The sequence below is a fragment of the Shewanella colwelliana genome (genome assembly GCF_001735525.1).
In the GTDB taxonomy this organism is placed as follows: Bacteria; Pseudomonadota; Gammaproteobacteria; order Enterobacterales; family Shewanellaceae; genus Shewanella; species Shewanella colwelliana.
This window is the reverse complement of the sequence record NZ_MCBT01000033.1, coordinates 57,672-173,014: the sequence shown is the minus strand read 5'-3', so window position 1 is coordinate 173,014 and position 115,343 is coordinate 57,672. Positions and strand designations below refer to the sequence as shown.

Below are 115,343 nucleotides of genomic sequence, written 5' to 3'. Positions count from 1 at the left end.
TGATGGAGATCAGCCTTAATGACCACCGCAATCCAAGCACAAATTTTAGCCAGCGTTGCCGAAATATTCGATAGCAAAGTGCCGTTCCACAACTTACTTGGCATGGACATCAAACGTTACGACACTGACGGTGTCGAGGTTGTAGTGAGCATGAAGCCGCAACTGATCGGTAATATCCACCAGCAAATATTGCACGGTGGCGTAACGGCCACGGTGCTAGATGTTGTTGGCGGGCTAACTGCGTTTTCAGGATTAGTGGCCAGTCGGGATGATTGGAGCCTAGAAGACCTGCAGACTCGGCTACAAACCCTTGGCACCATAGATTTACGCGTTGACTACCTTCGGCCTGGTCGCGGCCAAGTATTTACCGGCACAGGCACAGTGATCCGTGCTGGCAACCGTGTATCGGTTTGCCGTATGGAGCTACATAATGAACAGGGCTCACACATCGCCTTTGGTACCGGAACCTACATGGTCGGTTAGCCCATGAGTTATTCATAACAGCGCTTGAGTCTAGAACTGTTGCACCCTACAATGCCACTCCTTCTCAATGACTAGAATCCCGAACCTATGGTCGATACCGAATACCGCAAAGGCGTTGCATTAGCAATTTGTGCCTACTGCCTTTGGGGCTTTGCCCCGTTATACTTCAAACTTTTACATCAGGTATCAGCGGCGGAAATTTTGGTTCATCGGGTAATTTGGTCGTTTGTTTTCATGATCATACTGATGAAGTTTATTGGGGGCTTCGCTAAGTTACGCCAACTGTTTCGTCAACCCAAGCAGTTAGGTGTACTAACGATCACCTCGGTGCTGATTGCAGGTAACTGGCTACTGTTTATCTGGGCCGTCAATAATGATCACATGCTCGATGCTAGCTTAGGTTATTTTATTAATCCATTACTTAACGTCTTGCTTGGTATGATATTTCTTGGTGAACGGTTACGTAAGCTACAGTGGTTTGCCGTAAGCCTTGCCTGTGCTGGAGTGTTCGTTCAATTAATCTCTTTTGGTTCTATCCCTTTGGTGTCATTGGCACTGGCCTCATCGTTTGGCTTTTATGGTTTACTGCGTAAAAAAGTTAATGTCGACGCTAAAACAGGCCTATTGGTCGAAACAGCCTTGCTACTTCCTGTCGCCATTATCTACCTGTTTGTCACACTCGACTCAGCCACTGCGAATATGTTTACCAATGAGATTAATATGAACTTATTACTTATTGCAGCAGGCGTTGTGACCTCGGTACCCTTACTCTGCTTTGCAGGCGCAGCGACACGTATCCCGCTGTCTATGCTTGGTTTCTTTCAATACATCGGCCCCAGTATTATGTTTATTCTGGCGGTCAGTTTATACAAAGAGCCTTTTGATCTTGAAAAAGGCATCACCTTTGCGTTTATCTGGAGTGCGTTGGTGATATTTACGCTTGATATGGCGTTAAAGCGTCGACGCAAGCAACAGGGCTAGTAACGACTCTGCCCGCTCAACACTCAATATCAGCAGATAGCCCTCTGTCGTTGGCAACACCAGTACATGATTGCTATTGGTAACGGACAATAGGGCTCTATCGCTATTGGAGATGGTATCTTTTAACTTGAACCATCCCAGTCTATAGCCGGGCAACCCCACGCCATTACTTCTATAACTCAGCTGTGGCGCATCAGCGTCATCCAAGCTAACAATACGTGCCTGCGAAATTAAAAGACTCTCCAAAGGCAATTCAGTGCGATACAAAGGAATATCGACCGTCATCGATGTCGGGGTGACACGAATATTGGCATCATGGGCCTTGAAAAACACCCAAGATAATAGACCCAATACCGCGATCACCATACCCAGCGCAGCAAATTTAGCGCCTTTGGGTAATGGTTTTATCTTTAGCAGAATTAAAATGAAGCCGATGCCGACCAGTAAAGAGACAAATGTCGCACTCGTTGCAGCATCGAAAGCCGTTAGCAGAAAGACTTGAGTATCCATGTTCAAGCACCCTATTTAAATGTCACTGAGGTCTCTGTTGAGCCCCACGATATAAGATTGAGCGGTGGCTCATCCTCAAATTGAATAGCCTCACTATGCACCGCACGACATATTATGTCAAATAGTGCATAACGCCCAACACAAGCAAAAAGACCACGCCTTAACGTGGTCTTCTAAGTGAGCTTTTACTAGAGATCTAACGCGAGAATTTTGGATTTACGTTGATAGTTATACAGCTGCTTTTTCATATCAGGTAATGCATCAACATCAACGATTTCAAAACCATGCTCAAGGAACCAATGGATACTACGCGTTGTTAGTGCAAACAAGCGAGAGTAACCTCGCACCTTGGCTTGCCCAATAATATTCTTCAGCAGTATGCTACCTCTATCGGCATCACGATAGTCAGGATGCACCACCAAGCAAGCAAACTCACCGGCATTGTCTTCCTCAAACGGATATAGCGCCGCACAACCAATGACCAGTCCGTCACGCTCAATAAGCATAAACTGCTCTATCTCCATCTCTAACTGTTCACGAGAACGTCTGACGAGGATTCCCGCCTCTTCCAGTGGACGAATCAGATCAAGCACACCACCAATATCGGTAATGCTGGCACGGCGCAGTCGCTCTGCGCTCTCGGTGACAATTTGGGTACCAATACCGTCGCGTGAAAAGAGCTCCTGCAACAAAGCACCGTCATCTAAGTAGCTGACAAAGTGACACCGAGCAACACCGTTACGGCAGGCATCGATACTCGCCTGCAGAAAAGCACGCGTGCCTACACACCAATTATCTTCGTCGGTCACCTCTGACAAAATGCGTTGTGCATCGGTTGGCATGAGTTCTGCCAACACTTCGCCAGCACTGTCGAGTATCCCTTTTTGAGCGCTAAAGCCGATCATCTTGTCAGCTTTAAGCTTAACCGCAATCTGGGTCGCCACTTCTTCGGCAGTAAGGTTAAAACTCTCACCCGTCACCGACGCCGCCACCGGGCCAAGTAATACAATACCGTGACTATCTAACTGCCGCTTTAGGCCTTGCACATCTATACGTCTTACTTTACCGCTAAGACTGAAATCGACCCCATTATCGATACCCAGTGGCTGGGCAATGACAAAGTTTCCACTGACCACGTTGATTTGTGCGCCTTGCATTGGAGTATTGCTCAAGCTCATCGATAAGCGTGCAGTAATGTCTAACTGCAATCCACCGACAACTTGCTTAATCACCTTAAACGACTCTTCATCGGTGATCCGCACGCCATTATAATACTCTGGCACCAATTGGCGTTGAGCAAGGGCCTCATCAATCTGCGGCCTAGCCCCATGCACAAGGACTATCTTAATCCCTAAGCTATGCAATAGCGCAATGTCATTGATAATAGAGCGAAACTGACTTTGTGCCAGCGCCTCACCACCTAACATCACCACAAATGTTTTTCCCCTATGTGCATTGACATAGGACGCTGAATGACGAAAACCGTCGACTAACTCAGTAGTGCGCACGCGCGTAACCCCTAATCACAATAAATATGTGCAGCACTGGCTGCAATAAGAATAACCAACCAATAATATTGCATTTAAATTCACTTTAAAAGCATTTATTTTCATTATGGAGAGATTAAATCGCAATAGGGGAACTAAGACGAGATATGAGTAATACAGTAAAAGTTAGTACGACAAAAATGGACGCGAACTCACCCCCTGATTTACTGTTGAAGTCGATACCAATCAGTATAAAGATACCAGCACAGCGACACTGAAGTTTAACTATAAAAAGGCCAAAAAAAAGCCCCTACGAATAGGGGCTTTTCAAAGAAGTTCAATCAAGAATTACTTGATTTTAGATTCTTTATACATAACGTGCTGACGAATAACTGGATCAAATTTCTTGATTTCCATTTTTTCAGGCATGTTACGTTTGTTTTTCTCAGTCGTGTAGAAATGACCAGTTTTAGCGCTAGAAACTAGCTTGATCTTCTCACGGTTACCTTTAGCTTTAGCCATGGTTTATTACACCTTCTCGCCGCGGGCACGAAGTTCTGCAACAACAACTTCGATACCTTTCTTATCGATAATACGCATACCTTTAGTAGATATACGTAGCTTAACGAAACGCTTTTCGTTTTCTAACCAGAAACGGTGGTTCTGTAGGTTAGGTAAAAAACGACGACGAGTCGCGTTTTTTGCGTGCGAACGGTTGTTACCAACCATAGGCTTCTTGCCAGTAACTTGGCATACTCTTGACATGTCAATCTTCTCCAAAAACAATTTAACGCTCGAGCACTAATGTACCTCGAATATGGCCGTCGCCCGAGGCACACAAAGAGGGCGCATTTTATACAGGATCTAAAATCAAAGATCAAGGGATATTCAATCTATCCATCCCCTCTCTGCAAACGAAACTATCTCACGATCGCCCACAACCATATGGTCTAGCAGCGAAACATCTATAGTTGCCAACGCGTATTTTAATCGCTCAGTAATTCGCCGATCAGCATGACTTGGCTCCGCAACCCCCGAAGGATGGTTGTGGCAAACAATGACAGCCGCGGCTTTTTTCTCAAGCACTAGACTCACCACTTCACGTGGATAAACCGAGGCTGAATCTATGGTACCTCGAAACAGTTCAACGAACTGAATCACTCGATGTTGGCTATCAAGCAATAAGATGGCAAACACTTCATAGGCACGATCCGCTAATTGTCTCATTAAATAGTCCCGAGTTAAATCAGGATCTGTTAAAATCTTGCCTCTTTGTAGATTTTCTTTCGAAATTCGCTTGCTAAGTTCCATTGCTGCCTGTAATTGCGCGTACTTTACTGGCCCGACTCCCTGAATATGACAAACTTCACTCTCACTCGCTGTCATTAGCGCTCTAAGACCACCAAAGTGACTAATCATGGCTCGCGCCAACGACACAGCACTTTGCCCTCTAAGGCCGTTTCTGAGCAGCACAGCCAACAACTCGGCATCAGATAGTTGGCAAGCCCCATCACGTAACAGTTTTTCTCGCGGCCCCTCTCCATCGGGCCAATCTCTAATTGTCATACCACCTCCCTGTTGAGACAATTTTGCCGTTAAAGGATTAGAGTATGGTCTAGTTTTTAAAAACTTGTATCCTCAAGCCCTGTGGGATTGTGATATGGTTAGCCCACGCCAATTAGGGCAACCTTGATACGATTAGTGATGAAGATGAGTCTGACAAATAAAAAGATATTGCTAGGGATAGGAGGCGGTATTGCAGCGTATAAATCCGCTGATTTAGTTCGCCGTCTAAAAGAACGCGGTGCCGATGTCCGGGTGGTCATGAGCCAAAGCGCCCAAGAGTTTATTACCCCACTAACACTGCAAGCCTTATCAGGCCATCCTATTGCTACAGATCTGCTCGACACCGCAGCTGAAGCGGCCATGGGGCATATTGAATTAGCCCGCTGGGCCGATTTAGTGATCATCGCGCCAGCAACAGCCAACCTCATCGCTCGTATCAATGCGGGCATGGCTGACGAGCTGATCACCACCACTTGCCTAGCCACTGAGGCTCCTGTCGTGCTCTGCCCTGCAATGAATCAGCAGATGTATCGCAACGCCGCAACCCAAGCCAATTTGGATTCTTTGCGCAGCAGAAACATTACAATTTGGGGGCCAGCCTCTGGCAACCAAGCCTGTGGTGAGGTGGGACCTGGACGCATGGAAGAACCTCTGGTCATTGCCGAACGCGTTGAACAATTCTTTGCGCCAAAAATCTTACAAGGTATGTCCCTGCTACTGACTGCAGGTCCCACTCGTGAAGCGATTGATCCTGTGCGTTATATCTCTAACCACAGCTCAGGCAAGATGGGCTTTGCCATTGCCAAAGCCGCTGCAGAAATGGGGGCTAAGGTCACCATAGTGGCTGGCCCAGTGAATCTTGATACGCCACTCAACGTCAATCGCGTTAATGTGAAGTCTACCCAAGAGATGCTTGATGCCGTGATGGAGCAAGTCCACCACAGTGACATTTTTATTGGTTGTGCCGCCGTGTGTGACTACCGCGTAGCCGATATTGCCAACGACAAAATAAAGAAATCAGCCGAAGAGATGGCCCTTGCACTCGTGCGCAACCCTGATATCTTAGCCACGGTTTCCGCGCATAAACAGCGCCCTTTTACCGTGGGGTTTGCCGCCGAAACCCAAGATGTAGAGCATTATGCGAAAGATAAGCTAAAGCGTAAAAAGCTTGATATGATTGCCGCCAATGACGTCTCTGACCCAGCTTTAGGTTTCAATAGTGACGACAATGCACTGAGAGTCTACTGGGCAAATGGCCAGTTTGAGTTGCCCGCAACCGACAAGCTAACCTTGGCAAGACAATTACTTACCTTAATAGCGAAACAGATGAAGCCAGCATGAAAACGCCAATAGAACTTAAGATTCTCGATTCACGTATCGGTACGCAATTTCCTTTACCCGCTTATGCCACACCAGGCAGTGCAGGAATGGATCTTCGCGCCATGATAGACACCACCATGACCATTGGCCCCGGCGAAACTCAATTGATCCCAACAGGTATTGCAGTACACGTTGCCGACCCCAGTCTCGCGGCAGTGATATTGCCGCGTTCAGGCCTTGGTCACAAACAAGGAATCGTCTTAGGTAACCTAGTCGGGCTTATCGACTCCGATTACCAAGGTCCACTCATGGTCTCATGCTGGAACCGCAGCAATGCAACTTTCACATTAGAGATTGGCGATCGTTTAGCCCAACTGGTTTTTGTCCCTGTAGTGCAAGCCGAGTTTAAGTTAGTCGATGAATTTGATAGCTCCGACAGAGGTGAAGGTGGTTTCGGCCACTCAGGCACTCGATAACCAACCTATCTAAAAAATTAGAGAGTCATGGGCAGTGTTCGGCCCATCGGCTCCTGTAGTAATTGAGTAAAGGAAACTTAAATGGCTGCAAGCCCTAAAATTAATCGTCGTGAACATATCCTTCAGTGCTTAGCCACCATGTTAGAAACGAGTCCAGGACAACGCATCACCACAGCCAAACTCGCAGCAGAAGTCGGTGTATCGGAAGCGGCTTTGTATCGTCACTTTCCGAGTAAAGCAAGGATGTTTGAAGGGCTTATCGACTTTATCGAAGAATCCTTACTGTCACGTATTAACCTCATCATGGATGATGAAAAAGACACCATGAAACGGTGCCAATTACTGCTGCAACTGCTGCTCGTTTTTGCCGAGCGCAACCCTGGGATCTCGCGAGTCCTTAATGGTGATGCCCTGCTTGGGGAAAATGAGCGTCTACGCAGCCGAACCAGCCAAATATTCTCGAAAGTCGAAACTCATCTTAAGCAAATTTTACGTGAAAAGACGCTGCGCGAAGGCAAAGGCTTTAACTTAGACGAAGCCATTTTAGCTAACTTATTACTGGCAGTCGCCGAAGGCCGCATAGCACAATTTGTACGCAGTGATTTTAAACAAAAACCCACCGAGCACTTTGCCGAACAGTGGAGTTTTATTCAGCAACAACTATTACAAAGTTAACTTCCCTCTATTCGCCCCTACCTATATTGGGGCGAATAAATTAACATAATCTAAATTATTCAATATCATAGTTCTACATACGCACAGTTGATCTCACCCCGAAATTAATTTACATTCCCGCAACCAACAAAAAACAAAATACAGGGAATGTAGATGAAACATCTTACAAGATACTTGCTGCTCATCTGCGGTTTACTTACAACAAACCTTAATGCAGAACCAAGCCAACTCATCAAAGCCTTCAGCGCCTCAGCTGAATTCACTGACATACAAATATCGCCTACCGGTGAATACCTCGGCGGCATAACCATAGACAAAACTGAAGATAAGCGTGCGCTTATCATTCTCGACATGAAAACCATGAAGCCTTCTTATGTCGCCAACTTCGATGGAAAGGGAGAAGTGGGGGCCTACTACTGGGTCAACGATGAACGAGTCGTTTTACAAAAAACCTATAAACAGGAACGCATAGAAACATCGGCTTACTATGGTGAAATGTTAGCGGTAAATGCCGATGGCAGTAAACCCAAGTACATCTTTGGCTATAAAGGCGATGGCAGAGCATCTGGCGGAACTAGCATCAAAAAGTCAGCCCCTATCCAGGCAACAAGTTACATGCTTGATACTTTGCAAGATGAAGAAGATGATATCTTGGTGATGGCCTATCCTTGGACTGGCACTAACCACGCAATCACTCAAATATATCGCGTCGATGTATATTCAGGTAAACGTAAAAAACTAGCTTCATCCCCAGTTCAAAATGCAGGATTCTTGGTCGATCACAATCAAAATGTACGTTTTAGCTATAGCCAAGATGAAAAGCTAAATGACTTACTTTACTACTTTGACGAAAGCCAAGACCAATGGGTGCCAGGTGATAAATTCAGAGGCGATTTACACGAGTTTAGGCCAATTGCTTTTACCGCTGATGACAAATCTATTTATGCAATAGGTGCTAAAGAGAATGAAACGCGAGCTATCTATCAAATTGACATCGCTACCGGAAAACAGCAAAAGATCATTCAGCACCCAATTGTCGATCCTAACGAGTTATGGATAGATCAAAAAACCAAAGAGCTATATGCCGTTGAATTTGAAAATGGCCACCCTGAATATGAGTTTTTAGATAAGCAAAGTACAAAGGCGAAAGTACTCAAACAGCTGATGGCTGCCATTCCAGATCATCGTATCCGTATTGTTAGCGAAACCCAAGACGGCGAAAAGTTAGTCATTATTGCGATGAATGATAAAAATCCTGGGGACTACTACCTATTTGATAGTAAAAAATTGAAATTGAAGTACCTGTTTGCCCAAAAAAGTTGGCTAGATCCCGCACTCATGGCTGAAGTCAAACCAATTAGTTTTACCGCTCGAGATGGAAAAGAGCTTCATGGTTATCTAACTCTGCCAAATGGCAAAGAGCTCAAGAACTTACCATTAGTGGTGAATCCTCATGGCGGTCCACACGGCCCCAGAGACAATTGGGTATTTAACTCAGAAAACCAGTTATTGGCTCAACATGGCATTGCAGTGCTCCAAGTCAACTTTAGGGGCTCTGGCGGCTATGGTCCTAAGTTTGAAGAAGAGGGCTACCAACAATGGGGCGCAAAAATTCAGTACGACATTATTGATGCCACGCAATATGCCATCGATCAAGGCTGGGCAAACAAAGATAAAATTTGTATCTCTGGTGCCAGTTTTGGCGGTTACTCAGCCTTAATGGCTCCCATGATCGCGCCCGATATGTATAAATGTGCGGTCGGCACCGCTGGGGTTTATGATCTCGAAGAACTTCATGACAGTGGTGATATTCCTAAATCCTACTCTGGTGGAGCCTTCCTAGAACAAGTCTTAGGTAATAATGTTGAATCATTGCGTGCAATGTCTCCCACACACAACGTCGATAAACTAAAAGCAGCGGTATTACTGCTTCATGGTGAAGAAGATATTCGCGCCCCCATGGAGCAATTCGATGCCATGGAGGCGGCATTGAACAAAGCAAACTACCCCTATGAGAAAAAGATTTGGGATAAGTCTGGTCACGGTTTCTACACCCCTGAAAGTCGTGAAATCTATTACGAGACTATGCTCAGCTTTATCAAGAAAAACTTAGCGCTTTAATATCTCCATACACAAAAGCCGATTATCACAATCGGCTTTTTTCCTATTCCCCTATTGATTCTGGGTATAAATTGCCCGCAAATCAGGGTATCCTCCTTGCCCCGTCATTGTAAGTTTATCTGCAATTGGCGAGCTATAATTACTATTTTAGCGACAAAGTATTCGAGTTTTACCAACCAAATTGACGTCTTGCTCGACTAGCCTGTTGAGCAGCACATAAGTGAGATTGGTTGTCTTTAGAGATTTTGTTGCAGTCGAACTAACCACTATCCACATGGTGGAGGATCTAATGGCATTAAGTGAAGCAGCACAGCAGGTGCAAACCGCATTATTAGCACGTGGTCTTGAGACCCCAATGCTCCCGTGTGAGCTGAGCAGCGAAGAGCGCAAGGATAAAATCGAACACCACATGCGTGAGATATTGACCTTGATGTCTCTCGATCTACGTGATGATAGCTTAGTCGAAACGCCAAAGCGCATTGCCAAGATGTACGTTGATGAGATTTTTTCCGGCCTCGATTACGCCAACTTTCCCAAAATCACGGTTATCGAAAATAAGATGGGTTTCGATGAGATGGTCAAAGTGAAAGATATCAGCCTCACCAGCACGTGTGAGCATCACTTGGTGACCATAGATGGCGTTGCGACAGTGGCTTATTTACCGCGCAAGAACATTATCGGCTTGTCTAAAATCAACCGAATCGTGCGCTTCTTTGCTCAACGTCCACAGGTGCAAGAACGCTTAACGCAACAGGTGTTGGTGGCATTGCAAACCTTGCTAGAAACCCAAGATGTGGCCGTTAAGATGGATGCCGTCCACTACTGCGTAAAATCGCGTGGCGTAATGGACTCAACCAGTTCAACCACCACTACAGCGCTCGGCGGTATTTTTAAATCTAACCCTGCTACGCGCGCCGAGTTTCTGAGTAATTAGCTTTAAAAGAAAGTTCTAGAACGCTTCACTACGAGGGCGGTCTTCGACCTGCTAGGAAAAGCAGAAACCAAAAATAAAAACGCTGCATTATTAACGCAGCGTTTTTTCGTTTCAGGCTAAGTAAAAGAAAGAGCCCGAAAACGGAACACTCGCATGCTCGTTACGGATAACAGAACGGCCTTCGTCCTCACGGAAATTAAGAGCAGATTCGAACGCTTCGCTACTATAGACGGAACGTTCGTTGACGATAAAAAATCATAAAAAAATGCCGCGATTATAGTTAACTATAATCGCGGCATTTATCTTTTCCGTAAGCGTAGCGTTCCGTTATCCGTAAGCTCTAAATCCCGTACTGGTCACGATAAGCACTTACTGATGTTAGCTGCGCTTCCATACCTGGTTTTTCAGACAAGTAGTTAATCAGATCTTCAAGCTTAATAATCGACACGATTTCACAGCCAAAGTCGCGCTCAACTTCTTGAATCGCCGAGAGTTCACCCTTGCCTTTTTCTTGACGATCCAGCGCAATCAATACACCAGCAAGTAGAGCTTTATGGGCTTCAATAATCTCCATCGACTCACGGATTGCAGTGCCCGCTGTGATCACATCATCCACCAACATCACACGACCCGTTAACTCGCTACCGACTAGACTGCCACCTTCACCGTGGTCTTTCTTCTCTTTACGGTTAAAGCAATAAGGCATGTCGATGTCGTGATGATCGCAAAGTGCAACCGCTGTCGTGGTCGCAATCGGAATACCTTTGTATGCAGGGCCAAATAGTAAATCATACTCAATGCCAGAATCGACTAACGCCGCAGCATAAAAACGGCCAAGGCGCGCCAAATCACGACCTGTATTAAACAAACCCGCATTAAAGAAGTAAGGGCTAGTGCGGCCTGACTTTAACGTAAATTCGCCAAATCTTAATACATTACGCTCAAGGGCAAACTCAATAAACTCACGTTGATAGGCTTTCACAATCTCTCCTTAAAAATGTAGGGGTAGTACTTATAGTTTGGATATTAAGGTACAAAAAGGACCCCGTAGGGCCCTTACATAACAATAAAACAAATTAGCTCAATGCGGCCTTCTGCACATCGACGATTTCACGAATACCGTGCTTGGCCAACTCCAGTAAACTAAGCAGCTCTTCATGGCTGAACGGCTCACCTTCTGCGGTGCCTTGAATCTCAATGATCTTGCCCGTTTCTGTCATAACCACGTTCATATCAGTTTCAGCGGCGCTGTCTTCAATATACTCAAGATCACAAATCGGCTCGCCTTTATAGATACCCACGCTAACCGCAGCGATAAGGAACTTAAGCGGGTTGCTCTTGATGATCCCCTTACCACGAGCCCAGTTGAGCGCGTCAACCAATGCCACACACGCACCAGTGATAGCCGCAGTACGCGTGCCACCATCAGCCTGAATCACGTCACAATCGATAACAATAGTGTTTTCACCTAACGCTTTCATATCAACCGCAGCACGTAGCGCTCGACCGATAAGACGCTGGATCTCTTGTGTACGACCCGATTGCTTACCACGAGCTGCTTCACGGTCCATACGACTATGAGTTGAACGTGGCAACATACCGTACTCAGCTGTTACCCAACCTTGGCCTTGCCCCTTAAGAAAGCGTGGTACGCCTTCAGTGAAGCTAGCAGTACAAAGTACTTTAGTCTCACCAAATTCAACCAAAACAGAACCTTCTGCGTGAGCGGTAAACTGTCGAGTAATCGTTACTGGACGAGATTGAGCGGGCGTTCTGTCACTTGGGCGCATAGGAAATTCCTGTTTAGATAAAGAGAAAGCAAATTTGGCTGCATATTATAGGGGCTAGCGGCGATTGATGCCATGATATTCATGCGCCAAAGCGTAAAGGCGGCAGAGTTTGCTTTAACCCTTTGCATCATCAGACTATAATCCAAGCTCAATTAATCGATTTAAACAATTGGAATAACCCATGATCCAAAGCATGACAGCCTACGCTCGTATCGAGCACAAAGCACAATGGGGCACCGCCTCTTGGGAGATCCGCTCGGTCAATCAGCGTTATCTAGAAACCTACCTACGCCTACCAGAGCAACTTCGCAGCCTAGAACCTGTGCTGAGAGACCGTCTACGCAAACGTTTAAATCGTGGCAAAATCGAAGTCAACCTACGTTATGACCTAGGTGAAAACAAAGACAGCGACCTACAGCTTAACCAAGCCTTAGCAGCCCAGATTATCCAAGCGGCTAATTGGGTAAAACAAGAAGCAGGACAAGGCGAAATTAATGTCGTCGATGTATTGCGCTGGCCAGGCGTTATGTCAGGTAGTGAACAAGATATGGACGCGATCAGCAAAGAATTGCTCGTCGCCTTTGATGATGCCGTTGCGCAGTTCATCGAAGCCCGAGGTCGCGAAGGTGATGCCATCAACACCATGCTGCAAACTCGCCTTGATCAAATTGTCGAGCAAGTCACTATCGTACGTGAACACATGCCAAGCGTTATGCAATGGCAACGCGACAAAATAACCAATCGCTTGAGCGAAATTCAAGGCGAACTTGATCCCGCCCGTATGGAGCAAGAGATGGTAATTCTTGCACAAAAGATGGATGTTGCCGAAGAGATGGATCGACTCGACGCACACGTTGCAGAGACGCGTCGTATCCTTAAAAAAGGCGGCTCTCAAGGTCGTCGCCTCGACTTTATGATGCAAGAGTTTAACCGCGAATCTAACACCCTCGCCTCTAAATCCATCAGCGCTGAAGTCACCGCCGCAGCAGTCGAACTAAAAGTGCTTATCGAACAGATGCGCGAACAGATCCAGAACGTAGAGTAGGGTTTCACCCTATTATTTTAACTCACGAAAAGCCTGTTATAACGTCCGTTATAACAGGCTTTTTTATATATTCATTGTTTATACTTGTTCGTAATTGTTTGCTATTGTCCAACTAAAAGTGGGACTAAAGTGGTGACTAAAAATGTTAGTCACCACTTTAAATAATTTAGTCACCAATTTGGACGTAGCCGAATGAATGATAAGCAGATAAGAGCTTTTTTAAAAAGCAAAGAGCTAGGACGTAAAGCTATAGGTGATGGACTCTACATCAGAGTGCAGACTGAAGGCATCGCATACTGGGAGGTTAGGTACAGCATTAACGGCAAGCGCCGCTCAATGATGCTTCAGGGAGGCGTTTATCCAGCTATGCCACTAGTCGAGGCAAGAGCTGAGGCCGCAAAGGTTAAGCTCTTAGCTAAACAAGGCATCGACGCCCTGGCAGAACGAGAGCGTCAGCAGGGTGAGACCATCATTACTGTCAATGACCTCTTTGATGACTGGTATGAGTGTATTGCCTCACGCTTGAAGCACGCTGAAATTCCAATGCGGATGTATAACAAAGAGATCAAACCAACCATTGGCGAGTTAAGAGTCACAGATGTTAATGCACGTGATATTAGGGCGATCATTCATAAAGTAGCCTATAGCAATCGTCCCACCGTCGCCAATAAGACATTGCTATGCTGCAAACAACTCTTTAACCATGCGTGCAAACTTGATCTTATCGTTGGTAACCCCGCCACAGCTTTTAAACCCATTGATGCTGGTGGAATCGAAAAGAGCAGAGACAGAGCACTCAAGCTGCCAGAACTAGTGAGTCTATTCAAAGTATTAAGAGATAACAGCCAGATATTTACCAGAGACAATTACCTAGCCGTTGCTTTATTACTCTCATTAGGTGTCCGTAAAGGGGAGTTGATCGCGGCCAAATGGAATGAATTTGATTTTGACAAACAACTTTGGAACATGCCAAAAGACCGGAGCAAAACAGGCGTAGCGATCACTGTTCCCCTACCATCTCCAACTATCGACTGGTTTAAAGAGCTTCACGCTAGAGCTGGTGGATCTGAGTTTGTTTTCCCATCGCGCCGCGCAAGTAAACGCAGAGGCTATATCTCCAGTGATACGTTAAATCACGCGCTGGCAAAGCTGTTTGGCAAAAAGGTCGATAGCAATAAACAACCCTATAACAACCTACTTGGCCAAGCCAATATCGAACATTTCACTATTCACGATTTACGTCGAACTTGCCGTAGCTTATTAGCTAAATTAGAGGTGCCACCTCACATTGCTGAGCGATGCCTAAATCACAAGCTCAGGGGAGTTGAGGGTATCTACAATCAGCATGACTACTTGGAAGAGCGAAAAGAGGCTTTAGGTAAATTAGCCCATTTACTCAGCCCAATAATCAACAACCAAGAAAATGTCATTCCTTTTATACAAATGAAAAATGCATAAATACTAATGAAAGGTAGCCGGATGAGTCTTCCCGAAAAAGATAAACAAGCCCGTATAAATGATATTAGCAAGATGCTCTTGCCAGAAATGGTTCCCGACCAACTGCGATTGTTAGGCCTCTCTGAAGCTGATATTGGTTTAGGAGACTTAGCGCAAACCCGAGCACAAAGCGCTGCAGGTATCGAATTGGTAAAACTACTAAACAAGAGAGCACAAACAATAAAAGAAAGACAAAGTGCGCTATATGCTAGTCGCAGCACTAGCAAGCACCCTTCTCAATTAGAACTTGTTCTCGATAATATAGAGATATTCATGCAACAAGCATCCACTCTCACAGCATTACTATCGAGCCAGCCAACTAATGAGCCTATTTTTGCACTGGTAGACCGATTAATTGAGACCTCTATACAAATCGGCTACTCAGCAGGCAGCAATGACTCTTTGGCGCTAACAGATAGATATACCAACTCCGGATATAAAACTAGTGTGACTAAACCTCAGAGTGGCGGAAGAGCTAAAGCGAAGGCCATTGACCCAATGAAAGCGCTAGTCTGCGATATGGCATGCCACGTATACAATCACCAAGAGCTCTTATCTGCATCCAAAGATATGTTAGCCGAGGCTATCCACACTCGATTAAGTGGTTTTTCAAACATAGGTACCAATGAAAATATTCCAATGTTAAAAAAGTTTGCTCACGGCTGCCCTGAACACGAATCAATAAAGCGCTGGATAAAAGTAATTAAAAAAAACAAGTCATTGCCAAAGCCACCAAAACCAAGCTTAGACCGTCTCGTTGAAGAGCTAAAAGCAACCTATAAGAACAAAGCTATAAAAAAATCACTAAATATTTAAACAAGCAAAAACAGATAGATGCTGAGATTTTTCAGTACATCTGCTCAGTAGGCTATCTTTTTATGTTTTCAAAATTCAGCAAAATCACTCCCGAACAAACTTAAACGGGAGTGACCATGAAAACACCTATTACAACTACACCAAACCGCATAGTGCGAGAAGCTGAGCGCAAAGCCATCACATCGGTATCACGATCAACAGCATGGAACCTTGAACGCCAAGGCTTATTTCCTAAACGTCGTAAACTGTCTCCACAAAGCACAGCTGTCGGCTGGTTGCTATCAGAGCTCAATGATTGGGTAACCTCTCGTCAATCGGTCAACTAAGGAGTCTGGAATGCCAAATAAACATGAAGACAGACTCGATATGTATATTGATGATGCGAGACTCGTTAAAACAGGACAAATCCTAAAAATATTCGACATCAGCCGCACGACACTATGGCGATGGGGACAGCTCGGGAAATTCCCAAAGCCAGCACTAACCCATAACGGTCGTTCTTATTGGCTTTTTAAAGATGTAAATGCTTGGTTCACTGAACGATTGAAAAATAGGCTAGGTATCTAAAAAAAAGCAGGCAACAGCCTGCTTTTTAATAGCCATAAGTGAAACACTTTGAAACGGAAATACATATTAATTATCTGAATAAACACCTTAAAACCTAGCTACACCGCATTGTTCAGATGAGAACCGATAACATATTGCGGCGGATATTAAATAATATATCGCCGTCATATTGAATGAATGTCAAATAACTAGAAACTAATCATGCCGACAAAACAAAGTAAACATAAAGCCTACAAAATTAAGGTCCGTAAACAGCCGTTCTGCATAACAAAGTACAACTCAACTTTGTTTGCCTACAAGAACCACGCCTATCAAGTTTATAAGCCTAAGCAAAAATCCTTAAGCAAAGCCTTAATCAACACCATTATCTCCGACTACGAGATAATGCTTAGTCATTACAGCCGAGTTTTCGTTGTAAGAATCGAACTGCACCCCAAAAGCTACTCAGAAGATAATCAAGCAATTATGCACTTCTTAAAGCGACTAACGACTGTCTTATCCAGCGAATATCAAAGCAAGGTTCTCTATCATTGTGCCAGAGAACAAGAAACTTCAGACCGCGAACACTATCATCTTGAAATCATGCTCAGCGCTCACAAGGTTAAGCATTCAGAACGCTTGCTATCGATAACTGAAGCGATGTGGAAAATGCACTCAGGCGGCACAGTAGCAAAAGTAGACAACCCCTACTGCATTGTTTACAGAGGCGACAAAACGTCTATCAAACCAGCTCTGTATCGTTCCAGCTATTTAGCTAAGCAACATACCAAAGAGCTTAATGGTAAAACCAAAGGCTTTTTGCATAATAAGCTCAAACCGTCAGACACCTTTGACCCAGCAACCGACCTCATGCTAGTGGATCCAAATATTACTTATACCAAAAAACAACGTAAGCACGCGTTTGAAGCCGTTAAAACAAAAGAATCATGCTCTAGTTCAAAAATGCATAACTCGTCTAAATACGGCTGGTTTAACTTGCTTTCTCATGCCCAACAACTTAAGGAATGTATCTCCTCAAGAACCACCAGCTTAAACCACCTAATCAATACAGCACCGATTAAACACGTTCGTATTGGTCGGGTCCAGCATACGTTGAGGCATGACCCCTCAAACAAAGTGATCACTCATAGAGCCCCCTATGAACCGAAAAGTGATCACCATTTTATTGATCACTCAAGTAGCACCCCATGAACCGAAAAGTGATCACAATTATTTTGATCATATAGGTCACCAAAAACTAAGGCATTCAGTAAACATAAACAGCATGAAACAAGTTACATCGGGGGCTTGTGAAAAAATAGAGTGATCAAAGATCAACCCTTTGTTCAGAATGCAAAACAAAGCCCATGAACCGAAGCTAATACACAAAATTGATCATAATGATGCTCAAGAATATAGGAGCTATAGTGACTAAATTTAACCTAGAGAATCTGCCTAAATGCGGTGCAAAGACAAGAAGTGGTAATCCATGCCAACGCTATGGCAATAAAGCGAATGGTCGCTGTAAACTCCACGGTGGGCGCTCAACAGGCGCAAAGACAAAGGAAGGCAAGTTAGCCGTGCGAGTTAACGCATTACTCAACGCTATCATTTGGTACTTCGACAACCGCTTCTATATGAAAATCAAAGAAACAGACCTTAAAAATGCACTTACAGCTTACTTAAACTTAATCGATCTAAGTAAAGTCCAGTCAAATAAACTTGAAAATGAAGTCATAGATATCGTTAGCCAATATCACGTAGAGCTAGAGATAACCAAATACTATATAGCCACCTATGATGGTCCTGATGCCTTACTTATCATTCAATCGGCCCTAGACCATTACTACAAAGACATCGCCGCTCAGCACCTACTATTTCATATCTACACGCCAATCTATCCCACCCCCTTCTATAACAGAACATTCGGATCAAAGGCCGAAGTAAAAAAAGAGATGCAAATACTCATACGCACCGCGAAAAAGAAGGGAGATTATTACACTGGTCGAGTAAATCCTTCACCAGCCCAAAGGCAACTCAAAAAGCAATTAAAGTTAATCAAGTAATGTAATAAAGCCTTAAGAGTACTGCCAAGGCAGTAATCAACAAAGTAACTGTAAATAGCTCACATTCTTCAATTCAAATATCAAATTTGGTTGTTTTTTATGGCCTCTTAAAGCAAAGTGATGATTGCTCATGTTTCAAGCTGTACATTACGGTTTTAATTAAGAAAATTGCTATCCATCTAACATTGGACGTTATAGTTGCAAAGAGGAAGTCATGACTCAACCAAATAGCATTACCACAGTAATAGGTAACTTCGATTTCCTCAAAGAGCATGACCCCATCTTTCTGCAACTAGCACAAAGCGCTGAGCGGGCTTTCTCCAGTGACCCTAACACTACGCTAGTAAAGCTGCGTCAGTTTGCCGAAGCAGTAGCTCAAGACCTAGCAATGCGCTGTAGTATTGAATTTGACGACCAAACCAGCCAAGCAGACCTACTGTTCCGTATTAACCGTGAACTACGCCTAGAGTCGCAGATCATCAGCCTATTCCATGGCCTTCGTAAAGCAGGCAATCAGGCAGTACATCAATTTAAAACAGAGCATAAGTCAGCACTCGCAGGTATTCGAGTCGCCCGTGATATTGCCATCTGGTACCACAGAGCTTTTGGTGAGCAAGGAGTCGAGTTCAAAGCGGGTGAGTTCATTATTCCGCAGGACCCTAGCCAACAGTTAAGTGAATTGCAGACTCAAATTCAGCAACTTAAAAGCCAGCTTACAGAGAACAACGATCAGCTTGAGTCTAATCAGCAGCTCACATCACTACTTGAGCGGGAAAAAGAGGAATACGCAGTTCTTGCTCAGCAGATGGATGCAGAAGCCAGAGAGCTTGCGATACAGGCCAAGAGCCATGAACAAGCACTCGCCAAACAACAGGCTGAGTTTGATAACAAGTTAACGCAGCTACAAAAGCAACTAGCCGACCAAACTGAAGAAACTCTCAAGGCGATTAAAGCGCAGCGCAAAGATGTAAATAAACGCACCAACACCGCCAGTAGCCGTTTCACCCTCAATGAGGAGCTAACTCGCATCCTTATCGATCAGCAACTAAACGATGCTGGATGGGATGCCGATACTCAAGAGCTCACATATCAAAAAGGGGTTAGACCAGAAAAAGGCAGAAACCTTGCCATTGCAGAGTGGCCTACCAAGCATAACGGCCAAGGTGGGCGTGCTGATTACGTCCTATTTTGCGGCTTAACCCCTATTGCTGTTGTTGAAGCTAAGCAGGAAAACACCAACGTAGCCGGTAAAGTGACTCAGGCAGAGCGCTACGCTAAAGGCTATAAACTCATCTCGCCTCAAAAAGGAGCATGGGAGCTTGAAGATAGAACCGTAGCTTGGGCCGATGAAGATGAAGGGCACTACCATATCCCTTTTGTCTACTCCTGTAATGGCCGACCATTCAATAAACAATTAGCTGAACTTTCTGGTACCTGGTTCCGAGATACCCGTAAAGCCAGTAATGCAAAACGACCACTACAGCAGTTTCATACACCTGACGGGCTTATCGATAAGCTAACCCGCAGCAGAGAGGAAGCTGAAAGCCTGTTACAGCATGAAGGCTTCGAATATCTAGGCCTGCGTAAATACCAGATAAAAGCCATTGTTGCGGTAGAAGCAGCCCTTGAGCAGGACAAAACGCAATGCTTACTGGCAATGGCGACAGGTACAGGTAAAACCCGTACCATCATCGGTTTAATGTACCGCTTTCTTAAGGCAGAGCGCTTTAAACGAATCTTATTCTTAGTAGACAGAACCGCGCTGGGCACTCAAGCCTGTGATTCGTTCGATGAAGCAAAGCTTGAACAGAATAAGACACTATCCTCTATCTACAATATCGCCGAACTAGGCGATATGAGTAGTGAAGCCGAAACTCGTATTCAAGTAGCAACAGTACAAGCTATGGTGAAGCGCATCTTTATGTCTGACACGCCACCAGCACTCGATGAGTTCGACTGTATTATTGTCGATGAGGCGCATAGGGGCTATGCACTCGACCAAAAAATGACTGAAGGCGAACTCGCTAACCGTGACGCTAGCCAGTATCTCTCCAGCTATCGCCGCGTGCTCGACTACTTTGATGCCGTGCGTATTGGTTTAACCGCCACCCCAGCAAAACATACTAGTGAGATATTCGGTAAGCCCGTATATACCTATAGTTACCGAGAAGCAGTAGCCGAAGATTGGCTCATCGATCATGAACCGCCTATCACCTACGAAACTGAGCTCAGCAAAAACGGTATCAAGTTTGAAAAAGGTGAAACTGTATCAGCTATAAACACCCAAACAGGCGAAATTGAATCAGCAGACCTAGAAGATGAGATGAAGTTTGAGGTCGACTCTTTCAATAAAAGAGTGATCACCGAATCGTTCAATGAAGTTATCTGTCAGGAGCTAACTAAAGAGCTAGATCCTATGGGTGATGAGAAGACCATGATCTTCTGCGCCACAGATGTGCATGCCGATATGGTGAAACGGCTATTAGATAGCGCATTTAGCAAGATGTATGGTGACGATTACAATCAAGCGGCAGTCGAGAAGATCACAGGCAAAAGCGACAAAGTAAGCCAGCTCATTCGTAAGTACAAGAATGAGCGCTACCCCAATATTGCCATTACAGTCGACCTACTCACCACGGGTATTGATGTGCCTAAAATCTGTAACTTGGTATTCCTACGCCGAGTGAAGTCTCGCATTTTGTACGAGCAGATGATGGGGCGTGCGACCCGCCGCTGTGACGAGATAGGTAAAACCGTCTTTAGAGTTTACGACCCCGTCGATATCTATAGTGCGCTAGAAGCGGTCAACACCATGAAACCGATTGCCAAAGACCCTAACATCACCCTAGAGCAGCTGGTGGAAGAGATAAGTGACGACGCCCACTTAGAGCAAGCCCTTAATACACCAGGTGAGCAGACTGGAACTAACACCGTTGAAAACACTCACGCCCATGACGTACTCAATCAGTTAGGCCAAAAGGTGATGCGTGTAATGCGCAAAGCGGTTAAAAAATCAGAGCACAAACCTGAGCTAAAAGCTAAATTAGATCAGCTTGAGGAGGTATGGGGCGTAGCGCCCGATAAACTCCACCAGCATCTACATCAAATCGGCCCTAAGCAAGCGGCACAGTTTTTCAAGCAACATCAAGGCTTACTCAACCAACTCGATGAAGTGCGCTTCTTAGCGGGCAGCGACAAGATGCCAGTGATCTATCAAGGTACTGATAAGCTTATCGGCCGTGAACAAACCTACGGTGTCCGTGAAAAGCCCGCCGACTATCTTGATAGCTTTAACCACTTCATTAAACAAAATATCAATGAATCAGCAGCGCTATCTGTTGTCGTAAACCGTCCTAAAGATCTCACCCGTGAGCAACTTAAAGAGGTCAAACTACTGCTCGATGAAGCGGGTTACAACGAAGCCCACCTGCAAAGTGCATGGCGTAAGAATACCAACCAAGATATCGCAGCCAGTATTATCGGTTATATCAGGCAAGCCGCTATTAACGAGGCGTTAGTGCCGTTTGAGCAACGTGTCAGTAATGCCATGCAGCGTATCTACAGCAAGCACGACTGGAACCCTATTCAACGTAAGTGGTTAGAGCGTCTTGCTAAGCAGTTGGTGCACGAAGCGGTAATCGATCACTCCTTCGTGAATCAGCGCTTCGCTGACCAAGGCGGAGCCAAGCGTTTTAACAGTGTGCTAGATGACCAGCTTGAAACCGTACTCGATGAGCTTAATGAGTTTCTTTGGCAGGCTAGCTAATAGTTAGTATCAATAGAATGTTCGTAAGGACATGTATAGATATCGGCACTTTCTATACATGTCGATGCAATCGACATAACTACGCAAAACACGCATCACATGTCGATAAAATTAGGTTTTATAAACATGTTTACTTTACATGTCGATTGAATCGACATAAGCTCATTGTAATATCTATTTATGTCGATAAATGAAGGTTTTTTAAACATGAAATGGCAAGCTGAGCAAGCATACAACCATTTGCCGCCCTTACCGCTAGACAGCGAACTAGGGCAATTGGCTGAAACCTTACCCATACTCAAAGCCTGTATTCCTGCCCGTGCAGCCCTTGCTGAGTTAAAGCAAGCGGGTGAACTGCTGCCTAATCAGGGCTTACTCATCAACTTACTGCCTCTGCTTGAAGCGCAAGGCAGTAGCGAGATTGAAAATATTGTCACCACTACCGACAAGCTATTTCAGTACGCTCAAGAAGACAGCCAAGCCGACCCTATGACCAAAGAGGCGCTGCGTTATCGCACCGCCTTATATCAAGGCTTTACCGAGCTAACCAGCAGGCCACTGTGTATTACCACCGCATTAGAAATTTGCAGCACCATCAAATCTGTGCAAATGGATGTGCGTAAAGTACCAGGTACCAGCTTAACCAATCAGGCCACTGGTGAGGTTATCTATACGCCACCAGCAGGCGAGAGCGTTATTCGTGACTTACTAAGCAACTGGGAAGCCTTTTTACACAATCAAGATGATGTTGACCCACTGATTAAAATGGCCATGGCCCATTACCAGTTTGAAGCCATACATCCGTTTATTGATGGTAATGGCCGTACTGGCCGCGTGCTCAATATTCTTTACCTTATCGACCAACAACTGCTTAGCGCACCTATCCTGTACCTAAGCCGTTATATTGTCGCTAACAAGCAAGATTATTACCGCTTACTGCTAAATGTGACCACTAAGCAAGATTGGCAAGCGTGGATAATCTTTATTCTTAACGCTGTCGAGCAAACGGCGAAGTGGACCACCCACAAAATTGCAGCAGCTCGTGAATTAATTGAACACACCACTGAACATGTACGTCAGCAGTTACCTAAAATCTACAGCCATGAGCTAGTACAAGTGATTTTTGAGCAGCCATATTGCCGAATTCAAAACTTAGTCGAAAGTGGCTTAGCTAAACGTCAAACCGCCTCAGTTTACTTAAAGCAGCTATGTGATATCGGTGTGCTTGAAGAGGTGCAATCGGGTAAAGAGAAGCTATTTGTTCACCCTAAATTTGTCTCCCTAATGACCCAAGACAGTAATCAGTTCAGCCCGTATTTTGATGCCAGTAATTAACGACAAGTAATTAAACCAACTAATTTAAAGTGTGCGGCTAATTAGCCTGCAGCAATCATTAGCCGAAATTAAACAATTGAGAATCTAAATGAACAACAACGACATTGTACAAAAACTGTGGAACCTCTGTGACGTACTGCGTGACGATGGCATTAACTATTCCGACTATGTAACCGAGTTAGTCTTACTGTTGTTTATCAAAATGGTCCACGAGAACAGTGAAGCGGGCTTACTCAATAAGCACACCTTACCAACAGGCTGCCGCTGGACAGACTTAAGCGACAAAGACGGCTTAAACCTGCTTGATGACTATAAGCGCATGTTACTGACCTTATCGACAGGTAAAGACAGTGAGGGTAACACCCTCCATGCCGACCCATTGATTCTAGCCATTTACGCCGATGCGCAAACCCGCCTGCGTGAGCCACGTCATTTAAAGCAATTAATTAAGTCATTAGATTCAATAGACTGGTTTAGCGCCCAAAAAGATGGTCTAGGCGACTTGTACGAAGGCTTGCTCGAAAAGAACGCCAACGAGACTAAATCAGGTGCAGGCCAATACTTTACCCCGCGTGCGTTAATTGACTCAATGGTGCGGGCTATTAACCCACAAGCAGGCGAAGTCATTCAAGACCCTGCCGCAGGTACTGCGGGATTCTTAATTGCTGCAGATAGCTACATTAAAGCGCAAACCGATGACCACTTTGACTTAGATGCCAAACAAGTGGCCTTTCAAAAGAACAACGCTTTTGTTGGTGTCGAGCTAGTACCGTCTACCCGCCGTTTAGCATTAATGAACTGTCTGCTACATGGCATGGAAGGTGACGATGAAGGCGTGGTGCATTTAGGTAACTCGCTCGGCCAAGTGGGCGCAGCACTACCTAAAGCCGATATCATTCTGGCTAACCCACCGTTTGGTACCAGCAAAGGTGGCGATGCGTCTATTACTCGTGACGATTTAACCTATCCCACCAGCAATAAGCAGCTAGCGTTTTTACAGCACATCTACCGCAATCTAAAGGCTGGTGGCCGCGCCGCTGTGGTATTGCCAGATAACGTCTTGTTTGAAGCGGGTGTCGGTACCAGTATTCGCACGGATCTCATGAACAAGTGCAACCTACATACTATTTTGCGCTTGCCGACAGGTATCTTCTACGCCGCAGGTGTTAAGACCAACGTGCTGTTCTTTACTAAGGGCTCAGAAGCCGACAAACACCAAGAAGAAAACTGCACCACTAATACTTGGGTTTATGACTTACGTACCAACATGCCAAGCTTTGGTAAACGTACCCCATTTGGTGCCCAGCACTTAACCCCGTTCGAGGCCGTATGTAATGTAGCGTTAGCTGAACGAGTGGAAGGGGAGTGGAGCTTTAATGCCGAAGAGGCGGAAGTCGATGATTCAGTTGTTAATCAAGATATAGACGGAAGCGAGAAAGCGCAGCAAAGAGTCGCCCATAGCCGCTGGCGTGTATTTAGTCGTGACTTTATTCGCGACACTAAAGGTGACTCGCTAGATATCTCATGGCTAAAAGACGCCAACAGTGTCGATGCCGCCGACTTAGGCACACCGGAAGAATTGGCCGGCGAAGCCATGACCGAGCTGAAAGGCGCCTTGGCCGATCTTGAAGCTTTGATGAAATCACTAGGTGCTGAGTTAGAAACTGAGGTGAAGGGATGAGCCAAGTGATTCCTGATAGCTGGGTGAATTCAAAGCTTGAAGACGTAGTCGACTCCATTGTGGGCGGTGGTACACCTAGTAAAGCAGTTAGTTCGTATTTTCAGGGTGATATCCCTTGGATGTCAGTAAAAGATATGAACAAGAATGAACTTGTCGATACTGTTGATCATATTTCGCAAGAAGCTGTTGAAAACAGTAGTACCAATGTGATTCCTGCAGGGACACCTATTGTTGCCACTCGTATGAGTTTAGGCAAGATTGTTACAGCCAGTTTTGATTCTGCAATCAACCAAGATCTGAAAGCTTTATTCGTAAACCTTAACGTTGAGAAACCGTACCTTGTTTATTGGTACCGTTCTATTGCTAATTTGATTGAATCATTAGGTACTGGTACAACAGTTAAAGGCATTCGATTAGAGATTTTAAAGGGATTAGAGTTCCCACTACCACCATTAGCCGAACAAAAGGTCATTGCCGACAAGCTGGATGAATTGCTGGCGCAGGTGGAAAGCACCAAAGCCCGCCTCGATGCCATCCCTGCCATCTTAAAATCATTCCGCCAATCCGTCCTCGCCGCCGCAGTCAGCGGCAAACTGACAGAAGATAATGAAGAGAGAAACTTTAAAACTCTAGGTGAAGCTGGTGTAACTGTAAAAACTGGCCCCTTCGGTAGTGCGTTACATAAAAAAGAATATGTAATCGATGGGATTCCCTTAATTAACCCAATGCATATAAATAATGGAGCAATCACACCTGCCAACCATATGACTGTAACTAAAGATAAGTTTGCAGAGTTAAGCTCTTGGAAGCTTGAACCTGGTGACATTGTTTTAGGCCGCAGAGGTGAGATGGGCAGAGCTGCTGTTGTACCCGAAGAAAGTAAACCTATGCTATGTGGCACTGGTTCAATGATTCTACGTTCAGATGAATCTGTTTTTCCAGAATATTTATGCTCCATTCTACGCTCAACCGTTGCGATTAATTATTTTAATAAAGATGCAGTGGGTTCTACCATGGTGAATTTAAACCAGAAAGTGATAAAGGGATTAGAAGTTTTCTTTCCTCCCTACGATGAACAAGTCAAAATCGTCCGCCGTGCCGAAGAGCTTTTCGCCTTCGCTGATAAAGTGGAGACTCAGGTTAAAAAAGCACAAACACGGGTCAATAACCTCACCCAGTCGATACTCGCTAAAGCCTTCAGAGGTGAACTCACCGCAGATTGGCGCACCGCTAACCCTGAATTAATATCAGGTGAAAACAGCGCCGCAGCCCTGCTTGAGCGGATTAAAGTTGAAAGGGACAAGCTTAAGCCTGTTAAGAAAACAAGGGCTAAAAAGGCAAAAGCATGATGGGTGGAATGTATAGAATGAGTCTAGTAGGTGGTGCAGAACAAACCGAAATTGCAAACTACTTCCCTGTAGTTTGCCCTTCGGGCCAACCTACGGTCGTCCAAAATCGTTCCCGACGATTTTGTGTCCGTCGTGTCGAAGAGCTGTTCGCATTTGCCGATAAAGTTGAAGCTCAGGTCAATGCAGCGCAAACACGGGTCAACAACCTCACCCAGTCAATACTCGCTAAAGCCTTTAGAGGCGAACTAACTGCCGACTGGCGCACTGCTAATCCTGAACTCATATCTGGGCACAACAGCGCCGAAGCCTTGCTTAAGCGCATTAAAGCAGAACGCGAAGCACTTGCTGTTAAAAAGAAGCCTGTTAAGAAAACTAACGCTAAACAAGTTACACCTAAGAAAGTTAAATCAGAGTAAATATTTAGTCTGCTGGTGGTTTTAAGTAAATAAACTCTCTTTTATAAAAATAACAATGCTAGGGAAAGCTTATGCATAACGAAATAAAATTCAACCTTAACAATGCTGACTTTGATGATAATTATGAAGACTCTGAACTGTGGCAACCTCAAGCAGCCCAAGCTTTATGCCACAATTTAAAAAATTTAGTCCTGCAGGCTAAAGAATATGCAAAAAGGAGAAAAGGAGGTACTCAAACTGAACCAGCCCAATCGCATGATGCAGTTTTTATTAGCGGGGGAAGAGGTGCTGGTAAAACTGTTTTTCTTAAAAATGTTCAACGCATTTGGTATAAAAACTCACATGCTAGCAGTTTAAAATTACACTTTAGTTCTACTATCGACCCAACTTTATTAATTGATCACGATGATTTTACCAATGTAGTTGTTGCTCATTTATTTAACGAAGTTGAAAACCAATGGGGAGGAGCTAATGAGGACCTTAAATCGCAGTTTTACACTAAGTTAAAACAACTTGCTGATGCGCTAGGTCAAGAAAGTGACTATTACGATAGAGTTGGTATCGACCGAATAATAAAGTACCGGTCAGGGATTCAAGTTGAGCGTTTTTTCCATGATTTTGTCGCTACATGTATTCAAATCCTAAATGTAGATGCCATAGTAATACCGATAGACGATGTAGATATGGCATTGAATCGAGCATTTGAAGTTTTAGACGTTGTCAGGCGGATGTTAGGTTGTCCCTTTATTATCCCGATTGTGAGTGGTGATGAGAACCTTTATCAACATATGGTTAAACAACACTTCATTCGTGATACAAGCTCTGATATTTATAACATCGATGTGTATTCAGATGAGGTTAAAGCGGGCATCAATCTTTCAGAAAAATTAAGAGATTCCTACTTAACAAAAGTATTTCCAAACCAGTTTCGTATTTCCCTCTTACCTGCTGAACGTCTGATACAACAGCTTAATATTTTAGAAGGGAGTAATGATCTTTCATTCCGTGAATATGAGCGTGATTTAAACCACACGTTCTTTGGTTTAACTAATAATGAAGAAAAAAGTAGAGACTATCCTAAGCCTGCTAACGCTCGTGAAATTACTCAACTAATTCGATTACTTCCGCCATCTAAGTTACAGAAGCAGGCTACTTGGATTGAGTGGGAGTCTTTTCGTACTTGGGCTCAATCGAAGAAACATGGTGCTACATTCACAAATGCTCTAGCAGCTCAAGCTGTACTAGAAGCAAGAGATACTTCAGATTATCAACTAAGCAAGCTACTGCCATTTAACCCTAAAGCTCAAGCAGAACTTAACTTTTCTTGGGCTGATAAAGATTTTCATTCGGAACAGATTAAAGCGATTGATAATCTTGATGAAGAAGAGGCTGCTAAAACTAATAAGTTTGTGTTGGAAGGTGCACTGAATGGCAAAGTACTACGAAGCATGCCCCCTTTAGAAATGCATACTCGAAGAATGACATTAGCTGATCACAAGCTAAAAGAAGAGAAAAAGAACCATACTGGACTCTATAATTTATACACTTTTAAAGACTACTATGGACAGCAAGGCAACCGAATAAATAAGGTTTTTTTTAGTCGCGCTTTTGAAATACTTGGCACATCCTTACTGGCTCTGCCGAGTACTGAACCTTTATATCAAGATGTGCTAAAGCAGATTATGTCTACCCCTCCTTTCTATTGTATTCATGCTATTAATCCGACTAAATATACAAGTGGTGCTGAAAACGAAGATAATGAGATGGAATTAGATGCTAGTGATGATAACTCTGTAGAATTGTTCTTAGCTGTATTCATACAAGAACTAGATAATTGGACTGAGAAGTATTCTCAAGTATTGTCGACTCTACGTAATGACAGTCTTATTCCACTGTTACATGCTGTCTTTAATAAGGTTTTTACACAGCTACATCTATTGAAAGTAGATCATAAAGAAAGAGCCGATGAGCACCTTAGTGATTCAGTTCGCCGTTTCGAATACATTACCATCAACGCTTTTGCTAGTTTTTTAAGTTCAGACAATACGGTTAAATCCAATGTAGCGAGTGGCGCGAAGGTAGAAACTATTCGTGACCATTCAGAGTTTATCAAAAGGGAACATGTCTTTACTCGTAATGTTAAGGCCTTTGTGGATCTTACGACTGGAGAGAGTCTAGCTAATTTTGAACCCAACATACCTGAGAGCAACATTGCAGAGCATTTATTAGCAGCCATTTGGGATCATCCTATCTTCAGTTGCAACAATACTAAATCTAATGATTTACAGCCTATAGCTCCATTCGATAAGTCTTCCGGAAGCAAGAACGATAAGCCTCGGGCTGCATCAGGCAAGAAACATTTAGTGAGAATACGTAAACTGTATAAAAAGTTTAATGTATCAGACATATATACTTTCATCGAAAAGTTAAAAAATACGAGTGACCCCGACTTCCTAGAGGATGTGCAATCAATAGTTTTAAGTGAAATGGATGAGAAAAAATTAACTATTGACAACTTGCACACTAGCAGTAAAGAGTTATGCGCAGTTCTCAATCTAACTTAGATTCAGTAGCTTAGGAATCCATCTAAATGCTAAGTATTGATATCAAATGGCTAGTTCCTGTCGCTCTCATAAACTCAGACCGATTACTTGAAGCGAGGTTAAGTCATAGGCCTGTAGGATCGCCTAACTTCCAAAACGGCAAGCTTAAACAATGTATGAGTCTAGCTTTACAAGACTACCAATCATATTTAAACGGTCCGTTCCGTAAAGAGGATATCGACTTTGCACTTAAAGAGTGGTTGAGTGAGGCTGGTGAGATCGACTCTAAACTTATATTGACAAAAATTCACAGGTATTTTTTATCCTGGAATGGTGACCGTTTTGAAGTTAAACCTCAGTATCTAGAAGAGTGGTTGTCTCTAATCGCTATGCTAGATCCAGCTTGGATTATTGGAATAGGCTATGTGGACTTGTTGAATCACCAAGTGCTTGGTATTGAACAAGTATTGGCAGCATTAGCACATCAATGTCCATCAGCACTTCCTAAACGATTTGACGAAAAAGCCATAGCTGATAATCATGTCCACTTAAATGGGCACGGGCATAACTCCCTTTCTTTACTGGATTTTTCATTGTACTTAACAAAAAAACCAGTAACTAAACGTAGCAAGTGGCCATATCGCCCTGAGTGTAGTTTATTTAATAGTGAAAGATTAGATTTAACTTTGTTACCACTCATGGTAAATCAGATCTTTTCATCACTAGCAAAAGGGTTATGGTCAGAAGGAGTACGTGACTTTCCTGATTGGAATAAACTTACTTTGAGCCAATTAAATACTGACATATTAGTCACTCTGGAAACACAAAATTCAAAGACAAAAGCACAACAGCTATTAGTAAATTCACATCTAGCAGATTTACCCGAAATTGCTCGTTGGTTGCTAATCCCGATAGCACTGTTATTGGAAAAAAACAATTCAAACAAAGACCTAAGTAATAAAATTGACTCGTTCATAAATGCGAGTAACTTGCTTCGCAACTACATGATAATGTCGGGTGTTGGACTTGGTACCTTCGTTGATTATTTCAGCTTCAAGTTTAGAAAACCCTCCAGCAAAGGGTTAAACTATAAAGCCCACTCGCTATCCCATGACTTTTCGGCGAAAACACATCGTGAGTTTCGAGGAGCCCCAGGTCTAGTTGTTGATGAAAAATGGAAAAAAAGTCGTGGTGAAAGTACGTTTAGACTAAAACCAACAGAGTTAACTAAGTTTGCAAATGAACTAGTATCTAAACAATTAGACACCCGCAGTCACTTTGTCATTCACTTTAATCGTAGCTTTTCTAAAACGGCACCTAAAGGTAATAACTATCAAATAGCATTTCGTAGCCAACTTTTGACGCATGTGAGAAAGCTACAGCTTTTCTTTAGCTCAGTGAGCCACGCAGATACTCCACTAAGCACTGATCTATCCGCTGCTGAAACTATATCAGCAGATCTTAGAGCGCTGGTTAGAGGTTTTGATGTAGCTGGTAATGAAAATGAGTTGCCAATCGAAATATTTGCTCCGACATTGCGAGTCCTGAGGGCTGCAAAACACGAGTACCAATCACAGTTTGAAATACGTTTACGTCAACCTTTTCTGACAATTCATGCAGGAGAGGACTATAGCCATTTACTTAGTGGTTTAAGGGCCATTGATGAAGCCGTAGTGTTTTGTGACTTCAAGTCAGGTGATAGGTTAGGCCATGCTTTAGCATTGGGTGTTGATGTCTATGATTGGGCCAAAAGACAGCAAAGAGTCTATCTAACCGCAGGACAGCATCTAGATAACTTAGTTTGGTGCTATCACCAAGGGCTAGAACTTATTCAACAGATACCAGAACTTCATGCAGCTTTATGTGTTATTGAAAATAAGATACATCGATGGTCTGGCTATATATATGACGATATAAATGTTACTCCTTCAGCTCTATTCCAGGCTTGGAAATTAAGACGCAATTGCCCACTAATGAGCACCTTGCCTAGTCAAGCAGTCGGTACTGAATGGGAACTGTGGGTGCCTGATATAGCTTATATTGAAAAGAATCAAACTAATACAGCAGTAAAGATTTGGCAGCGCTATTTGAATAAAGATCTTATGACAGGATCTGTGCAATCATCACGATACGATGATGTTGTTACCATTGATTGTAGAAAAATAGGCGTTCAAGCCGAGGGTGAACATGAGCTTTGCGACACTCTGTCTAATGGGGAATTACAGCTAATACATGCAATACAAGACTTACTCATAGAACGATACAGTAAACGCCAAATAATACTTGAAGCATGCCCTACTTCTAATATATTTATTGGTCGCTTTAAGCAGTATGTTGAACACCCAATTTTTAGATGGAATCCACCGGTTTCTAATTGGCTTCAGCCAGGTAATAAGTTTAATACTTTCGGTATTCGAAAAGGCCCGATCAGTGTATGTGTCAACACTGATGATGCAGGGATCATGCCCACAACGATTGAGAATGAACATCGAATACTAAAGCAAACGGCGATATCTGACTTGGAAGTAAGTTGTTTCGATGCCGATATTTGGATCGATAGAATTCGGCAAATTGGCGTGGATATCTTTAAGTCCAATCACTTAAATTGGATAACTAGAAGTTAGCAAGGAAGTCTAATGGCAACAATCACTTCTATTCAGTACCAAGCAGCTTTAAGTTATGCATGGAAGATTAAGAGTGGCGTTCTGTCATTATCTAAAGCCGCAAACCTACTTGTAATTGATGTTGCTATGGGAGCCGGCTCTGCTAAAGATTACTTAGTAGTGCTTAATGCAATGTTAGAGGGTCATGTATACAAGCGTACAATCAAGATTGATGCTTATGACTATTACTTTGAGCAATTTTCTCGGACATTATCTATAAGTGATTTTACCAAAGTGATTCAGGCAACCGAGCTTCATCTTAATTATTACTCGTCACTAGGTAACGGCAGCCAGGTTGCAGTAAGAACGCTGGTGGATTCATATAGAGCCAAGCTGGCGTTATCTGTGACAGAGGTTATCTATCCTGATGAAGTCCCAGAGTTATTAACAGGCTTCATTGAAGGCGCTTTAAAGCAAGTTACCATCAATGCCTATGAACGAGACTCCAAAGCTCGTAAGATTTGTATCGCCAAGTTCGGTGCAATCTGCCATGTTTGTGATTTCGATTTTAAAAAGACCTATGGCGAAGTAGGTAAAGTCTTTATCCATGTGCACCATAAGGTTGATATCGCGACTATCGGTAAAAGTTATCAAGTTGACCCCATTAACGACCTCATTCCCGTTTGCCCTAACTGCCACGCCATGCTCCACACAGAAACACCAGCTATGAGCATTGATAAACTAAGGCTGATCATTCAAACAATGCGTCATAAATCATTTAAACACCAAGCTTGTGGAACACATTAAGCCGTCGAATAGTAGTAGGTTAAACATTGTCACCAAAGCAGTCTGAACAAAGCATTAAACACAGTTGGTTTGGCCATTTTTATATAGGTAGGCCTGATGCTGTAAAACTTACCCGCTGTGGCATTACTTTTCATCGTGGTAAAGGTTTGTTTGCGGCAGAACAACCCGTAATCAATAACACTAGTGATGAAGTGAGTTTCAAGTGGCAACAGCTAGATTCCCCACCAGTTTTTAACTTTAGCGCTTTAGGCTACCTGCTTAGCTTTACCGTATCGAGTAAGGCGTACCAGCTGCCGCACTTAACCTATCTAGCTCATTATCAATTTGGCAAAAAGGCCGCACACCTATGGGCTACAGGTAATGGGCAAAGTATCTGTGAGCTGGTGGCTAAAGTTGAGCGCACCATTACTACGGAGTACCTGCGCCAATCACGCTTAGAGATGATACAGGCCAGAGTTAAGCGTGAGTATAAACGCTGGTTTCCCTGGTGTGAAAATATGTCATTGCCTAATGACATAAAAACTGCACTAACCAAGCTAAAGCAGATGCATAGCTGGAGTAAAGCCGATATAGAACAGCTACGTGAAAACTACGTACAAACTCAGCTGAGCAAATATGCCGATTTCTTTGGGCATGTTGAGTCTAACCCGCTAACTGATAAGCAGCGACGAGCTTGTGTGATTGATGATAACAATAATTTGCTACTAGCTGGTGCAGGAACAGGCAAGACCAGCGTAATGGTGGGGCGTGCTGGTTACTTGGTCAAAAGTGGTCAGGCACAAGCTGATGATATTTTGCTGCTCGCTTATGGCAGAAAAGCTGCTGATGAGATGGACGAACGCATTAAAGAGAAGCTTGGTACTGACGATATTAAAGCTAGCACGTTTCATAGCTTAGGTTTAAGGATTATTGCTGAGGTTGAAGGTAAGGCTCCTAGTTTGTCTCCTTGGGCTGAGGATGAAAAAGCCAAAGACAAATGGGTACAGGATACCCTCGAAACCTTGATTGACGATGGGAACTATCGCAAACAGCTGTTTGAGTACTTCAGCCAATACTATTATGTTGAAAAAAGTCCCTTTGACTTTGAGTCAAAGGGTGAATATTTCCAGTACTTAACTGATAACGATATTCGAACTTTAAAAGGTGAGCGGGTAAAGAGTTTCGGTGAGTTATACGTTGCCAACTGGTTATTCAGTAATGGCATTGAGTACCAATATGAAGCTAAGTATGAGCATGATGTAAGTAGTGTTGACTTTCGACAATATCAACCTGACTTCTACCTGCCTGACTACGGTGTTTATATTGAGTATTACGGCACTGATGAAGATGATAGCACCGCGCCTTACATCGATAACCTGCAATATTTGGAGTCGATAGAATGGAAGCGCCAGCTGCACAAAGAGCATGAGACAGTCTGCCTTGAACTGTTTTACCATCAGCATAAAAAAGATCAGCTCACTCATAAGCTTGAGCAAGCTATTCAAGCGTTAGCGATTAAAGAGTCCCCTCTCCCCGATGAAGCTATACTGGCGACGCTTAATGAGCTTGGTCGTGTTACTGAATTAGCTAAGCTGTTCAGTAAGCTAATTGGCTTGTATAAATCAGCTTGCTTGGACAATAACGGGCTAGAGAAGGTATTTAAATATGCCGCAGATGCCAAGCAAACCCGTAAGGCGTTTGAGCTGCTAGAGCCGATACTAAGCCGTTATCAGCAACACCTAGCATCCAGTGGTGATATAGATTTTGAAGATATGATTGGTAAAGCACTCAGCTATCTTCAGCATGGGCAATTTGTTAGTTCCTGGCGCTATATCATGGTCGATGAATTTCAAGATATCTCAGAGCCCAGAGCGCGGTTAGTTAAAGCGCTAAGAGATTCGAGCTTACCTGGCAGTAAACCAAAAGCCTCTCTGTTTTGTGTTGGTGATGACTGGCAAGCAATTTATCGCTTTAGTGGTGCCGATGTCAGTTTAACAACTAAATTTATTGAGTATTTCGGCCCAACTGCTAAAACGTATTTAGATCAGACATTCAGGTTCAACAGCAGCATTGGTGATGTCGCAACACAGTTTGTGACTAAGAACCCTGTACAGCTAAAGAAAGATATCCGTTCTCTATCGCAGGTCGATTACCCCACTGTTTCATTGATACGCCGAGGCGAGCAAGAGCCAGCAACTAAAGATGAACCAAGCCCCAATGCACTTGAACAGGCTTTAAATGCTATTAGCATGCGTGTTAATAAGGCTGAAGATAAACTTAAGGGCCAACCTGTCGTGTATCTGCTTGCACGATTCTGGTACCAACTACCTGATAAATTGGGGCTAAAGCAGTTAAACATGCAATACCCACAGCTGACTATCGAATGTCAGTCTTTTCATGCTTCAAAAGGTAAAGAGGCTGATTACGTGGTGATCATGGGAATGCAAACGGGAAAACATGGCTTCCCATCGATGAAAGTCACTCCCCCAATACTTGATGCGTTTCTACCTAAGGCTGAGGCATTTGAATTTGCAGAAGAGCGGCGCCTATTTTATGTTGCCTTAACCCGAGCAAAACACCGCGCATACGTGCTTGCAGATATGACAGATGCTAGCCCATTTGTAGTCGAACTACTCAAGGAAAACTATGCCATTGAGCAAGACGAGTTCAACACCTCTTTAGTACAGCAAATTTTTGAAGACATAAGTTGTGTACGCTGTACTACTGGCACGCTGAAACCAAGAGTAGGCAACTTTAAATCCTTCTTCTCATGCTCTCACTTTCCCTTGTGTGATCATAAAGAGGAGGGCTGTGATCTTTGTGGTAGCCCCATGACGCGTAAACGCTTTACAGGCTTTAAAGTATGCCTTAATGATACATGTAGCCATACTGCACCTATTTGCAGCGTTTGTGGCGGTGATATGGTACTAAGACCTAGTAGTCGAGGACCTTTCTGGGGTTGCCGCAATTACCGAGGTAAAAACAAGCCCAGCTGTAGTAATACCATAGATAAGACAAAACTATGCTTGCCAAGATTAAAGTAACTGCTAACAAGTTTATAATAATTTGGGAGTTTATTTTGAGGTTAGTTATCAAATTGTGTGTTATCCACTTGATTCATCAAGTATAAAGCGAATGATATGGCCGTTTGGAAATGGGGTTCCTTACCAGCCTTTTCGTGTTATCAAGGATGAAAAATGAAATCAATTTTGAATACTATCGATATTCTTCTGGGGCACCTTGCCGCAGGGATTATGACCTTCTTGCTCTACCTTAGCCTTGGAGCTATTGCTACTCTCTTTCTAATTACTATCCCCGTTGGTTTTCTCGAATACCGTTCGGGTATCAATGATTTGGATTTGGCAGAAATAGGTTCGCTTGCTCTTTAATGTCTTGTTGTTTGGCGGTTTTTTAGCCGAGGTCTGTCACTGCAATGGAGCCGTTGGCAATTGGTTCGACGTTTTATTCATGCTGTTGCTATTAATGGTTTGATTGTGGCTTTTATCCTGTCTTTCTTATTGGTCGTTAGGCTTGTTACAAAAGGGGAAGTTGAGCTAAGTAGTCTTTACAAACTCCATGAGATTACGACTTTTGCATCAAGCTTGATAATGATTGTCACCATCTATGCGGCAGCTCCGCTTTCACCCTTTTACAAAGATGCCCATGATATAAAGTTGTCTGCACCAAACTCTGCAGAAGAGTCTGCATCAGAGGCTGATTCGGATGGCACCCAACATACTGACACAGATGATTTTGCTGAGGATCTGAAGAATTTTAAAGCTCCAGACAACCCATGGGAGAAAGCGTAATGAAATACTTAAAGTTAGTTGTGTTATTGATTTTTTCTTTCAGCTTTTCTCTTCAGGCTAAAGAGGCGCCTTTTCAGGCGGATGATGTCGAGTTCTTACAACAATCTTGCCGTGAAGTGGTGGAGATATTCGAGAATAAAGACCAATCGGGTTCCTATGCTGCGCTTCATACCTCAATGGCTGAAGCTATGCGAGCTGGTTATTGTATTGGCGTGTTGCAGCAATATAGCAAGCAGTCGCACAGCTGCTATTCGAGTGGCTATAGAAGCAGTAATTGGTTTGAGATGGCAAAGACTATTGCCAACATGTCTATGGGTAAACAAGAGCTGCGTAGCTCTCAGGTGAGTAAACTACTTAAGCTGGCATATTGTAATGGTTAGTCGTTTAACCGTACCAGAGGCCATCAGACAGCTGTTTGATATCGATGTCGCGACCCAAAGCCAGCTACTTAAAACTAAAGCTGATTCACTTGTCCGAAATAAGTTGATAAAAATTGAAACTGAACAGAAGACACATCGACAGGCAAAGTATCTAGCCCCAGGTCAAATGACAGTGCTCTTTAATGCACTGCTGCTCAATGCTGTATTTCATGATCCTAAGGATGTGAAGCGCATCTTTGAAGATAAATCCTATCGCCAGGAGTGCGCTAAGGCTGTGAGGGTTATGTTTGGCGAAAGTAATTCTTTGATGGGAATTGCTTTAAGCAATTTGTTAGCCGTCGAGTTTGCTGATTCTCTAGCTGGTGATTTTGATTTATACACAACGAAACTACCCAACCCATTTTCAGTATTGCCTCAGTTAGCATTGGGGAAAAATCAAAGTTTATTGCATGCCTTGCTAGCCCAGTCTGCCGCCTTAGAACCCGCCGATAATATACTGCTAGCTTATTTACAAGGCGAACTCGATAAAGCTGCTGAAATGGCAACTCTGATGGATACTGATAATGAAGCGGTAACTCAATTAAAACTTCACATTGAAAGAACGCTGCGCGAAGCCGCTGAATTTGGTGATTTGCTGGAGCAATTTAGAAAAATGTAATTTTTTTATTTAAAGTGTTGTTAGTGCATTGCACTAGGTGAATCTGTGTTGGTCATCAACCAACGGAGATTACCATGACACAGATTCAAGAACTCGTTATCAACTTCCATATGACCGAAGCGTGCAATTACCGTTGTGGATATTGTTATGCTACATGGGAAAATAACTGCTCATCTACGGAGCTTCATCATAGTGAAGTAAAGACTAAGCAATTGCTAAAGGATTTGGCCTCGTATTTCCTTTTCGATAACCCCCTCAGACAACATCTCAATTATCGCTCTGTAAGGATCAACTTTGCTGGTGGCGAACCATTGATGCTGGGGCGTCGCTTTGTCAACGCGCTACTTTATGCAAAACAGCTCGGATTTAATACTTCTGTTATTACCAATGGTCATCTATTAACTGCATCTTTGATGCTGAAAACTGCTCCCCACCTCAATATGCTCGGCTTAAGCTTTGATACTGCAGATAGCTTACTGGCCTCAAACATTGGCCGTACTGACCGAAAAGGTGACAGGCTATCTCCTGAAGATTTACTGGAAATCGCTCTGACATATCGCACGCTAAATCCAAATGGTCGCTTTAAGATCAATACAGTTGTTAATGCTTATAACTGGCAAGAAAATCTGGTTGATGTTATGCAGCAACTGCAGCCAGACAAGTGGAAATTACTACGCGTTTTGCCCGTTCACGAACACAATCTTACCATCACTTCAGAACAGTACAGTTCATATGTCGAACGTCATTCAAGCCTCTCTCATTTTATTGTTGAAGAAGATAACGATGCTATGTGGCAATCCTATTTAATGATTAACCCTGAAGGTTGTTTTTATCAGAACAGTAGTGAGGCAAAAGGCCATTGGTACAGTAAACCAATCTTAGATGTCGGCGTGGAACATGCTTTTGCCGAAATCGAGTTTAACCTTAAAGCATTTGTCGGTCGTTATCCTTTAGCGACTAACGTTGCATAACGTCATTGGCCCATTTTAGGGGATACCTCTGAGTTCCCAGGCAATCTATGGATGTTCCAATGAAAAAATACAGTAGCGATAAGAATATTAACGTATTGGTTAACAGGCTGATTAATCACTATGGCTGGTCATGTAAAAAAGGCCGACACCCTAAGCTGATCACTCCTTCAGGGAAGCGTCTGAGTGTTCCGTCTACCCCCAGTGATAAGAGAAGGGCATTTCAAAACTTTAAACATGATGTTCGTCGATTACAGGGGTTTTAACTGTAGCGGTTGAAACCCCTTAGTAATCGATAACCAACTAACTTGAGGAAAACAAAAATGTCCGATAAAAACCATAAAAGCAATCAGTCAAATGACAACAAAGGCACTAGCGGTACTAACCAAGCCTACCAGAAGGTGCTAGATAATAGGAGCAATCAGCTCAACCCAAATAATTCACAATATCAACGCAAGAAATAAGGAGTAAAGCATGCCTGATTCATCTGATATGAGCGATGGTGAGCTTGACCTTTGGTCTGATATTAATAATCCAAATAATGATGCGGATATGGATGACTGGTCTGATGCCCATAATCCAAACAATGATGATTATTTAGAAGATTAATAAAGTTATATCGATAAATGAATTGAAAGCTTACCCCTTTAAAGGCGCTACTTTTGTAGCGTCTTTTATCGCTTTAGAGAGCGAAGTACTCAATAGTTAGAACAGACCTTTTCCTACGCAACCCTAATTGACCAAGCGCTATTGTAGTACTAGGTAGTGAAGTGTTGATACGATGATTTTTTGAAGCTCAAAATAAGATGAAAACTTCACTGATGCATGTTTTACACAGCTTACAGAATGGTACTAATGTGGTGACTAAAATAAGGCTACGCGAGCTAAATAGACAATAAGGCATTGTTTAAAAACAACATAAGATCAACGATACACATTCAGATCCAGAACGTTGAGTAACCCTCTACTCTTAGTAAAAAAGCCTCATATTGAGGCTTTTTTCGTTTTAGATGCAGTAAAGCTACACCGTGAGCCCCCACATATCGAAGGTCTCTTGGCAAAGCTGCTCTCTGAAATCAGGGTGTGCGATGTCGATTAGCGCGCGGGCACGCTCTCGCAGTGATTTACCCCGCAAGTTGGCGATGCCATACTCGGTGACGATGTAATGCACATGGGCCCTTGTGGTCACCACGCCGGCACCGGGTGATAAGACGGTTGTGATACGTGAGACACTTCCCCGCGCAGCGGTGCTTGGCAGTGCAATCACCGAGCGGCCGCCTTCAGAGAGGCCTGCACCACGAATAAAGTCCATTTGGCCCCCCACGCCAGAATAGATGCGCGTACCGAGCGAGTCGGCACAGATCTGCCCAGAGATGTCCACTTGCAGCGCCGAGTTAATTGCCATCACATTGGGGTTTTTTCGGATAATCGAGGTGTCATTAACCTGTTCAATATCCATAAAGATCACCGATGGGTTGTCATCCACATAGTCATAAAGACGCTGACTTCCTAGCGCGAACCCAGTGACCAACTTGCCTGGATGCACTTTCTTGCGGCTATTGTTGATCACCCCAAGTTCGACCAGATTCAATACGCCATCGGAAAACAGCTCTGTATGAATACCAAGATCTTTATGCTCAGTTAAACAAGAAAGCACGGCGTCGGGAATCGCACCTATTCCCATCTGTAGACAGTCGCCATCACGCACTAGTTTTGCCACATTTTGACCTATCGCCAGACTAGTGGCATCGCTCGCAGCGAGTGGATGTTGTGGCAACGGCATACTCTGCTCATAAACCGCAGCAAACTTGTTGTAATGAATAAAACCATCACCATGGGTGCGCGGCATCATAGGGTTGATGTGAGCGATGATCTTTTTCGCCATCTGGCACGCGGCTAAGGTGGCCTCAACTGAGATCCCTAATGAACAAATACCATGCTTGTCAGGTGGTGAGACTTGGACGATCGCGGTATCGATTGGTTGCTCGCCAGACCGAAACAACTTTGGCACCTCAGATAGGAATATTGGTACGTAGTCGGCATCACCTTGCTGTAGCAGAAGGCGTGTGGGTAAGCCGCCGAAGAAACAACGGTGACGAATGTGACCTTTTAATCTTGGATCACTCAGAGACTCTGCACACTCAGTATGCAGTTGTAACAGGGTCAAATCTTGAATAGTTAAGGCATGTTGGGCTAACGCATCGAGCAACAGCTTAGGCGTCGCGCCCATAGAGTGAGTCCATAAGGTCTCGCCACTTTCGATTAACGACACAGCTTCTAGAGCCGTGTTACAGATAATGGGTGCCATCAAAGGTTATCCAATGTAATGAATCTGTCAGCAGTGTAAGGGCTATTGCAACGCTTTGATAGCGGTAGCGAAGATGAGTAGCCCCTAAGTTGATCTTGAGCAAACCTCGCCCCTTGCCGCTATAGACAACCACAGCTCAACCAACGCCTCCGTCACGTCATTATTCTGCTTGCCATTGCTTTTTTCCGTGCAGTTATGGCCAGTTAACAAGGGCATGCATCTGCTGAGCAGCTTCGCACTAGCCCTGGCTAACTATCATAGCGCGTTTACAACTCAGGTTTAGAGCCGCGATAGCTATAATGGTTCATTGGCGACCAACTAACATAACAGCAATTTAAAACTGAAATTAAAAAACTAATTAAAATATATATTAAAGAATATGAAAAAATAAACAATTTAATTAATAGAAAGTGAAAACATATTAACGGGAGCGATAAAGTAATTAATAAATATTAATAGCCATAGAATATGTTAATAAAAAACCACAAACTCAAAAGGTTATCATTTATACATAAAAATAATAAATCCAATTATACCCACCAGAAAAAAACAAAAAACAAACCAAACAAAAACAATTAATTACGCAAACACAAGCAGGTTATAAAATACATTAAAGCCAACTAAATAAGTAGGCTAAAAACAAAGATCTCGATCACATTTAACTTTTTTTTAAAATAACAACCACAATTCCACAAATACCTCTTTAGTAATACCTTTCTACATTCCAATTATCACCCTACAATTTAAAGGTGAATTAATTAACACAAATACCACCGAACCATAAAATAAATAACCGTAAGGCCAAGATGATGAACAAATGTATTATCACTAAGTTACTTTGTGGGATATTCGCTTTCGCGTGCCTATCTCTCTCAGTTCAGGCGGCCCCCTGGAACCAACTCACTGGTGAGCAACTGGAGCAGCAACTGGCGGAGAAATTTGCCCAGGGTCAATACTCCAAAAAAGGGGCCGACTCCTGCCTGATGTGTCATAAGAAAAATGACAAGGTCATGGCAATATTCGATGGTGCACACGGCAATCCCAGCCAACCGGATTCGCCTATGGCGGGCTTGCAGTGCGAAGCCTGTCATGGCCCGCTAGGTAAACACAATAAAGGCGGCAAGGAACCGATGATCGCCTTTGGTCAAGAGAGCAAGCTGCCCGCCCAGAGTCAGAACAGCGTCTGTCTTGGGTGTCATAACGATTCTAAGCAGATAGCATGGCATAGCAGTAGCCATAACTTAGACGAAGTGGCCTGCAGCGATTGTCATAATATCCATGCAGGCAAAGATCCAGTCATGAATCGACTCACGGTCAACGACACCTGCACCGCCTGTCACTCTCAGCAAAAATCTGACATGAATAAGCGCTCATCTCATCCGATGAAATGGGATCGAATGACCTGTATAGATTGCCATAACCCACATGGCTCTATGAGTGAAAGCGCGCTGAATCACACCACTGTCAATGACACCTGCTATAGCTGCCATGGTGAGAAGCGCGGCCCTGTTTTATGGGAGCATGCCCCAGTCACTGAAAATTGTGCTAACTGCCATAACCCCCATGGCAGCGTGAATGAAGCCATGCTTACCCATAGAGCGCCGCAGCTGTGTCAGCAATGCCATATGGATGATGGCCATGCAAGTCGTGTCGTGCAGCAAGGTGGAAGTGACGCCTTTGGCGGCGGTAAGAGTTGTCTCAACTGCCATAGCCAGATCCATGGCTCCAATCATCCAGCTGGCAGCAAGCTGCAGCGCTAACAAGGAGTAATTCAAATGAGATTCAAATTTAACCTCATCACGTTATCACTTCTCGCGATATCAGGCGCGGTAACAGGCACTGCAGTGGCGGCTGACTTTGGCGTGAACAAGGCCAACACCAGCACCGTTAAACTGGAAGTATTTCAGTGTAAGCGCTGCCCGCAAGTCGAGGGCTATACCGGCACAATCGGATTCAACGCCGCCTATATCGAAAGCGATGACATTCACTCCGGTAATGCGTTCGGTACCGACAACGACGGCGCTAATGCCAGTGTGGATGCCGACCTCAATTATCAAGATGGAGCAGGCTATAAGGCTAAGTTTCAGGCACACCAGCTAGGTCTGGATAACGGCTTCGCTCACCTAGAAGCGGGCAAATCCGGCCGCTATGAGATAACAGCCGATTATCAACAACTGACCAGTTATCAGTCAGGCGATGCACTCAGTCAGTTATGGTACCAAGATGGCGTACTAACACCGAGTGAACATACTCAGACCCAGGAGCTCTCCCTGCAGAGAAACAAAGCTGGCTTGGGTCTGAGTTATGGCCGGGATTTCTATCAAGCTTATGTGCGTTATGACCACGAGAATAAAACCGGTTATCAGAGCAGCAGTATGGTCACGCCGCGTCCAGTTAATTTCGGTCTGCCTGTCGATGCCAACACAGATAACCTCACCGCGGGGCTGTCATTCTCAGGCGATAGTTGGACTACAAACCTGAATTATTTCGTCAGTCAGTACAAAAACGATATCGCTGCTTTGAGCCTTCCCTATCTGTATGACGTCTTTTCGCCAGCGCCTGACAATCAGGCTCATCAAATTAGCCTGTCGGGTCAATATCAGGTGAGCCGCACCGTCGTAAGTGGCCGTCTGGCATCAGGTAAGATGATCCAGGACGATGATTTGATCCAGATGTCTGGTAATCCAATACAAAACTGGGATGGAGAGGTCGAGACTTTAGATGGCAAGCTGTCAGTCACCTCGCTGTTGAGTAACAAGTTTAGACTCGGCGGCAGTGTCGATTACAGTAAGCGCGACAACAAAGGCTCGGTATGGGAGTTCGCACAATTTGAAGTTAACGGCATCACGGGCGCATTTAAGCAAAATGTACCTCTGGACACCGAGCGTCGCGGCGTCAAAGTTAATGCCAGTTATCGCTTCAACAGCGACTATCGGCTGCAAGCCAGTTTTGACCGCAAAGAGATAGAGCGCAGTCATGGCGACCGAGAGCAGACCCATGATGACGTCTTATGGGCGAAACTCAATGTGCGTGCATTGGATGATATCAAGCTTAAGTTTAAAGCCAGCTTGGGTAATCGTGGCGGCAGCGAATATCAAACCAGCGAACTGACGTCATCTGAGTCTAACCCCTTGCTACGGAAATATTATCTGGCTGACAGAAAGCGTACCGCCTTCGAAGCCAAGTTTAATCACACTCCGACTTCGTGGCTCAGTCTAGATATGACCGCTCGCTACGCCAAAGATGATTATGACGAAACGCAACTGGGTCTGACCGAATCAGAAGATTACGGCTATGACATCAACCTTGGGCTTCAGCTCAATGAGCATCTGTCAGGTTATGCCTTTGCTGGTCAGCAGTGGATCGACTCCAACCAAGCTGGCAGTCAGAGCTTCTCAACCCCAGATTGGTCCGCCGATATCCAAGATGAGTTTATCAACCTTGGCGCTGGTTTCACCTATACCGGGCTAATGGAAGACAAGCTCAGCTTGGGCGGTGACTATCTGTTCGCAAACTCCACCAGCGACACGTTAATCATCTACGACGTCACCACGCCGCAGGGGGATTACACCTCTTTCAACCATAGCCTCAAGCTACATGCGAAGTATGCATTGAGTGAAGAGATGGCGTTAAAACTGGCTTACCAGTATGAGCGCTACTACGACACCGATCACGCGCAAATTGATGTCGATACCGTTCCGGGACTCACCACCTTAGGCGACCTGAACCATAACTATAACGCGCACCAAGTGATGTTGTCGTTTAGCTACCAACTGCGCTAATGCAAACAGTGCTAACCATAACTGCAATGAGGATAAAATAATGGAACGCAGAAGTTTCTTAAAAATGAGTGCCGCACTTAGTTGCGCAGCGACGGTTTCCGGCTGTAACTCAAGCTCAAAAGATGTTGAAGTGGTACCGCCTAAGCCACCCGTTGCCGGTGAAAACCTTAACTGGTCGGCTTGCCTGGTTAACTGTGGCTCTAACTGCCCAGTACAGGTCTACTCCACTGATGGGGTGATCACCCGCGTAGAATCAGAGTTTACGACAACCGATAAATATGGCGACCATGATGTGCGGGCCTGTCTTCGTGGCCGATCATTGAGAAAGCGCGTCTATGCGCCCGATCGCCTGAAATACCCAATGAAACGTGTGGGCCCTCGCGGTAGCGGCCAGTTTGAACGTATCACTTGGGACGAAGCCTTGGATCTCGTCGCCGAAAAACTGCAGGGCACTATAGACCAATACGGTAACGAATCGATTCACTTCACCTATAACTCAGGTGCGCGTTACCACTTCTCGGGTAAGCAGTGTCTTTATCGCTTAATGAACCTTAAAGGCGGTTACCTTAACGCCTATGGCGACTATAGCTGGTCACAAATTTATGAAGCAGCGGGACAAACCTACGGCTCAGCAGGCCCTGGCTGGCAAGGCAGTAGCGTGTCAGAGATGCAAAACTCAGACTTGGTGCTGATGGTCGGTTACAACCCATCCGAGATCCGCATGAGCGGGTCTGGCGAAGCCTATGACTTCCTGATGCAAAAGCAAAAGAACAATTTTAAGACCATTTTAATCGACCCACGCTATACCGACTCAGCCGTAGGCAAAGAAGATCAGTGGATCGCTATCCGCCCAGGTACCGATGCGGCACTGTTCGAAGCCCTTGCCTATGAGTGGATCACGACCAATAAGGTCAATCAAGCCTTCCTAGATAAATACTGCGTTGGCTATGATGAAAAAACTATGCCTGCCGGCGTTGGCTACGAAGAAAGCTACAAAGCTTATATTCTCGATAACGCTACGGTTGGTGACTCTACCCCTGGTGTTAATGCTAAAACGCCTGAGTGGGCCGCACGCATCACAGGTATCGAAGCTCACATTATTGTCGAGTTAGCTCGAGAGCTGGCAGCCGCTCGTGCGCCATTTATTCAAATTGCCGCCTCGCTGAACCGTCAAGCCGCAGGGGAAAACAACACCCGCGCAGGCTACATGTTACCTATCCTGTTAGGTCAACTGGGTCTGCCAGGTACTAACTGTGGTGGCCTGTGTAAGGGATCATTCCTACACGCGCCCTTTATGCCAACAGGGGCAAACCCAGTTAAAAAAGCCATCTCATTCTTTACCTTCACTCAAGCGATTGAAGACGGTAAAAATATGACAGTACTGGCCGATGGTGTGCAGGGCGTCGACCTTGATGATGACGGTGACGGAAAGCTGGACACAGACATCAAGGCGATCATCAACTACGGTGGTAATGCCCTGATTAACCAACACTCTGAAGTGCGTAAGACAGAGAAACTCCTGCAAGATGAATCTAAGTGTGAGTTTATTCTGGTCGTCGACAATTGGATGACACCAAGTGCCAAGTTTGCCGATATCTTGTTGCCAGATGTGACTTGGTTAGAATCTGAAGATCTTATCTATCAAAGCTATGCTGCTGGCGACACCGCCACCTTAGTGCAGATGAGCAGCGGCGTCGATCCTATGTTCGAGAGCCGTCCTATCTATGAGGTCTGTGTTGACCTTGCTAAACGTATGGGCATCGAAGCCGAGTTTACCGAAGGCAAGAGCCGCAAAGACTGGCTGGATCAGTTCTATGCCGAGTCTAAAGCCGCAACGCCTGGACTACCGGATAAAGAAGTGATGCTCAAGCAAGGTATCTATCGTAAATACTTGCCTGACGGGGGCTATATCGTACTGGAAGATTTCCGTACCGATCCTGACGCCAATCCTCTGGGCACGCCATCGGGCAAGATCGAAATCTACTCTTCACGTCTGGCAGACAAAGCCCGCACCTGGAAGCTCAAAGAGGGTGATGTGATCTCTGCACTGCCTAAATATGTGCCGACCTGGGAAGGTTATGAAGATACTGAGACCAAAAAGAAGTATCCACTGCAACTTACTGGCTACCACACCAAAGGCCGCGCGCATTCGAGTTATCACAACGTCCCTTGGCTACGTGAAGTCGTACAAGATGCCGTATGGATGAACCCGCTCGACGCTAACCAGCGCGGACTCAAGACTGGCGATAAGGTCCATATCTTTAACGACCGAGGCACCATCGAAGTTGAAGTTAAGGTAACGCCACGCATCATGGTCGGCGTAACAGCACTGGGTCAGGGCGCATGGTTCCAACCTGGCGGCGATGTGGATAAGGGCGGCTGTTTGAACGTCCTCACCACACAACGCACGACACCTGTAACTAAGGGTAATCCTCAGCACACTAACCTGGTTGAAATCCGTAAGGTCTGATAGGAGTTAACAATGAGCAATAATATCCAATACGGCTTTCATGTCGACGCAAGCAAATGTACTGGCTGCAAAACCTGTCAGGTATCGTGTAAGGATCGTAAAGACCTTCCCGTTGGCATCAACTGGCGCCGAGTCTATGAATATGGTGGCGGACAGTGGACAGAAAATGGCGATGGCACAGTAAGCCAAAATGTATTCGCCTACTACATGTCTATCGGCTGTAACCACTGTTCTGAGCCTGTATGTGTAAAAGCCTGTCCAACTGGCGCGATGCACAAGCGCCGCGAAGATGGCTTAGTCCATGTAGCGGCAGATCTCTGTATCGGTTGTGAAAGCTGTGCAAGAGCCTGTCCATACGATGCACCTCAAATAGATAAAGATCGTAAGGTGATGACCAAGTGTGATGGTTGTTATGAGCGCTTGGCCGAAGGTAAACAGCCCTCATGTGTCGAGTCTTGCCCTATGCGTGCCATCGATTTCGGCCCAATGGATGAGTTAAAGGCTAAGTACCCAGGGGCTATCTCACCCGATGTTGCGCCGCTGCCAGAAAGCAGTGTAACGACGCCAAACTTACTCATCACGCCTAACCGTCACTCTCGCCCAAGCGGCGCTACCGACGGCGAAGTGTTGAACTACTCAGAAGTTTAGCCCCTGTTTGGTGCCATTCCTTTTGAATGGCACCTTTTTCCTGTTAATTGCGAAGCACTTAGTTCAACAAACGAGGTCAGTATGTCATCCCTTACCGAACATGAACTCATCGAATATCAAGGTATTGCGCGAATTCTTCACAATGTACTCTTTAACGATCCGACACCCGAGTTGATCCAAAAGTTTATCGAACACAATGTGGCTCAAAGTTGGCCTGAGTTTACCGGGTCAGCCCAAGAGTCGAGTGGTCGGGAGTTGCTGTCTAATTATCTTGGCCAGTGGACTAATAAACAACAACAAAGCTTAAAACTAGACTATGCCCAACTCTTCTATGGTCCAGGTGAGCCAAACGCTGTGCCTTGGGGATCTGTCTACCTGAGCGAGAGACAGCTCCTCAATGACAAAACGACACTGGCACTGAAGGCATTTTATCAGGAACAAGGGATCAGCTTTGAGCTCGATACTAATCAGCCAGTCGATCATATCGGTCTGATTTTCGCCGTATTGGATCAGATGCTTACCCAATGGGCTAAGACTGAAGATAGCGAAGCGATAGAACGCAGCTGCATGATACTGCTACAGCAGCACTTGCTGCCATGGTCGGGGCGCTGCCTCGAACTCATGACTGAACACGCCAAAACCGACTTTTATCGCGGTATCGCACAGCTAACACAAGCCTTCTTAGCAGGGCTAATCCAAAGGTTAAATCTAGTACCGATGACGGCACGCCTATATCGTTAACAGACAAGGTTCAAGAATGGGTGGATTCTCATGACATTTATCAAAGCGCTTGGGGCACAGTGGAATAAAGGCAAATTGGCCCAACAACTTGAGCAGACATTGTTACAAGAAAGCGAAATTCACTCCCTCTTTGTTGGTGCCACCACAGTTGCCACCGTCTCGAACCTGATTGCAGCCATAGGCTTTCGTGAGCCCGAAAATCAAGCACAAACGCAACCGCTCTCCAATGAGTTTATGCTCACCATTTTGTTCGACTGCTTTCGGTTACTGATGATCAAACAGATTGAGCATGACAACCTGAACCAGGCAGAGCACCTGATCATTGCGCTTGCGAAAATTTGGGCAAAAAAAGCGTGGCACACGGCACCTGAAGAACAGCCAGATATTGCTCAATATCAGCGTCTACAAAATCAGATCCTAAAACTGGCCGCACAAGTCGATGAACTCGATGAACAAAGACGATATCAGAAACGCAATATGTGACTGTAAGTTAACAGCACTCAATACCGATGCGGTAAACAAAATAAAAACGCCCGAGGCTTTAAAAGCGTCGGACGTTTTCAGTCACCACTCAAGCACGTTTTAATCACTTAAGGTAGGCTAACAACTTATCTTGCTGCGCTAAAAGGCTTTGGTACAAGGTAAACTGATTGGCGGCACGTTGTAGATTATGATTTTCATGGTGTACATGGAAATAGACATCGCCATTAAGATGATCCGTCAAAAAGCGCACACCAATCATTAGGCAGATCACTCGTGCCCCAAGCCACAGACTTTGCTTCTCATCAAGGGTCAATACATCCCCTAGTTCAGCTAAGTAACCACGACAGATAGCAGCAAATATCGACTCGCGTACTTCAACCTTATTGAGATTGGTAGAATCTTCCTCTTCTGGCGAGGTAAACGTGCGTACCATATCGCCAAAATCATACATCAAATGCCCTTTCATACAGGTATCTAAGTCGATAATAGCCAGGCTACTCATATCTCGCTTATCATAAAGCATGTTATTGATTTTGGTATCATTGTGGCAAGTTCGCAGTGGCAACTGGGTTGAGGCTTGCTCAAGTTCTTGCAACAGACTCTGTTGGGTTAGTGCAAAGTCGACCCATACACTGCACTCAGATAGTCGCCCGGCGGCATCTTCGGCAGCCGCGGCTTTGAGCTGTTTAATACGCCCTGGAAGGTAGTGAAACTGTGGAATAACATCCTCTAAATCTGTGGCATCTAAATCACTTAATGCACAGGAGAAATGACCAAAAGCCTTCGCTGCGGATTCGGCCTCATGCTCACTGGTCACCACTTCGATGCTGTGGCTGTGAGGAAGATAGTTGATGGCTCGCCAATAGCCCTGTTTGCCTAAATCCAGTGCAAGAGCGTTATCCAAGGTCTTGACCGGCTCGACAACACTGAGTTGATATTCCCCCTGAGCCACTTTCTTATGCAGATGCAGAGCAATTTTATCGGCGTTATGAACTAACGCATTGGGTGTGTTAAATACGTCTGTGTTGATACGCTGTAATACCAGTTCACCGTTTTCCCAACGCACCAAAAAGGTATCATTAATATGACCATTCCCAAGGGGAGTCACTTTGGCTGAACTTACAATACCAAAGTGTGGCAGCACCTGCTGCCGAATTAAATCAATCACCCAATAACTCCATTAATTTCTGTTTTACCCACGTACTATCTTGCGGGTAAGTCACCCCAAGCCATGGCTCATATGCGGTGCTGACATAAACTGTTTTTCTTATTGTTGATGCCGAGTTTTCTGAATCTAATACCGATTGCACAACAGTTGGCAAATAGCACTCACTCTTGGCATCGCTTCCCTGTGTTGCAATAAATCGATTTAACGCCTGCTCCAGGATCTCAAAAATATCGGGGCAAAAGCCCCAACATGTCATCGAGACCGGGACTCTTGCGCTGACGGGCGCTAATAGCCCTCCACAATACCCCATTAACTGACCATCACGCCAGCCTATATCGGTCCATTCGACAACCGAGTGGAGTAAATCGTCCTGCACCAAACAAATACCGCGGTTAACCCCACCATTCTCTGATAGCGTCTCTTTCAATGGATACGCCACCATCTGCCAACGACTATTGACCTGTTCAAACCCATCAGCCATTAGTTGAAAGGCACTATCACCGTAATAATCATCGGCATTGATCACCACCATGGGGCCCTTAACCAGCGCTCTTGCGCTCCATAGCGCATGAGCCGTTCCCCAAGGTTTAACGCGATGATCCGTATTAGCGATGACAGTTTGCCAGCCACTGGGTAAATCATCCATCTGCTGAATACATAAATCGAGCTTAAAACCACAAGGTAGTTTGTCGGCTAACAAAGCCTCAAGTGGCTCGATTAGATTGTCACGGGTGATGATAACCGCAGCAGTAAACCCCGCTTTAATCGCACTAGCCAGCGAGAGTTCCAGCATGGTTTCACCCTGCGGCCCAAGCTCAGCAAGTTGTTTGTCACCGCCAAAACGGCTACCTAACCCCGCAGCCATAATGACCAAGGTAAGGCTAAAAGGTGACTCGTCAGTATTATTACAATTTAGGTGTGTTGGCATTTTCAAATAAACAGTCGCAAGGCCGCGCTAGCACGGCCTAAATTCGCAAAAAAGCAGTCTAATGAGAAAATAAAACGAATACCAGCGTTAAGCTAGAGATAAGGCCGAAACGCCGCCTGTTTGCTCAGTGCAGCTTGGCTGCCTTTTAGGCTAAACTCATAGCCACACAAGGTTAAACTTCCCCTCATGGCTATATCGTTCACTATGGCTTGTGTATCGAGCGGAGAAAAACGCGCCAATGTCGATGAGTCTGCCATTAAATGTACTTCAAGAGGCCGGTACTGTGCACCGTTGTTAAATGTGATATTGCGACAACTCACATCTCCTTTGGCGGTAGCGATAGACCAAATTAATTCAGGCTCACCGCGCTCTCCTAACCAACTGATTAACAGCGCATCACCATCAAGCATCACTTTAAAGCCATCTGGCATCTGCGCCTCAAGATACTGAGGTGCTATTATAGGCTCTGCGGCCGCACTCGCCAAACTGTCTTCAACATCTAGTTCACTCGATACAGGCCAAAAAACAGCGATTCCCACCACTAACAATGTACTCAGCACCAGTAACATTACTGCTTTAGGACGACCTTGTAACTGCGTGATAATAGGTCTACCCCACAGCGCAATCTGCTTCAAACGCTCATTAATTATCAACGCTGGACTTACAGCGGCCTCTTGGTGATGAACTTGTGCGTCCCCTTGCTCATCGAGCGGTTCTTGCCGCCACTGCACATCATCATCCAGTGCACCATCGACCAAAATAGGTTCAACCCGCCGACGTTGTGAAGACACCGCAGCCAAAGGTCCACTGTAGCCAAAGGCGTCAAAGTTGGCCACTTTAGCCTGAGGCCGAATCACTACGGCTATCGTTCCTGCCACAGCAAGGACTATAGCTAAGGTTGGCAGCCAGACTCCCTCTAGATAATTTAACCCTAGCGCAAACAGTGCCACACTCGCAGCGGGAAGCACTGATAACATAGCTTTTTGGCCTTGTAGTCGACGATAACCACTTAGGCCAACGATGGCGGCTAATATTAATGACACGATAACGACAAAGAGATGACTACCAATGAGCAGATACAAAAGAAACACGGCAAAAAAAGCGGCCGCAGTCAGCCCTAAAAATCGATAACTACTGTCTACGCCTTGGCGGCAAAAAAGGGGTTTCAACGGCATAACAAATTCCCACAAAGCAACGAGTAACTCAAAAACATGGCCATAGTCTATCTCATGCCTACGAGACAGACCTTAAATTAGACCCTTAAAGCCATAAAAAGTCGCCTTAATCGCCCAGTTATCGCTCCACAAGCGTAAACCGCTAGCCTAAATTTAACACTAGGTTGTATAATGGCTGGCTACCTGAATCAATTTAGCCTTTGGATAGCAAACAAATGACCGCTCGCGGAAACCTATTTATCATTTCAGCGCCTAGTGGTGCCGGCAAATCTTCTCTTCTTTCTGCTATTTTGCAGGATAACCCCGCCGATATGAAGGTGTCAGTGTCGCACACGACTCGTCAACCACGTGTAGGCGAAGTAAACGGTGAGCATTATCACTTTGTTGCTGTTGATGAGTTTAAAGCGCTAATTGAAAAACAAGCCTTTTTCGAATGGGCGGAAGTATTTGGCAATTATTATGGCACCTCTCGCGAAGCCATTGAAGTGATGCTAGAGAAAGGTATCGATGTATTTCTCGACATCGATTGGCAAGGGGCTCAGCAAGTTAAACAGATGATGCCTGAAGCTATTGGTGTGTTTATCTTACCGCCATCAAAAGCGGAGCTTGAGCGCCGCTTAACTGGCCGCGGTCAAGACAGTGCCGAAGTCATCGCTGGACGTATGGCACAAGCAACATCAGAAATTTCTCACTATGGTGAATATGACTTCATCATAGTGAATGACGACTTTGAGCAAGCTCAAATCGATTTAAAAGCAATTATTCGTAGCCAACGCCTTACTCGCGCTGGTCAAATTCATGCTCAAAATGATATGCTTAATGATCTGTTGGCAGACTAACTGTCATAATGTATAATTTTGCGTCATTTTTTCACCCATAATCACTGGAGTTTCAACACATGGCTCGCGTAACTGTAGAAGACGCCGTAAACCAAATCGGCAACCGTTTTGATATGATCCTGGTTGCAGCGCGTCGTGCTCGCCAAATCGCTGTGCAGGGCAAAGACCCTATGGTTGAAGAAGAGAACGACAAGCCAACCGTTATCGCATTGCGCGAAATCGAACTAGGCCTAGTCACCGCTGACACGTTAGACGCCGATGAGCGTCAAACTGTTCGCGAACGTGAAGCAGCTGAAATTGCTGCTGTTGCTGCCATCGCTGAAGGCCGCAACGCACTATAAGGAGTATTGCCACTTGTATCTGTTTGAAGGTCTCAAGGAGTCTGCGTCCAGTTATTTAGAACCGGCGCAAGTAGAATTACTCAAGCAGGCCTATCAGGTGGCGCGCGACGCCCATGAAGGGCAAATGCGTACCAGTGGCGAACCTTATATTACCCATCCGGTTGCGGTTGCCCGCATCCTGGCCGATATGCGTCTCGATCATGAGACGCTTATGGCGGCTCTGCTGCACGATACGATCGAAGATACCCCCGTGACCAAAGAGGAGCTTACTGAGCTATTCAGTGAATCCATTGGTGAACTCGTCGAAGGTGTCTCTAAACTCGACAAGCTCAAATTCCGCGACAAAAAAGAAGCCCAAGCCGAAAACTTCCGCAAGATGATGATGGCGATGACCCAGGATATTCGTGTCATTCTTATCAAGCTTGCCGATCGTACCCATAATATGCGTACGCTTGGTGCGTTACGACCAGATAAACGTCGTCGTATTGCTCGCGAAACGCTAGAAATTTACGCTCCAATTGCGAACCGTCTTGGTATCCATAATATTAAGATAGAACTTGAAGACTTAGGTTTTCAAGCCTATTACCCGATGCGCTATCGCGTACTTAAAGAGGTAGTCAAGGCTGCTCGCGGTAATCGCAAAGAGCTCATTCAAAGCATCGAAGCTGCCGTTGAAACTCGCTTGGAAGATACAGGGCTGAAAGGCACTGTAAAAGGCCGCGAAAAAAATCTTTATTCCATCTACAACAAGATGCGCAATAAAGAGCTCCAATTTCAAGAAGTCATGGATATTTACGCCTTCCGCGTTATCGTTGACTCCATTGATACCTGTTATCGTGTCATGGGCGCCATGCATGGCCTTTATAAGCCTCGCCCAGGTCGCTTTAAAGATTATATTGCCATCCCCAAAGCTAACGGCTATCAGTCTTTACATACCTCACTATTTGGTCCACACGGAGTCCCCGTCGAGATCCAAATCCGTACTGAGGATATGGATCAAATGGCTGATAAAGGGGTTGCAGCACACTGGCTCTATAAAGGTGCAGGGACTCAACAACAGGGAACGACCACTCAAGTGCGGGCGCGCAAGTGGATGCAAAGCTTGCTCGAATTGCAACAAAGTGCCAGTACCTCTTTCGAATTTGTTGAGAACTTTAAAACCGAACTATTCCCTGAAGAGATTTACGTCTTCACGCCTGAAGGACGTATTCTTGAACTGCCAGTTGGCGCCACGGCCGTCGACTTTGCCTATGAGGTGCATACTGACGTAGGTAACACCTGTGTTGGCGCACGCGTCAATCGTCAAGCATACCCTCTCAGCCAACCGCTGATCTCAGGGCAAACCATTGAAATTATCACAGCGAAAGGCGCAAGACCTAACGCGGCTTGGCTCAACTTTGTGGTAACAGGTAAGGCACGTTCAAAAATCAGACAACTACTTAAGAGCCTAAAAGAAGATGAGGCAGTAGTACTGGGTCGACGCCTGCTCAACCATGCTTTGGGTGATGTAAAGCTCAAGGACATAGCACCAGAGCAGGTAGACAAAGTTGTTAATGACACCAAACATAAGAGTCTCGACGCGCTATTGGCCGATATCGGTTTAGGCAATGCCATGAGCATTGTGATTGCCCAGCGTCTTAAGGGCGATAGAGTTGAAACTCCTGAACACAAAGAAGCTAACATGATGCCGATCCGTGGTGCAGAGGGAATGCTAGTATCCTTTGCTAACTGCTGTCGTCCTATTCCTGGTGACGCCGTGATCGCACACGTCAGCCCAGGTAAAGGCTTGGTGGTTCACATGGAAAGCTGCGCTAATATTCGTGGCTACCAAGGTGAACCCGATAAGTACATTCCTGTGCATTGGGATAACGCCGAAGGCGTCGAGTTCCAAGCCAATTTGCGGATCGAGATTGTCAATCATCAAGGGGCACTGGCAAAAATTACTTCTATTGTCGCCGCAGAAGGCTCTAACATTCACAACCTGAGTACCGAAGAACGCGACGGCAGAGTGTTCCTGATTAATTTGCGAATCTCGGTAACTGACCGAATCCATTTAGCCAATGTGATGCGCCGTATTCGTGTACTTCCCGAAGTGCTAAGAACATCACGTAACCGTTAACCCTGTATTTTTAAACCTAAGTAGAGAGAACGTTATGGCAGAGAAGATCATTATTGCGACCGACAAGGCACCACAGGCTATCGGTACCTATTCTCAAGCAGTCAAAGTTGGCGGAACCGTTTATTTATCTGGTCAAATTCCACTAAACCCAGCAACCATGCAGATGGTCAGTGATGAGTTTGACGCCCAAGTTGTGCAAGTGTTTGATAACTTAACCGCAGTGTGTGAAGCGGCTGGTGGTTCACTTAAGGACATTGTTAAGCTAAACATCTTTATGACCGACCTAAGCAACTTTGCCACAGTCAATGAGATCATGGGACGCTACTTCGAACAACCTTACCCAGCGCGCGCGGCTATCGGTGTGAAGCAGTTACCAAAAGACTCTCTGGTTGAGATGGATGGCGTAATGGAGCTGTAACAGCACGCGACTGCATTAGGGCGCCTAGGCGCCCTTCTCTTTTTTGAATACAGATAAAGCTTAATTACCATGAGTCCTGAACGCTTCGCCCGCATTAATCAAATGCTTGATAACCGCCAAACCGACCTTACTATCTGCTTGGATAAAGTCCATAAAACTAACAATATTGCCGCGGTGATCCGCACAGCAGACGCAGTCGGTATTAATCAAATTCACGCCGTTTGGCCTGATATCGAGATGCGCGTCTCAGGCAATACCGCCTCAGGTAGCCAACAGTGGGTTAAGACCATCAAGCATTACCACATGAGCGAAGCGGCAGAGCAGTTTAAAGCGCAAGACATGCAGGTGTTGGCCACCAACTTTTCCAACACTGCGGTCGATTTTCGCGACGTTGATTACACTAAGCCCACAGTGGTGATCATGGGTAATGAACGTGATGGCGTCAGCGATGAGGGACTGGCGATTGCCGACCAACATATCATTATTCCTATGATTGGCATGGTGCAATCACTCAATGTTTCTGTCGCATCGGCACTTATTATGTACGAAGCGCAGCGCCAACGAGCACAAGCTGGTAAATATGGCACACGTACATTAGATGACGCTTATTGTCAGACCATGTTGTTTGAACAGGGCCACCCCATTTACGCCAAAGCTTGCCGCCGAAAGAATATCCCCTACCCGCAAATTGATGACCAAGGCCAGATCCTTGCCGATGAAACCTGGTGGCAGCGGATGCGCGAACCAGATCCTCAAGCAGAAGCTTAACGTTTTAAACAGACAAAAGAGCGCGCCATTGGTGCGCTACATTTCAACAACATCTCTCCTAAATCCATGACAACTGGTCTATTATTCAGGCAAAACAATTGTCATAGATCACATTATTCGCCATACTCAGGTTCACGCATCGATAAATAGAACAACTAAATGCGTCTCCCTTAACTCTAAGAATAATGACGGAATAGCTGATGGACTCTACATTCAAATCTCCAGTCGACATGTTGCAACATTGGGTCGAGCAATATGGAGACAATATCTACCTGAGACAACCAATTAATGGTCAGTACCTTGATTTTAGCTGGCGCGAAGTACAGCAAAAAATGCAACAGATCGCTGGCGGCCTACGTCATTTAGGATTACAGCCCGGCGACAAAGTTGCCGTGCTATCGAAAAACTGTGCGGAGTGGTTTATTACCGACCTTGCCTTAATGCATGGCGGTTATATCAGCGTGCCGATTTACCCAACGGCCAACGCCGATACGATTCGCTATGTGCTAGAGCATAGTGAAGCCAAAGCAATTTTTATCGGTAAACTCGATTACTGGGCTGACCAAGAATCTGGAGTGGGTGGCGATATTCTTAGAATGGCCATGCCTTATGACACTATGCCAGCTCAATATCAGTGGGAGACTTTGCTAAACTTAGGCCAACCATTGATTGACACCGCAGCGCCCACTGCTGAGCAAACAATGACCCTCATCTATACGTCGGGCTCTACGGGTAAACCTAAAGGGGCCATTCAGACATTCGCTAGTTACGCTTGGACCTGTAAAGCTGTGGTTCGCGATCTGAAAACCGACGGCGAAGACCGCTTGCTGTCCTACCTGCCACTGGCACATATTACTGAGCGTGTCGCTATCGAAGGCTCATCCTTCTATTCAGGCAGCCGTGTCGCCTTTGTTGAAAGCCTAGATAGCTTTGTTACGGATGTACAACGCGCGCAACCCACAGTATTTTTCTCAGTACCACGACTTTGGAGCCTGTTCCAAAAAAATATTATCGATAAGATTGGCTACCGCAAACTTAACTTCCTACTTAAAGTACCAATCATTAGCGGCATAGTAAAAAAGAAGATCCACCAAGGTTTAGGCTTAGAGCATTGCCATCTACTGGGTTCTGGCTCGGCGCCCATCCCACCGTCATTGATCGCTTGGTACCATAAAATTGGTCTGAATATCAGTGAAGCGTGGGGAATGACAGAAAACAGCGCCTACTCGATTATCAACCATCCTTTTGATGCCCGAAAAATTGGGACTGTTGGTCATGCGGTTGAGGGGTGTGAAATTAAAATGGCTGACACAGGTGAGCTATTAGTCAAGAGCCCAGGCTTAATGCAAGGCTACTACAAACAACCTGAAGTCAGCGCAAGCAGCTTCGATGCTGATGGCTTCTTCCATACGGGTGATCTCTGCGCCATCGATAGCGATGGCTGTGTCACTATTACTGGGCGAGTGAAAGATAACTTCAAGACCTCTAAAGGTAAATATGTGGCGCCTGTGCCTATCGAACGCAAATTGGCACAAGACCCGCACGTTGAGCTTATCTGTGTTATTGGCTCTGGCCTCCCACACCCTATTGCATTAGTACAGTTATCTGAAGGTGCAGCGTTACAACCAAGAGAGGAGGTTCGCACCTCACTCAAGGCAACATTAGATAGCATTAACCCTAACCTTGAGTCACACGAAACGGTCGACGCCATTGTGGTGGTGAGTGAGGCTTGGGATGTCGATAACGATGTGCTGACACCAACGCTAAAGATTAAACGTCACGTATTGGAAGCCAAATTCAGCGCCAAAGTCGATGGCCTGCGTGGTGGAAAAGTGCGCTGGGAAAGTGAGATAGAATAACTCAGCTCACGCAACGACGAGGCACGTCTAAGACGTGCCTTTTTTATTAAAAACGCCTCATTTTGGTTAAACAAAATTTAATCCTCTGCTCACAAAATTTTGTTGCCAAAAAACCGTTAAAGCCTATGCTAGCCGCCTGTCAATTTTAGAGAGTCAAACATGTTCATCGCACTGGCCATTATTGGTGGTTTTATCATCTTAACTGCAGGTGCTGAAGCCTTAGTCCGCGGCGCGAGTTCACTGGCGTTGAGGCTAGGGATCACACCTTTAATCATAGGCTTAACCATTGTCGCTTTTGGTACCAGTGCCCCAGAGTTAGCGGTAAGCTTAAAATCTGCGTTAGCAGGTAACTCTGGAATCGCTATCGGCAATGTCATTGGCTCCAACATCGCCAACATCGGCCTTATCTTAGGCATCACAGCCCTTATACGCCCCATTCAAATCCAATCTCAAATGGTCAAACGTGATATCCCGATCATGATCATGGCATCGCTGCTATTTTGGGGGCTATTGGTTGACGGCAGCCTAAGTCGCTTCGATGGCGCACTGTTAACCTCTTTGTTGGTTGCCTATCTTGGTTTTAGCTACCTCAGCGGTCAAAGTCATGAAGCTGATGATATCCCAGGCTCAAGTACACTCAATCCCCTATTGGCTGGCCTACTGATTGTGGTGGGGATCAGCTTGCTTGTCGGGGGCGGTATTTTGTTTGTTGATGGCGCAGTGGAGCTCGCCACACTATTTGGGATCAGTGAGCTAGTGATCGGCCTGACCATTGTCGCCATAGGTACCAGCATGCCAGAGCTTGTCACTTCGATAGTAGCCGCCCGTAAAGGCCAAAGCGATATTGCTATCGGTAACGTGGTCGGTTCTAACCTATTTAATATTTTGGGGATTTTAGGTCTTACCGCTGTCGTGCAGCCAATTATGGCTAGCGGCCTAAATATTGTCGATATTGGCGTCATGCTGGTGTTATCTATGGTCTTGCTACCTTTGGCGTGGACCGGTCTGCGGATTGGCCGCAGAGAGGGTGCCCTACTACTGATGGTTTACCTCACTTATATCTGCTACTTAATTAGTAACGCAGCCTCTTAGTCACCCGTTTTTATCCCAAAACCATTGATAGTGACATTTGTCATTATCAATCGGTGACATCTGTGCATGCACTTATCTGCTGCGAACCCCGATACTCTCCTTAAGCCCAATATACCAAGCAGTATTAAAGGGACTTTACCTACAAAGGCATTAGCCTCTGTTAATCAAGGAGCATCACATGAAAAGTTTACTATTTGCATCAAGCCTCGCCATCGTCAGCCAGTTCACCCAGGCCAACGAAATTGTATCCATCGATATTGCATCGAACCAGATGAACATCGAGTCACTGCAAACTATCAGCGAGCAGACCCAAGGCTATGAACACGCCTACGCAGAATACCGCCTCGCGGTTGCCGCTAATGTTATGGGACAAAGATCGACAGCTCAAACAGCACTCGATACCGCAGAACAAACCTTAGTAACACTCACAACTCGGCAAGCAGACGCCGAAACCTATACGTTACTTGCATCGGTTTATGGCATGCAAATTGGGTTAGATAGTAGCAAGGGAGCCCATTACGGCCCACTGATTGCTCAAGCCATTGAGCAAGCTGAATCTCTTAATCCTGACAATCCACGGTTGGCCCTAGTCAAAGCCATTTCTGCCTACTCGACACCCACGCAATATGGTGGCAGCATGGAGCGTGCGATAACATTAAGCAGCAAAGCCATCAATCTATTTGAAATACCTTGTGATGATATTTGCTGGGGATATGCTGAAGCCTATACATGGAGAGGGCTCGCCAAACAAAACTTGGGCGATAAGCAGGGTGCTATCACCGATTGGCAAGCCGCGTTAGCCGTGCAACAAGATTACGCCTGGGCCAATTTTTTACTCAAGCAAAATCAATAAATCAGCACAACATCGGACGTTACCGGAGCCTGCATGGCTCCGGCCTAAAAAGAGACTAACGCTATGAACAAAGCCCAAACCTGCAGTAACAATCAACTTGATACTGAACACAAGGTTGAAGATAAACTGGCCTGGGTCTATCTCATCAACTTAGGTTTTTATCTTATTCCACTTTTTGTGCAATCGATGCCTATTTGGCAAATAGCCCTCAGCCTTATTGTTTTGGTCCCTTTTATCTACTGCTACTTCTGGGCCTATCGCAGTCCCAGTCATCAAGTTTATAAGCCAATATTGGCGATGATTGCCATTGGTATTGCCATCACTCCTATAAACACAGGCTCTTTATCACTGTTCACCTTTGCGGGTTTCTTTATCGGCTTTAACTACTCTTTACGTCATGCTTTCTATTGTCTTATCGGTCTAGCAACCATGCTGGCACTGCTCTGCTCACTACTGGACTTGCATCACTACTTTTTAATCTATGGCACTGCATTAGTCACAGGAGTCGGTTTCTTTGGGGTTGCAGAGCGTAAGCGTGTGGCTGCAAAAATCGCTCAACGCCAAAGTCAGCAAGAGATAAGCCAGCTTGCAACCATGTTAGAAAGGGAACGTATCGCTCGGGATCTGCACGATATTATGGGGCATTCACTCTCCTCCATCTCTCTGAAAGCCGAACTAGCACAGAAGCTGTTAGCCAAAAATAGAGTTGAACAGGCCAGCGCCGAGTTGAGCGAACTTAACACCATTGCGCGCGACAGTTTAAGTCAAATACGTCAAACAGTATCGGGCTATAAACATAAAGGTTTTACAGCAGTGCTAACCCAACTTTGCCAATCATTAAGGGACAAAGGCATGAGCGTGACCCTCACAGGGGAGATACCCCAATTGGATGAAGCAGTTGAAACTCATCTTATTTTGAGCGTAACCGAACTGTGCAATAACATCATCCGCCACAGCAAAGGGACTCACTGTGATATCAACTTGTCACAAACCGAACATGAGATCGCTATTGCCGTGACAGACAATGCGGCGACCAAAAGTCTCACGGAAGGAAATGGCCTCACAGGCATACGTGAGCGCATGGCACAATTGGGTGGTACACTCGACTATCAACTCGAGGCAACAACCCAATTTACGCTCACATTGCCACGCCAAGGACACGCGTCTAAATGAAGATATTACTCGCCGAAGATCAAGCCATGGTGCGAGGCGCCTTAGCGGCGCTACTCTCTCTAGAGGGAGACTTTGAGGTTATTCAGGCCAAAGATGGCAACCAAGCCTTAGCGTTGCTTAAGCAAGAGAGTTTTGACCTACTGCTTACTGATATCGAAATGCCGGGCTACACAGGCTTAGAGCTAGCCGCTTGGTGTCAAACCCAAAAACTGCCATTAAAAGTCATCATATTAACCACCTTTGGTAGAGCGGGTTACATTAAACGGGCGATTGAAGCTGGTGTCGGTGGCTTTCTACTAAAAGATGCCCCATCAGAATCACTGATCGATGCCATCGCCCATGTGCTCAAAGGCAAGCGTATCATAGACCCAGAACTTGCCATCATGGCGGTGGGAGAGTGTGACCCACTGAACGATAAAGAGCGCCGCGCATTGCGTTTAGCCAGTGAAGGACGCAGCACCGCCGAGATAGCAGAAAGTTTATTTATTGCCGAGGGCACTGTACGCAACTACTTGTCTGAAGCCATCGCGAAACTCCATGCTAGCAACCGTATTGACGCTGCTCGTATCGCCCAACAAAAGGGGTGGCTATAACAGGCCACTGACTGGCCCGCCAAAGGGCTAATCAACGGCAAGATTGCGTTAACGCAATTCTCTGATAATATATGTATATATTTACAGTGTTTGAGTCATCCATTTACAAAATGACTCAATGAATCAGACAGGTATTGAGAGTGGATAGACTCGATAGCATGGCAGTGACTGAGTTAAAAGGCGTGGCCACTAAGATGGCGCAGCGGCTAGAAAAGCTCGGCATTAACACGGTCCAAGACCTGCTGTTTCATCTGCCACTGCGGTATGAAGATCGCACCCAGATATATTCAATCGCCTCATTGTATCCTGGCAGCTACGGCACCATAGAAGCGACTATTCTGTCGAGTCAGGTGATCCAAGGCCGCAAACGCATGCTAACCTGTACCGTGCGCGACGACACTGGCACCATGACACTGCGCTTCTTTAATTTTTCAGTCGCCCAGCGTAACGGCCTAGAAAACGGGACGACAATTCGTGCTTATGGAGAAATACGACGCGGCAAACATCACCCAGAGATAATCCATCCAGAATACAAAGTGATCCATGGCGATAGCGACTTAGCGCTAAGTGAAACCCTCACCCCTATCTATCCAACAACCGAGGGGCTCAAACAGGCCAGCTGGATTAAACTCACCGATCAAGCGCTCACATTACTGGCCCATGGTGCCCTGCAAGAACTATTACCGCCAAGTTTGCAGCCAAATAATATGTCTTTAAATGACGCATTGCAGCTACTTCACCGCCCCCATACCGGTATCGCTTCATTTGAGTTGGAGCAAGGCACTCACCCAGCACAGCAAAGGTTGATTCAAGAAGAATTACTGGCCCACAACCTCAGCATGCTTAAACTCAGGCAGCGCAGTAACCATGATGCCGCAATATCTATGTACGCAACAGGGCAACTATTAACCCCATTTTTGGCAGCCCTGCCTTTTAAACCGACGGCAGCCCAACAGCGGGTCGTGGCCGAAATAGGCCGAGATCTTGAGCTGCCTCACCCAATGATGCGTTTAGTCCAGGGCGATGTGGGCTCAGGTAAAACCTTAGTCGCTGCACTTGCTGCACTACAAGCCATAGAGAATGGCTATCAAGTGGCAATGATGGCACCGACCGAACTGTTAGCAGAACAACATGCCATCAATTTTACAGCTTGGCTGGAGCCATTAGGATTAAAAGTCGGCTGGCTTGCCGGTAAACTCAAAGGCAAAGCGCGCACCCAATCGTTAGCGAGCATCAAAAATGGTGAAGCGCATATCGTCATTGGTACCCATGCTATATTTCAGGAGCAAGTAGAGTTCCATAAGTTGTCACTCATCATCATCGACGAGCAACACAGATTTGGCGTGCATCAGCGCCTGGGGCTGCGAGAGAAAGGGATTAGCCAAGGCTACCACCCCCATCAGCTTATCATGACCGCCACCCCTATTCCGCGCACACTCGCGATGACAGCCTATGCAGACCTAGATACCTCAATCATCGATGAGCTGCCACCAGGGCGAACGCCAGTCACAACCGTTGCGGTATCTGATAGCCGTCGTGAACAGGTTATCGATCGCGTACGACAGGCAGCCCTCAATGACGGACGCCAAGCCTACTGGGTATGTACATTAATTGAAGAGTCAGAAGTCCTTGAGTGTCAAGCCGCCGAGGACACTGCCGAAGAACTAAAACAACGCTTGCCAGAGCTCAATATTGGCTTGGTCCATGGTCGTATGAAGCCCGCCGAAAAGCAGGCTATGATGGCCGAGTTTAAATCAGGTGCCGTGCATCTGTTAGTGGCCACAACGGTCATTGAAGTGGGTGTTGATGTGCCCAATGCAAGTTTAATGATTATCGAAAATCCTGAGCGCCTTGGTTTAGCCCAGTTACATCAACTTAGAGGGCGAGTAGGACGTGGTGCCATCGCCAGCCACTGTGTGCTGATGTATAAAGCGCCACTGTCGCAGACTGCCACAAAGCGCCTAGGTGTGTTACGCGACAGTAACGATGGATTTATTATTGCGCAGAAAGATCTGGAAATCCGCGGACCAGGCGAAGTGTTAGGGACAAAACAAACTGGTATAGCCGATATGAAGATCGCCGATCTCATCCGCGACCAAGCCTTGATCCCGCATATTCAAAAACTAGCACAACATGTGATGCAACAAGCTCCGGAAAATGTCGATCTTATTGTGCATCGCTGGCTAGGACAGCGAGAACAATATGTTCAGGCCTAATCGTCAACTTTAGAATTAATTATTTTTTATTTGAGCGAACTTAACTAGACAAGCACGGTTAATTTTGCAGAATGGTGTAATGCCAATCAAACTGAATCAGCGATCATTTTAATAATCGGATAGATACGCTGATACACGCTGTAGATGAGAGTAACGAATTATTCTCATTAAAAAATTTACAATGCAGCAGATACACGCATTAGTCATTAATAACACAGATGATGAGGTTGGAATTCACTCATCGACACGCTCCTTACACTCGAAGTATTTTTTAAGGAAACCTCATGCAAGTCAGTCAAGAAGATAGAATTGCGCCTCAAGAAAAACGTAGCGGCGCTAGTGCAATCACCATCGCTGTGGTGATCATATTGCTTATCGCAGCGGCTGGCGCTTACTTTTTACTCGGCAATAAAGATACTGCGCCAGAGCCTGAGCTGCCAACACCTGTGACGCTACCAGAAATAACGCCAGCAGAGCCTTTACCTGCCGATGATAGCTTGCCAGAACCAGAGGTATTACCTGAACCAGAGACAGATCCTGTCGTCGAAATCCTCCCTACGCCACAAGTCGAGCCTCTGCCAACCTTAGCAGAAAGCGATCAGTATGCGCACGATAAGACCCTGGAAGTCGCTAATGGCATGAAGATAGACCCGTTATTGGTTGAAGAAGATCTTGTTCGGCATTTTGTGGTGTTTGTCGACAACCTAGCCCAAGGGGAACTTGCCAGAAAAGTGAGTCCACTAAAGGCGCCTAACCGCAACTTTACTGTGTCAGATGTCACCGATAAAACCTATCTCAACCCAGACAGTTATCATAGATACGACCTATACGCTGACTTTGTAACGAACTTAGATGAAGCGCAACTGGCAACCACCTACAAACAGGTTTCTCCGTTACTCAGCGAAGCCTTCGAAGAGCTAGGCTATGGCGATAAACCTTTCGATGAGCGCATGATTGAAGCAATTGATATTATGCTGGCTGCACCTATCATCGAACAAGCCATCGAACTAGACAGCGTCAGTGTCAACTATCAATTTGTTGACCCAGAACTCGAAGCCTTACCCAACGCACAAAAATTGATGATTCGTATGGGCCCAGAGAACAGTAAAAAAATTAAAGCAGCACTGAGAAAGCTTAAAAAGCAACTTAGCCAGTAACCACTTTATTGAAGCGTCCACAGGATTACTGTGGACGCTCTCATCTTGCTATAGCCGTTATAATCTATTGACCAGCTTTTAAAAAACACTAACACCAGTAAAGCAACATGTTCACAGCACAAAAGATGTTTTCTCGCCACACTTAAGTGTACAATGACGCAATCGTAAAACAGGGCTTTACGTTCGTTATTTGTTATGGAAAACCGCAGCCATAGGCTGTATTTAGAGGCAAAGTAGTGCAGTTAACCTTTACCATCCAATCCGCAGGCGCTTGGTCTCCGCTATACCAGCAACTTACCGACTGGCAACACTGGCCACATTCTCAGGTTAATGACACCGATAGCCTAGCTATTTCCCCAAAACTGCCTCAAGTGCCAGCAATGCAGCGCAGACGTTACAGCAAGCTCACTAAAATGCTACTTGAAGTGGCCTTTCAATGTGACCCCCCAGCCCAATGCCGTACAATATTCGCTTCGCGCCACGGCGAACTTAATCGTACCGTCACGCTACTGCAAGATATCGTACGCGAACAACCCATTTCGCCAATCGGCTTTAGTCAATCGGTTCATAATACTGCCAGCGGCATCTTGAGTATTTTAACCAATAATCAGGCGGCCTCGACCTCAATTGCTGCCGGTGAAAATACGCTGGAGCAAGCGCTTATTGAAGCCTTTTGCCAGTTAAGTGAAAATAACCAGCCACTGTTGCTGGTGTTTGGTGATGAACCAGTATCTGATATCTATAAAGAGTTTACCTCCGAGCCTGAATTACCTATTGCATTAGGGCTTCTGCTGACCAAAACCACTGACAATGACAGCGGCCTAACTCGACTAACGCTTGATACACGTTCAGAAGCAATGCATGCCCTAGCAAGGACAAAATTCACTTATGGCGCCCTACTGCAAGCCATTGCCAGTAAGCAAAATCTTTGCGGCACCTTAAACCAATACCATTGGCAACTTAACCATGGCTGAGATGATAGTCGCTAAGCGATTAAGCGGCATTGCCTATATCCCCCGCTGGTTAGGCGGTGTTAGTTGCTATGTTGCATTTGGCTTAGGCGGCTTACTTAGCTCGTTAACCATATTACCTTTACTACGATTTTGGCCCGGCACACCGCAAACACGCGTTGCCCGCGTGCAACGTGCCGTGCACATCATGTTTCGTGGTTTTGTGCACATGTTAACTTGGGCTGGCGTGATCAAAGTCGAGACCCAACATTTACAACGGCTAGCGACAGCCAAGGGCAAAGTTATCATTGCTAACCACCCCACCTTGGTTGATGTTGTGGTGCTAATCAGCTTAATGCCTAATGTTGGCTGTATCGTAAAGCAAGGACTCTGGCGAAATCCCTTTTTAAGAGGAGTGGTTTCCTGCGCAGGCTATATTCCTAACCGTGGTGCGGAACTGCTGCTGACTGACTGCCAGCAGGTATTAGCTAGTGGCACTAATGTGATTATTTTCCCTGAGGGTACCCGTACACTGAAGGGCCTTATTGTGAACGACTTTGCTCGCGGCGCAGCCAACATCGCTCTTCGAACCAAAACCGATCTTATTCCGGTCGTGCTACGTACCAATGCGATTGGATTGACCAAACAGCAACCTTGGTATGAGATCCCTCGCCAAACCATCGGCATGAGTGTCGAAGTAGGCGAAACTGTTGACCATATCAGGTATTATGCTCAGTCAGGCGGTGATGCCAAGATGGCGCGTCAGCTGACACGAGACCTCGAAAACTATTATAAACAACAACTTGATACTAATTATGAGCTTACAAAACGAAATTAAACAACTGATCATTGACTGCTTAGATCTTGAAGATGTCAGCATTGATGATATTGAAACAGACGCACCACTTTTTGGTGAAGGCTTAGGGTTAGACTCTATAGACGCATTAGAGCTTGGACTTGCGATTAAAAAGCAATTCGATGTCAAAATTGAAGCCAATTCAGAAGCAACAAAAGCCCATTTTTATAGTGTGGCCAGCTTAGCCAGCTTTATCGAATCACAACGAGCATAGGAGCCAGCATGCAAAACCGTGAACAGATCCTTGAGCTGCTGACTCAAATTTTAGTTGATGAGTTTGAAATTGATGCCGACGACATCACGCCGCAAGCTTCACTGTATGAAGAGCTAGATCTCGACAGCATCGATGCCGTTGACTTAGTCATCAAGCTACAGCAACTTACAGGTAAGAAAATCAAACCTGAAGAGTTTAAAGCGGTAAGAACTGTCGATGACGTTGTGTCAGCCATCGAAGGCCTAGTGAAAGAGTAATGCGCCTGTTCTTGCAAATAGTCACGGGCCTCTTGCTATTGGGCTACCCAATAGCCGTCTATTTTGGCCTAACCTATTTGCCCGCTGGCAGCATTGCTTTACTACTTTGCTTAATGCTAATCATTAGGTTAGCGCTACAAAAACAACAAGTAAAACCGTTAATTCTGCCAGTTATCGTTGGCATAGTATTAACAGCAGGCAGTTATCTCGCCAAACGCAATGATTGGTTGCTCTACTATCCCGTAGTGATCAATCTCAGTATGTTAGGCCTTTTTGCTTATTCGCTAAAGCGAGGCCCAAGCATGATAGAGCGCCTAGCAAGATTGAAAGAGCCATCACTGCCACCTGAAGCAGTGCCATATTTGAACCGGGTCACCCAAATTTGGTGCGCACTCTTCATCTTTAATGGCGCTGTCGCTTACTACACGGCAAGCTACACCAGCCTTGAGGTATGGACACTCTATAACGGGCTCATCGCATATCTGCTTATTGGCATGTTACTCGGTGGGGAATGGTTGTATCGAACATTGTGGTTGAAAAAATCATGACAGGGTTACTTAAGAACTGGCTCGCCAAAGGGCCATCAAGCCAACAGCTGATTAGCTTTAATCATCACGATATTGTGACCGGCAGTGCCTTCACAGCACAAGTCGCCGCGTTACACCTACAGCTAAGCCAAACACCAGCCAAGCGCTGGTTATTAGCCTGTGATAGCAGCGACCTGTTTGCAGTGGGTTTATGCGCGGGGTTACTGGCGGGTAAACAACTCATTTTGCCAGCCAATACCCAATCGGGATCATTGAGTCTGTTGACCCATGAATTCGACGGCGTTATCTCTGACATGCCACTATGTGAGGGCAAAGCCTTTTTTCCACTCAAAAAAGAACTCGCTAATAACACATTACCTTGGCCCCAAAGCGAACAACTTGGCAGCTTATTACTGTTTACCTCTGGCAGCAGTGGTCAACCCAAGGCCATCGAAAAAACCATCGCTCAGCTCGATGCTGAAGTGACGGTGCTGGAAAGCACTTTTGCCGCCCATCTGCCACAGTGCAGCGTCATTGCAACCGTGTCGCATCAACACATCTATGGCTTATTGTTTAAAATCCTATGGCCATTAGCAGCCAGTCGACCGTTTTTAAGCGATCTGGTTGAATACCCTGAAACCTTAACCTATTACACCAACCTGTTTCCTAATTTGTGCCTAATCAGCAGTCCGGCTCAGTTGTCGCGCTTGCCCGATGCGCTAGAGCACCAGCCGCAGATGCGTTCGCCCAGCTTAGTGTTTAGTTCAGGTGGCCCATTAAGCTTTCAAGCGGCCAATGATATCTCGCACTGCTACGGCAAGCCTCCCATTGAGGTGTATGGCAGTACAGAAACGGGTGGTATCGCTTATCGTCGCCAGAGTGTCGAAAATCAGGCTTGGCGTACTTTTGCATCACATCAAATTCATCAAGATCAGCAAGACGGTGCCTTACTGCTCAAGTCTCCCTATTTAGACACCAGCCAATGGTTAAAGTGTGATGATAAAATTAGCCTCACAGGCGATGGTGAATTTCAGTTACTTGGCCGACTCGATAGGATTGTGAAAATTGAGGAAAAACGACTTTCATTAGCTCAAATGGAAGACCTGCTGGTTGCCCATCCCTTTGTCGCTGAAGCAGTACTCGCGGTACTGGAACAATCGCGTACTCTGCTGGGCGCGGCCATCGTCTTGTCACCATTAGGACAAGAACAGCTAGAAGCAGAGGGTAAATTGGCAATTAATAATCAGCTTAAAGCTCATCTGCTTACACAGTTTGAACGCGTTACTCTGCCAAAACGCTGGCGTTACCCTGCCGCGCTACCCAGTGATAACCAAGGTAAGCACCTTCTTAGCCATATACTCGAGTTATTTGAACATGATTAGGTCGAGCTTACCGCCCATTGTCGCCAAAACCGTAATGGAAGATGGCGTCGAGTGGCTACTATCAGTCGATGCTGACTTGCCCTTTTTCGAAGGACACTTTCCCCAGCAAGCTGTGCTGCCAGGGGTAACACAACTCGACTGGGCGATTCAATTAGGGGCATCTCACTACGGCTATGCACCTGAAGTAGCCACCCTTGAAGTACTCAAGTTTCAGCAACTCATCTTGCCGGGTACCCAAGTATTTCTCAATATCAGCCACAACCCAAGTAAGCACAAACTCACGTTCGCTTACTACTGCGCTGACAAACGTTTTGGCTCCGGTCGTATCGCATTCTCTGTGGCGACAATGGCGGAGGAAGCATAGCTTATGCAACTGGCGTTAGTGATCCCGAACTACAATCATCAGCAAGCGATTAAAATGACGCTGGCGCAGTTAGCACCGCTAAATCTGACTTGCTATTTAGTCAACGATGGCAGCAATGATGACACGCGTCACCTGCTGTGCGAGCTTGCTAAACAGTATCCTTGGGTCAAATTAATTCATCACCCCTTTAATCGCGGCAAAGGGGCTGCGGTGACTAGCGGATTACGGGCAGCCTTTGCCGACGGGTTTAGCCATGCACTACAAGTGGATGCCGATGGTCAGCACGATCTTAATGATATCCCCGCTATGATCGCCGAGGCACAAGCGCATCCCAAAGCCTTGATATCAGGTCTGCCGCAATATGATGAGTCAGTCCCAAAAGGCAGGCTTTACGGCAGATATATCACCCACTTTTGGGTATGGATAGAAACCTTAAGTTTCGACATCAAAGACTCTATGTGCGGCTTCCGAATCTATCCATTGGCCGCAACAGAACAGCTTTTCTTAAGCCAAGCGTTAGGCGAACGTATGGATTTCGATATTGAAATCTTAGTCAAACTCTTTTGGCAGGGCGTCAGTGTCAAACATCTCCCCACTCGGGTTATCTATCCAGAAGATGGCACCAGCCACTTTCAAGGAGTGAAAGACAATGTGCGGATCTCAGCCATGCACACTAAGCTATTTTTTGGCATGTTACGCCGTTTGCCGAAGTTGTTAACACGTAACAAGCAAACAGATGCCAGTACACATTGGTCGAGCATCGGTGAACGAGGCAGCTATTGGGGCATTAAGCTCCTTGCCAGTAGTTATAAAATTGGTGGCCATTGGCTATGCCGTGCCATCATGTATCCAGTGATTGGCTACTTTTTCCTAACGGGGCGTAATGCAAGGCAAGCCTCGCTCGATTTTCTTAATCAGGTGCAAAGTTTTGACCCCGACCACCCACAGCTACAGGGCACCATAGGTTGGCGTCATAGCCTCAAACACTTTATTGCATTCGGTAATGCGGCACTTGATCGTATCGATGCGTGGTGCGATCGCATTAAGCTCAGTCAAGTCGACTTCCCCAACCGCGAAGCTCTTGCCGAACCCTTAGCACAAGGTCAAGGCGCCGTATTATTGGTGTCACATTTAGGTAATTTGGAGCTATGCCGGGCTATCTCAATCCATCAGCGCAAAGTGAAAGTCAATGTAATGGTGCTGACCCAAAACGCCGAGAACTTTAATCGAGTACTGAAACAACTCAATCCCGACAGCGCCCTGAACCTGATTCAGGTCACCGAATTGGGACCGAGTACTTCGATGTTGCTGCAAGAGAAAATTGAGCAAGGTGAACTGGTGGTCATCGCAGGGGATCGTACCTCGTCGAACAGCGAAGGTCGGGTGATCTATGCGCCATTTATGGGTAAAGCCGCGCCCTTCCCACAAGGTCCATTTATTCTAGCTGGCCTGCTGGATTGCCCAGTTTATTTAATGTTTTGCCTACGAGAACAGGGGCGTTATCACGTTCACCTAGAGCATTTTTCAGATACGCTCAAAGGGCCTCGCACAGGCAGGATGGAACGCTTAGAAGCCGCGGTCAACCGCTATAGTGCTCGACTTGAATACTACGCACGGCGTGAACCATTGCAATGGTTTAACTTTTTCGATTTTTGGCGCAAAGATGAAGAGATCCAGCGCGCGGCAGCAACGTCTGCCCCAAAGCATACTAATAGGATAGACAGATAGATGACTGAAACGATTACACCTTCTCATACAGAAGAGATTGTTAAATTTGGCCAACGCTCGCTAACCCTTGAAGAGGTTGTTGCGGTGGCAAAAGGCGCGAAAGCGCAACTGCAAGTCAGCCCTGCATATCAAGAATATATCCAGAAAGGCGCGCGATTTATCGACAGCTTACTCGCTGAAGAGGGCGTAGTGTATGGCGTTACCACAGGCTATGGCGACTCATGTACTGTCACGGTTGGGCTTGATTTAGTTCACGAACTCCCTCTGCATCTGTCACGTTTTCATGGCTGCGGGCTCGGCGAAATCCTATCTCCGATGCAGGCTAGAGCGGTCATGGCCTGTCGCCTTAGTTCGCTTGCAGTCGGTAAATCTGGCGTAAGCTATGAACTACTTCAGCGTATTGAAACACTGCTTAACTTGAATATCATTCCTGTGATCCCTGAAGAGGGGTCTGTGGGTGCCAGCGGCGATCTGACGCCACTTTCCTACCTAGCCGCCGTACTCGTCGGTGAACGTGATGTGATCTACCAAGGGCAGCGTCAAAGCACCGCAGAGGTATACAGCGAACTCGGTATCATACCGCTTAAACTCAGACCTAAAGAGGGATTGGCACTAATGAACGGCACTGCCGTAATGACCGCCCTTGCATGCCTTGCCTACGATAGAGCTCAATACATGGCCAAAATGGCAAGTCGTATCACAGCCATGGCTTCATTAACGCTTAAGGGGAATTCCAACCACTTTGATGACATTCTCTTTGCGGCTAAACCACACCCAGGACAGAACCAGATAGCCGCTTGGATCCGTGAAGACCTTAATCATCATGAACACCCAAGAAACTCTGATCGTCTGCAAGATAGATACTCAATTCGCTGTGCACCGCACATTATTGGTGTACTGCAAGATGCCTTACCATTTATGCGTCAGTTTATCGAAACAGAACTCAACAGTGCCAATGACAACCCGATAGTCGATGCCGAAGGCGAACATATTCTTCATGGGGGTCACTTCTATGGCGGACATATTGCCTTTGTCATGGACTCAATGAAAAATTGTGTTGCCAATATCGCCGACCTTATCGACCGTCAGATGGCATTGGTCATGGACCCTAAATTTAATAATGGTCTACCTGCCAACCTTTCTGGTGCCACAGGTGAACGCCGCGCCATTAACCACGGTTTTAAAGCCGTGCAAATTGGCGTATCAGCGTGGACAGCTGAAGCACTTAAACAGACCATGCCCGCCAGCGTATTTTCACGCTCTACAGAGTGTCACAACCAAGATAAGGTCAGCATGGGCACTATTGCCGCTAGAGACTGCATGCGTGTGCTGCAGTTGACTGAACAGGTTGCCGCCGCTGCGCTGCTAGCAATGACCCAAGGCATTCATCTACGCGTCAGCCAAGGTGAGCTATGCCAAGCATCACTCACCCCGTCAGTGGCTAAGACCTTGACTCAGGTTAGCGCTGATTTTGAGCTGCTCACAGAAGACCGACCACTTGAACAAGTCTTAAGACAAACCGTAGAGAAGATACAGCAAGCCCACTGGGAAGTGTGTCATTAAGGAGCCACTACGATGAAGGCGATACTGACCACCGAGTTGGACATGGTGATCCCATTCCATGATGTCGACCCAATGGGGATAACCTGGCATGGCAACTATCTGAGATACTTTGAGGTCGTTCGCTGTCAGTTACTCGACCAGATAGATTATGGCTACCGTACGATGCAAGATTCTGGTTACGCTTGGCCCATTGTCGACCTGCAAATTAAGTATGTTCAGTCGAGTAGTTTCGATCAGCAAGTGAAAGTGGTCGCCAAGTTAGTCGAATGGGAACACCGCATTAAGATCACTTATGAAGTGCGAGATGCATTAACCAATAAACGGTTAACCAAAGGCTACACTATCCAAGCCGCCGTTGAGATGAAGACTAAGGAGCTGTGCTTTGTGACACCCAATTGCTTCCGTGAAAAAATCGCTCATCTCGTCGACCTTAGTGGGGAAAGCTAATATGGCCTCATCATTGCCCCGCACATGCTTGATTGGCGTACTGCTTTTTAGTCTAAGCTTGTTTAGCCATGCTAACCAAAGCCCCTCTTACGATTCTCTTTTTAGTCAAAATGCCGACAATGCTCAGCTGCAAACCTTAGCGCAACGCCTCAATAGCGGCGAAACGGCGCAGGGCAATTTCACCCAGTACCGCTACCTTAAAGTCCTCAAAAAGCCGTTAGTCAGCCATGGACAATTCCTATTTCAAAACCAACAGGGGCTCGCTTGGTTACAAACTCGTCCTTTTGCCAGTGGCTTAGTGCTGACCCAAGGAGCATTGATACAGATCGATAGCGACGGCAATCGGCAGGTCTCTCAAGCACAGAATAATCAACAAGCCAATGCTCTTGCTCAGATGATGCCCACCTTGATGAATGGCTTGTTGCAAGGCGAGATTGCCCCTTTAACCTCACAATTTAGCCTTTTCCTACTGCAAGAGGGTCAGCAGTGGCAACTTGGTTTGGTGCCACTCGACCCCTTAATTAAACAAGCGATGCCCAAATTGGTGTTACAAGGTGAGCAGCAACTGCAACAACTCATCTTACTAGGCCACAATGGTGACCGCAGCGAAATCCACTTTGAGCAGATCACTAACCAGCCATTGACTGAGCAGCAACTCAACTACTTCTCATCGGTAACACCTAAGCCTGCGCAATAATGATGATTAAAGGTTCAAATCCAGCAGGCCAAGGCTCAATTAAACGCAAAGCCATGATTTGGTTTGCGTTAGTATTTTGCGCTTTCATGCTTGGGGTCTATCAACTTAACCAAGGCGCAAAAATTCAAAGCGATATTTTGGCCATGCTACCTGAGATACATGAGGAAGCATTGACTCAAGTAGCACTTGAACGCGTAGAAAGCCAACTGGCTGACAGGGTCTACATCGCGCTGCAGGCCAGCAGTGAGGCGCAAGCCATTGACTCAGCCCAGCTGCTACTAACTCAGTTACGCACAGATAAAAACGTTTTTACCGATGTCAAAAGTGGCGACATTGATAGCGTTCGCGCACTAAATCAGTTTTACTTTCCTCACCGCTTTAGTTTACTCACGGCAAACCAGCAGACTCTAATAGAGAACAAACAATTAGCGCGGTTGGAGGCTAATGCTTTAGCTCAGCTATACAATGCTTTTGGCTACGCCAACAGCGAGCTGATCAGCCAAGACCCGCTATTGCTGTATCCCGATACGTTAAAGGCTATGGCACCGACGCAAAAAGTCAAAGTTGCCCAAGGAATATTAGTCTCTACAACGCACAATGACTTGGGGCAATCATATTATTCAGCCATCGTTATGGCAAAAGGGGTTGGCAGCGCATTTAACCCCCAAAGCCAGCAGCAACAAATCAATAAACTCACCGAATCTATTGCAGTTGTACGAGCACAGTTACCTACAGGTGTTGAGCTTAAGGTACTTAAAGCTGGCGCACTGTTCCATGCCAGCGCCGCCACCTTACAAGCCAAAAAAGAGGTGTCATCTCTTGGTCTGGCCTCACTTATTGGTGTGATTGCATTGGTCTGGTGGGCATTTCGCTCTATGATGCCACTGCTAATAGCCAGCCTAACCATAGCCACAAGTTTACTGTTTGCCGTTGTCGCGACATTGAGTCTATTTGGTGAATTACACTTGCTGACCTTAGTCTTTGGAACCAGTCTTATCGGTATTGCCATCGACTTTAGTTTTCATTTTTATTGCGAACGCTTGGAACAGGCTGATAGCTCTGCGTCAGTGGCAGTGACTAAGGTATTCCCCGCAGCGACGTTAGCGTTAATCACCACAGTGCTCGCCTACAGCGCAATAGGTATGACCCCCTTTCCGGGAATGCAGCAAGTAGCTATCTTCTGCGCGGCTGGCCTTATTGGCGCTTATATCACCTTAGTGTTGGCCTATCCCTTCATTGCCAATAGCCGATTGCCTCATCGACCTCTACCGCTGCGCTTAGCACAACAGTATCTCGATAAGATTGCTGTACTCAGTCAGCAAGGTAATACCTCATGGTGGCGGACAGGCTTGCTTGGTATCGCGCTAGTCACCGCGCTAGGGTTAAGCCAGTTGCAGACGGATGACGATATTCGTAATCTGCAACAAAGTCCCAATGACGTGGTCAGCCAAGAGGCGCAACTACGCTTATTACTCAGTGGCGGCACCGATAACCAATTTATCTTAGTACGTGCGCCTAACGCCCAAGCGCTGCTGCAACAGCTTGAAGCGATCAAGCCAACACTAAACAAACTGACACAAGATGGTGTGATTGGTAATGCCATCAACTTGGCAAACTACCTACCAAGCCAAACAACTCAAGCCACTAACTATCGGTTGCAGGGTGAGATTTACCACAATATCGACCACATTCTTGCAAAGATGGGATTAGCGCCAGAACTCGCCAGTGATTTGCGTCAGCAATACCAGCAGGCGGCGGCACTAACCATTACGCCAGAGGCATTTTTTAATAGCCCCGCAGGGCAACTCTTTTCTCCTTTATGGTTACCTGCATCCAATCAAGAGCGCGACTTTGGCGCTATCGTGCTGCTAGGGGGGATCAGCAACATTGACACACTTCAGCAGGCGCTTGCGACGACATCCAGTGTACAACTGGTAGATAAAGTCGCCGATATTTCTCATGTCATGGCCAAATACCGCTCGCTCACGCTGTGGTTACTGCTATTGTCACTGCTGATCGCCTGGGGCATTTTTTCAATGCGATTTGGCGTCAGGCTCGCCTTGTATGTCACTGCTGTACCCGCTACCTCTGCGCTGCTAACCCTCGGGTTATTAGGGCTTTTAGGCTCGGGGCTCACCCTATTTCATGCACTTGCACTAATCCTAGTCTTTGGCATTGGGGTTGATTACAGCCTGTTTTTCGCCGAGGCAAAACAGGGGCGAGCCGTGATGATGGCGGTGTTTATGTCAGCCTGTTCGACACTCTTGGCATTTGGCCTATTGGCCTTTAGCCAAACACCCGCTATTCACTATTTTGGTTTAACCTTGCTCTTAGGTATCGGATGTACCTTCCTGCTATCCCCCTTCGTACATAATTTTATAAGGACCCACAAGTGATGGAATCAGCCCAATCACCAGCTCATGCAATTGCCCAATATGATGTTGTCATCATAGGAGCTGGACCATCAGGAAGTGTTGCGGCAAGCCTATTGCACCAGCAAGGAAAAAAGGTTCTTGTACTTGAAAAGCAAGCGTTTCCGCGCTTTTCAATTGGGGAAAGCCTGCTGCCATGCTGTATGCAAATGCTTGACGAAGCCAATATGCTCGACGCGGTAAATAATGCAGGGTTTCAATTTAAAAATGGCGCTGCCTTTAATGCTAATGGACGCAGCACACATTTTGATTTTACCGATAAGTTTACTCCAGGTCCCGGCACCACCTTTCAGGTAGAGCGTGGCAGCTTTGATAAACTGCTTGCCGACACCGCCATAGAGCAAGGTGTAGAGATCCGCTTTGGCGATACGGTGGAGGCCATTGATCTATCGGCCGATCCTCTGCTATCCATTGTCGATAAGCAAGGCATACCGTATCAAGTGCAGGCACGCTATCTACTCGATGCCAGTGGCTTTGGCCGCGTCTTACCTCGACTACTCGACTTGGAGCGTCCCTCAGATCTACCTAGCCGTACTGCAATTTTCACCCATATCGACGATCATATCGATGAAATTGAACTGGCAGATTACCAGTTCGATCGCAACAAGATCCTGATTAGTGTTCACCCCGATAACCGAGATATTTGGTATTGGCTCATCCCCTTTAGCAATGGCCGTTGCTCGCTAGGTGTCGTGGGAGAGCCCCACCTCCTTGGGGATATTGGTGACGATCTTGAATCGGTGCTGATGCGACTCGTTAATGAAGAGCCTAGACTCAAGCAGTTATTGGCTAAAGCAAAGGTAGTTCGCCCCTGCGCTCGCCTTGAAGGTTACTCTGCCAACGTCAGCACCTTGGCCACCAACAAATTTGCCTTGCTGGGCAATGCTGGCGAGTTTTTAGACCCCGTATTCTCCTCTGGCGTAACCATAGCGATGCAATCAGCCTCAATGGCTGCTAAATGTGTCGTTAAACAACTCAATGGCCAGGAGGTCGATTGGCAAGTCGACTACGCAGCGCCACTGATGCTCGGAGTAGATACCTTTAGAACCTACGTACAAGCTTGGTATGATGGCCGCTTTCAAGATGTGATCTTTTTCGAAGCGCCTAACCCGAAAATTAAGCAGATGATCTGCTCAATTCTAGCGGGCTACGCTTGGGATCAAAATAATCCGTTTGTCACCGAGTCGGAGCGACGCCTCAATATGATCGTTGAGCTATGCAAATGACAAGGCGGTTTAACACTTCACTTAAGCGGGTGCGACCACGCATTGGTTTGTTATTCGCCATGTGGCTGCTGCTATTAAGCGGTTGTGCTCAACAATTGGACCGAAACACTTGTATGTCCTTAGCTCGTGGGGTGGACTACTGCTTAGCACCACTGCAAAGCGATGTTAACCAAAGTCAAACACAACAGGTCAGCATTGCAGTGCAAGGCGAAAGACATCAACTACTCAGCCAGCTTGAGATTGTGCCGCAACAGTTGACCTTAGTTGGCCTCGCGCCGCTAGGGCAGGCGTTATTTACCGTCACCTATGATGGGCATAGCGTCAGCAGCCAGCAAAGTATCTTCCTGGGCGATCAATTTAAGGCAGAATATCTCCTTGGCTTACTGCAATTGATATACTGGCCTATCGAAGATGTAAATCGCAATTTACATGGTGGACAATTGCGCTCAGCCGACTGTGATGCAGTGCAATGCAGAAGCCTATATGCTAACGGCAGTGATACGCCACAGATTGAGATCCGCTATGACCAGCAGTCACTTTGGATGGCTAAGGTCGCGTTATCGATTGCACAGGCAGACTTGACACTAACCATCAACCCAATTGCTGAGTAAACCGAGTCAATGACTCCACTAAATAGAACGGACACTATGACAGATATCGCCATCACAGATTTGGGATTGTGCACCCCCTTAGGCCAGACACCCAAAGAGGTGTTAACTCGGCTACTTGCGGGCGACACCAGTGCAATGCAATGGCGTAATGATCTTATCCCTAATGAGGAGGTGTTAGTCGGTATGGTGGACTATGCCCTACCGGAGATCCCTGCCTCGTTACACTGTTTTAGTTCGCGTAATAATCAACTGTTATTAAAAGCGGCAAAGCAAATAGAAGCCAGCGTCAGCGCTGCAAAGGCACGTTACGGCGCTGATAGAGTAGCCATTATTTTAGGTACTAGCACCTCTGGTATCGCCAAAGGCGAAGAGGCATTGGCCTATCGCAATACTCACGGTACGCTGCCGGAAGATTACCTCTACTCAAAACAGGAGCTCGGTAATAGCGCAGAGTTTTTAAAGGCCTATTTTGAATTAACAGGCCCCTGCTATACCGTCTCAACGGCGTGCTCGTCCAGTGCCAAAGTGTTTGCCAGCGCTAAACGCATGCTTAAGGCTAATCTGTGCGATATGGTGATCCTTGGTGGCGCCGACAGCCTATGCAAACTCACGCTTAATGGTTTTCATTCGCTCGAATCAGTATCGAAAGCTCATTGCCAGCCTTTTAGTCGCAATCGCGATGGCATTAATATCGGTGAAGGCGCAGCACTGTTTACCTTAACGTCGGGCCAAAGCGCTGTCATGCTTGCTGGCGTTGGAGAGTCAAGCGATGCCCATCATATCTCTGCGCCCCATCCTGAAGGGCGTGGCGCGATTGCCGCCATTAAGATGGCACTTGATGATGCCAGTATCCGTGCCGAACAGATTGATTATATAAACTTGCATGGTACCGCGACCATGAAAAACGATGCCATGGAAAGCCATGCATTAAGTGAAATATTTCACCATCACCAGCCATGGGTCAGTTCAACCAAGCCTCTGACGGGTCACGCCTTAGGGGCTGCAGGAGCAATAGAAGCGGCATTCTGTTATTTACTGCTTTCATCTCTTAATACTCTGCAGCGCCTACCGCCACAAGTCGGTGATCAGCAATGGGACAGTCACAATCCGGCGCTCAATTTTGTTGATGCCAACACTCAAACGCCACTGCACTATGTGATGAGTAACTCATTTGCCTTTGGCGGCAGCAATGCCAGTATCATTTTTAGCAAAAGAGAGACCAATACATGAGTCAGATAGTCGATGTTAGCCATATTGCTGTCGATAATGTGGTGCCTCACCGCGCGCCGATGATCTTGATTGATCGCCTGCTGCAACATCAACCCGACTCCTTAACCACTGAGGTTACCATTGGTAAGCAAAGTGCCTATTACAACTCACACACTGCTAGCGTACCAAACTATGTTGGCATCGAGTATATGGCACAAAGTATTGCGGCACTTGCAGGTATCGAAGCTATCGCGCGCGATGAGCCAATTCAGGTGGGTTTTTTATTGGGGACGCGTAAATTGGCCATGAATATCGCAGACTATAAGCTAGATCAATGCTACCAAGTTAGCGTGACCAGACTCTATCAAGAGGAGAGTGGCCTTGCGGTGTTTGACTGCAAAATTTCACATCAAGATCAAGTCGTTGCTTCAGCCAACGTCAATGTTTTTCAGCCTCAGGATACCCAAGCGTATATCGCTGACAGTATTCAAGGTAATGGGTAAGTGAGACCAGGATGAATAAAAGAGTATTAGTTACAGGCGCTAGCCGTGGCATAGGAAAGGCGATAGCTCTCAAGCTGGCACAGTCGGGTTACGATATTGCCCTGCATTTTCATAGCAATGTCACCGCAGCGGCAGATACCGAAGCAGAGCTGACAGCTATAGGGGTCAATGTGAGTAAGCTGCAGTTTGATGTCGCGGATCGCGCTGGCGTTAAACAGGCTATCGAAAATGATATCGCCACCCATGGAGCTTATTACGGCCTAATCCTCAATGCGGGCATTAACCGTGACACCGCGTTCCCAGCCATGACAGAAGAGGAGTGGGATAGCGTTATCCACACTAACCTAGATGGCTTCTATAACGTGGTACATCCCTGCACTATGCCAATGATTCAAACCCGCAAAGGTGGACGGATCATTACCATGGCATCAGTTTCAGGTATTGCAGGCAACCGCGGCCAAGTGAATTATAGCGCCTCTAAAGCCGGTATTATCGGTGCAACCAAGGCCCTAAGCCTAGAGCTAGCCAAGCGTAAGATTACCGTTAACTGCATCGCGCCCGGGTTAATTGAAACTGATATGGTGGCAGAGTTTCCTAGCGATATGGTCAAAGAGTTGGTGCCGATGCGCCGCATGGGACAACCCTCAGAGATTGCTGGGCTGGCAAATTTCCTGTTATCCGATGAGGCGGCCTATATTACTAGGCAGGTCATATCAGTAAATGGTGGCATGATTTGATGACAAACAGCAGCAGACGAGTCGTGATAACCGGTGTAGGTGGCGTCACCGCCCTCGGCCATGACTGGCAAACCATTGCCAGTCGCCTAAAAGCGCTAACAAACTGCGTTGTTCGCATGAATGATTGGGATCGCTATGATGGATTAAATACCCGCCTTGCCGCCCCGATCGTCGACTTCGACAAGCCCGCCCACTACACACGTAAAAAAATTCGCTCAATGGGCCGCGTGTCTATCATGGCCGCATGGGCCAGCGAAAAAGCCCTTATGGATGCAGAATTACTCGACTCCCCAGTGGTTACCTCAGGGGCGATGGGAATAGCCTACGGCTCGTCGACGGGAAGTACCGATCCGATTATCGCCTTTGGAGACATGCTCAAAGAGGGTGACATGTCTGGCGTCACCGCCACTAGCTATATCCGCATGATGGCGCACACCACAGCCGTCAACGTTGGAGTATTCTTTGGCCTCAAGGGACGCGTACACACCACCAGCAGCGCCTGCACCTCTGGTAGCCAAGGCATAGGTTATGCCTACGAAGCGATTAAATATGGCCAACAAGATCTGATGCTCGCAGGCGGAGGAGAGGAGCTGTGTCCAACCGAAGCTGTGGTATTTGATACCCTCTTTGCCACCAGCACCAAAAATGATCAGCCAGCGCACACTCCCAGTCCATTCGACAGAGATAGAGATGGCTTAGTCATTGGCGAAGGCGCTTGCACCTTAGTGTTAGAGGAACTCGAACACGCGAAGGCCCGTGGCGCTAAAATCTATGCTGAGATTGTCGGCTTTGGCACCAATTCAGACGGTTTGCATGTAACTCAGCCCAATGCTAACACCATGGAAGTGGCCATACGCTTGGCACTCAAAGATGCTGCGCTAGCCCCAGATGCTATCGGCTATATAAATGCCCACGGTACCGCCACCGATAGAGGTGATATTGCTGAAACACAGGCCACATCGGCAGTGTTTGGCCCCACAATGCCCATCTCATCACTCAAGAGTTACACCGGTCATACCTTAGGTGCATGTGGCGCTCTCGAAGCTTGGGTAAGCATTGAGATGATGAATGCTGGTTGGTTCGCGCCAACTCTTAACCTCAGTAACATCGACCCCGAATGCGGCGAGCTCGATTATATCAAAGATGATATTAGGCAGATAAATACCGACTACGTCATGAGCAATAACTTTGCTTTTGGTGGTATTAATACCTCGTTAATCTTCAAACGCTGGCGCGAGTGAATTTTTACCGGTTTACCAACCAGCAACCACATAACACAGCCTGAAGGGCGAACAAACGCCCTTGATGACTTCACATAGTCTAAACCTAGGCAAAGCGACACGGCATCGCTTTGTCTAAGTTCACAGCACTTAACGAAAACCGGCACCGCTTTTGCTATTGCTCAACATAGATACAAGCGACCAGCTCAATAAATTAGGACAATTGGTGAAATTTATTTTAGACGATCTGACGGGTGACGCTATCGTCCAGTTATTGCAGCAACACCTCGAAGAGATGTATTCCACTTCCCCTTCAGAAAGTGTTCACGCACTCGATCTCAGCGCATTAAAACAGCCCTGCATTCGATTTTGGAGTCTATGGGACAATGAGCAACTTGCGGGTTGCGGCGCACTCAAACGCCTCAGCCACAACCACTTTGAGATCAAGTCCATGCGCATCGCACAGAGTTACCGTCAACAAGGGCTAGGTGCCAAAATTTTATATCATTTAGTGGCAGATGCATCACAACAAGGGGGCAAACAGATCAGTTTAGAAACAGGAACTATGGCGTTTTTTGCGCCAGCAAGAAACCTATACAGCAAGTCTGGCTTTCACATCTGCCCGCCCTTTGCTGATTATCAACCCGACCCTAATAGCATCTTTATGACCAAACAGCTTTAAATGGAGATATTGCATTCAACAGTCAATTAGAATAATCTTATTGAATATTTTCTAATTGATGGGCGTTGTTATGTTTCAATCGTTATTAGCTAAACTCTCTGGCAGCCAAGATGGACATACCTGTTGGCAACTTATTGAGCAAGGGGCCAAAGTGATCGATGTGCGCTCACCAGAGGAGTTCAATAGCGGCCATTTGCCAGGCGCGATAAATATACCGTTAGCCAATTTAGAAAGCGGATTAACTCAGGTTACCGACAAACAAGCGTCCATTGTGCTCTATTGTGGCGCAGGGATCCGTGCCCAGAAAGGCTGTGATATCTTAAAGGCTCAGGGCTTTAACTGTGCCATCAATGGCGGTTCACTTAAAGATCTCCTCTGTTGCCAACCAATATAGTGAGCCCCTTTTAATGAAGCCTAGAACGACTAAAACGCCACCCCGCAGTGATAACAAAGCCAGCGCTCACTTTAGCTTTTCGGCAAACCGACGCTTGGCCAGCCACAAAGTGCGTTATATTGAAACCAATGTAACGAGTGATCGATGTACGCTGTGCGACTTAGACAAGGTTAAGTAACCGCTATTCAAGATAAATAAAAAGCGCCACTCAATTCGAAATGGCGCTGTAACCTATCGCTACATAAACTGACATGAGCATTTGGGTCTAGGGTTGATGATAGTGAAAATGTTTGCAGCCAAAAGGTTAGGCGCTCAACAGCTCGATATTCTGTTTAGCTAAATTAATACCCTGTTCAGTTGCATCAGGCCCCATATTCAGGGCTTCGCCATAAACGGTTTCAACATCTGTAATGCCAATAAAACCTAAAACCGTTTTCAGGTAAGGCACCACATGATCGCTCACACCATCTTTATGTACCCCACCACGAGTTGTCAGCAATACTGCGCGCTTCCCTTCAAGCAAGCCCTTTGGTCCTGTTTCTGTGTAGGTAAACGTCACACCCGCTCGCGCAATCAAATCAATCCAGTTTTTTAACTGTGTCGGGATACTAAAGTTATACATAGGCGCCGCTATCACTAAGGTATCGTGCGACTTTAACTCTTCAATCAAGCGGTCAGACAAATCTAATGCCTGCTGCTGGCGCAATGTCAGCTCGTCACCACCGCGCAATCCCGTGGCAATTTCACCATCAAGGATAGGTAGCGTATCCGCCACCAGATCGCGCACCGTGATGCTCGCCCCTTGTATTTGCCAGTGAGACTGCAAGTGTTCAACCAATTTAGCTGACTGCGAGTAGTCCCCTAATATGCTCGATTTTAATATTAAAACCTTTGCCATGTTTGTTTCCCCAATGCCGTTTTCGATAATTGAGGCTCAGTCTATACCTCAATTAATTGCAAGATAAGCGCATAAAACTCTCCAAAACAATCTAATTTTTAGAACCATTAACACCTCATCTGCAGATTTAAATCTGACAAGGATATAACCTAGGCTTTTCTCTCACAGCATCGAATGAGCAATAAGCCCCCAAATCATTAGGTGAACGATTAATCGTCAAAAAGTGATCCTGCTGAATTTTTGCAGCGTAAAGCACAGGGTAATCAATTGTAACTGAGGAAAAGCTAATGAAACAGATATACCCCGCGTTACTGCTCAGCACTATGATAGGTCTTACCGCTTGTAGCAGCGACGATGATAATGAGATGCCCGCAACAAACCTACCCGTTGCCGAAACCAACATCCGCGTTATCCATGCAGGCGTCGATGCGCCAGCCGTCAATGTCAATGCTAATGGTGCTGAAATTCTTACCGATGTTGACTATGCCGTTTCAAGCGGTTTGCTCACTGTGCCTGAAGGCATGTATGCCGTTACAGTTGATGCCAAACTTGCAGACGGTACCGTCACTGAAGTCCTAAACGCAGACTTAGATGCGATGACAGAGATGGAATACACCGCCGTCGCCGTAGGTAAAGTCGCTGACGAAACCTTGCAACTTAAACTGATTGCAAATGCCACCAGCGATATCGCCGATGATTACGCTCGCGTTCAGGTACTGCACGGCACTTCAGATGTCGGTCTGGTTGATATCTACGTGACTGCCCCCGACGCAGACATCACGACCACTGCACCTACCCTGTCGGCCAACTTTTTAGATGCCAGCGATCAACTCGAAGTACTTGCTGGCGATTACCAAATCAGAATCACAGGATCGGGTAGTAAAACCCCAGTATTTGATTCTGGCGCTGTAGCGCTGCAGTCCACCACCGACTATTTAATCACCGCCATTCCCAACGCATGGTCGGGTGACTCACCGGTAGCACTGTTGGTGGCATTGGATAATGCCCAGCTGGTGCTGCTAGACAAAATGGCAGGCAGTGATGTGCGAGTGGTGCACGCCGTTGCAGACGCCCCCGAGGTTGATGTGTTTCTCGATGGTGCAAGTACTCCTGCTGTAGACATGCTGGCATTCGGTAACGCCACTGGCTACCTTAATGTCCCAGAGGGCACTCACACCGTCACTATAGCGGCCGACGCCGATAACAGTGTAGTGGTTATCGATGAAGCGGAAGTCACCTTAAATGCAGGCGATAGTTATACCGTAATGGCTGTAGGTTCACTCGGCGGTGATGACATTCAGCCATGGGTACTAATGGAAAACCGTCGTTCTGTGGCAACTGAAGCCAAATTGAATGTGGCTCATGCCTCTTATTCGGCAGGCAACGTAGACATCTATCTTACTGAGTCCGATGACATATCAGAAGCGACTCCCGCTTTAACCAACGTACCGTTTATGGCCGCATCGGGCAGCTTATCTATTGCGCCAGGTGACTATGTAATAAGTGTAACCCCAACAGGTACAAAAACGGTGGCAATTGGCCCACTTAGTGTGAGCTTGGCAGCGGGTGGATTATATGGCGTCGCAGCGGTTGATGCTCAAGGAGGCGGCGCGCCGCTAAGCGTTATTCTAATGGATGACTTTATTGCAGATATGTAGCCCTCCGCTTGATAGTGCTTGGTTTCCACAAATTTAAAGCTTTGTGAGAATCAAAGATGAATAACAGCGCCTTTTATGGCGCTGTTTTATTTTAATTAACTTAACACCTTAGATTTACCAGTACTTTACCAAAGCGTGATACACAAATTAGGGATCGGTGATGGTTTTCTGGTATTCTATGCAGTTATTAAATGACTTCTATGCATAAAGAATAATGTCCAAACAAGACTCGCTGTGGTTCAAATCATTACGCTGGATCCAAAAGAAATTAGTACACACTATTGTTGTACCCCATGATCCTTTTGACGACCTTAACCTCGATTCAGACAAGCCGCTTGTCTACGTGATGAAGACTGAGTCGATCAGCGACATTGCTGCCCTCAGCGAAATGACAGAAAAACTCGGTCTACCTAGCCCTTATGAACCGCTCAAGGTTGAAGGTGAAACGGCACCGCGCGTTGTCTGTGTTGAAGGGGCCAAACCCCTATTTGGTCAACGTGAAGGTAATCAACATTATCTTGAAAGCTTCACTCGGTTACTCAGCGCCCACAAGCAGCATCCCGAGTTAGACATCCAATTAGTACCAGTAAGCCTTTATTGGGGACGCACTCCTGGTAAAGAAGATGACACCATGAAAGCCGCGGTATTAGAGCGTGAAAACCCGACTTGGCTGCGTAAATGCTTAATGATCCTCTTCCTCGGTCGGCATAACTTTGTGCAATTTTCCAATGCAATGTCATTACGCTATATGGCTGATGAACACGGCACCGACAAACGGATCGCACAGAAATTAGCCCGTGTAGCACGTGTACACTTCCGCCGGCAACGTAAAGTAATGACAGGACCGGTGCTGCCCAATAGGCAGAACTTATTCCATGCATTGCTCAAGTCTGAATCGATGAAAAAAGCGATTCAAGAAGAGGCGCAAAGTAAGAAGATCTCTGAAGAGCAGGCCCGCGAAAAAGCGATGGAGTATCTTGATGAGATCGCAGCCGACTATTCAGACAGCCTAGTTCGTATTGCTGAGCGCTTCCTCACTTGGTTGTGGAATAAGCTCTACAAAGGGATCAACATTAAAGGGGCTGAACAGGTGCGTCAGCTGCACCACGATGGCCATGAGATCGTGTATGTGCCCTGCCACCGTAGTCACATGGATTACCTGCTACTCTCCTATATTCTTTATTATCAAGGCATGGTGCCACCGCACATTGCCGCTGGTATCAACCTTAACTTCTGGCCCGCAGGACCTATGTTCCGCCGCGGCGGGGCCTTCTTTATTCGCCGCAGTTTCCGTGGCAATAAACTCTACACTGCGGTATTCCGTGAATACCTTGATCAACTGTTTGCCAAAGGATATTCGGTGGAATACTTCACCGAAGGTGGACGCTCTCGCACAGGCCGCCTACTCGCTCCCAAAACAGGCATGATCGCCATGACGCTTAACAGCGTATTACGTGGCGTAGAGCGCCCTGTGACACTGGTACCTGTTTATCTTGGCTATGATCACGTGATGGAAGTCGCCACTTACCACAAAGAACTCAGTGGTAAGAAAAAGAAGAAAGAATCGGTATGGCAGGTGTTCGGTGCTATCCGCAAACTAAGTAATTTTGGCCAAGGTTATGTCAATTTTGGTGAACCAATTACCTTGCACAGTTTCCTTAACGAGCAAGTCCCCACGTGGCGTGAAGAGTTAGCGAAAGATCCAGAACAAAAACCGACTTGGTTAACCCCTGTGGTCAATACCTTAGCCAACCGAGTTATGACTCGTATTAACGATGCCGCAGCGGTGAGTTCGGTCACCCTAACCAGCTTAGTCCTGCTCGCATCTGAGCAGAATGCCTTAGAGCGTTCACAGCTAGAAAGGCAGCTCGATCTCTATCTGACTATCTTGAAGGAGCAGCCCTATACTGAATTTGCATCGGTTGTCGAAGGTGACGGTGCCAAACTTGTCACCCAAGGACTGGAGTTGAAAAAACTCCAGCTTGATAGCGATCCCCTCGGCGATATCATCTCGATAGATGAAAGCATCGCCATTGCGATGACCTATTATCGCAACAACATTATCCACCTATTGGTCGTGCCATCGTTAATTGCTAGCTGCCTCACACGCAACAAGCAGTGCAGCCGTGCACAGATTTTAGAGACGGTAGAAGATTTCTACCCGCTGCTTCAAGCTGAACTCTTTATGGGCATCGACGATTTAACACAATATGTGTCTAGCAATATCGATATCCTAATTAAACAGGGGATGGTTACCGAATCTGAACACCTTTGTGTAAACGATGAACATCTTAACCAGCTCCTCTTGTTAGCGGGTACAGTCAGCGAAACCATGCAACGCTATGCGATTATCTTTAATCTATTGGCGTCGTCACCTAACATTGAACGTGCAGAACTGGAAAGCGACAGCCATCAGTTAGCCCAACGTTTAGGCGCATTGCACGGCATTACCGCCCCTGAGTTCTACGACAAGAAACTGTATGGCACCCTCAGTGTTAAACTAAAAGAGTTAGGTTACCTCTCACAAACTGGCAATCAACAAGCTGTACAACGTATTCGCTCACGTGCCAACAGTTTACTGCGTTCATCGGTCAAGCAAACTATCGTCGATAGCGTAGCAGCGGAGCACGCTAAATAATGGCTAATCATATGAATGCTGCCAAAAACAGAGCATCAGGAAAGTCATTATTGGGTGGGGCGATGATCATCGCTGGTACCGCTGTGGGCGCTGGGATGTTTTCACTGCCTGTCGTCGGTGCAGGGATGTGGTTTAGCTACTCAATGCTAATGATGGTGGGCGTTTGGTTTTGTATGCTGGTCTCTGGCCTACTATTACTAGAAACCAACTTACATTTTGAACCCGGCGCCAGCTTCGACACCCTGACTAGAGATACGCTCGGTAACTTTTGGCGTATCGTTAACGGCCTCTCTATCGCCTTTGTATTATACATTCTCGCGTACGCCTATATCAGCGGCGGCGGCTCGATTGTCAATCATAGCCTTACGGGGCTTGGCATCGAACTGCCACAAAGTGTCGCGGGACTGGTGTTCGCTGTCGGTCTAGCCATTATCGTGTTTATCAGTACCAAAGCGGTCGATCGGATCACTACCATTATGCTGGGTGGCATGATCATCACTTTCTTCCTCGCCATTGGTAACCTGCTGATCGAGATTGAGCCAAGCAAGCTTTTTGTCCCCGATGGTGAAGCGACCTATCTACCTTATATGCTAGCCGCTATTCCGTTTGGTTTGGTCAGTTTTGGCTATCATGGAAATGTGCCAAGCTTGGTTAAGTATTATGGTAAAGATGCCAACACTATCGTCAAAGCCATCACCTTAGGTACCCTTATCGCATTTGTGATCTATGTATGTTGGTTAGTGGCGACTATGGGAAATATCGCCCGCAGTGAGTTTGTTGATATCATCCATAAGGGAGGCAACATGGGCGTGCTGGTTGCGGCACTGTCTGATGTCATGGCCAGTGATTGGCTTACCACTATGCTCACCCTGTTTGCTAACCTTGCTGTGGCTTCCTCCTTCCTAGGTGTCACATTAGGTCTGTTTGATTATCTGGCTGATCTATTTGGGTTTGATGAGTCACGTAGCGGTCGCCTCAAAACCGCGGCAGTCACCTTTCTGCCACCCACTCTGCTGGGGTTACTTTTCCCTAATGGCTTTTTAATTGCGATTGGTTTCGCCGCACTCGCGGCAACTATCTGGGCCGCCATCGTACCAGCCTTAATGGCGTATAAGTCGAGGCAGATGTTTGCGCAAGCCGACACATTCAGGGTACCTGGTGGCACAGCGGTGATCGTCATCGTTGTGGCCTACGGCGTGTTAACAGCCGCCTGTCACTTATTGGTCATGGCAGATTTGCTGCCAGTATATGGTTCATAACAGTTAGGTTTATCGATAAGAAAACGGCGCTCATTGAGCGCCGTTTTTATTGAGATGTACGATATACTGCGCTGGCGTTATCCGTCTTAAACGTTTAAAGGCACGACTAAAACTCTGTGTATTGGCGTAACCGAGTAGGTCACTAATCTCCTCAATGTCTTTGCCCTCCATCATGTATTTAATCGCTTGGTTACTGAGGATATAGCCACACAAGCTATTAAAGTTAAACCCAAATTGCACTAAGCGACGTTGTAACTGCTGCCTGGACAACCCATAAAGTGCCGCGATTGCGTCGACCTTAGGTAAACCGTAGTAGCGAGAATAGTTAATCATCTCATACAGGACTTTTGGGAAATCATGGGGTTGGGGCATATCTAAATAGCAGCCAAACTGTGCAAGCGAGACTGTCGTCTGACTTTGATGCGTCCCTTCCCACTGGTTAACCTGTAGCAATGATTCAATATCGAGCCAAATCTCAACCTGTGACCCGCTCCAACTCACCTGACAACCGAAATAGTCTAACTGTTTCTGGTGGCCTAATGAGGCGCCGCAGAGCAAGACTTTAAGAGGTGAATATTGTGCCCCTAAAAAGTGACGTAACACGTGCACTAACGTGATCGCTACCCGCAGTGCGTCGTGAGAACGAGCCTCTCCCATTACATAGGGGTTGCTATAACACCATTTTAGTAACTTACCCGATTGAATCACGTAATAGCTGGCCCCAGACTGAAAACTCGCTAATCCGTGATTGATTCGCCTAACCGCCACGGCTAAATCTGGCGCACTCAAGAACCAGTTATTAGGCAATGCAAGATCGGACAGATGAAGATGCTCTGCAATCGACAACATAAAGGTGTCATCTGCGGATTCATGGGCAATCGTCTCAAGCCAACGCGCAACATCTGTAAACGGGATTAATGCCATTGGCTCGGCTAACAATGCGTGAGGAATATCAAGTTGCTGTGGCGTAATACCATATTGTTGCTGCACCCCATAAAGCAACGCCCGCACGTAACACACTCTAATAAATGATGTATCCATCGCCCCGCCAAAACAGTCTAATTAACTCCAAAAATACCATAATTTGATGTAGTTAGCCTTTAGTTATTGTATTAGGTGGAGAAGCTATCAAAATGGCTGACTATTTTTATCCCAGAGGATGTTTATGAGTCTACTCAGTATGCCCTTCGTCGACACCAGTGTAGATACCACACTGCATGTCATAGCGACCTTTGTCATGGTGGGCACTATCGCTGCATTAGCCTATGGTTTTTGGAAAATTCATGAGTTGCCGATCAATAAGGCTCATCGCGAGCAACACCAGCAACTAGGCTTGATAACCATGCTAACTTGGATAGGCTTTATCTGGCATTGGGTATGGGTGTTAGCGGTTTGCGTTGCCTTTGTCGATAGCGAGAAGGCACTGCGAAGAGTTCGCGATATTTGGCGTGAGAAAGAGCCGCCACAACCCACTGAGGACAACAAGCATGCTTGAAGGTTTAGCAGTTTGGGCACTGTTTATCTATCTGCTGCGCTTAGTGGGTATGCCTTGGAATCAATACAGTAAAAGCTTTGCTTACCTAGGTGGCGGTGGCTGGCTACTCTTTGTCTGGGCTGGACTACTAAACTACACTCCTATGGACCTCTCGGGAGGCTCTTTGGTGCAGTCTCCTCATATTCAACTCAGGCCTGCATCGAGTCAAATCAAGGGGCAAGTTAAACATATCTACGTCAAGCCAAATCAACGAGTCGAGGCAGGACAGCTTATCTATGAACTGGATGACCAGCCTTATCGCATCGCGTTAAATAAAGCCAAGGTGGCTCAACAGAGCGCGGATGTTCTGCTTGCCATGGCGAAAGAAGATGTAAACGTTGCGCGTAAACAGCAGCAAGCTACCCTTGCCGATATCACTATTAGCCAAAATCAGCTGGCGGCGGCTAAAAAAGATCTGGCTTGGAAGCAAACCACCCTTGCACGTTACGTGGAACAAAATCGAGTCGTCCCCGATACCATCACCAAAAGCCAACTGGATGAGCAGCAAACATCGATTGATTTGGCTCAGGCGCAGCACGACACTTTTGTCACTCAAATAGAAAAGGCCAAACTGACCGAAAACAAGGCCAAATTAGACATCAAAAAGGCGCAGCTCGCGGTACAAAGTCGCCGCTCAGGTCTAGCGTCAGAGATAGAAAATGTGGCCAAAGCGCAATGGGACCTAGAGCAAACTAAAATCTATGCCCCTGCAGACGGTTACCTGACTAACTTTATCATGCGAGAAGGGCAATTTATTGGTGTCGTACCACGAATTCAAATGTATACCGATGAAAAGTATGTGCTGATGCGAGTTAATCATCAGGCGATTCGTAACGTTAAAGTGGGCCAACAAGCGGAGTTTGCCTCAGCTGTCTACCCAGGAAAAATCTTTACCGCCGAAGTCGAAGGGATCATTGAAGCCACAGGTGAAGCACAGGGAAACCTGTTTGCACGCGATGACAATGTGCGCCAAACCACAGGCCAAAACCTTAACAACAAACACCATTTTGTTCGATTAAGGCTAACCGAAACCCAAGGCTATGACATTCCCGTTGGCGCGGTGGGGCTCGCCTGGATCTCCGGCGAGAAACCTATCAGCTTCCTCGCCTTTCTCGACGTGATCAGAGGCATAGTGATCCGCATGAAATCGCAAATCTATTACTTCTATTCACTTTAAGCTTCCCGGCGTGGTGCAGTGGGCAATGATGCCAATCAGTATTAACCGCTGCACCATAGCCACTTCCTCACTTGCCAAGTAAAACTCTTGGTTTTGACATAGACAGTCACCAGAAAACAGGCTTAACTAAATCAATAACGCGACTATTTTTCTGCGCGACGTTTAAGGAATTCACGATGAAGATCTCAAGTTATCAGCATGGCGCTCCATGCTGGATAGAGCTCGCAAGCGAAGAAGCACTCTCTGGCAAATATTTCTACAATTCACTGTTTAATTGGCAACTCAAAGATATGCCGATCCCAGAGGGGATCTATACCATGTTTGCCATCGATGATGACGATATCGGCGCCATGTACCAGCTTCCTCAAACACTCATCGACGATAATATCCTCACCCATTGGACCATCTATTTTGCGGTGGATGACTTAGCCAGCAGCATAGAAGCAGTGAAAACTAACGGCGGAAAAGTATTGATAGGTCCCCATTCAGTGGGAGATGCTGGCCAAATGGCTCAATGCCAAGATCCTGAAGGTAGCGTATTTTCACTGTGGCAAGCTGGGCAACATATGGGGTCAATGCGCAACAATGAGGCCAATACCCTTTGCTGGGTAGAACTGGCATGTCGACAGCCGCAGATGGCTAAAGCATTTTATGCCCAAGTGTTAAAATGGCAGACCAAAGAGACACCGATGGCAGACTTTAACTATACCCAGTGGCTAGTCGATGGCACGGCTATCGGCGGTATGATGGTGATGAATGAAGAGTGGGGGGAGATGCCACCTCACTGGATGCCATACATCATGGTCGATAGCTGTGATGCAACGGCCGCTAAAGCCGCAGAGATTGGCGGTAAAGTCTGTGTGCCTCCCACAGATATTGAGGGCGTTGGACGATTTTCGGTGCTCAATGATCCACAAGGCGGTTTTTTCTCTGTGATTAAGCTAAACGAGTAGTCTTTGTCAGTAGAAAGCATTAATTTACACTAAGCCTTTAGTTTATAACGTTGTATCACTACATTTTTTTAGTTAGTTTATTGGGTCTGTGTTGTCTGACAGCAACCAGAAAATGAACAACAATTTAATCAGGGATGTATACAATGCTAAAAAAATGGATAGTGGTACTGATACCCGTTGCCGTCCTCGGCTTAAGCGGTTGCGCCTCGACAAGTGACACCGACGCTGATTCTGTAGCGAGCAACAGCGCTGCGAAGAAAACAACTAAAGAGTGCACCAAAGTCAGAGCCACAGGCTCAAACATCAGTCGTTGCAAAAAGTAATATTCCCTCTGTTAACGGTGTGAGCACTCTCCGTTTACCCATCGTAAACGCTTAATTGGCCACATCCACATGGGATTGATTTGCGAGTGACAGAAAAAAGCACTGTATTTACAGTGCTTTTTTTATATTCCTCGCTATCAACCTACAGACTAACTTTTAGCAAGCTTACGCCCATAAATAATGAGGTACAGCGCTGGTAAAACAAACAGCGACAACAGGGGCGCTGTCACCATGCCGCCAACCATAGGTGCTGCAATCTTCTGCATCACCTCATTTCCCGTCCCGCTGCCCCACATGATCGGCAGCAAACCAAAAAAGATGGTTGCCACTGTCATCGCTTTGGGACGAATACGCATTACAGCACCGTGAATTAACGCCTCACATAAATCGCTACGACTGTGGTAACGCCCAGCTTCCTTACGATCTCGAATGCTGTTATTAAGGTAAACCTGCATCACTACGCCAAATTCGGCCGCCACCCCTGCAAGCGCGATCATCCCAACTGAAACTGCGACCGAAAAGTTGAAATCTAAGAAATAGAGCAGCCACGCACTGCCTACCAAAGAGAATGGCAAACTCAACATGATCACCGAAGCTTGCACAAATGAGCTAAACGTCATCATCAATAGCATAAAGATCACGGCCAGCATTAATGGAATTACCAGCTCCATTTTCGCCTCGACTCGCTGCATATACTCATATTGACCAGCAAAGCTGTAGCTATAACGCGGTGGTAGCTGGATCTGCTCATCCAGCGCAGTTCTTGCCATCGCAATATACTCGCCAATGGAAATATCTTTCAGGTCGACAAACACCCAGCTGATTAGGCGACCATTTTCACTGGCGAGCATGGGCGCACCATCGCTAATCGTAATGCTGGCCAAATTGCCTAACGGGATGTACTTGCCCGTTTTGGTGAGTACTGGTAAGTCTTTGATTTTTTCTATATTGTCACGCAGTTCGCGCGGGTAACGGATATTGATGGGGTAGCGCTCTTGTCCCTGAATAGACTGCCCCACTTGCATACCTCCAATGGCCATACGCACCACATCTTGGATATCCTTTAAGGTCATGCCATAACGGGCGGCATTTTTAAGATCCGGTTCAATATCAATATAGCGTCCGCCACTGGTGCGCTGCGCAAAGGCCGACATAGTGCCAGGTAAGCCACTCACCACAGCCTCTATTTCAGTGCCGATACGTTGCAACTCATCAATGTCCGAGCCTGATATTTTTATGCCCACAGGTGTGCGCACCCCTGTCGATAACATATCAATACGCGTCTTAATCGGTTGTACCCAAGCATTGGTCATGCCTGGTACCCTCACGGTTTTTTGTAGCTCAGCGATGATACCTTCCAACGTCATCCCTGCACGCCAGGTATCACGCGGGTTGAGCATGATAGTGGTTTCTAGCATGGTCAACGGAGCAGGATCGGTGGCGGTCATGGCGCGCCCGACCTTACCAAAGACACGTTTTACCTCAGGCACAGTTTTAATCAATCGGTCAGTTTGCTGTAAAATCTCCGCCGCTTTACCTGAGCTCACCGCGGGTAAGGTTGTCGGCATATACAGCAGATCGCCCTCTTCTAGCTCAGGCATGAATTCTGACCCCATCTGACTAAAAGGATAGACCGCACTGCCTAATGCAATCAGTGCTACTAAGATACTCACCTTAGGAAAGCGCAGCACTAAGCGTAACGCAGGTTCATAGATAGCGATCAGCACCCGACTAATAGGGTTTTTCTTTTCATCGGGAATTTTACCGCGCACAAAATAGCCCATCAATACCGGTATCAAGGTGATGGCTAAAATGGCACTGCCCGCCATGGCAAAAGTTTTGGTAAATGCCAGAGGATGGAATAAGCGCCCCTCTTGCGCCTCTAAAGCGAACACAGGCACAAAGCTAAGCGTGATGATCAGCAAACTGAAAAATAGCGCTGGACCCACTTCGACTGACGCTTTACGCACCAACTCCCAATGCGCCTCACCCTGTGGCACCTCACCATTGTGTGTGGTGCGGTAGTGTTCCAGATGCTTATGCACATTTTCGACCATGACGATTGCCGCATCCACCACAGCACCGATGGCAATCGCAATGCCGCCCAAGCTCATGATATTGGCATTCACTCCAATGAGGTTCATCACAATAAAGCTGATCAAAATAGAAATAGGCAAGGAGATAATTGCCACTAAGGTTGAGCGAGCATGCAGTAAAAAGATTAAGCAGATAAGCCCCACAACCAGCATCTCTTCAATCACTTTATGCTTGAGGTTATCCACCGAATTTAAAATCAGCTCAGAGCGATCATAGGTAATAATAATCTCTACGCCATCGGGCAGACCATTTTCAATCTCTTTGAGCTTCTCTTTCACATTATTGATGGTCGTCAGAGCATTCTCGCCGTAACGCATCACTACGATACCGCCAACCACTTCGCCCTCACCATCGAGCTCGGCAATACCACGACGAGCCGCAGGCCCTGTGCGCAGCTGTGCCACGTCTTTCATCAGGACTGGCGTGCCCGACTCCGAGACGATACCCAGTGGGATCTCGGCAAAATCGGCTAAAGTTTGTCGATAGCCTGAGGAGGTGATCATATACTCGGCTTCCGCCATCTCTATGACAGAGCCACCCGTTGAGCTGTTTGAGTTGTCTAACGCATTTTTCACTGTCATCAAATCAATTTGATACAGCGCCAGCTTATGGGGATCGACAATGATCTGGTAAGACTGTTCCATACCACCAATGGTGGCAATTTCTGACACGCCAGCCACACTCTGCAACTCCAGTTTCAAGAACCAATCTTGCAATGAACGTAGTTGTGCTAAATCATGCTGGCCTTTACGGTCAACTAACGCATATTGAAATACCCAGCCGACGCCAGAGGCATCTGGCCCTAGTGTGGGCGTAACACTATCGGGTAGTTGGCCTTGAGTTTGCGACAGGTATTCCAACACCCGCGAGCGCGCCCAATAGATGTCTGTGCCATCTTCAAAGATGATATAGACATAGGAGTCACCAAACATCGAAAAACCACGCACGGTTTTCGCCCCTGGCACTGCCAACATCGCTGTCGACAAAGGATAAGTAATCTGATCTTCTACCAACTGTGGCGCTTGACCAGGATAGGAGGTTTTTACGATCACTTGGACATCGGATAGATCCGGTAGTGCATCTAATGGGGTGGTCCGCATTGCTTGGTAACCGACTAAAGCAATCACCGCAGTGAGCACTAACACCATCACCCGCTGCCTAATCGAAGCGCTAATTATTTTCTCTAACATAACGGTCTCCGATTAATGGTTGGCATGAGGGTCAGCTGTAGCATCACTATTGCTGCCACTCAATCGCTGCAAGCTACCTTGAATGCTCGCTTCAGAGTCCAGTAAGAACTGGCCTGATACGATGACTTTATCGCCAGCCTGTAAGCCTTCAATAATCTCAGCTTTCCCCTGAGCAATCATGCCAACTTTTACCGTCACTGAGGTAAAGCGATTATCGTCACGCTGCACCACCACTCGATTTTCGCGACCAGTGAGGATCAATGCTTCGGTAGGCACGGTCAGCACACCACGTTTAGGGCCACCAAACAGTTTAACGTCCACTAAAGTGCCAGGCTTAAGCAGCTTGTCGGCGTTTTCAAGCTTAATGCGCACCCGCATAGCACGTGAAACGGGGTCCAGTTCTGGGTAGATGTAGTCAATACTGGACGCTAAATCAAATAAGCCTTGCGCCGCTGATGTCACCTCAACTGGGCGTCCGGTTTCAAGCCAACTTTGCTCATTTTCAAACACATCGGCAATAACCCATACACTACTGAGGTCGACAATCTCAAACAGGGTATCGCCGGGCTGCACATACATGCCATGACGTACCGATAATTGACTGACAAAGCCATCTTGCTCCGCATAAAAAGGCACCCGATAAATGGTTTCGCCAGTGCGCTCTAGCTGTTTAATGGTTGCTGATGTCACCCCTAATAGCTCAAGGCGAAGACGCGCTTTACGTAATAGCGACTCTCCCCTCACCTTGTCTTGCTTTAGGTAGTCTTTTGCCTGCATATAGTCATCTTGGGCATTGATAAGCTCAGGTGAATAGAGCTCGTATAACAACTGCCCCTTTTTAACTTGCTGACCAATATTGTGCACCATTAAAGATTCTATCCAGCCATTAACACGGGTATGCGCATGACCTATCGCGTTCTGGTTGTACTCAACGGTGCCAATAGTTTTAACTAACTTCCATAGGGTCCCTTCGCCAACGGTTTCACTGCGCATGCCTAATGCTTGCTGCATGCCTCCCGATACGCCAACAACCACCTCTTCGCCCACTTCACCCAAGGTGACTTTTTCAAGGTTCATCCCGCAAATAGGGCAAGTGCCGGGCACGTCAGACACCACATGTGGATGCATTGGGCAGACGTATTTTACATTGCCATCGCCACTGCTTTGAGCGGCTGGCATTAATGTCGGCTTAGGTTGGTTGAGTATCTCGTCGGCCTGGCTTAATGCGGGCAGCCCTTCAGCTTGCTGATGAGCTGCATGGGGATCAGAGAGGCGCTCCTCCTCTTCCTCTTCAACTAAGAACATATTGCACTTAGGACAACGGCTACCCGCTTGATGACTGGTCTCTTCTGGGTGCATTGGGCACACATAAGTTTTCTGCTCAGCAACCGCTTGGCTATCGACACCATCGACCTCTTGTTCTACTAAGAACATATTGCACTTGGGGCAACGGCTACCCGCTTGATGACTGGTCTCTTCTGGGTGCATTGGGCACGCATAATTTTTCTGCTCAGCACCGTGTTCATGACTCTGATGGTTTGATAACTCCGCTGCCGCCAAACTCGTCGAGCTCAATAGTGCAGTAACTAAAAATAGGCTTAAAAGATAAGCCGCCTTTTGGCGCTTATTGGATAAATTTAAATGACTCATAATGCCTCACTTCCACTCAGTAACTAGTGATGTTGGTGCTGAGCAGGGCTGCTAGCAGTTTTTACTGGTTCTAAATTCATGCCACATTTAGGGCAAGTATCGCCTTTACTCCCCGTCACTTCAGGGTGCATAGGGCAATCATATTTAGCCGTTACTTTGTGGTGTTTTTGATGCTTTGGACAGTTATCACACTTGCTTTTTTCATGATGCACATTGGCATCTGCTGCGTGCTTACCATGCGGGCAGTTTTTAGTGTCAGCGGAACCTTTAGCGACCTCGAGGTTCATGCCACATTTAGGGCAGGTATCCCCTTTTTTGCCAGTCACTTCAGGATGCATAGGGCAATCATAGTTTTGTACAGCTTGCTCACCATGAGCATGCTGGTGTGCAAACGCCATCGGCGCTGACATTACAAAAAGAAAAGCGGTTAGCACTAAGCTGATAAGGGTTTTCATTCATTGACTCCATCATAATGGTAACCGTATTGCCTCCCTTGAGCCCTAATTAAGACAGCAACCAAGGATAAACAATGAACGGCTAATATAAAGCAATTATCGTTATAAATCAGTTTGGTGTTAACGCTTTTTGCCATAGATTATCTTTGCTCTTGTGTGGACACAAAGTAGCACCTACGGATAGCACTCACCGAACTGTTACGAATGACTAAATAATTTTTGTGTTAGATAACGCGATCGCAAACCTGACCATGCAGGCAGCACAAATAGAGCATTATTAAGCGATTGGAGGTCGGAGATCGGAACCTAACGAGATGGAGTGAAAATGAGGCATTTGAGTGGCCAAGATAGACTCTGATCCGTTAAAGCTAGGCCAAGACTTCACGGTAAATAGTGTTCCTGTCACGGAGATCACCAAACAATGATTACAATCTCCCTTGCAATATCCATTGCCTTCACAGCAATGCTGAGCCGCGGGAAGCACATTTTGCTCGGCATCGCAGCAGTGAGACTTCATCTGTGTTGGAGACGAATGACAGTTGGCACCATTTTCCATCTGCATCACCATGGGCATTTCATCCGCTTGAGCATAAGACACCATAGAAAAGCCATTAGACAGCAATACCTGACCCAGCATGCAGAGCAAAGTAATGATGACGAATGTATGGTGACGCAGCATTTTACGCATGACGCTTCCTGATAATGAGATGGATTAAGTCTATCACGATAATTGAAAACAACCTTGACTGAATTCACATAATCTAAACAAGTCAGTTTACTGAATTAAGTAAAATTGCCAATTAAAACGGCTATTTGGATATCCATATCATCGCCATCAACTCCTGATGATTCAGCAGTGCCAGCGGCTCAACCTGCCCATCACTGCCAATAAGCATCACCTTTGGGCGCTGAATAAATGCCCGCGCTTCCTGTTCACTATCAATGTTCGGTAGCGTGATGCGATAATGAGCGTCGGCCGCCAACTCTAAGGTCAAGTAAAGCGGATCCGACTTTATCCAGGCGCCAGAATCATCGGCGTTATCAGCAAAAATATCGCGATAGGTCAACTCAATTAGCTGCCTTCCCTTGTTAAACTCAAACGTATTAGCGCCTTGAGATGACACATCATTGTGCACTTCAAGCACATCGGGAAAGGTAATACTCGCAGCTGCAACGGACGCGCTTGCAAACAGTAAAAATGCAACCAATGCTGTAGCAATAGTAGATATAGATTTCATAATACACTCCAAAAACATATAGGGATGTCTAACATTGAGGCCATGTTCATGCGCTATATGCAGCACGGCAACAGCCAATATTCTGTAAGGTAAATATATGAATGTTAGGGTTTAGCTTATTGGAGGGGGAGAAGTTTGAACGAGTTCTGCGGTTTGCAGTGACCAAGAGGCACTATCGATAGCCCCACCTAAGTCAATACTAATGACCAAAAGGTTAGGTTCGATTAACGATCCTAATGTTGAGGCGCAATGAGCCATACAATTGCCACTTCCGAGTGCGTCACACACTGCTTGGCAATCGATCATCGATAACAATTTTGAATCCGCGGTTAAATGCATGCAAGGTTCATCACCATGGGATTTGGCCATCACTGACTCATCGACCATGGAAAAGGCCAACGCCTCAGAGCGGCTATTATCACCCATCGACATCGCCGTCATTTCATGTTGACCATGTAACAGCGTCAGCAAAGCATTCGGCATCGCCATCGCTGGAGTCAGAATAAACTGCCCCATCAGCGCGATAATCAAGAATGCTTTTGCCAAGTTAACCATCATTTACTGCGGTTGCCCAAAATAGTTTTTATCGGTTATTGCAGTAGACCTGGAATTAAGCAAAAAGGTTCAACGCACTGCAAAATAATTCTTTGAAGGTCACATCGTTGTCATACTAAAGCAGGACAATTCACCAACAAAATCATTACCAAGCAGTAAAAGATACGACAAACTTGTCATATTGTTGTGGATGGATTAACTTTAGAGTTTGCGCATATATATTGAGCAAATTCAGATATTCTTGCTTATGTAATATAGAGTTAGAGCTAGCTCTCATTTTGTAGCTTTAAAGCCAGATCAATCAGCCCAATCTGGTTATACTCACCGTTACAGAGATGAAGTAAATATAATAGATATAATAACTATATTATTTTGGAGATAGAGTGATGAACTGGCGTGCACTATTTAAACCAAGCGCAAAATACTCAATACTAGCCCTACTAGTTGTTGGTATTGTTGTCGGTGTTGTGGGCTACTTTGCTACACAGCAAACCTTACATGCTACAAGCACAGATGAATTCTGTATGTCTTGCCACAGCAACCATTCACTAAAAGATGAAGTACTGGCTTCTGCACACGGTGGCGGACGAGCGGGTGTTACCGTTCAGTGTCAAGACTGTCACTTACCACATGGCCCAGTTGACTACCTGATCAAAAAGATCATCGTATCTAAAGATCTATATGGTTTCCTTACTATCGATGGTTTCAACACCCAAGAGTGGTTGGATGAAAACCGTAAAGAGCAAGCTGATTTAGCACTTAAGTATTTCCGCTCAAACGACAGCGCAAACTGCCAGCACTGTCACACACGAATCTACGAAGATCAGCCTGAAACTATGAAGAAGATGGCGAAGAGAATGCACGCCAACAACTTTAAGAAAGATGCTGACAAGCGTAAGACCTGTGTTGACTGTCATAAAGGCGTTGCACACGTTTATCCAAAAGGATAAGCATAAATTTTCAGCACTAGCCTGAAAATATGAACCCAAAAAAAGCCTCATTATGAGGCTTTTTTTATCTGCTTAAACGGTTACCTAATCTGTGGCAAACTGACGTAAGTGCCTTCAAACTTGGCACAGCACCTATCGCCACTATAAAGTTCCACCGACAAGTTCACCTTCGCTTTTTGCCCCTCTGCCAATACTGTTAAATCAACCTCTGGCCAGCTTACTTTCGCCACAGGGTTAGCATCAACAGGAGCAAGATAGCGTATATCCGCCTTCGCCAATACTATGTCGCCTTCGACCTCAGATAAGCGTTGATTAAGCCACACCGCCCCCCACCCCGTTAAAGTCATCAAGGTGTAGATGCTGCCAGCAAACATGGTGTCGTGAAGATTGAGATTCGGGGCCAAGGGCGCAGACACACTAAAGGTGCCGTCGCGGTATGCCTCTGGTGTTATCTGCATAAACTGGCTTACGGGTATAGTGCGATGCCAAGTGGCCTGCAACTGGGTAAGCAATGCATCATTAGCCATACTACACCTGCAAGTTAAAGGTCACAGGGCCATCATTAACCAAACTGACCTGCATATCTGCCGCAAACTCACCGGTTTGGGTATTGACGCCTTTATTCCGGCAAAACGCCACGAACGCTTCATAAAGAGTATTCGCTTGATCCGGCGTGCCAGCGCCTGAGAAACTGGGCCTCAGGCCGCGCCCGGTATCGGCCGCTAAGGTAAACTGCGACACCACCAATAAACTGCCACCAACCTGCTGTAAATTAAGATTCATCTTGCCATTGTCATCACCAAAAACTCGATAACTCATCACCTTAGTGGCCAGCTTCTCCATCTTAGCCAGATCATCGTCGCGCTCGACACCGAGCAACACCAATAAACCTTGGTCGATGGCGCCAATGGTTTGGCCCGCTACATCGACCTTGGCCTGTTTCACACGCTGTATTAACGCAATCACTATTTTTTATCTCCCAGACTTAACACCCAATATCAAGGCATTACTGGCATAGGTTTAATCAGCTCTTCGGCACTATTAGGCAATGACTTTGCCACTTGCTTGAGGGCATCGTCAGTCCATATCAAGAAACGACGTAGCTCTTCGAGCTCAAGGGTACCCACAAAGGTCGCGGCGCCTTGGACCTGAATCACCTTACCGTTGTCGCGCAGGGTGAACTTCGCAAAGTTTAACTTGTGATTTAAGCTGCCAATTAACACCATTAAATCTTGGCTGTTTGCTAGCTTAGGGTGTACCGCGTAATAGCGGCTAGCTAAAATTCTATCGACACCTTGCGGATTTAAGCTAGGCTGCAATACAAATTGATGGCCGCCCAATTGTACTCCGATGCGGTTTGATGCGACCTTTTTCGCCATATAGTTCTTATTAATCAAAGAGACCAGTAGCGCATCCGTCGCCAATTCATTACTCATGCCACTTAAGTACACCTTTTCTGGCACTTGATTAACGTCAGGCGCAGTTTCTTTGGTATCAGTCATCGCGCAGCCGCACAATGACAACACTACACTAGCAATTATCAGTTTTTTCATCCCATCTCTCTTTCTTCATATAGGCGCATCATGCGCAGATTGATCATTACATTTATTCTGATTGGTATTGTCTCAGCACGACAACACCTCACCCAAAGCATTGCCTTAAAGGCTTTTTACATAACGTCCCATTTGCGACACTGCCGCCGCCACGACGCTACACATGCGCTCATCAGACAAGGTATGGTAACCGCTCTTTACTAAACGAGAGCTTAACAACTCTGGGCCATCGCAAGCTAAAAACTTGTCCACTATCGGTTGTGGGCAGACCCAGTCGAGCTCCCCTTGCAAAATAACGGTTGGCGCGGTTAACGCAGCCCCCACCTTTTTCATCAAGGCGTAGGCACCGAAATAGTCATTCTTGGCATAGTGCAGCTCTAACCTCGCCAGCACACTACTTTGCTCTGCATAACGATCATGGATGGTGCAGCCAGGCGCTGCCAACTCAAGCTCCCAGGCTAACCATCTGCGGATAGAATGATCACGCACATCACTGCAAGGAGCATGAAAATCTTGATGAAACTGCTCAAACAAGGCATCGAGAGTGCCGTTAAACCCTCGGGTGAATTCTCGGTATTGGGTTGAGAATATCTGCGCCGCGCCGCCTGGGCCATAAAGCCAATCAGCGCCCTCTGGTGATGGAATAAACATGCCCCAATATACCTGACTCAACACCCGCTTAGGGTAAATACAGCTATAAAGGTAACCCAGAGTTGCCCCAAATGAGCCACCAAGCAGACACCATGCGTCTACCTTGGCCCAGTTTCGCACCCGTTCGATATCTTTGAGCAGCTCAAGTAGATTGTTATGCTCTAATACTCCGCAAGGCTTTGAGCGACCTGCCGCACGCTGGTCCAGCATGTAGATATGAAAACCATCATCAATAAAGAGTTTCAACTCCTCGGCACTGCAGCCTGCACCTGGCCCGCCATGCAGGTAGAGCACAGGAACACCTTGAGGGTCACCATATTGTGCTAAAAAAAGCTGATGCCCTGCACCCACATCTAACCAATCTTGGCGGATGAAGGGGTGGCCATCACCCTTATTCACTTATCCATGTCCATGGCAGAGGTTTGCTGTTTTGCTTCACTGACATCAGGCTCAGCACCATCATCAATGGCGAGTAAACGCTTATCCAAATATTCCGGCATGGCAGCGGTTATCTCAGCACCAATTAAGACAATCATCCATGACAGATATACCCAAACAAACAGAATTGGAATCGTTGCCAATGCTCCGTAAATGGCTTCATAGGAGGGAAATTCGGTGATATACAGCGCAAATCCTTTTTTACCCAACTCAAATAATAATGCCGCAACAATAGCCCCCAAAAGGGCATGGAAAAACTTAACCTTTGTATTAGGCACCACCATATAGATAAGCAAAAAGGTCGCGACAGAGAAAAACATCGGCAGGCGTTCCACCAGTAACGGGACCACACCACTTAAATCTGCTCCATTAAACACCTTTAGCGACACCAGGTAAGAGCTGGCAACAATGCTCGCGCCCATTAACACTGGCCCTAGCGTTAACACCATCCAATACATCGAAAAGGAGACCACAAACGAGCGCTTCTCAGTAGTGCGCCAGATACCATTTAAAGATTTATCGATATTGGAGATCAACAAAATCGCCACAACCACTAGGGCACCAATACCCACAGCAGTGCCTTTAGAAGCATTGGCGACAAACTCATTAATATAAACTTGGACGCTGTCACCAGCCGAGGGGATAAAATTTTCGTAGATAAAAGCTTCAATCTGACCGCGAATGCCCTTAAAAACCGGAAACGCGGACAGCATAGACATGGTCACAGCGATCATAGGCACCAGAGACAATAAAGTCACATAAGCTAAGTGCCCAGCACGCATATTAATCTGATCTTCCGCCACACGCTGCTTTAGATGTATCATAAACTCCCAGATACCCAGCATAATCGAGCGAAATAGGCTCCCATCAATTCTATTTATCACGGTATTCTCTTGATTCAAGTGGTGTTAACTGCGTAAGCTAGATTACAAGTTTAAAGATGCTAGTTACAAGTGTAAGGAACAAATAGATGTCACAACAAGGTTCTGCAGGCAATGTTATTGCTGCAATTGCAAGTTTCTTCTTCCCAGGATTGGGACAATTAGTCCAAGGGCGCATCTTAGCCGCCATACTATTTTGCGTGATCACCATTGTTGGTTATGCCATGTGGTGGCTCATTGTACCGGCTATCATTGGCGGCATTGCCCACCTTTGGAGCATTATCGACGCGGCAAAGTTTAAGGCCGACTAACTTATTAAAGGATAATTTCAGGATGAAAAACGTATTATCAGCTGTTGTCATCACCTCAGCAATGTTGCTTAGCGGCTGCCAAAGCGCTTATTACGGCGCCATGGAAAAAGTGGGCTACCATAAGCGTGACATCATGGTCGACCGCGTGACTGCCGCCAAAGAGTCACAAGAAGAAGCACAAGAGCAGTTTAGCTCGGCACTCGAAGAGATGCAGGCGCTACTTAACCATGATGGTGGCGACCTTGAAAAAGCCTACAATAAAGCAAAGGATGAGTATGAATCATCTCAAGAAGCCGCTGATGAGGTGAGTAGCCGTATCGATAAGGTTGAAGATGTCGCCGAGGCGCTATTTGATGAGTGGCAAACTGAAATTGGTGAAATAAGCAAAGCCAGTCTGCGCCGCAACAGTGAAACCAAATTACGTGAAACCCAACGTTCATACCAGCAACTGGTTAAAACCATGCGCCGTGCCGAAAGCAAGATGCCGCCAATTCTCACCGCCATGAAAGATAACATGCTCTACCTTAAGCATAACCTTAACGCCCAAGCCATTGGTGCGATAAAAGGAGAATTTGCTAGTCTGCAAACTGACATATCAAGCCTAATTAAAGAGATGAACAAGTCGATTGCCGAATCAACCAAATTTATCGAATCGATTGAAGGCGGCAAGTAAATCTATTGGCGCCTCTTCAGAGGCGCTACTTTCCACACCAAGATATTGCAAGTGACAGCTGACTCTTAATCTATGGCAGATATTCTTTCTCAAGCAAAAACACGTCAATGTAAGATTGCGATAGATACCTTAATCTATGACCCCGTTCATCGCCAATTAAGCAAAGCGGGTAAAGAGATTGAGCTAGAGCCCCGCAGCCAAGAACTCCTGGAAGTCTTGCTACAACAAACTGGCACTCCGATCGCCGCCGACGAGCTCATCGCCAAGGTTTGGCAGAGTAACTTTATATCTAAAAATGTACTCACTAATAGAATCAGTACCCTACGCGCTATTTTTAAAGAGCACTCACCCGAATCTGATGCGACTAAACTGCTGGTAACTTACCCTAAAAAGGGCTACTACCTTAATGCTGCTAGAGTCAGTTTAGTGGAGGCCGTTGAGCAGCCATTGGCAAGCCCGCCAACACCATCTCCCAAGAAGTGGAGTGTTCACCTGGTTTATATCGCTATATTACTGGTTACCGTTGGTCTGTTTATTGGCCTAACGCCACAACAAGAATCTAAGATCACCACGGCACCAGCCAGTTCATCTGTTACCGTGCCAGTTGTCGAACTGCTGCTCCATAAAGTGAACGTTACCGACAACTCGCTTAAACCCTATATTAAAGCCATCAAAACAGCACTCTTGGCACAACAGATAGCCTACCCCTATATCAATGTGAACAATCAAGATGCGCCCAGCTATTTCCTTAGCCAAATAGATGATAGCCCCTATTGGCCAGGCTCCAGAAACACCCTCTTTAGTGATTACAAACTCAACCTACGCCTCAGCAAAGGTCGTTCTGACTATGAGCTAATCGCACAACTTGAGTTAGTTTTTCATAGCAGTGAAAAACGTATCTTTAGCGGAGAATACTCACTCGACATCAAGGCGCTCGACAGCGGAATTGCACGTATGACTGCTGATTTGGCAAAGTTTTTTGCCCTGCCAGCCATTCCACAACCCCAACAGAATGATACGCTGGCTTTTGTCTCTAAAACAATGGCTGCACAACTTGATAGCCAGCAGCTCAGTTCATCAGAGGTCAACTATCTGGCACGTCAGCTATTGCAAACCCCGGCACTTGAGCCACAAAAAATGACGCATTGGTTAGAACGTATGGAGCGTGACTTTCCCAATCCCGAAGAGGAGATGGAGATCTGGCTAGGGCTATTAAACTTCAAAATGGGCCAGCATGAAAACGCCAGAGAGCGATTGTTTAAAGCACGGTTTAACAATCAAATCGACAATGCATTCGTTTATCTCGTGCTATCTGATCTCGCACTCAAAGAGAGTAAGCCCGATCTGTTTCGCCTGTACTACCTAAAGTCTCAAGTATCACTGTCGTTAGTACTACCCTCAAAACAAATTTTCACTCAGCTTGACCCAGACAACATACAACAAAGATGTTTAGGTGCCTGGGAGTCATTAATAAAAAATGAACGCCTAAGCAATGATCTTGGTACTTGGATTGATATATTCCAGGACTACTGTGACCGCGCACAAACCTATTTCCCTGCGCCGCAAGCCAAATAGGCTGCCTACTGGCAGCCTATTCCCGGCGGCGACACCTAGCGCATAAATAAACCTGAACCAGCAACAGAATAGTCACCAGCCACCTGTTTTAAAGCCATCGTTGGTAAACCACTTTCACCAGCAATAAAGCCGATGGTGACGGTTTGGGGAGTTTGCAGCGCCTTCACAAACTCATCTGACTGTCCCATATTTTTGAGGTAGGTATTACAGTTAAGTTGCTCATCAAGATTCATCTCCACCGAAAACGTCATCAGCAAACCTTGTTTGGCATTAAAGCTACGCTCACTTGTTACTCGACATTGCGCTTGGCCTTGCTCATCGAGCATAGAAGCATTGATGATGAGGCCACCACTAGGTAGTTGTTGAAAGCGATAACGACTGTAATGACTGGCCTTTGCATGAGATGTTGGCGCCAGCCATTCACTGCCCACTAACGATCTCATTAGTTCACCGTTAAGCTGTAGCGCTTGTGTTTTAACAAATAGTAATGAGGTGGGCGTGACCAGATCAGTCTCAACAGTAAAGCCTTTATTGGTGAGAATTGGCGAAAAATTTGGCGCAAATCGGTTGGATTCCAGTTGCGCACGATGGAGTGATGATAATGGCTTAAGCAGGCGGTCACCGATCTCTGTACTCGCTTGAGCAACAGGGCATGATGTCGCCCCCTCATACACACAGTAATTTAAATCGATGTCATGAAGCAGTTTATCTGTCTTGCTCGCTTTAGTGGTTAAACTGTACCAATCACCCGCTTGATTTGCCTCACCGCCGATCTCAGCAATGCTGGCCTCAAACTCTTGAGTTATCTGTCCTACGGTCCCTACATCGACAGCAAAACCAATGCCAACATACTGGCTATAACCATTGACACCACGGACAATATCCCCAGCATCATTCGCTAAACTGCCGAGATAAATACCTTCTGGATATCTATCGATTAGTATTGGCTTGGGTTTAATTTTATCCGGACCCGGTTTTCCCCCATTGTCACTACTCGAACCACCACACCCAACAAGCGCTAACCCCAATACACCTACCATCAACACAGAACGCAACATAAACACCTTTACCTAGGAAGCACTCACAGCTTCACTCACTAAACACGTAGCGCCATTGCACTACCACTGCGGCGCAATGTATTAATCTGTATCACCAAGGTCAAAAAACAAAACAAAATGAAACCACACACAAGTTTAATTTTTATTTAATCAATTGAATTAAAACAATTTTAAAGAGTGAACATCACGACCTTCCACAGTATAAATGCGAGTTCCATTGACCGAGATCGCTATCTACTCGTCAAAAAACATCCTACCCGTGCTTAGGCATACCCAGTATCAGATGTTACAAGCTAGCAATAAGGCGACATTGATCATCAAAATAGTAACGGCCCGACAAAATTTAGTGACCTTTACCACAGTCTCAATACCGTGCAAGAACTAATAAGCATTGTCAGCCTCCTAATGATACAAACTGTCACAGGACTTTCTCACAATGAGCATGATTGAATCGTTAACCTTAATGCTGGCACTGATTTATAGCACCAGCTTACTCTACTGGAGTGGCCAGAAATGGGGAGCGATTGCCAGCGCAGCCACACTCGTTGCGGCGACCGTCAGCACACTCTATTGGCCACTATTTTTATGCCTTGTGCTTGCTGCGGCGGCCATCGGCGTGCTCGGTAGGCTTTGGCCACAATGGGTAAACGGTGAACAACGTATCAACACCCAACGGGAAGTGATTCAACACCTGTTAGCCCTATCGATGCTGCTCGTTGGGATTCAATTTGCGGCCAATGCCGTCATGCTAAAAATGGGCATTACTCCTTGGTTAATGCGTCCCGACGTAGGCGATGCCTTTTTACCCATTGCTGGCGGCATTGAAATCAAGGCAATTGTCACCTTAGGGCTTTGGGATCAAAACCATCCTGCTGCAGCGGTGATGCTAACGCTAGTATTGCTGACCGGTTTATTATGCAAACGCGCATTTTGTGGTTGGGCCTGCCCGCTGGGCTTAGCTGGGGAGTATCTTTATAAATTCAGAAAACGCTTCATTAAATCTGAGTTATTACCCCCAAAATGGCTCGACTGGCCCCTGCGCATGCTCAAATATCTACTGCTCGCTGGCCTGCTGTATATCATCATTACCATGCCAACAGCCTCACTACCCCAATACCTAAACGGAAATTATCATAAGATTGCCGACTTAAAGATGGCGCTGTTTTTCATTACTCCGGGGCTCGTTACACTCATAGGCTTTGGCATAATTTTAGGACTGGCCGCTTGGCGACGCCAAGGCTTTTGTCGTTACATCTGTCCCTATGGTGCGCTATTAGGATTACTAAGCTTTCTCAGTCCGTTTAAAATTCGTAGAAATACCAAGCACTGCCTGATTGAATCTAGAGGGATGAGCTGTGATAAGTGCACTCGCGCCTGTCCTGCTGCCATCAATGTCCATACTCAAGCAAATATCCGCTCAGATGAGTGCCAAGCTTGTATGCGTTGTATATCGGCCTGTCCAAAGAAAGAAGCGCTTCAGTTCAGCACCCGTAACGGCATTCAATTATCTGGGCGAGGGCTGATGATTATGCTATTGATGATATTGTTTATGCTCCCGCTTATTGCCTATAGCTGCGGATATTGGGTCAGTCAGACGCCAACAGAGATCAGGATGTATTTGATCCAACATTTGAATGCCATAGGGCATTAACACCTTCCAATGAAAGTTTGGCCATTTTGATGTTAAATACAGCTACCCCGTGCTTTAAACGGAACGTTAACTGTCTAAAGGAGTATTGGTGTTAAATTCAAAAGTTGATGCACTAACGCTTATGAGTAATTTGGGCGCATCGGAGCACCTACTAACTCATGTTAAGCTCGTCGGAGAAGCGGCAGATTTAATTCTGGATAAATGTAAGCAGTTAGGGGTGCCGATTGATTCGGAGTTTGTAAAAATTGGGGTAGCTATTCACGATATAGGAAAAATTACCCACGCCCAAGAAATGACGGCCCCCGGCTCAGAGCACGAACCAGAAGGAGAGAGAATTCTTCTTAGTGAAGGTGTTTCGCCCAAGATAGCTCGCTGTTGTATGTCCCATGCTCGCTGGCATGAAATGGATTGTTCTACTGAAGAGCTGCTCATTGCACTGGCAGATAAACTCTGGAAAGGGAAAAGGGTTGAATCGCTCGAATTACAAGTCATTGACCGTATTGCTGCGGCACTGGCAAAGGAGCGCTGGGATATCTATCAAGAATTAGACACCCAGTTTGAATCAATTGCAGCTGATGGCAACAACCGTTTGATTCGTAGCGTCAGCCGTTAACAAAAAATAGAGTTGATCTTGATACAGTGCCAAAAAAGGGCACGTGTTTAATTACATAGAAAGTCGCCAGTGCCAAAAACAGCTAACAAAGCGTACGTGCTTCTAAGGTAAATTAAGGTTATGAATTATTTTGAATCTCCTTTTTCGGGGCTCCCGTTAAAGCAACAAGTGGCAAACCCAAACATCATAGTGGGCAAGCATAGCTACTATTCTGGTTATTATCACAACCATAGCTTTGATGACTGCGCTCGCTATCTCAGCCCAGACAGAGATGATGTCGATAAGCTTATTATCGGCAGTTTTTGCTCAATAGGTTCCGGTGCGGTGTTTATGATGGCGGGAAATCAAGGACATAGAAATGATTGGATTAGTACATTTCCATTCTTTTACCAAGACAATGAAGTTTTCGCCGATGCGACAGATGGATTTCAACGTGCAGGCGATACTGTAGTTGGCAATGATGTTTGGATTGGTTCAGAAGCAATGATTATGTCTGGCGTCAAAATAGGTCATGGCGCCATCATTGCAAGTAGAGCTGTCGTAACCAAAGAGGTAGCACCATATGAGGTTGTCGGCTCAAATCCTGCAAAACATATTAAGTTCCGCTTTGCGGAGTCAGAGATAGCCATGTTGCTTGAAATGCAGTGGTGGAATTGGCCTGAGAGCGTTTTAAAGGGAGGAATTAAGCATCTTTGCTCTTGTGATATTGAAACCCTTTACAATTATTGGCAGCAGGAAGTACGCACATAACGAAATATAGCGGCCAATACGGGAGGCTGAGGCAATTAGGCTCACTAGCGTTATTGAAGTGGCTTTTTCTTACCCATTTTTAACACGCTAGGGATACCACGCCAACAGCGATATATAGCAGTAGTGCTAAGAAAAAATTCAGCGACAAATGCTGAAGTTAATCTTGGTGAAGGCGGCCGATAATTTCATAACCCAATGAATTATATACCTTTATACATAGCTGCATTGCGTTAATGACATTAAAAGACTAGTCTTAAATTTGGATCTCACAATACTGCAATGGATAGAAGTTCAATGAATAATGAGAGAGTGCTTTGTAGTAATTGTTCTGAGGGAGAAAACTTAGACTTTGATTTTACCATGGCTTTTCAACCCATCATCAACTGTCGCTCTAAGCGTATTTTTGGCTATGAGGCGCTAGTACGGGGCCTGAATAATGAATCGGCCTATTCAATCATCTCTAGAGTAAACAATGAAAACCGTTATGCTTTTGATCAGCAGTGCCGAATTAAGGCAATAGCCTTAGCTGCAAAGCTTGGCATTACGTCAATGTTAAGTATCAATTTCTTACCCAACGCCATTTATAAGCCTGAGCGCTGTATTCGCACAACATTAGAAGCAGCTAAAAAGTACAACTTTCCCACCCAAAATATTATGTTTGAATTCACCGAAGTGGAAAAAATTGAAGACAGTACACATGTAGAACGTATCGTGGCGTATTATCAATCGTTAGGCTTTAAAACCGCCATCGATGACTTTGGTTCAGGCTATGCGGGATTAGGTTTACTAGCAGATTTTCAGACAAATATTATCAAATTGGATATGGGGCTAGTGCGCAATATAAATGCCGACAAAGTGCGCCAGTCGATCGTTGCAAACTGCCTGAACATGTTTCGCGATCTCAATATCACGCCGTTAGCTGAGGGCATAGAAACTGAAGCTGAGTTTCTCTGGTTACAGGGTGCTGGAATTGAATTAATGCAGGGTTACTTATTTGCCAAACCCGGATTTGAGAACTTGCCCCAAGTTAACTTTTCATCCCTGTAATCGCTCTACTTATCCCCTAAAAAAGGCCTGCCGAGTCAATACAAAAAGCCCTGAACATCTAGATGTTCAGGGCTTTTTAATGCTTATCGCGGGGTTATCACTGCACCAATACAGTACTCAATAACCTTGCCGACTTAAGAAGCGTCTTTTGAACCACGGTTGTGGCGCTTACGCTCGTTTTCAGTCAAGAAACGCTTACGAACACGGATGCTCTGTGGCGTTACTTCAACTAGCTCATCGTCATCGATGAATTCAAGCGCTTGCTCAAGGGTTAAGTTAATTGGCGTAGTCAATACTTGCGCTTCATCGGTACCCGACGCACGCATGTTGGTAAGCTGCTTACCTTTAAGACAGTTTACTGTTAAGTCGTTAGAACGTGCGTGGATACCCACCACTTGACCTTCGTAAACTTCAGCTGCATGACCAATAAACAGACGACCACGGTCCTGTAGACCAAATAGAGCGAATGTTAGTGCCTTACCCGTTGCGTTAGAGATCAATACGCCGTTAGCGCGTTGACCAATCTCGCCACCTTTATGTGGACCATAGTGGTCAAATGAATGATAGATAAGACCGGTACCTGAAGTCGCAGTTAGGAACTCAGTTTGGAAACCAATCAAACCACGGCTTGGGATAACGAAGTCGATACGAACACGACCCTTACCGTCAAGCTGCATATCTTTCATTTCAGCTTTACGAGTACCAAGCTTCTCGATAACAGTACCTTGATGCTCTTCTTCAACATCAACGGTAACGGTTTCGTATGGTTCGCACATCTCACCATCGATCTCTTTCATGATCACTTCTGGACGAGAAACGGCTAGCTCGTAACCTTCACGACGCATGTTTTCAATTAAGATTGAAAGGTGAAGTTCACCACGACCTGATACGCGGAAACGATCTGGACTCTCAGTCTCTTCAACGCGTAGTGCTACGTTGTGCACCAGCTCCTGCTCTAGACGCTCAAGGATATTACGTGAAGTCACGTACTTACCTTCTTTACCAGCGAATGGAGAAGTGTTGACCTGGAAAGTCATGGTTAGTGTTGGCTCATCAACTGACAATGCAGGCATGGCTTCAACAGCACCGGCTGCGCATACAGTGTCAGAAATTTTAAGTTCACCAAGACCAGTAATAGCAACAATGTCACCCGCGTTAGCGATTTCAACTTCGGTACGATCTAGACCCATGTAACCTAATACTTGGCCCATCTTACCGTTACGTTGCTTACCATCAGCACCGACAATAGTCACTTGCTGGTTAGTCTTAACGCTACCACGCTTGATACGACCTACACCGATAACACCGACATATGAGTTGTAATCAAGTTGAGTGATCTGCATCTGGAAGTCACCTTCCGAGTCAGCATCTGGGAATGAAACTTTTTCAACGATAGTTTCGAAAAGTGGCGTCATATCTACGCCAGTATCTTCTGGATCTAAGGTTGCGTAACCGTTTAACGCTGAAGCGTAAACGATTGGGAAATCTAGTTGTTCATCGGTAGCGCCTAGGTTGTCGAACAGGTCAAAGACTTGATCAATAACCCAATCAGGGCGAGCACCTGGACGGTCAATCTTGTTGATAACAACGATTGGCTTTAGGCCTTGAGCGAATGCTTTCTTAGTAACGAAACGAGTTTGTGGCATTGGGCCATCAACCGCGTCAACCAATAGCAATACACAGTCAACCATAGAAAGAACACGCTCTACTTCACCACCGAAGTCGGCGTGACCAGGAGTGTCGACGATGTTAATGCGGTAATCGTTCCACTTGATGGCAGTATTCTTTGCAAGAATCGTGATTCCACGCTCCTTTTCAAGATCGTTCGAA

Annotated in this window: 110 protein-coding genes (1 of these 110 only partly in view); 83 read left to right on the top strand and 27 right to left on the bottom strand. The window is 46.1% G+C overall.

Features of this window, described 5'->3' with window-relative positions:
- The first annotated feature begins 18 nt into the window (after nt 1–18).
- Complete coding sequence (locus BEL05_RS11395) at nt 19–483, top strand: thioesterase family protein (protein ID WP_028763053.1); 465 nt, start codon at nt 19–21, stop codon at nt 481–483.
- An 87-nt stretch (nt 484–570) separates the two neighbouring features.
- A complete protein-coding gene (gene rarD / locus BEL05_RS11390) occupies nt 571–1,464 on the top strand; it encodes an EamA family transporter RarD (protein WP_028763052.1) in 894 nt (297 codons plus the stop codon).
- Here rarD and BEL05_RS11385 read toward each other — a convergent pair.
- The 5 genes from BEL05_RS11385 to radC form a co-directional block, all read right to left on the bottom strand.
- A complete protein-coding gene (locus BEL05_RS11385) occupies nt 1,435–1,974 on the bottom strand; it encodes a hypothetical protein (protein WP_069671236.1) in 540 nt (179 codons plus the stop codon). The two genes, rarD and BEL05_RS11385, sit on opposite strands and share 30 nt — an antisense overlap.
- Nucleotides 1,975–2,162: 188 nt before the next feature.
- Entirely contained in the window at nt 2,163–3,482 is a 1,320-nt protein-coding gene (gene argA / locus BEL05_RS11380; protein WP_028763050.1) for an amino-acid N-acetyltransferase, read from the bottom strand.
- A gap of 327 nt (nt 3,483–3,809) precedes the next feature.
- Entirely contained in the window at nt 3,810–3,983 is a 174-nt protein-coding gene (gene rpmG / locus BEL05_RS11375; protein WP_028763049.1) for a 50S ribosomal protein L33, read from the bottom strand.
- A gap of 6 nt (nt 3,984–3,989) precedes the next feature.
- Nucleotides 3,990–4,226 (bottom strand): 50S ribosomal protein L28, encoded by a 237-nt coding sequence (rpmB, locus tag BEL05_RS11370; protein WP_028763048.1) that lies wholly within the window; start codon nt 4,224–4,226, stop codon nt 3,990–3,992.
- Nucleotides 4,227–4,349: 123 nt separating this feature from the next.
- Nucleotides 4,350–5,027 carry a RadC family protein gene (radC, locus tag BEL05_RS11365; protein ID WP_028763047.1) on the bottom strand — a complete coding sequence of 226 codons (678 nt, stop codon included), beginning with the start codon at nt 5,025–5,027 and terminating at the stop codon, nt 4,350–4,352.
- A 144-nt stretch (nt 5,028–5,171) separates the two neighbouring features.
- On the opposite strand from radC, the gene coaBC reads away from it, so the two are divergent.
- The 5 genes from coaBC to folE all read left to right on the top strand — a co-directional run bounded on the left by coaBC (nt 5,172) and on the right by folE (nt 10,553).
- Nucleotides 5,172–6,368, top strand: a complete 1,197-nt coding sequence (gene coaBC / locus BEL05_RS11360) for a bifunctional phosphopantothenoylcysteine decarboxylase/phosphopantothenate--cysteine ligase CoaBC (protein ID WP_069671235.1) — start codon at nt 5,172–5,174, stop codon at nt 6,366–6,368.
- On the top strand, nt 6,365–6,823 hold the full coding sequence (gene dut, locus BEL05_RS11355; RefSeq protein WP_069671234.1) for a dUTP diphosphatase: 459 nt from the start codon (nt 6,365–6,367) through the stop codon (nt 6,821–6,823). The genes coaBC and dut overlap by 4 nt, the downstream gene beginning before the upstream one ends.
- A gap of 81 nt (nt 6,824–6,904) precedes the next feature.
- Complete coding sequence (gene slmA / locus BEL05_RS11350) at nt 6,905–7,498, top strand: nucleoid occlusion factor SlmA (protein WP_028763044.1); 594 nt, start codon at nt 6,905–6,907, stop codon at nt 7,496–7,498.
- A gap of 153 nt (nt 7,499–7,651) precedes the next feature.
- Complete coding sequence (locus tag BEL05_RS11345; protein WP_069671233.1) at nt 7,652–9,619, top strand: alpha/beta hydrolase family protein; 1,968 nt, start codon at nt 7,652–7,654, stop codon at nt 9,617–9,619.
- Nucleotides 9,620–9,908: 289 nt separating this feature from the next.
- Complete coding sequence (gene folE, locus BEL05_RS11340; RefSeq protein WP_069671232.1) at nt 9,909–10,553, top strand: GTP cyclohydrolase I FolE; 645 nt, start codon at nt 9,909–9,911, stop codon at nt 10,551–10,553.
- Nucleotides 10,554–10,893: 340 nt separating this feature from the next.
- Here folE and pyrE read toward each other — a convergent pair whose 3' ends face one another.
- Together pyrE and rph are read right to left on the bottom strand one after the other, a co-directional pair.
- A complete protein-coding gene (pyrE, locus tag BEL05_RS11335) occupies nt 10,894–11,535 on the bottom strand; it encodes an orotate phosphoribosyltransferase (RefSeq protein WP_028763041.1) in 642 nt (213 codons plus the stop codon).
- A gap of 94 nt (nt 11,536–11,629) precedes the next feature.
- Nucleotides 11,630–12,343 (bottom strand): ribonuclease PH, encoded by a 714-nt coding sequence (gene rph / locus BEL05_RS11330; protein ID WP_028763040.1) that lies wholly within the window; start codon nt 12,341–12,343, stop codon nt 11,630–11,632.
- Between the two features lie 181 nt (nt 12,344–12,524).
- On the opposite strand from rph, the gene BEL05_RS11325 reads away from it, so the two are divergent.
- From BEL05_RS11325 to BEL05_RS21295, 24 genes are all read left to right on the top strand, one after another.
- Nucleotides 12,525–13,388, top strand: coding sequence for a YicC/YloC family endoribonuclease (locus BEL05_RS11325; RefSeq protein WP_028763039.1), 864 nt, complete (start codon nt 12,525–12,527; stop codon nt 13,386–13,388).
- Between the two features lie 192 nt (nt 13,389–13,580).
- Nucleotides 13,581–14,846, top strand: a complete 1,266-nt coding sequence (locus tag BEL05_RS11320; RefSeq protein WP_069671231.1) for a tyrosine-type recombinase/integrase — start codon at nt 13,581–13,583, stop codon at nt 14,844–14,846.
- A gap of 21 nt (nt 14,847–14,867) precedes the next feature.
- Entirely contained in the window at nt 14,868–15,701 is an 834-nt protein-coding gene (locus BEL05_RS11315) for a hypothetical protein (RefSeq protein ID WP_069671230.1), read from the top strand.
- A gap of 116 nt (nt 15,702–15,817) precedes the next feature.
- Entirely contained in the window at nt 15,818–16,027 is a 210-nt protein-coding gene (locus BEL05_RS11310) for a helix-turn-helix transcriptional regulator (RefSeq protein ID WP_069671229.1), read from the top strand.
- 10 nt (nt 16,028–16,037) lie between these two features.
- Nucleotides 16,038–16,268 carry a helix-turn-helix transcriptional regulator gene (locus BEL05_RS11305; protein ID WP_069671228.1) on the top strand — a complete coding sequence of 77 codons (231 nt, stop codon included), beginning with the start codon at nt 16,038–16,040 and terminating at the stop codon, nt 16,266–16,268.
- 201 nt (nt 16,269–16,469) lie between these two features.
- Complete coding sequence (locus BEL05_RS11300) at nt 16,470–17,459, top strand: YagK/YfjJ domain-containing protein (protein WP_069671227.1); 990 nt, start codon at nt 16,470–16,472, stop codon at nt 17,457–17,459.
- A gap of 215 nt (nt 17,460–17,674) precedes the next feature.
- Nucleotides 17,675–18,313 (top strand): HGGxSTG domain-containing protein, encoded by a 639-nt coding sequence (locus BEL05_RS11295; RefSeq protein ID WP_069671262.1) that lies wholly within the window; start codon nt 17,675–17,677, stop codon nt 18,311–18,313.
- Nucleotides 18,314–18,527: 214 nt separating this feature from the next.
- On the top strand, nt 18,528–22,079 hold the full coding sequence (hsdR, locus tag BEL05_RS11290; protein ID WP_069671226.1) for a type I restriction-modification system endonuclease: 3,552 nt from the start codon (nt 18,528–18,530) through the stop codon (nt 22,077–22,079).
- Between the two features lie 207 nt (nt 22,080–22,286).
- Nucleotides 22,287–23,414 (top strand): protein adenylyltransferase Fic, encoded by a 1,128-nt coding sequence (gene fic, locus BEL05_RS11285; RefSeq protein WP_069671225.1) that lies wholly within the window; start codon nt 22,287–22,289, stop codon nt 23,412–23,414.
- Nucleotides 23,415–23,502: 88 nt separating this feature from the next.
- Nucleotides 23,503–25,095, top strand: coding sequence for a class I SAM-dependent DNA methyltransferase (locus BEL05_RS11280; RefSeq protein WP_069671224.1), 1,593 nt, complete (start codon nt 23,503–23,505; stop codon nt 25,093–25,095).
- On the top strand, nt 25,092–26,444 hold the full coding sequence (locus BEL05_RS11275) for a restriction endonuclease subunit S (protein ID WP_069671223.1): 1,353 nt from the start codon (nt 25,092–25,094) through the stop codon (nt 26,442–26,444). Before BEL05_RS11280 ends, BEL05_RS11275 begins: the two co-directional genes overlap by 4 nt.
- A gap of 17 nt (nt 26,445–26,461) precedes the next feature.
- Nucleotides 26,462–26,860 (top strand): hypothetical protein, encoded by a 399-nt coding sequence (locus BEL05_RS11270; RefSeq protein WP_245686981.1) that lies wholly within the window; start codon nt 26,462–26,464, stop codon nt 26,858–26,860.
- Nucleotides 26,861–26,931: 71 nt separating this feature from the next.
- Complete coding sequence (gene rdrA / locus BEL05_RS11265; protein ID WP_069671221.1) at nt 26,932–29,424, top strand: antiviral RADAR system adenosine triphosphatase RdrA; 2,493 nt, start codon at nt 26,932–26,934, stop codon at nt 29,422–29,424.
- 26 nt (nt 29,425–29,450) lie between these two features.
- Nucleotides 29,451–32,027, top strand: coding sequence for an antiviral RADAR system adenosine deaminase RdrB (gene rdrB / locus BEL05_RS11260; protein WP_069671220.1), 2,577 nt, complete (start codon nt 29,451–29,453; stop codon nt 32,025–32,027).
- A 12-nt stretch (nt 32,028–32,039) separates the two neighbouring features.
- On the top strand, nt 32,040–32,813 hold the full coding sequence (locus tag BEL05_RS20775; RefSeq protein ID WP_217629864.1) for an HNH endonuclease: 774 nt from the start codon (nt 32,040–32,042) through the stop codon (nt 32,811–32,813).
- Nucleotides 32,814–32,839: 26 nt separating this feature from the next.
- Nucleotides 32,840–35,836: a UvrD-helicase domain-containing protein gene (locus BEL05_RS11250; RefSeq protein WP_069671219.1), complete on the top strand. Its 2,997-nt coding sequence runs from the start codon at nt 32,840–32,842 to the stop codon at nt 35,834–35,836.
- A 153-nt stretch (nt 35,837–35,989) separates the two neighbouring features.
- Entirely contained in the window at nt 35,990–36,181 is a 192-nt protein-coding gene (locus BEL05_RS11245) for a hypothetical protein (RefSeq protein WP_069671218.1), read from the top strand.
- 60 nt (nt 36,182–36,241) lie between these two features.
- Complete coding sequence (locus tag BEL05_RS11240; protein WP_069671217.1) at nt 36,242–36,601, top strand: hypothetical protein; 360 nt, start codon at nt 36,242–36,244, stop codon at nt 36,599–36,601.
- Nucleotides 36,601–36,981 (top strand): hypothetical protein, encoded by a 381-nt coding sequence (locus BEL05_RS11235; protein ID WP_069671216.1) that lies wholly within the window; start codon nt 36,601–36,603, stop codon nt 36,979–36,981. Before BEL05_RS11240 ends, BEL05_RS11235 begins: the two co-directional genes overlap by 1 nt.
- 103 nt (nt 36,982–37,084) lie before the next feature.
- Nucleotides 37,085–37,639, top strand: a complete 555-nt coding sequence (locus tag BEL05_RS11230) for a hypothetical protein (protein WP_139151871.1) — start codon at nt 37,085–37,087, stop codon at nt 37,637–37,639.
- A gap of 74 nt (nt 37,640–37,713) precedes the next feature.
- Nucleotides 37,714–38,610 (top strand): viperin family antiviral radical SAM protein, encoded by an 897-nt coding sequence (locus BEL05_RS11225; RefSeq protein ID WP_069671214.1) that lies wholly within the window; start codon nt 37,714–37,716, stop codon nt 38,608–38,610.
- 59 nt (nt 38,611–38,669) lie between these two features.
- Nucleotides 38,670–38,873, top strand: coding sequence for a hypothetical protein (locus BEL05_RS20770; protein WP_083250339.1), 204 nt, complete (start codon nt 38,670–38,672; stop codon nt 38,871–38,873).
- 57 nt (nt 38,874–38,930) lie between these two features.
- Nucleotides 38,931–39,071, top strand: coding sequence for an alpha-amylase (locus BEL05_RS11220; protein WP_069671213.1), 141 nt, complete (start codon nt 38,931–38,933; stop codon nt 39,069–39,071).
- 10 nt (nt 39,072–39,081) lie between these two features.
- Complete coding sequence (locus tag BEL05_RS21295) at nt 39,082–39,216, top strand: hypothetical protein (protein WP_281179897.1); 135 nt, start codon at nt 39,082–39,084, stop codon at nt 39,214–39,216.
- Between the two features lie 412 nt (nt 39,217–39,628).
- Here BEL05_RS21295 and BEL05_RS11215 read toward each other — a convergent pair whose 3' ends face one another.
- Complete coding sequence (locus BEL05_RS11215; RefSeq protein WP_069671212.1) at nt 39,629–40,915, bottom strand: acetyl-CoA hydrolase/transferase family protein; 1,287 nt, start codon at nt 40,913–40,915, stop codon at nt 39,629–39,631.
- 806 nt (nt 40,916–41,721) lie between these two features.
- Here BEL05_RS11215 and BEL05_RS11210 point away from each other — a divergent pair.
- From BEL05_RS11210 to BEL05_RS11185, 6 genes are all read left to right on the top strand, one after another.
- Entirely contained in the window at nt 41,722–42,675 is a 954-nt protein-coding gene (locus tag BEL05_RS11210) for a DmsE family decaheme c-type cytochrome (protein ID WP_028763019.1), read from the top strand.
- Nucleotides 42,676–42,690: 15 nt separating this feature from the next.
- Nucleotides 42,691–44,697, top strand: a complete 2,007-nt coding sequence (locus BEL05_RS11205) for an MtrB/PioB family decaheme-associated outer membrane protein (protein ID WP_069671211.1) — start codon at nt 42,691–42,693, stop codon at nt 44,695–44,697.
- A 40-nt stretch (nt 44,698–44,737) separates the two neighbouring features.
- Entirely contained in the window at nt 44,738–47,167 is a 2,430-nt protein-coding gene (locus tag BEL05_RS11200) for a DMSO/selenate family reductase complex A subunit (protein ID WP_069671210.1), read from the top strand.
- Nucleotides 47,168–47,179: 12 nt separating this feature from the next.
- The gene (locus BEL05_RS11195; RefSeq protein ID WP_028763016.1) at nt 47,180–47,815 is read left to right on the top strand and encodes a DMSO/selenate family reductase complex B subunit; all 636 of its coding nucleotides are present in this window, start codon (nt 47,180–47,182) and stop codon (nt 47,813–47,815) included.
- 81 nt (nt 47,816–47,896) lie between these two features.
- Nucleotides 47,897–48,556 (top strand): TorD/DmsD family molecular chaperone, encoded by a 660-nt coding sequence (locus tag BEL05_RS11190; protein WP_028763015.1) that lies wholly within the window; start codon nt 47,897–47,899, stop codon nt 48,554–48,556.
- Between the two features lie 30 nt (nt 48,557–48,586).
- Nucleotides 48,587–49,039, top strand: coding sequence for a hypothetical protein (locus tag BEL05_RS11185; RefSeq protein ID WP_069671209.1), 453 nt, complete (start codon nt 48,587–48,589; stop codon nt 49,037–49,039).
- Nucleotides 49,040–49,142: 103 nt separating this feature from the next.
- Here the strand turns inward: BEL05_RS11185 and BEL05_RS11180 are convergent, their stop codons facing one another.
- From BEL05_RS11180 to BEL05_RS11170, 3 genes are all read right to left on the bottom strand, one after another.
- Entirely contained in the window at nt 49,143–50,207 is a 1,065-nt protein-coding gene (locus tag BEL05_RS11180) for a phosphotransferase enzyme family protein (protein WP_069671208.1), read from the bottom strand.
- A complete protein-coding gene (locus BEL05_RS11175) occupies nt 50,200–51,135 on the bottom strand; it encodes an NTP transferase domain-containing protein (RefSeq protein WP_069671207.1) in 936 nt (311 codons plus the stop codon). The genes BEL05_RS11180 and BEL05_RS11175 overlap by 8 nt, the downstream gene beginning before the upstream one ends.
- Before the next feature lie 92 nt (nt 51,136–51,227).
- On the bottom strand, nt 51,228–52,310 hold the full coding sequence (locus BEL05_RS11170; protein ID WP_069671206.1) for a hypothetical protein: 1,083 nt from the start codon (nt 52,308–52,310) through the stop codon (nt 51,228–51,230).
- Nucleotides 52,311–52,525: 215 nt separating this feature from the next.
- On the opposite strand from BEL05_RS11170, the gene gmk reads away from it, so the two are divergent.
- From gmk to BEL05_RS11010, 32 genes are all read left to right on the top strand, one after another.
- On the top strand, nt 52,526–53,149 hold the full coding sequence (gmk, locus tag BEL05_RS11165) for a guanylate kinase (RefSeq protein WP_028763010.1): 624 nt from the start codon (nt 52,526–52,528) through the stop codon (nt 53,147–53,149).
- 59 nt (nt 53,150–53,208) lie between these two features.
- Complete coding sequence (gene rpoZ / locus BEL05_RS11160; RefSeq protein ID WP_028763009.1) at nt 53,209–53,490, top strand: DNA-directed RNA polymerase subunit omega; 282 nt, start codon at nt 53,209–53,211, stop codon at nt 53,488–53,490.
- 13 nt (nt 53,491–53,503) lie between these two features.
- Nucleotides 53,504–55,609 (top strand): bifunctional GTP diphosphokinase/guanosine-3',5'-bis pyrophosphate 3'-pyrophosphohydrolase, encoded by a 2,106-nt coding sequence (gene spoT / locus BEL05_RS11155; RefSeq protein ID WP_028763008.1) that lies wholly within the window; start codon nt 53,504–53,506, stop codon nt 55,607–55,609.
- Between the two features lie 34 nt (nt 55,610–55,643).
- Nucleotides 55,644–56,027, top strand: coding sequence for a RidA family protein (locus BEL05_RS11150; RefSeq protein WP_028763007.1), 384 nt, complete (start codon nt 55,644–55,646; stop codon nt 56,025–56,027).
- Nucleotides 56,028–56,096: 69 nt separating this feature from the next.
- Entirely contained in the window at nt 56,097–56,795 is a 699-nt protein-coding gene (trmH, locus tag BEL05_RS11145; RefSeq protein WP_069671205.1) for a tRNA (guanosine(18)-2'-O)-methyltransferase TrmH, read from the top strand.
- Nucleotides 56,796–56,995: 200 nt separating this feature from the next.
- The gene (locus BEL05_RS11140; protein ID WP_028763005.1) at nt 56,996–58,654 is read left to right on the top strand and encodes an AMP-binding protein; all 1,659 of its coding nucleotides are present in this window, start codon (nt 56,996–56,998) and stop codon (nt 58,652–58,654) included.
- Between the two features lie 159 nt (nt 58,655–58,813).
- Entirely contained in the window at nt 58,814–59,746 is a 933-nt protein-coding gene (locus BEL05_RS11135) for a calcium/sodium antiporter (protein ID WP_028763004.1), read from the top strand.
- A 178-nt stretch (nt 59,747–59,924) separates the two neighbouring features.
- Nucleotides 59,925–60,599, top strand: coding sequence for a tetratricopeptide repeat protein (locus BEL05_RS11130; RefSeq protein WP_069671204.1), 675 nt, complete (start codon nt 59,925–59,927; stop codon nt 60,597–60,599).
- Between the two features lie 63 nt (nt 60,600–60,662).
- Nucleotides 60,663–61,772, top strand: coding sequence for a sensor histidine kinase (locus tag BEL05_RS11125; protein ID WP_069671203.1), 1,110 nt, complete (start codon nt 60,663–60,665; stop codon nt 61,770–61,772).
- The gene (locus tag BEL05_RS11120; RefSeq protein WP_028763001.1) at nt 61,769–62,365 is read left to right on the top strand and encodes a response regulator transcription factor; all 597 of its coding nucleotides are present in this window, start codon (nt 61,769–61,771) and stop codon (nt 62,363–62,365) included. The genes BEL05_RS11125 and BEL05_RS11120 overlap by 4 nt, the downstream gene beginning before the upstream one ends.
- A 158-nt stretch (nt 62,366–62,523) precedes the next feature.
- Nucleotides 62,524–64,581, top strand: coding sequence for an ATP-dependent DNA helicase RecG (gene recG / locus BEL05_RS11115; RefSeq protein WP_373316125.1), 2,058 nt, complete (start codon nt 62,524–62,526; stop codon nt 64,579–64,581).
- Between the two features lie 284 nt (nt 64,582–64,865).
- Complete coding sequence (locus BEL05_RS11110) at nt 64,866–65,738, top strand: DUF3014 domain-containing protein (protein ID WP_028762999.1); 873 nt, start codon at nt 64,866–64,868, stop codon at nt 65,736–65,738.
- A 236-nt stretch (nt 65,739–65,974) separates the two neighbouring features.
- On the top strand, nt 65,975–66,712 hold the full coding sequence (locus BEL05_RS11105; protein ID WP_069671202.1) for a beta-ketoacyl synthase chain length factor: 738 nt from the start codon (nt 65,975–65,977) through the stop codon (nt 66,710–66,712).
- Nucleotides 66,705–67,526: a lysophospholipid acyltransferase family protein gene (locus BEL05_RS11100; RefSeq protein WP_069671201.1), complete on the top strand. Its 822-nt coding sequence runs from the start codon at nt 66,705–66,707 to the stop codon at nt 67,524–67,526. The genes BEL05_RS11105 and BEL05_RS11100 overlap by 8 nt, the downstream gene beginning before the upstream one ends.
- Nucleotides 67,504–67,758: a phosphopantetheine-binding protein gene (locus BEL05_RS11095; RefSeq protein WP_028762996.1), complete on the top strand. Its 255-nt coding sequence runs from the start codon at nt 67,504–67,506 to the stop codon at nt 67,756–67,758. The genes BEL05_RS11100 and BEL05_RS11095 overlap by 23 nt, the downstream gene beginning before the upstream one ends.
- An 8-nt stretch (nt 67,759–67,766) precedes the next feature.
- Nucleotides 67,767–68,015, top strand: coding sequence for an acyl carrier protein (locus tag BEL05_RS11090; protein WP_069671200.1), 249 nt, complete (start codon nt 67,767–67,769; stop codon nt 68,013–68,015).
- Nucleotides 68,015–68,563 carry a COG4648 family protein gene (locus tag BEL05_RS11085; protein WP_069671199.1) on the top strand — a complete coding sequence of 183 codons (549 nt, stop codon included), beginning with the start codon at nt 68,015–68,017 and terminating at the stop codon, nt 68,561–68,563. Before BEL05_RS11090 ends, BEL05_RS11085 begins: the two co-directional genes overlap by 1 nt.
- On the top strand, nt 68,560–69,924 hold the full coding sequence (locus BEL05_RS11080) for an AMP-binding protein (protein WP_069671260.1): 1,365 nt from the start codon (nt 68,560–68,562) through the stop codon (nt 69,922–69,924). Before BEL05_RS11085 ends, BEL05_RS11080 begins: the two co-directional genes overlap by 4 nt.
- Nucleotides 69,917–70,288, top strand: a complete 372-nt coding sequence (locus BEL05_RS11075; protein ID WP_069671198.1) for a 3-hydroxyacyl-ACP dehydratase FabZ family protein — start codon at nt 69,917–69,919, stop codon at nt 70,286–70,288. The genes BEL05_RS11080 and BEL05_RS11075 overlap by 8 nt, the downstream gene beginning before the upstream one ends.
- Nucleotides 70,289–70,291: 3 nt before the next feature.
- On the top strand, nt 70,292–72,016 hold the full coding sequence (locus tag BEL05_RS11070; RefSeq protein ID WP_069671197.1) for a glycosyltransferase family 2 protein: 1,725 nt from the start codon (nt 70,292–70,294) through the stop codon (nt 72,014–72,016).
- On the top strand, nt 72,017–73,579 hold the full coding sequence (locus BEL05_RS11065) for an HAL/PAL/TAL family ammonia-lyase (protein WP_069671196.1): 1,563 nt from the start codon (nt 72,017–72,019) through the stop codon (nt 73,577–73,579).
- 12 nt (nt 73,580–73,591) lie between these two features.
- Entirely contained in the window at nt 73,592–74,026 is a 435-nt protein-coding gene (locus tag BEL05_RS11060; protein ID WP_069671195.1) for an acyl-CoA thioesterase, read from the top strand.
- Between the two features lies 1 nt (nt 74,027).
- The gene (locus tag BEL05_RS11055; RefSeq protein WP_069671194.1) at nt 74,028–74,723 is read left to right on the top strand and encodes an outer membrane lipoprotein carrier protein LolA; all 696 of its coding nucleotides are present in this window, start codon (nt 74,028–74,030) and stop codon (nt 74,721–74,723) included.
- Nucleotides 74,724–74,725: 2 nt separating this feature from the next.
- Nucleotides 74,726–77,119, top strand: coding sequence for an MMPL family transporter (locus tag BEL05_RS11050; protein ID WP_245686980.1), 2,394 nt, complete (start codon nt 74,726–74,728; stop codon nt 77,117–77,119).
- Entirely contained in the window at nt 77,119–78,381 is a 1,263-nt protein-coding gene (locus BEL05_RS11045; protein WP_028762988.1) for an NAD(P)/FAD-dependent oxidoreductase, read from the top strand. Before BEL05_RS11050 ends, BEL05_RS11045 begins: the two co-directional genes overlap by 1 nt.
- Nucleotides 78,382–78,494: 113 nt before the next feature.
- On the top strand, nt 78,495–78,992 hold the full coding sequence (locus BEL05_RS11040) for a DUF3261 domain-containing protein (protein ID WP_245686979.1): 498 nt from the start codon (nt 78,495–78,497) through the stop codon (nt 78,990–78,992).
- 36 nt (nt 78,993–79,028) lie between these two features.
- On the top strand, nt 79,029–80,222 hold the full coding sequence (locus BEL05_RS11035; protein ID WP_069671192.1) for a beta-ketoacyl-[acyl-carrier-protein] synthase family protein: 1,194 nt from the start codon (nt 79,029–79,031) through the stop codon (nt 80,220–80,222).
- A complete protein-coding gene (locus tag BEL05_RS11030; RefSeq protein WP_069671191.1) occupies nt 80,219–80,704 on the top strand; it encodes a hotdog family protein in 486 nt (161 codons plus the stop codon). Before BEL05_RS11035 ends, BEL05_RS11030 begins: the two co-directional genes overlap by 4 nt.
- A gap of 11 nt (nt 80,705–80,715) precedes the next feature.
- The gene (locus BEL05_RS11025; RefSeq protein ID WP_069671190.1) at nt 80,716–81,441 is read left to right on the top strand and encodes a 3-ketoacyl-ACP reductase FabG2; all 726 of its coding nucleotides are present in this window, start codon (nt 80,716–80,718) and stop codon (nt 81,439–81,441) included.
- Nucleotides 81,441–82,682 (top strand): beta-ketoacyl-ACP synthase, encoded by a 1,242-nt coding sequence (locus BEL05_RS11020; protein WP_069671189.1) that lies wholly within the window; start codon nt 81,441–81,443, stop codon nt 82,680–82,682. The genes BEL05_RS11025 and BEL05_RS11020 overlap by 1 nt, the downstream gene beginning before the upstream one ends.
- Nucleotides 82,683–82,887: 205 nt before the next feature.
- Nucleotides 82,888–83,343: a GNAT family N-acetyltransferase gene (locus BEL05_RS11015; protein WP_069671188.1), complete on the top strand. Its 456-nt coding sequence runs from the start codon at nt 82,888–82,890 to the stop codon at nt 83,341–83,343.
- 70 nt (nt 83,344–83,413) lie between these two features.
- Nucleotides 83,414–83,737, top strand: coding sequence for a rhodanese-like domain-containing protein (locus BEL05_RS11010; protein ID WP_069671187.1), 324 nt, complete (start codon nt 83,414–83,416; stop codon nt 83,735–83,737).
- Between the two features lie 304 nt (nt 83,738–84,041).
- Here the strand turns inward: BEL05_RS11010 and BEL05_RS11005 are convergent, their stop codons facing one another.
- Nucleotides 84,042–84,635: an FMN-dependent NADH-azoreductase gene (locus BEL05_RS11005; protein WP_028762980.1), complete on the bottom strand. Its 594-nt coding sequence runs from the start codon at nt 84,633–84,635 to the stop codon at nt 84,042–84,044.
- Between the two features lie 287 nt (nt 84,636–84,922).
- On the opposite strand from BEL05_RS11005, the gene BEL05_RS11000 reads away from it, so the two are divergent.
- From BEL05_RS11000 to mtr, 3 genes are all read left to right on the top strand, one after another.
- Nucleotides 84,923–86,293, top strand: coding sequence for a DUF4397 domain-containing protein (locus tag BEL05_RS11000; protein ID WP_069671186.1), 1,371 nt, complete (start codon nt 84,923–84,925; stop codon nt 86,291–86,293).
- Nucleotides 86,294–86,507: 214 nt separating this feature from the next.
- The gene (gene plsB / locus BEL05_RS10995) at nt 86,508–88,931 is read left to right on the top strand and encodes a glycerol-3-phosphate 1-O-acyltransferase PlsB (protein ID WP_028762978.1); all 2,424 of its coding nucleotides are present in this window, start codon (nt 86,508–86,510) and stop codon (nt 88,929–88,931) included.
- The gene (mtr, locus tag BEL05_RS10990) at nt 88,931–90,190 is read left to right on the top strand and encodes a tryptophan permease (RefSeq protein WP_028762977.1); all 1,260 of its coding nucleotides are present in this window, start codon (nt 88,931–88,933) and stop codon (nt 90,188–90,190) included. The genes plsB and mtr overlap by 1 nt, the downstream gene beginning before the upstream one ends.
- 30 nt (nt 90,191–90,220) lie before the next feature.
- Here the strand turns inward: mtr and BEL05_RS10985 are convergent, their stop codons facing one another.
- Nucleotides 90,221–91,231: an AraC family transcriptional regulator gene (locus tag BEL05_RS10985; RefSeq protein ID WP_069671185.1), complete on the bottom strand. Its 1,011-nt coding sequence runs from the start codon at nt 91,229–91,231 to the stop codon at nt 90,221–90,223.
- A 124-nt stretch (nt 91,232–91,355) separates the two neighbouring features.
- Here BEL05_RS10985 and BEL05_RS10980 point away from each other — a divergent pair, with 124 nt between their 5' ends.
- The 3 genes from BEL05_RS10980 (at nt 91,356) to BEL05_RS10970 (ending at nt 93,854) form a co-directional block, all read left to right on the top strand.
- Complete coding sequence (locus tag BEL05_RS10980) at nt 91,356–91,685, top strand: MFS transporter (protein ID WP_069671184.1); 330 nt, start codon at nt 91,356–91,358, stop codon at nt 91,683–91,685.
- Complete coding sequence (locus BEL05_RS10975; protein ID WP_069671183.1) at nt 91,678–92,901, top strand: HlyD family secretion protein; 1,224 nt, start codon at nt 91,678–91,680, stop codon at nt 92,899–92,901. The genes BEL05_RS10980 and BEL05_RS10975 overlap by 8 nt, the downstream gene beginning before the upstream one ends.
- A gap of 176 nt (nt 92,902–93,077) precedes the next feature.
- The gene (locus BEL05_RS10970) at nt 93,078–93,854 is read left to right on the top strand and encodes a VOC family protein (protein ID WP_069671182.1); all 777 of its coding nucleotides are present in this window, start codon (nt 93,078–93,080) and stop codon (nt 93,852–93,854) included.
- 124 nt (nt 93,855–93,978) lie between these two features.
- Here the strand turns inward: BEL05_RS10970 and BEL05_RS21040 are convergent, their stop codons facing one another.
- From BEL05_RS21040 to BEL05_RS10935, 7 genes are all read right to left on the bottom strand, one after another.
- Nucleotides 93,979–94,170: a hypothetical protein gene (locus BEL05_RS21040; RefSeq protein ID WP_175427338.1), complete on the bottom strand. Its 192-nt coding sequence runs from the start codon at nt 94,168–94,170 to the stop codon at nt 93,979–93,981.
- 156 nt (nt 94,171–94,326) lie between these two features.
- Complete coding sequence (locus BEL05_RS10960) at nt 94,327–97,464, bottom strand: efflux RND transporter permease subunit (protein ID WP_069671181.1); 3,138 nt, start codon at nt 97,462–97,464, stop codon at nt 94,327–94,329.
- 12 nt (nt 97,465–97,476) lie between these two features.
- Complete coding sequence (locus BEL05_RS10955) at nt 97,477–99,114, bottom strand: efflux RND transporter periplasmic adaptor subunit (RefSeq protein WP_069671180.1); 1,638 nt, start codon at nt 99,112–99,114, stop codon at nt 97,477–97,479.
- A gap of 23 nt (nt 99,115–99,137) precedes the next feature.
- Nucleotides 99,138–99,569 (bottom strand): heavy metal-binding domain-containing protein, encoded by a 432-nt coding sequence (locus BEL05_RS10950; protein ID WP_028762971.1) that lies wholly within the window; start codon nt 99,567–99,569, stop codon nt 99,138–99,140.
- Between the two features lie 277 nt (nt 99,570–99,846).
- A complete protein-coding gene (locus tag BEL05_RS10945; RefSeq protein ID WP_069671179.1) occupies nt 99,847–100,257 on the bottom strand; it encodes a hypothetical protein in 411 nt (136 codons plus the stop codon).
- A gap of 121 nt (nt 100,258–100,378) precedes the next feature.
- Nucleotides 100,379–100,807 carry a DUF2057 family protein gene (locus BEL05_RS10940; RefSeq protein WP_069671178.1) on the bottom strand — a complete coding sequence of 143 codons (429 nt, stop codon included), beginning with the start codon at nt 100,805–100,807 and terminating at the stop codon, nt 100,379–100,381.
- A gap of 111 nt (nt 100,808–100,918) precedes the next feature.
- Complete coding sequence (locus BEL05_RS10935) at nt 100,919–101,353, bottom strand: hypothetical protein (protein WP_139151869.1); 435 nt, start codon at nt 101,351–101,353, stop codon at nt 100,919–100,921.
- A 395-nt stretch (nt 101,354–101,748) separates the two neighbouring features.
- On the opposite strand from BEL05_RS10935, the gene BEL05_RS10930 reads away from it, so the two are divergent.
- Entirely contained in the window at nt 101,749–102,312 is a 564-nt protein-coding gene (locus BEL05_RS10930; protein ID WP_028762968.1) for a NapC/NirT family cytochrome c, read from the top strand.
- An 80-nt stretch (nt 102,313–102,392) separates the two neighbouring features.
- Here BEL05_RS10930 and BEL05_RS10925 read toward each other — a convergent pair whose 3' ends face one another.
- The 5 genes from BEL05_RS10925 to BEL05_RS10905 all read right to left on the bottom strand — a co-directional run bounded on the left by BEL05_RS10925 (nt 102,393) and on the right by BEL05_RS10905 (nt 105,838).
- Complete coding sequence (locus BEL05_RS10925) at nt 102,393–102,839, bottom strand: thioesterase domain-containing protein (RefSeq protein WP_028762967.1); 447 nt, start codon at nt 102,837–102,839, stop codon at nt 102,393–102,395.
- A gap of 1 nt (nt 102,840) precedes the next feature.
- Nucleotides 102,841–103,278, bottom strand: a complete 438-nt coding sequence (gene dtd, locus BEL05_RS10920; protein ID WP_028762966.1) for a D-aminoacyl-tRNA deacylase — start codon at nt 103,276–103,278, stop codon at nt 102,841–102,843.
- A 32-nt stretch (nt 103,279–103,310) separates the two neighbouring features.
- Nucleotides 103,311–103,865, bottom strand: coding sequence for a hypothetical protein (locus tag BEL05_RS10915; RefSeq protein WP_028762965.1), 555 nt, complete (start codon nt 103,863–103,865; stop codon nt 103,311–103,313).
- Nucleotides 103,866–103,970: 105 nt separating this feature from the next.
- Nucleotides 103,971–104,915 (bottom strand): alpha/beta fold hydrolase, encoded by a 945-nt coding sequence (locus BEL05_RS10910; protein ID WP_069671176.1) that lies wholly within the window; start codon nt 104,913–104,915, stop codon nt 103,971–103,973.
- Nucleotides 104,912–105,838 carry a virulence factor BrkB family protein gene (locus tag BEL05_RS10905; protein WP_037428094.1) on the bottom strand — a complete coding sequence of 309 codons (927 nt, stop codon included), beginning with the start codon at nt 105,836–105,838 and terminating at the stop codon, nt 104,912–104,914. The genes BEL05_RS10910 and BEL05_RS10905 overlap by 4 nt, the downstream gene beginning before the upstream one ends.
- A gap of 86 nt (nt 105,839–105,924) precedes the next feature.
- Here BEL05_RS10905 and BEL05_RS10900 point away from each other — a divergent pair, with 86 nt between their 5' ends.
- From BEL05_RS10900 to BEL05_RS10890, 3 genes are all read left to right on the top strand, one after another.
- The gene (locus BEL05_RS10900; protein WP_028762963.1) at nt 105,925–106,146 is read left to right on the top strand and encodes a hypothetical protein; all 222 of its coding nucleotides are present in this window, start codon (nt 105,925–105,927) and stop codon (nt 106,144–106,146) included.
- 22 nt (nt 106,147–106,168) lie between these two features.
- Nucleotides 106,169–106,819 (top strand): DUF2959 domain-containing protein, encoded by a 651-nt coding sequence (locus tag BEL05_RS10895; RefSeq protein ID WP_028762962.1) that lies wholly within the window; start codon nt 106,169–106,171, stop codon nt 106,817–106,819.
- A 72-nt stretch (nt 106,820–106,891) separates the two neighbouring features.
- Nucleotides 106,892–108,394, top strand: coding sequence for a winged helix-turn-helix domain-containing protein (locus tag BEL05_RS10890; protein ID WP_069671175.1), 1,503 nt, complete (start codon nt 106,892–106,894; stop codon nt 108,392–108,394).
- 35 nt (nt 108,395–108,429) lie between these two features.
- Here the strand turns inward: BEL05_RS10890 and BEL05_RS10885 are convergent, their stop codons facing one another.
- A complete protein-coding gene (locus BEL05_RS10885) occupies nt 108,430–109,452 on the bottom strand; it encodes a hypothetical protein (RefSeq protein ID WP_069671174.1) in 1,023 nt (340 codons plus the stop codon).
- Between the two features lie 436 nt (nt 109,453–109,888).
- On the opposite strand from BEL05_RS10885, the gene BEL05_RS10880 reads away from it, so the two are divergent.
- The 4 genes from BEL05_RS10880 to BEL05_RS10865 all read left to right on the top strand — a co-directional run bounded on the left by BEL05_RS10880 (nt 109,889) and on the right by BEL05_RS10865 (nt 113,513).
- Nucleotides 109,889–111,103: a 4Fe-4S binding protein gene (locus BEL05_RS10880; RefSeq protein ID WP_069671173.1), complete on the top strand. Its 1,215-nt coding sequence runs from the start codon at nt 109,889–109,891 to the stop codon at nt 111,101–111,103.
- 88 nt (nt 111,104–111,191) lie between these two features.
- A complete protein-coding gene (locus BEL05_RS10875; protein WP_217629863.1) occupies nt 111,192–111,716 on the top strand; it encodes an HD domain-containing protein in 525 nt (174 codons plus the stop codon).
- A 120-nt stretch (nt 111,717–111,836) separates the two neighbouring features.
- Nucleotides 111,837–112,466 (top strand): type B chloramphenicol O-acetyltransferase, encoded by a 630-nt coding sequence (catB, locus tag BEL05_RS10870; RefSeq protein ID WP_069671172.1) that lies wholly within the window; start codon nt 111,837–111,839, stop codon nt 112,464–112,466.
- Between the two features lie 294 nt (nt 112,467–112,760).
- Nucleotides 112,761–113,513: an EAL domain-containing protein gene (locus BEL05_RS10865; RefSeq protein ID WP_373316124.1), complete on the top strand. Its 753-nt coding sequence runs from the start codon at nt 112,761–112,763 to the stop codon at nt 113,511–113,513.
- A 134-nt stretch (nt 113,514–113,647) separates the two neighbouring features.
- On the opposite strand, the gene typA is transcribed toward BEL05_RS10865, so the two are convergent.
- Nucleotides 113,648–115,343 carry the 3' portion of a translational GTPase TypA gene (gene typA / locus BEL05_RS10860; protein WP_069671170.1) on the bottom strand. Its footprint extends 131 nt past the window's final position, so the window shows 1,696 of its 1,827 coding nt (coding positions 132–1,827); its start codon lies off the right edge, out of view; its stop codon occupies nt 113,648–113,650.

What these genes read in the sequence shown, in the direction of transcription:
- BEL05_RS11395 (WP_028763053.1), top strand. Translation starts at nt 19, where the DNA reads ATGACCACCGCAATCCAAGCACAAATTTTAGCCAGCGTTGCCGAAATA.
- rarD (WP_028763052.1), top strand. Translation starts at nt 571, where the DNA reads ATGGTCGATACCGAATACCGCAAAGGCGTTGCATTAGCAATTTGTGCC.
- BEL05_RS11385 (WP_069671236.1), bottom strand. Translation starts at nt 1,974, where the DNA reads ATGGATACTCAAGTCTTTCTGCTAACGGCTTTCGATGCTGCAACGAGT.
- rpmG (WP_028763049.1), bottom strand. Translation starts at nt 3,983, where the DNA reads ATGGCTAAAGCTAAAGGTAACCGTGAGAAGATCAAGCTAGTTTCTAGC.
- rpmB (WP_028763048.1), bottom strand. Translation starts at nt 4,226, where the DNA reads ATGTCAAGAGTATGCCAAGTTACTGGCAAGAAGCCTATGGTTGGTAAC.
- radC (WP_028763047.1), bottom strand. Translation starts at nt 5,027, where the DNA reads ATGACAATTAGAGATTGGCCCGATGGAGAGGGGCCGCGAGAAAAACTG.
- coaBC (WP_069671235.1), top strand. Translation starts at nt 5,172, where the DNA reads ATGAGTCTGACAAATAAAAAGATATTGCTAGGGATAGGAGGCGGTATT.
- dut (WP_069671234.1), top strand. Translation starts at nt 6,365, where the DNA reads ATGAAAACGCCAATAGAACTTAAGATTCTCGATTCACGTATCGGTACG.
- slmA (WP_028763044.1), top strand. Translation starts at nt 6,905, where the DNA reads ATGGCTGCAAGCCCTAAAATTAATCGTCGTGAACATATCCTTCAGTGC.
- BEL05_RS11345 (WP_069671233.1), top strand. Translation starts at nt 7,652, where the DNA reads ATGAAACATCTTACAAGATACTTGCTGCTCATCTGCGGTTTACTTACA.
- folE (WP_069671232.1), top strand. Translation starts at nt 9,909, where the DNA reads ATGGCATTAAGTGAAGCAGCACAGCAGGTGCAAACCGCATTATTAGCA.
- rph (WP_028763040.1), bottom strand. Translation starts at nt 12,343, where the DNA reads ATGCGCCCAAGTGACAGAACGCCCGCTCAATCTCGTCCAGTAACGATT.
- BEL05_RS11325 (WP_028763039.1), top strand. Translation starts at nt 12,525, where the DNA reads ATGATCCAAAGCATGACAGCCTACGCTCGTATCGAGCACAAAGCACAA.
- BEL05_RS11320 (WP_069671231.1), top strand. Translation starts at nt 13,581, where the DNA reads ATGAATGATAAGCAGATAAGAGCTTTTTTAAAAAGCAAAGAGCTAGGA.
- BEL05_RS11315 (WP_069671230.1), top strand. Translation starts at nt 14,868, where the DNA reads ATGAGTCTTCCCGAAAAAGATAAACAAGCCCGTATAAATGATATTAGC.
- BEL05_RS11310 (WP_069671229.1), top strand. Translation starts at nt 15,818, where the DNA reads ATGAAAACACCTATTACAACTACACCAAACCGCATAGTGCGAGAAGCT.
- BEL05_RS11305 (WP_069671228.1), top strand. Translation starts at nt 16,038, where the DNA reads ATGCCAAATAAACATGAAGACAGACTCGATATGTATATTGATGATGCG.
- BEL05_RS11300 (WP_069671227.1), top strand. Translation starts at nt 16,470, where the DNA reads ATGCCGACAAAACAAAGTAAACATAAAGCCTACAAAATTAAGGTCCGT.
- hsdR (WP_069671226.1), top strand. Translation starts at nt 18,528, where the DNA reads ATGACTCAACCAAATAGCATTACCACAGTAATAGGTAACTTCGATTTC.
- fic (WP_069671225.1), top strand. Translation starts at nt 22,287, where the DNA reads ATGAAATGGCAAGCTGAGCAAGCATACAACCATTTGCCGCCCTTACCG.
- BEL05_RS11280 (WP_069671224.1), top strand. Translation starts at nt 23,503, where the DNA reads ATGAACAACAACGACATTGTACAAAAACTGTGGAACCTCTGTGACGTA.
- BEL05_RS11275 (WP_069671223.1), top strand. Translation starts at nt 25,092, where the DNA reads ATGAGCCAAGTGATTCCTGATAGCTGGGTGAATTCAAAGCTTGAAGAC.
- BEL05_RS11270 (WP_245686981.1), top strand. Translation starts at nt 26,462, where the DNA reads ATGAGTCTAGTAGGTGGTGCAGAACAAACCGAAATTGCAAACTACTTC.
- rdrA (WP_069671221.1), top strand. Translation starts at nt 26,932, where the DNA reads ATGCATAACGAAATAAAATTCAACCTTAACAATGCTGACTTTGATGAT.
- rdrB (WP_069671220.1), top strand. Translation starts at nt 29,451, where the DNA reads ATGCTAAGTATTGATATCAAATGGCTAGTTCCTGTCGCTCTCATAAAC.
- BEL05_RS20775 (WP_217629864.1), top strand. Translation starts at nt 32,040, where the DNA reads ATGGCAACAATCACTTCTATTCAGTACCAAGCAGCTTTAAGTTATGCA.
- BEL05_RS11245 (WP_069671218.1), top strand. Translation starts at nt 35,990, where the DNA reads ATGAAATCAATTTTGAATACTATCGATATTCTTCTGGGGCACCTTGCC.
- BEL05_RS11235 (WP_069671216.1), top strand. Translation starts at nt 36,601, where the DNA reads ATGAAATACTTAAAGTTAGTTGTGTTATTGATTTTTTCTTTCAGCTTT.
- BEL05_RS11225 (WP_069671214.1), top strand. Translation starts at nt 37,714, where the DNA reads ATGACACAGATTCAAGAACTCGTTATCAACTTCCATATGACCGAAGCG.
- BEL05_RS20770 (WP_083250339.1), top strand. Translation starts at nt 38,670, where the DNA reads ATGAAAAAATACAGTAGCGATAAGAATATTAACGTATTGGTTAACAGG.
- BEL05_RS11220 (WP_069671213.1), top strand. Translation starts at nt 38,931, where the DNA reads ATGTCCGATAAAAACCATAAAAGCAATCAGTCAAATGACAACAAAGGC.
- BEL05_RS21295 (WP_281179897.1), top strand. Translation starts at nt 39,082, where the DNA reads ATGCCTGATTCATCTGATATGAGCGATGGTGAGCTTGACCTTTGGTCT.
- BEL05_RS11215 (WP_069671212.1), bottom strand. Translation starts at nt 40,915, where the DNA reads ATGGCACCCATTATCTGTAACACGGCTCTAGAAGCTGTGTCGTTAATC.
- BEL05_RS11210 (WP_028763019.1), top strand. Translation starts at nt 41,722, where the DNA reads ATGATGAACAAATGTATTATCACTAAGTTACTTTGTGGGATATTCGCT.
- BEL05_RS11205 (WP_069671211.1), top strand. Translation starts at nt 42,691, where the DNA reads ATGAGATTCAAATTTAACCTCATCACGTTATCACTTCTCGCGATATCA.
- BEL05_RS11200 (WP_069671210.1), top strand. Translation starts at nt 44,738, where the DNA reads ATGGAACGCAGAAGTTTCTTAAAAATGAGTGCCGCACTTAGTTGCGCA.
- BEL05_RS11195 (WP_028763016.1), top strand. Translation starts at nt 47,180, where the DNA reads ATGAGCAATAATATCCAATACGGCTTTCATGTCGACGCAAGCAAATGT.
- BEL05_RS11190 (WP_028763015.1), top strand. Translation starts at nt 47,897, where the DNA reads ATGTCATCCCTTACCGAACATGAACTCATCGAATATCAAGGTATTGCG.
- BEL05_RS11185 (WP_069671209.1), top strand. Translation starts at nt 48,587, where the DNA reads ATGACATTTATCAAAGCGCTTGGGGCACAGTGGAATAAAGGCAAATTG.
- BEL05_RS11175 (WP_069671207.1), bottom strand. Translation starts at nt 51,135, where the DNA reads ATGCCAACACACCTAAATTGTAATAATACTGACGAGTCACCTTTTAGC.
- BEL05_RS11170 (WP_069671206.1), bottom strand. Translation starts at nt 52,310, where the DNA reads ATGCCGTTGAAACCCCTTTTTTGCCGCCAAGGCGTAGACAGTAGTTAT.
- gmk (WP_028763010.1), top strand. Translation starts at nt 52,526, where the DNA reads ATGACCGCTCGCGGAAACCTATTTATCATTTCAGCGCCTAGTGGTGCC.
- rpoZ (WP_028763009.1), top strand. Translation starts at nt 53,209, where the DNA reads ATGGCTCGCGTAACTGTAGAAGACGCCGTAAACCAAATCGGCAACCGT.
- BEL05_RS11150 (WP_028763007.1), top strand. Translation starts at nt 55,644, where the DNA reads ATGGCAGAGAAGATCATTATTGCGACCGACAAGGCACCACAGGCTATC.
- trmH (WP_069671205.1), top strand. Translation starts at nt 56,097, where the DNA reads ATGAGTCCTGAACGCTTCGCCCGCATTAATCAAATGCTTGATAACCGC.
- BEL05_RS11140 (WP_028763005.1), top strand. Translation starts at nt 56,996, where the DNA reads ATGGACTCTACATTCAAATCTCCAGTCGACATGTTGCAACATTGGGTC.
- BEL05_RS11135 (WP_028763004.1), top strand. Translation starts at nt 58,814, where the DNA reads ATGTTCATCGCACTGGCCATTATTGGTGGTTTTATCATCTTAACTGCA.
- BEL05_RS11130 (WP_069671204.1), top strand. Translation starts at nt 59,925, where the DNA reads ATGAAAAGTTTACTATTTGCATCAAGCCTCGCCATCGTCAGCCAGTTC.
- BEL05_RS11125 (WP_069671203.1), top strand. Translation starts at nt 60,663, where the DNA reads ATGAACAAAGCCCAAACCTGCAGTAACAATCAACTTGATACTGAACAC.
- BEL05_RS11120 (WP_028763001.1), top strand. Translation starts at nt 61,769, where the DNA reads ATGAAGATATTACTCGCCGAAGATCAAGCCATGGTGCGAGGCGCCTTA.
- recG (WP_373316125.1), top strand. Translation starts at nt 62,524, where the DNA reads ATGGCAGTGACTGAGTTAAAAGGCGTGGCCACTAAGATGGCGCAGCGG.
- BEL05_RS11110 (WP_028762999.1), top strand. Translation starts at nt 64,866, where the DNA reads ATGCAAGTCAGTCAAGAAGATAGAATTGCGCCTCAAGAAAAACGTAGC.
- BEL05_RS11100 (WP_069671201.1), top strand. Translation starts at nt 66,705, where the DNA reads ATGGCTGAGATGATAGTCGCTAAGCGATTAAGCGGCATTGCCTATATC.
- BEL05_RS11095 (WP_028762996.1), top strand. Translation starts at nt 67,504, where the DNA reads ATGAGCTTACAAAACGAAATTAAACAACTGATCATTGACTGCTTAGAT.
- BEL05_RS11090 (WP_069671200.1), top strand. Translation starts at nt 67,767, where the DNA reads ATGCAAAACCGTGAACAGATCCTTGAGCTGCTGACTCAAATTTTAGTT.
- BEL05_RS11085 (WP_069671199.1), top strand. Translation starts at nt 68,015, where the DNA reads ATGCGCCTGTTCTTGCAAATAGTCACGGGCCTCTTGCTATTGGGCTAC.
- BEL05_RS11080 (WP_069671260.1), top strand. Translation starts at nt 68,560, where the DNA reads ATGACAGGGTTACTTAAGAACTGGCTCGCCAAAGGGCCATCAAGCCAA.
- BEL05_RS11075 (WP_069671198.1), top strand. Translation starts at nt 69,917, where the DNA reads ATGATTAGGTCGAGCTTACCGCCCATTGTCGCCAAAACCGTAATGGAA.
- BEL05_RS11070 (WP_069671197.1), top strand. Translation starts at nt 70,292, where the DNA reads ATGCAACTGGCGTTAGTGATCCCGAACTACAATCATCAGCAAGCGATT.
- BEL05_RS11065 (WP_069671196.1), top strand. Translation starts at nt 72,017, where the DNA reads ATGACTGAAACGATTACACCTTCTCATACAGAAGAGATTGTTAAATTT.
- BEL05_RS11060 (WP_069671195.1), top strand. Translation starts at nt 73,592, where the DNA reads ATGAAGGCGATACTGACCACCGAGTTGGACATGGTGATCCCATTCCAT.
- BEL05_RS11055 (WP_069671194.1), top strand. Translation starts at nt 74,028, where the DNA reads ATGGCCTCATCATTGCCCCGCACATGCTTGATTGGCGTACTGCTTTTT.
- BEL05_RS11050 (WP_245686980.1), top strand. Translation starts at nt 74,726, where the DNA reads ATGATTAAAGGTTCAAATCCAGCAGGCCAAGGCTCAATTAAACGCAAA.
- BEL05_RS11045 (WP_028762988.1), top strand. Translation starts at nt 77,119, where the DNA reads ATGGAATCAGCCCAATCACCAGCTCATGCAATTGCCCAATATGATGTT.
- BEL05_RS11040 (WP_245686979.1), top strand. Translation starts at nt 78,495, where the DNA reads ATGTCCTTAGCTCGTGGGGTGGACTACTGCTTAGCACCACTGCAAAGC.
- BEL05_RS11035 (WP_069671192.1), top strand. Translation starts at nt 79,029, where the DNA reads ATGACAGATATCGCCATCACAGATTTGGGATTGTGCACCCCCTTAGGC.
- BEL05_RS11030 (WP_069671191.1), top strand. Translation starts at nt 80,219, where the DNA reads ATGAGTCAGATAGTCGATGTTAGCCATATTGCTGTCGATAATGTGGTG.
- BEL05_RS11025 (WP_069671190.1), top strand. Translation starts at nt 80,716, where the DNA reads ATGAATAAAAGAGTATTAGTTACAGGCGCTAGCCGTGGCATAGGAAAG.
- BEL05_RS11020 (WP_069671189.1), top strand. Translation starts at nt 81,441, where the DNA reads ATGACAAACAGCAGCAGACGAGTCGTGATAACCGGTGTAGGTGGCGTC.
- BEL05_RS11010 (WP_069671187.1), top strand. Translation starts at nt 83,414, where the DNA reads ATGTTTCAATCGTTATTAGCTAAACTCTCTGGCAGCCAAGATGGACAT.
- BEL05_RS11005 (WP_028762980.1), bottom strand. Translation starts at nt 84,635, where the DNA reads ATGGCAAAGGTTTTAATATTAAAATCGAGCATATTAGGGGACTACTCG.
- BEL05_RS11000 (WP_069671186.1), top strand. Translation starts at nt 84,923, where the DNA reads ATGAAACAGATATACCCCGCGTTACTGCTCAGCACTATGATAGGTCTT.
- plsB (WP_028762978.1), top strand. Translation starts at nt 86,508, where the DNA reads ATGTCCAAACAAGACTCGCTGTGGTTCAAATCATTACGCTGGATCCAA.
- mtr (WP_028762977.1), top strand. Translation starts at nt 88,931, where the DNA reads ATGGCTAATCATATGAATGCTGCCAAAAACAGAGCATCAGGAAAGTCA.
- BEL05_RS10985 (WP_069671185.1), bottom strand. Translation starts at nt 91,231, where the DNA reads ATGGATACATCATTTATTAGAGTGTGTTACGTGCGGGCGTTGCTTTAT.
- BEL05_RS10980 (WP_069671184.1), top strand. Translation starts at nt 91,356, where the DNA reads ATGAGTCTACTCAGTATGCCCTTCGTCGACACCAGTGTAGATACCACA.
- BEL05_RS10975 (WP_069671183.1), top strand. Translation starts at nt 91,678, where the DNA reads ATGCTTGAAGGTTTAGCAGTTTGGGCACTGTTTATCTATCTGCTGCGC.
- BEL05_RS10970 (WP_069671182.1), top strand. Translation starts at nt 93,078, where the DNA reads ATGAAGATCTCAAGTTATCAGCATGGCGCTCCATGCTGGATAGAGCTC.
- BEL05_RS10960 (WP_069671181.1), bottom strand. Translation starts at nt 97,464, where the DNA reads ATGTTAGAGAAAATAATTAGCGCTTCGATTAGGCAGCGGGTGATGGTG.
- BEL05_RS10955 (WP_069671180.1), bottom strand. Translation starts at nt 99,114, where the DNA reads ATGAGTCATTTAAATTTATCCAATAAGCGCCAAAAGGCGGCTTATCTT.
- BEL05_RS10950 (WP_028762971.1), bottom strand. Translation starts at nt 99,569, where the DNA reads ATGAAAACCCTTATCAGCTTAGTGCTAACCGCTTTTCTTTTTGTAATG.
- BEL05_RS10945 (WP_069671179.1), bottom strand. Translation starts at nt 100,257, where the DNA reads ATGCGTAAAATGCTGCGTCACCATACATTCGTCATCATTACTTTGCTC.
- BEL05_RS10940 (WP_069671178.1), bottom strand. Translation starts at nt 100,807, where the DNA reads ATGAAATCTATATCTACTATTGCTACAGCATTGGTTGCATTTTTACTG.
- BEL05_RS10930 (WP_028762968.1), top strand. Translation starts at nt 101,749, where the DNA reads ATGAACTGGCGTGCACTATTTAAACCAAGCGCAAAATACTCAATACTA.
- BEL05_RS10925 (WP_028762967.1), bottom strand. Translation starts at nt 102,839, where the DNA reads ATGGCTAATGATGCATTGCTTACCCAGTTGCAGGCCACTTGGCATCGC.
- BEL05_RS10915 (WP_028762965.1), bottom strand. Translation starts at nt 103,865, where the DNA reads ATGAAAAAACTGATAATTGCTAGTGTAGTGTTGTCATTGTGCGGCTGC.
- BEL05_RS10900 (WP_028762963.1), top strand. Translation starts at nt 105,925, where the DNA reads ATGTCACAACAAGGTTCTGCAGGCAATGTTATTGCTGCAATTGCAAGT.
- BEL05_RS10895 (WP_028762962.1), top strand. Translation starts at nt 106,169, where the DNA reads ATGAAAAACGTATTATCAGCTGTTGTCATCACCTCAGCAATGTTGCTT.
- BEL05_RS10890 (WP_069671175.1), top strand. Translation starts at nt 106,892, where the DNA reads ATGGCAGATATTCTTTCTCAAGCAAAAACACGTCAATGTAAGATTGCG.
- BEL05_RS10885 (WP_069671174.1), bottom strand. Translation starts at nt 109,452, where the DNA reads ATGTTGCGTTCTGTGTTGATGGTAGGTGTATTGGGGTTAGCGCTTGTT.
- BEL05_RS10880 (WP_069671173.1), top strand. Translation starts at nt 109,889, where the DNA reads ATGAGCATGATTGAATCGTTAACCTTAATGCTGGCACTGATTTATAGC.
- catB (WP_069671172.1), top strand. Translation starts at nt 111,837, where the DNA reads ATGAATTATTTTGAATCTCCTTTTTCGGGGCTCCCGTTAAAGCAACAA.
- BEL05_RS10865 (WP_373316124.1), top strand. Translation starts at nt 112,761, where the DNA reads ATGAATAATGAGAGAGTGCTTTGTAGTAATTGTTCTGAGGGAGAAAAC.